Raw genomic sequence first — 114029 nt, 5'->3', positions numbered from 1 at the left:
TCCGTTATCTAGGCATCGAAGTCGATGATGCGTTAGAGATCTCTGAATCGATTGAAGTCTAAGGTTGTCAGGGCTGCAACAGCAGCCCTGTGTCAATAACAGGCATTGCCGGATATGTATGAGACTGGCCGCCATTCCCGATAGCACAGCTCTGATGCTACACTGTTTTCAGTCCTCATTACCTCATCAAATAAATTTATGACTACCGCTGATTTCAAACGCCCTAAACTAGAACTCCCAAACGGGGCTGATAAACTGCTGCTGCACTCCTGTTGCGCTCCGTGTTCTGGTGAGGTAATGGAGGCGATCCAGGCCTCAGGGATCGACTACACCATCTTCTTCTACAATCCGAACATTCATCCGCAGAAAGAGTATCTGATTCGTAAGGATGAGAATATTCGCTTTGCCGAACAGCACGGCGTACCGTTTATCGATGCGGATTACGATACAGATAACTGGTTTGAGCGCGCCAAAGGCATGGAATGGGAACCCGAGCGCGGCATTCGCTGCACCATGTGTTTTGACATGCGCTTTGAGCGGACTGCGCTTTACGCCGCTGAAAATGGCTTCAACGTGATTAGCAGCTCACTGGGCATCTCTCGCTGGAAAAATATGCAGCAAATCAACGACTGCGGTCAGCGAGCCGCCGCCCACTATCCGGGTATGGTCTATTGGGACTATAACTGGCGGAAACAGGGCGGTTCGTCGCGCATGATTGAAATCAGCAAGCGCGAGCAGTTCTACCAGCAGGAATACTGCGGCTGCGTTTATTCACTGCGTGACAGCAACCTGCACCGCAAATCCCAGGGCCGTCCTCTCATTCAGATCGGTAAGCTTTACTACGGTAAAGAAGACGACCAGGCCTGATTTTATGTCACGCCCTCTGTGGCGTGACCGCCTTCCTGTGCATTCCTCTAACAAACCGTCATTCATCAAACAACGTTGTCCTTTGTGTAAGGCCGACTCAGTGAGCCGTTATATAAGGCTCCTTCACAAACTCCGCTAACAACCCAGCAGTTGCTTACAGAGCGTAGAAAATGTCACCGCATCGTCCATTTCCACCAGTACGCTCACGTACGCCGCACAGGTGCCAGCCAGTTCAAAGAGATCCGCAGAATCGGGAAGTTGCAGGTGAAGAAGGTGATGAACAGCGCTTTCTTAAGCGTGTACGTATGAAAATCCAGGGGTAGTCGCCATTTAGCATCCTCGTTGTCCAAAAAAATGTCACGTCATGCTAACGGGTTCCTACGCCCGGTTACGGATGTGCCGCAACGCAGGCACTTTACGACCGCGGAGAAGGGATGAAAAGGGATGCCCCTGAATTACATAAGATTGCTTAAAAGTTTGCGAGGCGGCTTCCAAAGGGCATTGCCGGGTGGCGGCTGCGCCTTACCCGGCCTACAAAACCGCTAACCAGCCAACCTATCCGCGACACGAACCGTAGGCCCGCGCAAGCGCAGCGCCGCCGGGCACAGCCACACCGTAGCTACCCCTCGCTCATCATCGCCAGAAACCGCTTCACCGTCCGCGAACGCTCAAAACGCCGCCAGCAGAGCGCGATATCGGTATAAAGCTCCGGCGAGCGCAGCGCATGGTAGGTGACATTCGGCGGAGAAATAGCGGCCATGGATTTCGGCACCAGCGCGAACCCGCCGCCAGCGGAGACCATGCTCAGGGAAGAGGAAAGTTGTGAGGATTGCAGCGTGTGTTGCATATCGATCCCGGCCCGCTCGCAGCTGCCGTAAACGCGGTCATACAGCCCCGGTGCTACCTCCTGGGGGAACAGCACCACCGGCGTATCCCGCAGCTCATCCAGCGCCAGATCGCCACATGCCGCCAGAGGATGATCGCGATGCAGCGCCACCACCATCGGCTCCCGATCGAGGATTTTTAATTCGAACACCTTACTGCTTTCGCACGGCAGGCGCACAAAGGCGATATCCAGCTCACCCTCCGCCAGCATCGTCGTCAGCGACGACATATTGGCTTCCACCTGGTGAACCTGCACAGCCATGTTCTGCACCTGAAACTGGCGAATCAGGGCGAAGATTTTGGGATGAAAAGCATCTGAACTGGTGATGCCAATCGACAGGCTGCCGTTCAGCCCGCGCGCGATGCCCCGGGCTTTCTCCAGCGCGGCGTCGCTCAGCGCCAGTATCTTACAGGCGTCCTCATAGAAGGCCTCTCCCGCTTCGGTCAGCTCCACGCCCCGTGTCAGGCGCCTGAACAGCGGCGTGCCCACTTCCTCTTCGAGCCGTTTGATCTGCTGACTCAGAGGAGGCTGTGAAATACCCAGCGCTTTGGCCGCCCTGGTGAAGTGTCGCTCGCGTGCTACCGCGACAAAATAGCGCAGATAACGAAGTTCCATATCAAAAACGTCTCAAACCAGCATGGATTCTATATTGGAACTCTCTGCTGAATCGGGTCAACATTTATTTAACCTTTATAAATAAAGTTGAAGAGGACGGGCATGATGATGCATTCATCTGCATGCGACTGTGAGGCGAGTTTATGCGAGACCCTGCGTGGGTTCTCGGCTCAGCATCCTGACAGCGTGATCTATCAGACATCGCTAATGAGCGCCCTGCTAAGCGGCGTCTACGAAGGGGAGACGACCATCGCCGACCTGTTGGCACACGGTGATTTTGGTCTCGGTACCTTTAACGAGCTGGACGGTGAAATGATTGCCTTTAGCAGCCAGGTGTACCAGCTGCGCGCCGACGGCAGCGCCCGCGCCGCGAAGCCGGAGCAAAAAACGCCGTTCGCGGTGATGACCTGGTTCCAGCCGCAGTACCGCAAAGCCTTCGACGGGCCGGTCAGCCGTCAGCAGATCCACGACGTGATCGACAAGCAAATCCCCTCCGATAACCTGTTCTGCGCGCTGCGCATCGACGGCAATTTCCGCCACGCGCACACCCGCACCGTACCGCGCCAGACGCCGCCGTACCGGGCGATGACCGACGTGCTGGATGACCAGCCGGTGTTCCGCTTTAACCAGCGCGAGGGCGTACTGGTCGGGTTCCGCACCCCGCAGCATATGCAGGGCATTAACGTGGCGGGCTATCACGAACACTTTATCACCGACGACCGTCAGGGCGGGGGCCACCTGCTCGACTATCAGCTGGAGAACGGCGTGCTCACCTTCGGCGAAATCCACAAGCTGATGATTGACCTGCCCGCCGACAGCGCGTTTTTACAGGCCAACCTGCACCCCAGCAACCTTGATGCGGCTATCCGCGCCGTCGAAAACTAACAGGAGAACTACCGTGAACAGTGAGAAACAGTCACGTCAGTGGGCGCACGGCGCCGATATGGTTGTCGGCCAGCTGGAAGCGCAGGGTGTGAAGCAGGTGTTCGGCATACCGGGCGCAAAAATCGACAAGGTCTTTGACTCCCTGCTGGACTCCTCCATCGAGATTATCCCGGTGCGTCACGAGGCGAACGCGGCGTTTATGGCGGCAGCGGTAGGGCGGCTAACCGGTAAGGCCGGGGTCGCGCTGGTCACCTCCGGGCCGGGCTGCTCCAACCTGATCACCGGCATCGCCACCGCCAACAGCGAAGGTGACCCGGTGGTGGCGCTGGGCGGTGCGGTGAAGCGGTCAGATAAAGCGAAACTGGTGCACCAGAGCATGGATACCGTCGCCATGTTCAGCCCGGTCACCAAATACGCCGTCGAAGTCAATTCACCGGACGCGATTGCCGAGGTGGTGTCGAACGCGTTTCGCGCTGCCGAGCAGGGCAGGCCGGGCGGGGCGTTTGTCAGCCTGCCGCAGGATATTGTCGACCAGCCCACCACGGGGGCTATTTTACCCGCCAGCACCGCGGCGCTGATGGGCCCGGCGCCGGAGTCAGCCATCAACGACGTGGCGAAGCTTATCGCGAAGGCCAAAAACCCGGTCATCTTACTCGGCCTGATGGCCAGCCAGCCCGCCAACAGCGCCGCGCTGCATAAGCTGCTGGAGAGAAGCCGTATTCCGGTCACCAGCACCTATCAGGCCGCCGGGGCGGTGAATCAGGAACACTTCACCCGCTTCGCCGGACGCGTCGGCCTCTTTAACAACCAGGCTGGCGACCGGCTGCTGCATCTGGCGGACCTGATTATCTGCATCGGCTACAGCCCGGTGGAGTACGAGCCGTCCATGTGGAACAGCGGCGACGCCACGCTGGTGCACATTGACGTGCTGCCCGCCTATGAGGAGCGCAAGTATGTTCCCGATCTGGAACTGGTCGGGGATATTGCTGCCACGCTGAATCTGCTTGCCAGTCGAATCGAGCACAAACTTGAACTCAGCCAGCGCGCCTCGGAAATTCTTGTCGATCGCCAGCATCAGCGGGACCTCCTCGACCGTCGCGGCGCATCGCTTAACCAGTTTGCGCTGCATCCGCTGCGCATCGTGCGCGCCATGCAGGACATCGTGAACAACGACGTGACGCTCACCGTCGACATGGGCAGCTTCCACATCTGGATCGCCCGCTACCTTTACAGCTTCCGGGCGCGTCAGGTGATGATCTCCAACGGTCAGCAGACCATGGGCGTGGCGCTGCCGTGGGCGATTGGCGCGTGGCTGGTCAACCCGGGGCGCAAGGTGGTCTCGGTCTCCGGGGACGGCGGCTTTTTGCAGTCGAGCATGGAGCTGGAAACCGCCGTACGCCTCAACGCCAATGTGCTGCACATCATCTGGGTGGATAACGCCTACAACATGGTGGCCATCCAGGAAGAGAAAAAATACCAGAGGCTTTCCGGCGTCGAGTTCGGCCCGGTCGATTTCAAAGTCTATGCCGACGCGTTCGGTGCGAAAGGCTTTGCCGTCGAGAGCGCGGATGCGCTCGAACCGACGCTGCGTGCGGCAATGGATGTCGATGGCCCGGCCGTGGTGGCCATTCCCGTCGACTACAGCGATAACCCGCTGCTGATGGGCCAGCTCCATCTCAGCCAGATTTTGTGAATCAATATAAGGACAGAGAAATGCAAAAAGTGGCTCTCGTAACCGGCTCCGGCCAGGGGATTGGCAAAGCGATCGCGCTTCGCCTGGTGAAGGATGGTTTTGCCGTTGCTATTGCGGATTACAACGAAGAGACGGCGAAAGCGGTCGCGGATGAGATCACCCGTAACGGCGGGAAGGCCGTCGCCGTGAAGGTGGACGTCTCTGACCGCGAGCAGGTGTTCGCGGCGGTGGAAAAAGCCCGCACCGCGCTGGGCGGTTTTAACGTCATCGTCAATAACGCCGGGGTGGCGCCGTCCACGCCCATCGAATCCATCACGCCGGAAATTGTCGACAAGGTCTACAACATCAACGTGAAAGGGGTGATCTGGGGCATTCAGGCCGCAATTGACGCGTTTCGTAAAGAGGGGCACGGCGGCAAGATCATCAACGCCTGCTCCCAGGCGGGCCACACCGGTAACCCGGAGCTGGCGGTCTACAGCTCCAGCAAGTTCGCGGTGCGCGGCTTAACCCAGACCGCCGCGCGGGATCTCGCGCCGCTGGGGATCACCGTTAACGCCTACTGCCCGGGGATCGTCAAAACGCCGATGTGGGCGGAAATCGACCGTCAGGTCTCCGAGGCGGCGGGTAAACCGCTTGGCTACGGGACGGAAACCTTTGCCAAACGCATCACGCTTGGCCGTTTGTCCGAGCCGGAAGACGTGGCCGCCTGCGTCTCTTACCTCGCCGGGCCGGATTCCGACTACATGACCGGTCAGTCGCTGCTGATTGATGGTGGGATGGTGTTCAACTAAATACACAATACTAAAAAGCTCTGACATGAACTTTCCCCTGCTCCCGTGCAGGGGCTTTTTTTTGTCTCGTCAGCCATTGTGCATTACACTGCGCGCTGCAAAACTTTAGTCTTAGGATCTGACAGGCGGTAACAGCGATGAACGGTACAATCACAACGTGGTTTAAAGATAAAGGCTTTGGATTTATCAAAGATGAAAACGGCGACAACCGCTATTTTCATGTGATTAAGGTCGCCAACCCTGATCTGATTAAAAAAGATGCGGCGGTGACCTTCGAGCCAACCACCAACAGCAAAGGCCTTTCCGCGTATGCGGTGAAGGTGATCCCGGAGAGTAAGCATCTCTATATTGCGGGCGAGCGAGTGAAGCTCACCTCAATTAAATCCTTCGTGGTGTTCAGCGAGGAAGAGCCCGTTGAGACCAAAATCGACAAAGAGAATGCGGTGCTGTCGGTGGGGCTGCTGATGAACAGCATCAAACCAAAAACCGAGAAAAAGCCGGGCGAAATGCGCACGGTGAAGAAGCTGGCGATCACCACCTTCCAGAACACGACGATGATCTTCACTGAAGATGAGATCGACATTGATGCCACGGTGAAGCTGCTGAAGTAACGTTTTGCCGGGTGGCGGCTACGCCTTACCCGGCCTACGAAATACGTGCGGCACTCGCCGCCGCACGGTTTACCCCATCCTGTGCTCCCCCCGCAACATGGCTTCACGGTCAAATACCCGCTGGATCTCCCCGTGCGCCATAAATGCCGCCCGGTCGGACATATGCGCAATCACGTCCGCATCGTGGCTCACCAGCAGGTAGGTCATGCCGTGCTGCGCCTTCAGGCGGTTGAGCAGGTTAAGTATCTCCGCCTGTACCGACATATCCAGCGCCGAGGTCGGTTCATCCAGCAGCAGAAGCTGCGGGCGCAGCAGCAGCGCGCGGGCAATGGCCACGCGCTGACGCTGTCCGCCGGAAAGCTGATGCGGGTAACGCCTGCCGGCGTCGGCAGCCAGACCCACCTGTTGCAGCGCATCCGCCACCTTTTCGGCAACCTGGGTTTCGCCGTGGATGTTTAACGGCTCCGACAGGGTGCGGGCAATGGTGTGGTTCGGGTGCAAAGACGCCCACGGATCCTGGAACACCATCTGCACGTTACGGCGAAGCGCGCCTTCAAAACGTCGTCCTGGCCGTAAATTTTCCCCGAGGACGGAAATGTGGCCATGCCACTCGCGCAGCAGCCCCGCCAGCACGCGCAGAAGAGTCGATTTGCCGCAGCCGGATTCACCGATCAGGCTGAAGGTTTCGCCTTTTTCGATCGCAAAACTGGCGGCGGAAACCGCCGTTTTTTCACCAAAACTCACCCGGAGCTGGTTAACCTCAACGAGTGCCATTGTCGGCCTCCTTCCACGGTTGCGAACGGTCGAGCGTCGGCAGCATCTGGCCAAAGGTCCCGGCGTTCGGGCGGCAGGTCCAGAGCGTGCGCGTGTAGGGATGGGTTGCCTGCGGCAACTGGCTCGCCGCCATTTCATCAACTTTCTCACCCTGATACATCACCAGCACGCGGTCACAGTGTTCCGCGACGAGCGGCAAGTCGTGGCTGATTAACAGCATCGCCATCTGCCGCGCCTCGCACTGCTGTACCAGCAGCTCCAGGATCTGGTTGCGCAGGCGTGCGTCCAGCGCGGAAGTCGGTTCGTCGGCGATCAGCACCTGCGGGTTGTTGACGAGCGCAATGGCGATCATCACGCGCTGGCCCATGCCGCCGGAGAGTTCGCCGGGATAGCGCTGGAGCACGTGCTCGTTCAGCCCCACGGCGCGGATGATATCGTGAATGCGCGCCAGGCGTTCGGCGCGGGGCAGGCGCTGATGGAGGGTCAGCGCTTCATCAAGCTGGGCGGCGACGGTTTTCACCGGGTTTAGCGCGTAGCGCGGGTCCTGTAGAACCATCGCAATGCCGTTGCCGCGCAGCGCCTGCCAGCGGCGGCTGTTCAGGGTCAGCAGGTCGTTGCCAAGCACGTTAAGCCGCTTAGCGCTCACGATGCCGGGCTTGCGCACCAGCCCCATCAGGGCGCGGGCAGACATGGACTTGCCGGAGCCGGATTCTCCCACCAGCGCCAGCCGCTCGTTGCCTAACGTAAAGCTCAGGTTGTTGACCACGCGCGCGGCGGGGTAGTCGATATTTAGCGCATCGACGATGACGCGGTGTTCAGTCATGCTGTGGCTCCAGTACGTCGCGCAGGCCATCGCCCAGCAGGTTAAAGGCCAGGCTGGCAAACAGAATCGCCCCGCCTGGAATGGCGGCAATCCACCACTGGTCAAAAATGACCTGCATGCCGTCGGCTATCATCGCGCCCCATTCCGCCATCGGTGGACGTGCGCCCAGGCCAAGGAAGCCCAGCCCGGCGGCGGCCAGAATGATCCCGGCCAGATCCAGCGCCAGCCGTACAATCGCGGAGGGCAGGCACAGGGGCAGAATATGGCCGACCAGCAGGCGCGGGCCGCGAATGCCCATCATCTCCGCGGCGGCCAGATAATCGCTGTGGCGCAGACGCTGGATTTCACTGCGCGCCTGGCGCGCATAGGCAGGCCAGGTCGTTAAGGCCAGCGCCAGCGCGCCGTTCACCAGACCGGGGCCGAGCATCGCGACAAACGCGAAGGCGAGGATCAGGCGCGGCATCGACATCACCACGTCGGTAAAGCGCATCAGGATGCGCTCCATCCAGCCGCCGTAGTAGCCTGACAAAATCCCCACCAGCAGACCGGCGGGGAGGGTAATAACGGTGACTAAGGCCACCAGCCCCAGTGCCGGACGGGTGCCGTAGATTAATCGGGAGAGCAGATCCCGCCCATAGCTGTCGGTACCCAGCCAGTGCTGCGCGTTGGGCGGTTGCAGACGCGCGGCGGCGTCCTGCCAGTTGGGGTCATGCGGCGCAAGCCACGGTGCTAACAGGGCAATAAGCACCAGCAGCGCGATGGCGATCAGCCCGCAAAACGCGGCAGGGGAGCGGCGCAGGCGGCGTAAGAAGAGATAAAACGGCATTAGCGCACCCTGGGATCGGTCGCCCGCACAAGCAGGTCGGTAAGGTTATTGATCAGAACAAAGCAGACGCCAATCAGCAGCGTGCCGCCCATCACGGCGGTGGTGTCACCGGCGAACAGGGCCGTGGTGAGGTAGCGCCCGATGCCCGGCCATGAGAAGACGGTTTCGGTTAATACCGCGCCCTCCAGCATGCTGGTGTAGGCCAGGGCAATCACCGTCAGCAGGGTGCTGCGAATGTTCGGCAGCACGTGACGCAGCAGGATGGTCATCTCTCCAGCGCCCTTGGCGCGGGCGAGCAATATGTACTCATTGTTCATCTCGCTCAGACAGGCGGAGCGCGTCAGGCGGGTGATACTTGCCAGCGAGTAGTAGGCCAGCAGCAGCACCGGCAGCACCAGGTGGCTGATGGCGTTGCGGAACGCCTCGCGGTCGCCGGAAAGCCAGGTATCAACCAGCGCAAATCCGGTTCGTGGCTCAACGGTGAATTGCCAGATGTCGTCCAGCCTGCCGGGGCCAGCGCTCCACTGTAGTTTCGCGTAGAACAGAGCCAGCATCAGCAGTCCGAGCCAGAATATTGGCACCGAATTGCCGAGCAGGGTGAGCGTTCTGATCGCTAAGTCCAGTGGCGAACCGACGTAGCGGGCGCACAGTACACCCGCAATCACGCCGAGTACCGTGCCGATAATTAGCGCCAGCGTTGCCAGTTCCAGCGTGGCGGGAAAGGCGTGCAGCAGGTCCTGCAATACCGGCTGACCGGTAGCGCTGGCGGTGCCTAAATCCCCGTGAGCGAGGTTTTGCAGGTAGTGCCAGAACTGCACCGGCAGGGGCCGATCCAGCCCAAGCTGGTGGCGAACCTGATCGTAAGTGGACTGGCTGGCGTGATCGCCGACGATCTGCAATACGCGATCGACCGGGGAAAAGGCAGAGAGCGCAAACGTGACCAGCAGTAGCCCGAACAGCGTGAGCAGGAGAGTCAGCAGACCCTGAAGCACGCGGGTGGAAAGATGTGGCATGGGAAAATCGTTATCCTGAAAATATGCACGAACGACCCCCTCTCCCTGTGGGAGAGGGCAGGGGTGAGGGGAAACAGGCGGCTCTGTTGCGCGATGTTGCCCTCACCCCAACCCTCTCCCACGGGAGAGGGAGAGGGGGGAAAAGCTACTTCGTAACGCGATCGTACCAGACCATATCCGCGTTCAGCCCCTGCTGATACCCCTTCACGTTATCGCGCACCACGATCTGGGTTTTGCCCTGGTCAACGAACACATACGGCGAGTTATGCTGTAACTGTTCCTGCATCTTCTTATACAGATCCAGACGTTTTGCCGGATCCGGCTCGGCAACCGCCGCCAGCGTAGCGTTGTTCAGCTCCGGAATTTTCCAGCCGTTAAGCCCGGCCACGGTGCTGGATTTCCCGTCATTCCATGCGAAGGCGCTGGCGTTGGAGTGTGCATCGAAGTAGTCCGGGATCCACAGACGTATGGCCGCCTGATGCTGTTTCGCACGCACGCGGGCGTACACCTGGCTACCCGCCGCGGGCAGCAGATCCACCTTCACGCCGCCCTGAGCGAAGCTCGCCTGCATGGATTGCGCGATGGTGATGAACGGCGGTTTATTCTCTACGTCCAGCGTGAAATGCGCGTCTTTGATGCCCGCCCTGGCGAGGATCGCTTTTGCTTTTGCCGGGTCAAACGTGAACGGATTGTCCTCCAGCGCGCCCGGCAGGCCGACCGGCAGGAAGCTCTGATGAACAAAATACTGGCCTTTCAGCAGGTCCTTGGTGATGCCTTCATAATCCACCAGCCAGCGCGAGGCTTCCCAGAACGCTGGATTATTCAGCAGCGGGTTAGCGCTGTTGCCGGTGTTAAACACCAGATAGTTTTGCTCGGCAGAAGGGATGCTAAGCACCCTCACGCCCGGCTTGCCGCTGAGGGCGCTTATCTGGTCTGCACCCAGATCGCGCGCCACGTCCGCATCACCCTGCTGGATCAGCAGGCGGCGGGAAGCGGGATCGGGGACGTTTTTAATGATGATGCTTTTAAGCTTCGGCGCGCCGCCGGGCGCGGATTCGTTGGCTTCCAGCACGATGGCCTGATGCGGCTGGTAAACGCGCATTTTGAACGCGCCGCTGCCCGCAGAGTGCATTTTTAACCACGCGTTGCCGAAGTCGTTATCCTTCACGTTCGCCGCAACCTGCTTTTCATCGACGATGGAGGCAATCGGCGTGGAGAGTATATTCAGCGCTACCGACGGGCTGACGTCCGCCGTCCAGCGAAGCGTGAGGGTATGGTCGTCCACTTTCTTCAGCTGGCTGGCGATGTTGCTGGCGTCCCAGCCCAGTACGTTGAGGATAAACGCCGGGGATTTGTTCAGCGTCACGGCGCGGGTATATGAGAAGATCACATCTTCCGGGCGCAGCGGGTTGCCGGAGGCAAATTTTGCATCGGGCTTAAGTTTGATGGTCAGGGTTTTTGCTGCCGCGTCCGCTTCCCAGCTTTCGGCCAGAACCGGGGTGATTTTTTCCGGGTTATCGCGGTCCGGCTGTACCAGACGCTGATACAAACTCGGTACGGTCTGGATGCTGGAAAGTTCGTTGGCTTCGGCCGGGTCAAGGCTCACGATATCATCCAGACCCTGAGCGACAACCAGCGTGTTGGGCGGGGTAGCGGCGTGAGCAGCGCTTGAGAGCGCAGCCAGCACCAGTAACGGCAGCAGTTTTTTATTCATAGCGATCCCTGAAGAAAATATATTGTGATTGTTTTATGCACCGTTACGGTAGGCTGGCTGAGGATTTCCTCGAAGTCGAAATTCTGCTTTGCTTATGCCCTCCGGGAATAACGCATTCGGTCTGGTTATGAATCACCTCTCTTTTCGTTCGCTTTTTAACCTGCTATAACAAACTCCTTACCTTTCAGGGAGTCACCGCCGTGCCCGAAATCAATCAACATGGTCAAACCGTTAATGATATTGTCCCGGATTGGAAATGCGCCCGCGCGTTAACCCGTACCCTGCTCACCGGGCGGTATTGCCGCCTGGAGCCGCTGGATGCTGACCGCCATTCGGCTGATTTGTTTGAAGCCTATGCGCTGGGTGACGACAGCGACTGGACGTGGCTTGCCAGCACCCAGCCTGTGAGCGTTGAGGCCACTGCGCACTGGGTGCTAGGAAAGGTGCTGGATGACGACCTGGTGCCCTTTGCCGTTATCGATCTGCGCACCGAAAAGGCGGTAGGGCTGGTCAGCTATATGGCGATAGAACGCTTTCAGGGCTCGGTTGAGATCGGCCACGTCACCTGGTCGCGCAGAATGAAGGGCACCCGCGTGGGTACCGAAGCGGTGTGGCTGCTGCTGAAAAATGCCTTTGAGCATCAATATCGCCGGCTGGAGTGGAAGTGCGATTCGATGAACATCGCCTCACGCAACGCGGCGGAGCGGCTGGGGTTTGTCTGGGAAGGGCGCCTGCGCCAGAAGCTGGTGCGTAAAGGACGCAACCGCGACAGCGATATGCTTTCGATTATTGACGGCGAATGGCCGCAGCGCGATGCAGAGCTGCGCGCCTGGCTGGCGGCGGAGAATTTTGACGGGGAAGGACGGCAGGTTAAGCGGCTTGAAGCATTTCGGCAATAATTTCCCCTCACCCTAACCCTCTCCCAGAGGGAGAGGNNCCCTCTGGGAGAGGGCCGGGGTGAGGGGAGAAGTTCGCACTCAGCGGCGAACCGGCGCCCCATCCGCCACATAATACGCCGCCGTGCTCTTCGCCAGCGGCTCGCGCCCGCGAATGGCGTCGGCAATCTTTTCGCCAATCATGATGGTGGTGGCGTTCAGGTTGCCGGTGATAATCTGCGGCATAATCGACGCATCCACTACGCGTAACCCTTCCAGCCCGTGAACCCGGCCTTCGCCGTCAACCACCGCCATTTCGTCGTAGCCCATTTTGCAGGTGCCGCACGGGTGGAAGGCGGTTTCAGCGTGGTTGCGCACGAACTCGTCCAGCTGTTCGTCGGTCTGGCATTCGACGCCCGGGCTGATTTCACGACCGCGATACTTGTCCAGCGCAGGCTGGTGCATGATCTCGCGGGTGATGCGGATCGCGTCGCGGAACTCCTGCCAGTCCTGCTCGTGGGACATGTAGTTGAACAGGATCGCCGGATGCTGGTGCGGATCGCGCGACTTGATGCGCACGTGGCCGCGGCTCGGCGAGCGCATGGAGCCAACGTGGCACTGGAAGCCATGTTCTTTCACCGCGTTCGAGCCGTTGTAGTTAATCGCCACCGGCAGGAAGTGATACTGAATGTTTGGCCACTCGAACTCCTCGCGGCTGCGGATAAATCCGCCCGCTTCGAAGTGGTTGCTCGCGCCCACGCCTGTGCCGCCAAACAGCCACTCCGCGCCAATCTTCGGCTGGTTCCACCATTGCAGGGCAGGGTAGAGTGAGACCGGCTCCTTACATTCATACTGAAGGTACATCTCCAGGTGATCCTGCAAGTTTTCACCCACCCCGGGTAAATCATGTACCAGCGGGATATCAAACTGCTTCAGCAGTTCAGCGTTGCCCACGCCGGAGCGCTGGAGGATCTGCGGAGACGCGATGGCGCCCGCGCACAGCAGCACCTCTTTCTTCGCCGTCGCTTTTGACGGAATGGTGCTTTCGCCTTCCAGCCACTCGACGCCCACCGCGCGCTTGCCGTCAAAGATAATGTGATCGGTCATGGCGTGGGTGCGGATGGTCAGATTCGGGCGCGGTTTGGCCTGGTCCAGATAGCCGCGCGCGGTGCTGGCGCGTCGGCCCTGCGGCGTGACCGTACGGTCCATCGGGCCAAAGCCTTCCTGCTGATAGCCGTTAAGGTCGTCGGTGCGCGGGTAGCCCGCCTGCACGCCCGCCTCTACCATCGCTTCAAATAGCGGGTTCACGCCCGGCTTAGAGGTGGTGACGCTCACCGGACCGTCGCCGCCGTGGTAGTCGTTTGGCCCCACGTCGCGGGTCTCTGCCTTGCGGTAATAGGGCAGGCAGTTGAGGTAGCTCCAGTGCTCCAGACCCGATTGTTTCGCCCAGTTGTCCAGATCCATCGCGTTACCGCGCACGTAGCACATGCCGTTGATCAGCGACGAGCCGCCCAGCCCTTTACCCCGTCCGCATTCCATGCGGCGATTGTTCATGAAAGGCTCAGGCTCGGTTTCATACGCCCAGTTGTAGCGCTTGCCCTGCAACGGGAAGGCCAGCGCGGCAGGCATCTGGGTGCGGAAGTCAAAGCGGTAGTCCGGCCCGCCCGCCTCAAGCAGCAGGACGGTGGTGTTCGGATCTTCAGTCAGTCGTGTTGCCAGTACGTTGCCGGCAGAGCCGGCTCCGATAATGATGTAGTCAAATTGCAAATAAACCTCCCGGTTAAAATATGGACTGGAATTTACCCATCTCAACCTGGATGGACTTCACCTGGGTGTAACTCTGAAGCGTCATGACGCCGTTCTCACGGCCAATGCCGGAGTGTTTGTAGCCACCGACCGGCATCTCTGCGGCGGATTCGCCCCAGGTGTTGATCCAGCAGATGCCCGCTTCGAGCTGATGAATAGCGCCGTGGGCGCGGTTCAGATCGGCGGTGACGATGCCCGCCGCCAGACCGTAGTCGGTATCATTGGCGCGGCGAATGGCCTCTTCGTCAGTGTCATAGGTAAGAATGGACATCACCGGGCCGAAGATCTCTTCGCGCACGATGGTCATTTCGTCGGTGCAGTCGGTGAACACGGTCGGGGCCACCCACGCGCCGTTGTCAAAGCCGTCACCCTTCAGCACGTCGCCGCCGCACAGCACGCGCGCGCCTTCCTCTTTGCCTTTGGCGATGTAGCGCAGCACGCTGTCGCGGTGCGGGAAGCTGACCATCGGGCCAAAGTTGGTGTTTTCATCGAACAGGTCGCCCGCGCGGATGCGGCCCACGCGCTCAACGATTTTCTGCTCAAACGCCGCCTTAAATTTCGCGGGCACGAACACGCGGGTGCCGTTGGTGCACACCTGACCGGAGCTGAAGAAGTTCGCCATCATGGCGATATCTGCCGCGAGATCCAGATCCGCGTCGTCAAACACTATCAGCGGAGATTTACCGCCCAGCTCCATCGTCACTTCTTTCAGGGACGAGGCCGCCGAGTTCGCCATCACCTTTTTGCCGCTGGCCACGCCACCGGTGAAGGAGACTTTGGCGATGCCCGGATGCTCGGTCAGGAACTGGCCGGTCTCTGCGCCCACGCCCGGCAGGACGTTAAACACGCCGTCCGGCACGCCTGCTTCGGTGTAGATCTCCGCCAGTTTCAGGGCGGTAAGCGGCGTCACTTCGCTCGGCTTGAAGATCATCGCGTTGCCCGCCGCCAGCGCCGGGGCCGATTTCCACAGGGCGATCTGGATCGGGTAGTTCCACGCGCCGATGCCCGCCACCACGCCCAGCGGCTCGCGGCGGGTGTAGACGAACGAGGTGTCGCGCAGCGGGATCTGGCTGCCTTCCAGCGCCGGGATCAGCCCCGCGTAGTACTCCAGCACATCCGCGCCGGTGACGATGTCGACGGTTGAGGTTTCAGAAAACGCTTTACCGGTGTCGAGGGTTTCCAGCGTTGCCAGCTCGTCGTTGCGCTCGCGCAGGATATCGACGGCGCGGCGCAAGATGCGCGAGCGCTCCATGGCGGTCATCGCCGCCCATATTTTTTGCCCGCGTTTTGCGCTTTCCACGGCGCGGTCGACGTCTTCGCGCCCGGCCGCCTGCACGGTCGCCAGAACTTCACCGTTCGCCGGGTTGATGGTCTCGAAGGTACGACCGCTGGTGGCCGATGTATAACCACCATTGATATAAAGCTGCTGTTCTGCCATTCGGGACATAAATTCTCCTCGGTTAATCGGTCGGTAAATGCTGGCTGATAAAGTGGCTGGTAAGCGACTGGGCCAGGGTTTTATCCAGCGGTTTGCCGCTGAGCGCAGCGCGCAGCCATAGCCCGTCAATCAGTGCGGCAAGCCCGTAGCCCGCCTCTTCAGCCTGTTCACGCGGCAGCTCGCGGCGGAACTCGTACACCAGGTTTGAGAGCAATCGGCGGCTGCTGACCTGCTGCAAACGGTAGAGCATCGGCTGATGCATGCTGCTGGCCCAGAAGGCCAGCCAGGCCTTCATCGCCGCGCCGCTAATCTGGGTTTCATCAAAATTGCCGCCGACAATCGCCTGCAATCGCTGCTCTGCGCTGCCGTCCGGCAGGGCGCGTAAACGGCTTAATACCGCGTCGCGCAGCTGACCGGTGATGTCACGCATGGTCGCTTCCAGCAGACCGTTTTTATCTTTGAAATAGTGGCTGATGATCCCCGTGGATACGCCCGCCCGACGGGCGATTTGCGCGATGGTTGCGTCATGCATTCCCACTTCATTAATTGCTTCCAGCGTGGCATCGATTAGCTGCCTGCGCCGGATCGGCTGCATCCCCACTTTGGGCATTTTTGCCACTCCATTCATCAGCGTTGGTTAACTATTAAAGCGGTTTTTGATTGGACGTTCAATATAAAATGTGTCTTAATTGTTGCGATTTTGGATTTCAATAGTTACAAAAACAGTGGGGATACTGGATGACAGACCTTTCACAGGACAGAGAAAAAGACAAAATCAACCCGGTCGTTTTTTATACGTCCGCCGGGCTGATTTTGTTGTTTTCCCTGACGACCATTTTCTTTCGTGATTTTTCTGCCGAGTGGATTGGGCGCACCCTGAACTGGGTGTCGAAGACCTTCGGCTGGTACTATCTGCTGGCCGCGACGCTCTATATCGTCTTCGTGGTCTGCATTGCCTGCTCGCGCTTCGGTTCGGTGAAGCTCGGGCCAGAGCAGTCTAAGCCCGAGTTCAGCCTGCTGAGCTGGGCCGCGATGCTGTTTGCCGCGGGCATCGGCATCGACCTGATGTTCTTCTCCGTGGCGGAACCGGTCACGCAGTATATGCAGCCGCCGGAAGGGGCAGGGCAGACGATGGAGGCCGCGCGCCAGGCGATGGTCTGGACGCTGTTCCACTACGGCCTGACGGGCTGGTCGATGTACGCCCTGATGGGCATGGCGCTCGGATACTTTAGCTATCGTTATAATTTGCCCCTTACCATCCGCTCCGCGCTGTACCCGATTTTCGGCAAAAAGATCAACGGCCCTATTGGGCACACGGTAGACATCGCGGCGGTGATCGGCACCATCTTTGGTATCGCGACAACGCTCGGAATTGGCGTAGTGCAGCTTAACTACGGGCTGAGCGTGCTGTTTGACATCCCGGATTCGATGGCGGCGAAGGCGGCGCTGATTGCGCTGTCGGTGATTATCGCCACCATCTCGGTGACCTCCGGCGTGGATAAAGGGATTCGCGTGCTCTCCGAGCTGAACGTCGCGCTGGCGCTGGGGCTGATCCTGTTCGTGCTGTTTATGGGCGACACCTCGTTCCTGCTCAATGCCTTAGTGCTCAACGTGGGTGATTACGTGAACCGCTTTATGGGCATGACGCTGAACAGCTTCGCCTTTGACCGTCCGACAGAGTGGATGAACAACTGGACGCTCTTCTTCTGGGCGTGGTGGGTGGCGTGGTCGCCGTTTGTCGGCCTGTTCCTGGCGCGTATTTCGCGTGGGCGCACCATCCGTCAGTTCGTGATGGGCACGCTGATCATCCCATTCACCTTTACCCTGCTGTGGCTGTCGATTTTCGGCAACAGCGCGCTGCACGAGATCATCCACGGCAATGCGACTTTTGCCCAGGAAGCGATGGCGCACCCGGAGCGCGGCTTCTACAGCCTGCTGGCGCAGTATCCGGCGTTTACCTTTAGCGCGTCCGTAGCGACCATTACCGGCCTGCTGTTCTACGTCACCTCGGCGGACTCCGGCGCGCTGGTGCTGGGGAACTTCACCTCGAAGCTCAAGGACATTAACAGCGACGCGCCGAACTGGCTGCGCATCTTCTGGTCCGTCGCCATCGGCCTGCTGACGCTCGGCATGCTGATGACCAATGGTATCTCGGCGTTGCAGAACACCACTGTGATCATGGGCCTGCCGTTCAGCTTCGTGATCTTCTTCGTGATGGCCGGGCTGTATAAATCGCTTAAGGTGGAAGACTACCGCCGCGTCAGCGCCAGCCGCGACACCGCCCCGCGTCCGCTGGGCGCGCAGGACAGGCTGAGCTGGAAGAAACGCCTCTCGCGCCTGATGAACTACCCCGGCACGCGCTACACCAGCCAGATGATGGAGACGGTCTGTTTCCCGGCGATGGAAGAGGTGGCCCAGGAGCTGAAGCTGCGTGGCGCCTACGTGGAGCTGAAAAACCTGCCCCCGGAAGAGGGCGAAAATCTGGGGCACCTGGATCTGCTGGTGCACATGGGCGACGAGCAGAACTTTGTCTATCAGATCTGGCCGCAGCAGTATTCGGTGCCCGGGTTCACCTACCGGGCGCGCAGCGGGAAGTCGACCTACTACCGGCTGGAGACCTTCCTGCTGGAAGGCAGCCAGGGGAACGATTTGATGGATTACAGCAAGGAGCAGGTGATCACGGACATTCTGGACCAGTATGAACGGCACCTGAACTTTATCCATCTGCACAGGGAAGCGCCGGGGAATAGCGTGATGTTCCCGGATGTATAAATGGATTCTTAAAATTTTGCCGACCTGTATATAAATACAGTATTTTGGCGCAATATTACTCAAGGAAGAGTAACAATGTAGCAAGAGCCTGATCCTGATGTATTCAGGCTTTTTGCTGCGATTAGGGAAGGAATTATGGATGAGTCACGCGATAGAGTTTATCGAAACATCACTCTTTACCCGGCAGATTAAAAGCATTGCTACGGATGATGAATTAAAGGATCTGCAAAAGGAACTCATTGCCTGGCCTGATAAAGGCGACCTGATACAACAGACGGGTGGGTTACGTAAAATAAGGATGGCGGCAGGTTCAAAGGGAAAGAGAGGCGGTGCCAGAGTGATTTACTTTTTGGCCACGGAGGAGGTGATCTATTTCATCATGGCCTATCTAAAAAGCACCAGGGACAGCCTGACTGAGACAGAGAAAGCTGAACTTAAAAAACTAACTTCTGTTCTGAAAAATAGTGCTTCCTGTGCCGTAAATGGTAGGTGTACTATGTACCCTATTCAGGCAGGAGGAGGCAGACAATGAGTATATTTGATGAATTAAAATCTTCGCTTGAAGAAGCCGTTGAGATCCACAGCGGAAAGAAAACAGCTTCCAGAGTAACCCGCTATGAAGTTGCAGATGTTCGCGCAATCAGAGAACAGCTCAATATTACCCAATGCGAAATGGCGAAGGCGCTTGGCACGAGCGTTGACACGATAAAAAGCTGGGAGTCCAAACGTCGCAACCCAACCGGGCTGGCGGCGAAGGTACTTAACGTGATTCGGGAGAATCCTGCATTTTATAAGGCCCTTGCCGGGCAGTAGGCAGCCCTCTTGCCGGGTGGCGCTGCGCTTACCCGGCCTACAAATCTGCTTTACCGTAGGCCTGATAAGCGAAGCGTCATCAGGCACGCCCTTCATTGACACAACTTTAATGATAATTATTTTCATTTAAACATAGCCTGTGCTATACCTTATAGCACAGGCTAATTTTGCTTTGAATTTAATCACCTCAGGAGACTTCTGCGATGCATCCACGGCAAGGATTGAAGCGTTTGTTGCTCGGCGCGCTGCTCATGACCGCGACCACTACCGGCGCGCTGGCGGCTGAAAAGTTCCAGGTCATCACCACTTTTACCGTTATCGCTGATATGGCGAAAAACGTGGCGGGGGATGCCGCAGAGGTCACCTCCATCACCAAACCGGGCGCGGAAATTCACGAATACCAGCCCACCCCGGGCGATATCAAACGCGCGCAGAAGGCACAGCTGATCCTGGTGAACGGCATGAATCTGGAGCTGTGGTTCCAGCGCTTTTATCAGCATCTGAACGGCGTGCCGGAGGTGATTGTCACCAAAGGCATCACCCCGATGGGCATCAGCGAAGGGCCCTATAACGGCAAGCCCAATCCGCACGCGTGGATGTCGCCGGATAACGCGCTGATTTACGTCGATAACATCCGCGACGCGCTGGTGAAGTACGATCCGGCCAACGCACAGACCTATCAGCGCAATGCGGAAGCCTACAAGCAGAAGATCACCACCACTCTCGAACCGCTGCGCAAGCAGGTCGCGGAGATACCTGAAGACAAACGCTGGATGGTAACCAGCGAAGGGGCGTTCTCCTATCTGGCGCGGGATTTGGGCCTGAAGGAGCTTTACCTGTGGCCGATCAACGCCGATCAGCAGGGCACGCCGCAGCAGGTGCGCAAGGTTATCGATCTGGTGAAAAAACATCACATTCCGGCGGTGTTTAGCGAAAGCACGGTCTCCGATAAGCCCGCGCGTCAGGTGGCGCGGGAAACCGACACCCACTACGGCGGCGTGCTGTACGTCGACTCCCTGAGCGCGGAAAACGGCCCGGTGCCGACCTATATCGATCTGCTGAACGTCACCACCCGCACGTTGGTGCAGGGCATCCGTGACGGCATGAAGGAGTAACCATGCACGATGGGATTGTTGTCTCAGACGTCACCGTGACCTACCGCAACGGCCACACGGCGCTGCGCGACGCGTCGTTCAGCGTGCCGGGCGGATCGATTGCCGCCCTGGTTGGCGTAAACGGTTCCGGCAAATCCACGCTGTTCAAGGCGGTGATGGGCTTTGTGCGGGCGGCGAGCGGCACTATCTCCATTCTGGGGTTGCCGCCTCACCGGGCGCTGCGTCAGAACCTGGTCGCCTACGTGCCGCAGTCGGAAGAGGTCGACTGGTCGTTTCCGGTGCTCGTCGAGGACGTGGTGATGATGGGCCGCTACGGGCATATGGGGTTTCTGCGTCGTCCCAAAGAATGCGATAAGCAGATCGTCACCGACGCCCTGAAGCGTGTAGATATGCTCGAGCTGCGCCATCGGCAGATTGGCGAGCTGTCCGGCGGGCAGAAGAAGCGCGTGTTTCTGGCGCGGGCGATTGCCCAGCAGGGCGAGGTGATCCTGCTCGACGAGCCGTTTACCGGCGTGGACGTCAAAACCGAAGCCAGGATCATCAGCCTGCTGCGGGAGCTGCGCGACGAGGGCAAAACGATGCTGGTCTCGACCCATAACCTGGGCTCGGTCACGGAATTCTGCGATTACACGGTGATGGTCAAAGGCACCGTGCTGGCGAGCGGCCCGACGGAAACCACCTTTACCGCCGAGAATCTCGAGCGCGCCTTTAGCGGCGTGCTGCGCCACGTGGTGCTCAGCGGCTCGGAAGATCGCATTATTACCGACGACGAACGCCCCTTCGTCACGCACCGTCAGGAGGCCAAATGAACGTGCTTCTCGAACCCTTCGGCTACGAGTACATGCTCAACGCGATGTGGGTCTCGGCGATGGTGGGCGGGCTGTGCGCGTTTCTCTCCTGCTATCTGATGCTCAAAGGCTGGTCGCTGATCGGCGATGCGCTGTCGCACTCCATCGTGCCGGGCGTAGCGGGGGCCTACATGCTCGGGCTGCCGTTCTCGCTGGGGGCGTTTTTATCGGGCGGGCTGGCGGCGGGCAGCATGCTGTTTCTCAACCAGCGCAGCCGCCTGAAGGAGGACGCCATTATCGGGCTGATCTTCTCCTCGTTTTTCGGGCTGGGGCTGTTTATGGTCTCGCTCAACCCGACCTCGGTGAACATTCAGACCATCGTCCTCGGCAATATTCTGGCTATCGCCCCGGAAGATATCGTCCAGCTGGCGATTATCGGCGTGGTGTCGATAGTTATCCTGCTGTTCAAATGGAAAGATCTGATGGTGACCTTTTTTGATGAGAACCACGCTCGCGCCATCGGCCTGCGTCCTGAACGCCTGAAAATTCTCTTCTTCACGCTGCTGGCGGTCTCTACCGTGGCGGCGCTGCAAACCGTCGGCGCATTTCTGGTGATCTGTCTGGTGGTCACGCCCGGCGCGACCGCGTGGCTGCTGACCGACCGCTTCCCGCGCCTGCTGATGATTGCGGTCGCCATTGGCAGCATCACCAGCTTCCTCGGCGCGTGGGCCAGCTATTACCTGGACGGCGCCACCGGCGGCATTATCGTGGTCGCCCAGACGCTGCTGTTCCTGCTGGCGTTCGTCTTTGCGCCGAAGCACGGGCTGCTTGCCAGCCGCCGTCGGGCGCGGGAGGCACACCCATGTTGACGCTGCTTCTCGAACCCTTCCAGTTTGCGTTTATGAACAACGCGCTGCTGATTTCACTCCTGGTGGCCGTGCCCTGCGCGCTGCTGTCGGTTTTTCTGGTGCTGAAAGGCTGGGCGCTGATGGGCGACGCCATGAGCCACGCGGTGTTTCCCGGCGTCGTGCTGGCCTGGATGATGGGCCTGCCGCTGGCGCTGGGCGCGTTCGTAGCCGGTCTTTTCTGCGCGGTCGCCACCGGATATCTGAAGGATAACAGCCGCATCAAACAGGATACGGTCATGGGGATCGTCTTTTCCGGCATGTTCGGCGCCGGGCTGATCCTCTATATCGCCGTCAAACCTGAGGTGCATCTCGACCACATTCTGTTCGGCGATATGCTGGGTATTAACGGGATGGACATTCTGCAAAGCGGTCTCGTCGCGGGGCTGATTGCGCTGGTGATTGGCCTGAAGTGGCGCGATTTTCTGCTGTTTTGCTTTGACTATCAGCAGGCGCAGGCGAGTGGCCTGCGCACCCGCTGGCTGCACTACGGCTTACTGTGCATGGTTTCGCTGACCATCGTTGCGACGCTGAAAGCGGTGGGGATCATTCTGTCGATTTCCCTGCTGATTGCGCCCGGCGCCGTGGCGGTGCTGATTACCCGACGCTTTCACATGGCGCTGCTGGTGGCGGTCGCCGTTTCAGCGCTGGTGTCGGTAAGCGGCGTTTATGCCTCGTTTTATCTCGACAGCGCGCCTGCGCCGACCATTGTGGTCCTGTTCGCGATGGTGTTTATCGTGACGTTTGTGGTGACCAGCGTGAAGGCTCGTCGCCAGGAGCGTGTGACAGCAGGGTGATGACTTGTTCGCCGTGCTGCTGCCAGTGCAGGCGGAAGGCGGTGCCTTCTTCAAAGCCTGCCAGTTGACGGGTCAACGCCAGCGTGAGCGTCTTGTCGTCGAGCTTGGTAACGCGGGCGCAGTCAAAACCCATCCAGGCCTGTACCTGCGGAAAGAGGGCCTTAAACAGGCTCTCTTTGGCGCTGAAGACCAGCGTCAGGGCGAGGGCGAACGGGTATCCCTGGCGGGAAAGCACAGGTTCTTCCTGCGTATCAATAATGCCGTCTTTGATTTCCCTGGCTTCGTTTTCGAAGAGGATCGTTTCACAATCGATGCCGATAAGCGCCGGGTATTGCGTGACGACGGCTATCGCCTGCGTGCCGCTGTGGGTGATGCTGCCGGAAATACCTTGCGGCCAGAGCGGTTCCCCGCTGGGGCCGATGGCGGGCATGGTGTGGTCAGGTAAGGCGTGCGCGGCGGCGATGCGGCCTGCCAGGTGGTCGGCCTTGCGTTTGCGTCCGGCGTCAGCAAGCTGCGCGTGATGGGGGAGCCAGAGGAGATCGGCGTCGGTAAAGGTGGCGGGGTCGAAAGTGATGCGGTGGAGGGGGTGGCCGGCGAGAGAAAATGTGCTGTGGGTGGTGTGCATGGTTTTCCCTTCAGTATTGTGCGGCCTGATGCCCTCACCCCAGCCCTCTCCCATGGGGAGAGGGGGAAGTCACTGCCTTTATCAGAACCTCGTATTCACGCTCATATACCAGGTACGGCCCGGTTCATTATACGTATACGCGCCCGCACCGTACATATACGCGCCGGTGGTGGTATTACCCGTAGTCTGGGCGTTACCCGCACGCCACTGGCGCTTGTCGAAGACGTTGTCCACGCCGCCGGTCAGGCTGACGTTTTTGGTCACGTCCCAGGTCGCGCTCAGGCCAACGATGCTGTACGGGCTGACTTCGTCTTTCTCAGACCCGGTCACCGGCTGACCTTTGTAGTTGTACTTCTTCGGCTGCTGCTTGCCATACCAGGTGAAGGTCGACTGCAATGAGACATCCTGACGTACCTGCCAGCTCAGGGTAGAGTTCAGCGTATACTCCGGGATGATCGACAGACGATCGCCGGTCTCCTTGTTCTTGCTTTGCAGCATGTAGGTGATGTTGTTGGTCCAGTTGATGGTATCGCTGACCGGCACGTTCAGGGAGCCTTCCAGACCTTCTACTACCGCCTTCGGCACGTTTTCCCACTGGTAGATATCGGTGGTGACTTTGCCGGTGGACGTCTGGCCAATCGGCGCGTAGCCCGCTTCAATCTTGTTGCGGTAGTCGTTGCGGAACCAGGTCACGCCCGCCAGCCAGCCGTCGCGTTTCCACTCCAGGCCAATCTCTTTGTTGATGCTGGTTTCCGCTTTCAGATCGTCGTTACCCATCATGTAGCAGCCCACGCCGTCGGAACTGGCGTAGCAGCCCTGGCCTTTACTGTACAGCAGGTAGTTCGGGTTGGTCTGGTACAGGCTTGGCGCTTTATAGGCGCGCGCGATGCCCATCTTCAGGGTGAAGTCATCCCCCAGACCCTGCGACAGGTTCAGGGACGGGCTCCAGTTATTACCCACAATGGTGTGGTGGTCGAAGCGCAGGGCAGGGGTCAGCATGGTGCTGTCGGTCAGCTCCATGTTGTTTTCGGCAAACAGGGAGAAGATCTCCGCTGAAGTGTACGGGCTACGGTCTTCGCTCATGCCCGGAATGGTGCCGCCCTGCTGGGTTTGCGTGAAGGAGGTCGAGTCCTTCATGCGCTGCTGGTTCCACTCGGTGCCGAGCGTCAGGTTTTGATTCACAATGAAATCAATCGGCAGGTTGATTTCGCTGTGCAGCATCACGTCGGCCAGGTCGGTATCGGTGAATTTATTGCTGTTGAACAGGCCTTCCAGACCGCCCGCCAGGCCTTCGCCCAGACGTGAGTTGCGGGTGTGCTCGTACTGCGCCCAGTTGCTGGTGGTAATGCCGTTATCCCAGCCGCCGTTCCAGGTCACGGCGAAGTTCTGACGATAGATACGGTTAGTCTCTTTACCGTAGTTCTTCTTCACCAGCCCGCTGGAGCTGTTGTCGTTGTTGGTATTCTGGGTATCGCCCGCGTAAAGGTTGTTCTGGCGGCTGTATCCCGCCTCAAACTCCAGGGACTGCATAGGCGCAAAGTCCCAGCGCACCACGCCGTTGATGTCTTTATTCTCGACCCCTTCACGGCCTGCCGGCAGCGTGTCGGCATATGTGCCGGTACGGTCAGACTGATGGCCCTGGTTAATGTCCCAGGCGTCGGCCTGAGTTTTATCCAGGTTACCGTACATGCGGAAGCTGAAATCCCCGCCCAGCGGGCCGCTCAGGCTGAAGTTAGTGCGTTTGGTGGAACCTTCGTCTTTATGCTCTGGCGCATTCAGGTAGGTGTTCCAGGAGCCGTGCCACTGGTCGTCAAATTTTTTGGTGATGATGTTCACCACGCCGCCCGCCGCGCCGTTACCGTAGCGGGCAGCAGCCGGGCCACGGATCACTTCGATGCGCTCGATCATCTCCGGCGGGACCCAGCCGGTATCGCCGCGGGTATCACGCTCGCCGCGCCAGCCCAGACGGATGGAGTTGCGGCTGGTGACCGGCTTGCCGTCGATCAGGATCAGGGTGTTTTCCGGGCCCATGCCGCGAATGTCAATCTGACGGTTATTCCCGCGCTGGCCGCTGGTGGAGTTGCCGGTCAGGTTAACGCCCGGCATGGTGCGGATGATTTCCGCCACGTCCCGCGCGGGCGGGTTTTTGCGGATCTCGTCGGCGGTGATGGTCGACACGCCCGGCGCCTGCAAATTCTGCTCGGCGGCGGTGATCACCATGGTGTCTTCATGCTGCGCGGAGGCGGTGTTGTCGTCTGCCATGACGGGCAGCGCGACACCATAAATCCCTAAATTGACCAGCAAGGCCAGAGAGTGAATCTTCTTATTCATTGTACGTCCCGCTTTTATGGTTATTTAATGAGCGCGCTTCCCACAGCGCGGGCATTACGCTATTGCAAATGCAAATAGTTATCAATAATATTATCAATAAAATTTGCTCTGAAACAAAAAAGACTGTTAAACATGGGGTTATAAGGGTGACGGCGTTAACAACCGGAAGTGAAGCGTGGTGGCAGGCGAAAGACGGGCCGGAACGGGAACGTCATCAGGAAAACTATCGCGTGACATTCTGGTGGCGGGACCCGGCGGGAACGCAGAAAACGTCGACGGTTAAACGCGTCTGGCTCTACGTCACCGGTGTGACCGATCACCATCAAAATGCCCGTCCGCAGTCCCTTGAACGTATCCCGGATACCGACGTCTGGCAGTGGCAGGGCGAGTTCAGCCCCGAATGGCGCGGCAGCTACTGTTTTATCCCCTCCGACAATGAAAACGATTTTGCCAGCGCAGTGTTTGAAGGCGATCAGCCGGACCGCATGGCGCTGCGCGAAGGCTGGCGCAAACTGTTGCCGCACGCGGTGTCCGACCCGCTGAACGCCCAGAGCTGGCGCGGCGGGCGCGGGCACGCAGTCTCGGCGCTGGAGATGCCGGAGGCGCCCGTACAGCCCGGCTGGAACCATCCCGATACCCCTTACAAAAAGCCTGTCTGCATTGAGTGGCACAGCGCGCGTCTGAAGAACCGTCGCCGCGTGTGGATTTTTACCACCGGGGATGAAAGCCCCGAGCGCCCGCTGGCGGTGCTGCTCGACGGGCAGTTCTGGGCCGAAAGCATGCCCGTCTGGCCTGCGCTGGCGTCGCTCACCCTTGAAGGCAAACTGCCGCCTGCGGTCTATGTCTTAATCGACGTGATTGACACCGCACACCGCAGCCGCGAGCTGCCGTGTAACCCTGATTTCTGGCTGGCGGTGCAGGACGAACTTCTCCCGCAGGTGAAAAGCATGGCCCCGTTCAGCGACCGCGCCGACCATACCGTGGTGGCGGGTCAGAGCTTCGGCGGGCTCTCTTCCCTCTATGCGGGCCTCAACTGGCCGCAGCGTTTTGGCTGCATCCTCAGCCAGTCCGGATCCTACTGGTGGCCGCACCGCGGCGCGCAGCAGGACGGGCTGCTCATCGAACAACTCAAAGCGGGTGACAAAACCGCTCGCGGGCTGCGCATCGTCCTTGAGGCCGGGCGCAACGAGCCGCTTATTTTGCGCGCAAACCAGGCGATCCTCGCCGAACTACACACTCAGCAACCGGTTTTCTGGCGTCAGGTTGACGGCGGACACGATGCGCTTTGCTGGCGCGGTGGGCTGACGCAGGGGCTGATGACCCTCTGGCAGCCGCTTATTCAATAACGGAGTCTGTATGGAATTCAGCAATCCTTTCGATAATCCGCAGGGACAGTTCGCCATTTTGCAAAATGACCAGGGGCAGTACAGCCTGTGGCCGCAGCAGTGCGAGTTGCCCGCGGGCTGGCGCGTGGTCTGCGAACCGCAATCTCAGGAGGCGTGCCAGCAGTGGCTGGCGGAACAGTGGCAGACGCTTGAGCCGTCATGTTTTGCGGGGGAGCGCGCATGAACCGTCTCCCTCTTGTCGCCGCCCAGCCGGGGATCTGGATGGCAGAGCAGCTTTCCTCCCTGCCAAACGCCTGGAGCGTCGCGCACTACACCGAGCTGAAAGACGCTATCGATGCGCCATTGCTGGCAAAAGCCATCGCTGAAGGCATGATGCAGGCCGACACCCTGCGGATGCGTTTTGCCGAAGATAACGGTGAGGTGTGGCAGTGGATCGATGAGGCCATGCTCCTGCCGGAGCCGTCCATCGTGCGCGTTGACTCCCACGACGCCGCCGTGGCGCTGATGGAGGCCGATCTCAACCAGAACCTGCGCGTCGACAGCGGTCAGCCGCTGGCGTTTCACCAGCTGATCCAGGTGGGAGAAAGCCACTGGTACTGGTATCAGCGGTATCATCATCTGGTGGTAGATGGCTTCAGCTTCCCTGCTATTACCCGTCAGATCACCGCCATTTACGCTGCGTGGCAGAAAGGTGAATCCACGCCGGCCTCGCCGTTCACCCCGTTCGCCGAGGTGGTGGAGGAGTATCAGCGCTATCGCGACAGCGAGGCGTATCAGCGCGACGGTGCTTTCTGGGCCGAACAACGCAAACAGCTTCCTTCTCCGGTCTCGCTCTCTTCCGCGCCGCTGCCGGGACGCGCCGCCACCACCGATATCCTGCGCCTGAAAATTGCGATGGACGGCCGTGCGTTCAGCCAGCTTGCACAGAAGGCAGGCCAGGCGCAGCGTACCGATCTGGCCCTTGCGCTGGTGGCGCTGTGGCTGGGCCGCCTGACCGGACGGCTGGACTACGCCGCCGGGTTTATCTTTATGCGCCGTATGGGCTCCGCCGCGCTGACCGCGACCGGACCGGTGCTCAACGTCCTGCCGCTGGCGGTGAATATTCGCCCGCAGGAGAGCCTGCCGGAACTGGCGCTGCGCCTGGCGAACCAGCTGAAAAAGATGCGCCGCCATCAGCGTTACGACGCCGAGCAGATCGTGCGCGACAGCGGACGTGCCGCAGGCGATGAAGCCCTGTTTGGTCCGGTGCTGAACGTCAAGGTGTTCGATTATCAGCTGAATATCGACGGCGTGGAGGCCATTACCCACACGCTGGCAACCGGCCCGGTGAACGATCTGGAGCTGGCGCTGTTCCCGGACGAGCAGGGCGGACTGAGCATTGAGATCCTCGCCAACGGGCAGCGTTACGACGAGGCGACGCTGAAGGGGCACGCGGCGCGCCTGAACGCAATGCTGACGCAGTTTGCCGCCAATCCGGACCTGCGCTGTGGCGACGTGGAAACCGTTTCAGAGCAGGAGTACGCCCGGCTGGCGCGCATCAACGATACCGGGCTGGCGCTGCCGTCCACCACGCTGGCGGATCTTGTGGCGGAGCAGGCGAGCAAAACGCCGGACGCCCCCGCGCTGGCGGATGCCCATACTGAACTGAACTACCGCCAGATGCGCGAGCAGGTGGTCGCGCTGGCAAACCTGCTGCGCGCGCGCGGCGTGAAGCCGGGCGACAGCGTGGCGGTGGCGCTCCCGCGCTCGGTGTTCCTGACCCTGGCGCTGCACGGGATTGTTGAAGCAGGCGCCGCCTGGCTGCCGCTGGATACCGGTTACCCGGATGACCGTCTGCGGATGATGCTGGAGGACGCGAAGCCGTCGCTGCTCATTACCACCGACGAGCAGCTTCCGCGCTTTAACGATCTGCCGATCGCCACCTTTAGTTACAACACACTATTACCGGCCACCGATGCTGAACCTCTGCGACTGGCGAAGCCGGAGCAGACCGCGTACATCATATTTACCTCCGGTTCGACGGGGCGTCCAAAAGGGGTGATGGTCGGCCATACCGCCATCGTTAACCGCCTGAAGTGGATGCAGGATCATTATCCACTGGCGGCGCATGACGTGGTGGCGCAGAAAACGCCGTGCAGCTTTGACGTGTCGGTGTGGGAGTTCTGGTGGCCGTTTATCGCCGGGGCGAAGCTGGTGATGGCCGAGCCGGACGCGCACCGCGATCCGCAGGCGATGCAGGGCTTCTTCGCAGAATATGGCGTAACCACCACCCACTTCGTGCCGTCGATGCTGGCGGCGTTCGTCGCCTCGCTGACGCCGGAAAACGTCGACTGTTGCAGGACGCTGAAGCAGGTGTTCTGTAGCGGCGAGGCGTTGCCGACTGCGCTGTGTCGCGAGTGGGAACAGCTCACCCATGCGCCGCTGCACAACCTCTATGGCCCGACCGAAGCGGCGGTGGACGTCAGCTGGTATCCGGCGTACGGCCCCGAGCTGGCGGCGGTGGAAGGCAACAGCGTGCCTATCGGCTTCCCGGTGTGGAATACGGGGCTGCGCATTCTGGACGCGATGATGCGCCCGGTGCCGTTCGGCGTGGCGGGGGATCTGTATCTCACCGGCATTCAGCTGGCGCAGGGGTATCTGGGACGCCCCGACCTTACCGCCAGCCGCTTTATCGCCGATCCGTTTGCCCCCGGCGAGCGAATGTACCGCACCGGGGACGTTGCCCGCTGGCTGGACAACGGCGCGGTGGAATATCTGGGCCGCAGCGACGATCAGCTGAAAATCCGCGGTCAGCGCATCGAGCTGGGCGAAATCGACCGGGCGATGCTCGCGCTGCCGGATGTGGCCCAGGCGGTGGCGCACGCCTGCGTGTTCAACCAGGCGGCTGCCACGGGCGGCGATGCCCGCCAGCTGGTGGGATACGTTGTCTCTGAATCCGGCTTACCGCTGGATCGCGACGCGCTGCTTGCATCACTCAAAGCCCAGCTGCCGCCGCATATGGTGCCGGTGGTGCTGCTGCAAATCAGCGCGCTGCCGTTAAGCGCCAACGGCAAGCTGGATCGCAAGGCGCTGCCGCTGCCGGAGCTGACCAGCAAAACTTCCGGTCGCGCGCCCGAGACGCAAACTGAAGTCACCGTGGCGCAGGCGTTTTCTGCCCTTCTGGGCTGCGCGGTGAACGATATCGAGGCCGATTTCTTTGCCCTCGGCGGCCACTCGCTGCTGGCGATGCGCCTTGCGGCTCAGCTCAGCCGTGCGTTCAGCCGCAAGGTCACGCCGGGGCAGATTATGGTCGCCTCGACGGTGAGCAAGCTTAGCGCCCTGCTGGACTCGCAGATGAGCGACGAGCAGGCGCAGCGTCTGGGGTATGAAACCGTTCTCCCGCTGCGTGAAAGCAACGGCCCCACGCTGTTCTGCTTCCATCCGGCGTCCGGCTTTGCCTGGCAGTTTAGCGTCCTGGCGCGCTACCTCAGCCCGCGCTGGTCAATCGTCGGCATTCAGTCTCCCCGGCCTGAGGGGCCGATGCAGCAGTGTGCGGATCTTGATGCGGTGATCGAACATCATCTGAACACGTTGCGTAAGCAACAGCCGCAGGGGCCGTATTATCTGTTCGGCTATTCCCTCGGCGGCACGCTGGCGCAGGGCATTGCGGCGCGTCTGCGCGAGCAGGGTGAAGACGTAGCGTTCCTCGGCCTGCTGGATACCTGGCCGCCGGAAACCCAGAACTGGGCGGAGAAAGAGGCCAACGGCCTCGATCCGGAGGTGCTGGCGGAAATTGAGCGCGAACGCCAGGCGTTTATCGCTGCCCAGCAGGGGCAGGGCTCCAGCGAGTTGTTTAACGCCATTGAAGGCAACTATGCGGACGCGGTGCGGCTGCTCACCACGGCGCACAGCGCGCGGTTTGACGGTAAAGCGACGCTGTTTGTCGCCGAGCGAACGCGAACCCTGGATCCGCAGGCCGCGTGGGCGCCGTGGGTGGATGAGCTGGAGGTGTACAGCCAGGACTGCGCCCACGTGGATATCATTTCACCGCAGGCGTTTGAAAAGATTGGGCCGGTACTGAAGGAAATTTTTGGATAGTGCAAATGCCCGGTGGCGCTGCGCTTACCGGGCCTACGGGAGCGAAATGTAGGCCGGGTAAGGCGTAGCCGCCATCCGGCAATTACCGCCGACCCAACGGCACCACCAACGGCGTACCCGCCACCGGATCGTCAATAATCATGCAGCGCATGCCGTAGATCCGCGCGATCAGATCCGGCGTCACAATCTCTTTCGGCGCGCCCAGCGCCACAATCTCGCCGTCGCGCAGCGCAATCAAATGCGTAGCGTAGCGGCACGCCTGGTTTAAATCGTGCAGCACCGCTGCCAGGGTGTAGCCCTGCGTGCGGTTCAGTTCGCTCAGCAGCTCCAGCAGGTCAATCTGATGGCTGATATCCAGCCAGGTCGTCGGCTCGTCCAGCAGCATGATGGAGGTCTCCTGCGCCAGCACCATCGCGATCCACGCGCGCTGGCGCTGTCCGCCGGAGAGGGTATCGACGCTTTGCTGGGCCAGATCGGTGATGCCCGTCGCCTGCATCGCGCGCTTCACGGCCTCGTCGTCCTCCTTGCGCCAGCGGGTAAACAGCGGCTGGTGCGGATAGCGCCCGCGGGAGACCAGCTCCTGCACGGTAATATCCCCCGGCGTGGTGGCGTTTTGCGCCAGCAGCCCAATTCGGCGCGCCACCTCTTTGCTGGCGAAGCGCTGGATCTGCTCCCCGTCGAGGAACACGCTGCCCTCAACCGGCGACATCAGGCGGCTCAGCGTGCGCAGCAATGTCGATTTGCCGCAGCCGTTTGGCCCGATAATGGCGGTGAAGTGGCCGTCCGGAATGGCAACGGATAAGTCCCGGGCAATGATTTTTTTACCGTAGCCGAGGGTCAAGTTTTCGCCGCGCAAGCGGGGTGTTGAATCTGTCATTTCTTGCGTGACTCCTGAACGAGCAAGACGATGAGGTAAATCCCGCCGAGGCTGACGGTCACCACGCCCACCGGCAGTTGATAAGGCGTAAACAGCTGCTGAGCGCAGAGATCGGCGGCCAGCAGTAATACTGCGCCGCACAGCGCTGCCTGGGTTAATCCCCAGCGCGCGGTGCCGCTAAGTCGCCGCGCGATATGCGGCGCGACAAGGGCAATAAACGAGATCGGCCCGGCGATGGCGGTAGACGCTGCGGTCAGCAAGACCGCCACCAGCATCAGCATCAGGCGCGAGCGCTCTACGCTCACGCCCAGCGCGCAGGCGCTGTCGTCGCCCATCTCCAGCAGGCGCATGCGCCTGACCAGCAGCAACGCGCCAATAAACATCAGGATAATCAGCGGCGCGGCGGGCCAGGTTTTTCCCCACGTCAGACCGTTGAGGGAACCGGCGTACCACAGCCCGGCGGAGAGTGCGGTTTCCAGCGACGCCTGTAGCAGAAGCCAGGTGTTAAACGCCATCAGCATCGCGCGGATGCCGATCCCGATGATGATCAGGCGGAAGGTGTCGATGCCGTTGCGCCAGGCCAGGGCCCAGATAAGCAGGGAGGTGAGAATGCCGCCCGCCATCGCCGTAAAGGTAATGGCCGTGAGATGCTGCCCGAACAGCACCATCGCCACCAGCACGCCGCTCCACGCGCCGGTATTCAGGCCCATCACGTCCGGGCTGCCGAGGGGGTTACGCATCAGCGACTGGAATATCGCGCCGCTGACGCCAAGCGCCGCGCCAACCAGGATCGCCATCGCCACGCGCGGCAGTCGCCATTCGGTGACCACCATGGTGATGTTACGCGGCGCGCTGCCGGTGAGAGCATGAAAGACCTGCGCGAAATCAAGCGTTACGGCACCGCTTTGCAGGCTCCAGACCGCCAGCAGCAGACTGGCGACGACCAGCAGGGCGACGCTGGTGAGTAATCGACGGGACGGGGCCATCATGCGCCACCCCCGCGTCTGCGTCGTACCAGGAAGATCAGCACCGGCGCGCCGATAAAGGCGCTGACCACCGAGACGCGCAATTCACCCGGCACCAGCAGGCGGCCCAGTACGTCGGCAAACAGCAGCAGGGCAGGGGTCGCCAGCAGCGTGACCGGCAGCGACCAGCGGTGATCCGCCCCCACCAGCCAGCGCGCCATGTGCGGCATCATCAGGCCGATGAAGGCAATCGGCCCGACGACGGCGGTCGCGCTGCCGCACAGCACGGTGATGACAAGCAGGCCCGTCAGCTGCGTGCGCGCCACGCGGTTGCCGAGGGCGGTCGCGGTGTCGCTGCCGAGGCTCAGGCTGTTGAGCGCCCGGCTTAAACACAGCGCTACGGCGGCAGCGATAAACACCGGGAATGCCACCACTTTCAGGGTATCAAGGGTACGGATATCCAGCGAACCGGCCTGCCAGAAGCGCAGCTGGTCATACACGTCCGGGTTGAGCAGGGCGATGCCGTTCGATAAGCCTTCCAGCACCGCCGCGAGCGCCACGCCCGCCAGTGTCAGACGTACCGGGCTGAGCTGTCCGCCGCCCTGGCTGCCGGTAAAGGCCACCACCAGCGAGGCGGCCAGCGCGCCGCAGAAGGCCATCACCAGCTGTTCAGACGGAGAGGTGAAACCAAACAGCGCCGCGCCGAGCACAATGGCGAAACTGGCACCAGAGTTCACGCCGAGAATGCCAGGGTCCGCCAGCGGGTTGCGGGTGAGGGTTTGCATCAGGGCACCGGCAAGCCCGAGTGCGCCACCGGCCAGCAGGCCGGCAAGGGTGCGGGGCAGGCGGGCGTCGAGCACGATAATGCAGTCGGCGCTCTGGCAGGTACCGGAGAGCGCATCGACAATAACGGACGCGGGCAGCGGCTTCGCGCCAACCAGCAAACTGAGTGCAATCGCAAGGATCAACAGCAGCAATAAAACGGGCACGGCTACGGCGCGCACCGCGGAAGAGGAAAACGACATAGCAACGTCCATGATGTGATAATGATAGTAATTATCGTTATCTATCTTATTTGGCTATGTTAGCATGTGCGCCCATGGAAATGGTAGACCGATACCTCAAGGCCTTGTCATGAATCAAAAATCCTGGCTGCTCAACCTCAGCCTGCTGAAAACGCACCCGGCGTTTCGAGCGGTTTTTATCGCCCGCTTTATCTCCATTTTATCCCTCGGCCTGCTCGGGGTCGCCGTGCCGGTACAGATCCAGACCATGACCCACTCCAGCTGGCTGGTGGGGTTATCCGTCACCTTAACCGGCGGGGCGATGTTTATCGGCCTGATGGTGGGCGGCGTGCTGGCGGACCGCTACGAGCGTAAAAAACTGATCCTGCTGGCGCGCGGCACCTGCGGGGTGGGCTTTGTCGGGCTGTGTCTGAACGCAATGCTGCCGGAGCCGTCGCTGATGGCGATTTATGCCCTGGGCCTGTGGGACGGCTTTTTTGCCTCGTTAGGCGTGACGGCGCTGCTGGCGGCCACGCCCGCGCTGGTCGGGCGCGAGAACCTGATGCAGGCGGGGGCGATCACCATGCTCACCGTGCGTCTGGGATCGGTGATTTCGCCGATGGTCGGCGGCCTGCTGCTGGCGACCGGCAACGTGGCGTGGAACTACGGCCTTGCCGCGGCGGGAACCTTTATCACCACCCTGACGCTGCTGCGTCTGCCGCTCCTGCCACCGCCGCCGCAGCCGCGCGAGCATCCGCTGAAGTCCCTGATGGCCGCGATTCGTTTTCTGTTCAGCAACCCGCTGATTGGCGGCATTGCGCTGCTCGGCGGCCTGCTGACGATGGCGAGCGCCGTGCGCGTGTTGTACCCGGCGCTGGCGGGCGAGTGGCAGATGAGCGCCTCAGAGATTGGCGTGCTGTACGCCGCCATTCCGCTCGGCGCCGCGTGCGGGGCGCTGACCAGCGGAAACCTGGCGCAGAGCGCGAGACCGGGGTTAATCATGCTGGTGGCGACGCTGGCCTCGTTTATCGCGATTGGTTTCTTCAGCCTGATGCCGGTGTGGGCGCTGGGGGTGATGTGTCTGGTGATTTTTGGCTGGCTGAGCGCGGTCAGCTCGCTTTTACAGTACACCCTGATCCAGACCCAGACGCCGGAAGGGATGCTCGGGCGCATTAATGGCCTGTGGACGGCGCAGAACGTCACGGGCGATGCGATTGGCGCAGCGATCCTCGGCGGGCTGGGGGCGATAATGACCCCGGTGGCGTCGGCGAGCAGCAGCGGGTTTGTGTTAGCCGTGGTTGGCGTAATTTTATTGGCGGTTTTGGTGGAGTTGCGTCGGTTCAGGCAGAACCTGTAGGTCGGGTAAGGCGTAGCCGCCACCCGACAAAACGCCCGGTGGCGCTGCGCTTACCGGGCCTACGGGAAACGTGCCACTTATTTAAAAATTGAATTCAAACGCTGCAACACCAACAACGCGCTGTAATAATCCAGGCGGAACGTCTCCGTTCCCAGCGCCCAGACGCGCTTGTTCTTGACCGACGGCAGATGCGCCAGCAGCGGATTGGCGTAAATCGCGTCCACGTCTTTCTGGTCGCCGGCAAACACGAACAGCCCTTCGCCGTTCAGCCCCGTCGCCAGGTTTTCCCCGCCCAGCTGAATAATGTCGTGACGCTTGCCCTGGCTTTGCGAGGTGTGCAATCCATCAGGTAACGCTGCCAGCGTGAAGCCCAGCTGGTGCAGCAGCTTGCCCTGAGCCGAGTCTGTCGTCCACAGGTTCGCCGTGTGCGCCGCGGCGGTGTAGACGATGGCGTTCACCGGCTGCGGCGGCAGCTTCATCTGCTGCTTCACCTGGGCGAGCTGTTTATCGAAGGCAGCGATGCGCTCTGCGGCCTGTGTTTCCTGCCCGGTGATCGTCCCCAGCTGGGTCAGCAGTTCCTGCCAGCTTTTGTCGTCGTAGTTAATGATAAGCGTCGGGGCGATGGCGGAAAGCTGATCGTAGAGTGCCAGCGCGGAATCCCCGCCGGTGGCGCTGATCAAAATCAGGTCCGGCATCTGGGCCGCGACGGCTTCGGCGCTCGGCTCGCCGATGTACAGCCGGGCAACCTTACGCTGTTTCGCGATATCGCCCCACTGACGTAAAAAGCCCTGTGCATCCGCCACGCGGTTGTTTGGCGTGGTGGCTCCGCTGGCAATAACCGGGGCGTCAATGGCCAGCAGGGAGCCGGTTAGGGTCACGCTGGTGGAGACAATGCGCGTCGGTTTGCTCTCAAGCGTATGAACGCCGCGGCTGTCTGTGACCTGACGCGGCCAGTCGGCGGCCGTCGCTGAGGTTAGTCCTAAAACAAAAAGTCCTGTTAAAAGAAAGGCATTACGGCAAACGGCAGGGAGTTTCACAGAGCGGCATCCTGTTTTTGTTGAAGTTAATGCTTCTCATTTTCATGATTGCGGGGAAGGGATGCAAGCGTTAGTCGCACAAGTTGTTTGCTCTGCGGTTGACACCAGGGCGATGTGGGATTAGGTTAGCCGACGAAAATATAAATGATAATCATTATTACTGCTTTTATCATTTTAGGAGGATGATATGGATACGTCATTGGCTGAGGACCTTCAGCACACCGCGACCACGCTGCAATCAGACAGCTTTTTCTTTATGTCGCCCTATCGCAGTTTTACCACGTCAGGCTGTTTTGCCCGTTTTTCTGAACCCGCCGTCGGCGGTGACGATCCGGCGGGCCCCTTTCAGCAGAAATTAGCTCAGGCTTTCCAGAATGCGAAAAACAGCGGCATTGCCCATCCGGTGATGGTAGGGGCGATCCCCTTCGATACCCGCAAACCGTCATCGCTGTTTATTCCGCAACGCTGGCAAACCTTCTCTCGCCCGGCGCGTCAGCAGTCCGCACGCTACGCCTCCGGCGCGCAGACGCTGAATGTGCAACAACGCACCGAGATCCCGCCGCAGCCGGTTTTCGAGGAGATGGTCGCCCGCGCCGCGTCGCTCACCGCCACGCCGCAGGTGAATAAGGTGGTACTGTCGCGCCTGATTGATATCGCCACCGACAAACAGATTGATAGCAGCGCGCTGATGGAGCGTCTTATCGCCCAGAACCCGGCTAGCTTTAACTTCCACGTACCGCTGGAAGACGGCGGCGTGCTGCTGGGCGCCAGCCCGGAACTGCTGCTGCGTAAAGAGGGCGCGCACTTTAGCTCGCTGCCGCTGGCGGGCTCTGCGCGCCGTCAGCCGGACGATGTGCTGGATCGCGAAGCGGGCACTAAGCTGCTGGCCTCCGAAAAAGACCGTCACGAGCACGACCTGGTAACGCAGGCGATGAAAACCATTCTGGAACCGCGCAGCCATCATCTGACCATGCCGGCTTCCCCGCAGCTGATCACCACGCCGACCCTGTGGCATCTGGCGACGCCGGTAGAAGGTGACGCGCGTGAAAACGAGAACGCCCTGACGCTGGCCTGCCTGCTGCACCCGACGCCAGCGCTGAGCGGCTTCCCGCATCAGGCGGCAAAAGAGCTGATTGCCGAGCTGGAGCCGTTCGATCGTGAGCTGTTCGGCGGCATCGTCGGCTGGTGCGACAGCGAAGGTAACGGCGAGTGGGTGGTAACTATCCGCTGCGCGCGGCTGCATCAAAATACCGTTCGCCTGTTTGCCGGCGCGGGCATTGTGCCTGCTTCCTCCCCGGTGGGCGAGTGGCGCGAGACGGGCGTGAAGCTCTCCACCATGCTCAACGTGTTTGGTTTGCACTAAGGAATACTCATGACCATCTCTTTTACCCGCTGGCCTGAGGATTTTGCCCGCCGCTACCGTGAAAAAGGCTACTGGCAGGATCTGCCGCTGACCCACATCCTGACGGACCATGCGGACAACGATGCGGTCGCGATAATTGACGGCGATCGCCGCATCACCTACCGCGCGTTTAATCAGGCGGTGACGAATCTGGCGTCTGTCCTTCAGGCGCAGGGGCTGCATCGCGGCGAGACCGCGCTGGTGCAGCTCGGCAACGTGGCCGAGTTCTACATCACCTTCTTCGCGCTGCTGCAAATCGGCGTCGCACCGGTTAACGCGCTCTTTAGCCATCAGCGCAGCGAACTCAACGCCTACGCGGAGCAGATCAAACCCGCCGTGCTGATTGCCGATCGCGACCACACGCTGTTCGCGGGTGATGATTTTCTCAATACCTTTGTGGATGCGCATCGCTCGGTACGCGTTGTGCTGCTACGCGGCGATAAGGGCGAACACGCGCTGGAGGCGGCGATTGCACGCCCGGCGGACAATTTCATCCCGAACCCGACGCCCGCCGACGAAGTGGCGTTCTTCCAGCTCTCCGGCGGCAGCACCGGCACGCCGAAGCTGATCCCGCGTACGCACAACGACTACGACTACAGCATCCGTCGCAGCAACGAAATCTGTGGTATCACTGCGCACACCCGCTATCTGAACGCGCTTCCTGCGGCGCATAACTACGCCATGAGCTCGCCGGGATCGTTAGGCGTTTTCACGGCGGGCGGCTGCGTGGTGCTGGCTAACGATCCGAGCGCCACGCTCTGCTTCCCGCTGATTGAGCAGCATCAGATAAACGTCACCTCACTGGTGCCGCCCGCGGTCAGCCTGTGGTTGCAGGCGATTGCCGACGGCGCGGGGAACGCCCAGCTGAAATCCCTCGAACTGCTCCAGGTAGGCGGCGCACGTCTCTCCGCCACGCTTGCGGCACGTATTCCGGCGGAAATTGGCTGCCAGCTTCAGCAGGTGTTTGGCATGGCGGAAGGGCTGGTGAACTACACCGCCCTCGACGATGCGCCGGAGCGCATCATCAATACCCAGGGCCGCCCGATGTGCCCGGACGATGAAGTGTGGGTGGCGGACGAGGACGGCAACCCGCTGCCGCGCGGGGAAGTCGGGCGTCTGATGACGCGCGGCCCTTACACCTTCCGCGGCTATTTCAATAGCCCGGAACACAACGCCAGCGCCTTTGATGCCAACGGTTTCTACTGCTCGGGCGATCTGATCGCCATCGATGAGCAGGGTTACATCACCGTGCAGGGGCGCGAGAAAGATCAGATCAACCGCGGTGGCGAGAAGATCGCCGCCGAAGAGATCGAAAACCTGCTGCTGCGCCACGACGCGGTGATCCACGCCGCGCTGGTGAGCATGGAGGACAGCCTGCTGGGCGAAAAAAGCTGCGCGTACCTGGTGGTGAAACAGCCCCTGCGCGCGGTGGAGGTGCGCCGCTTCCTGCGCGAGCAGGGCGTCGCCGAATTTAAGCTGCCGGACCGCGTGGAGAGCGTGGATGCGCTTCCGCTCACGCCGGTCGGCAAAGTTGATAAGAAACAGTTGCGCCTGTGGCTTGCTGAACGCGCCCGGGGCTGAGGAACAGAGAATGGCCATTCCAAAATTAACCGCATACGCGCTGCCAACCGCCGCCGAACTGCCGACCAGTAAAGTGAACTGGGCGTTTGAACCGGAGCGCGCCGCGCTGCTGATCCACGATATGCAGGAGTACTTCCTGAACTTCTGGGGCGAAAATAGCGACATGATGCAGCAGGTAGTGGCGAACATCGCTAAACTGCGCGCGTACTGCAAAGAGCACAATATTCCGGTGTACTACACCGCGCAGCCGAAAGATCAGAGCGATGAAGACCGCGCCCTGCTGAACGATATGTGGGGGCCGGGCCTGACTCGCTCGCCGGAGCAGCAGCGCATCGTCGCTGAGCTGACCCCGGACGAAGCGGACACCGTGCTGGTGAAGTGGCGCTACAGCGCGTTTCACCGCTCGCCGCTGGAGCAGATGCTTAAAGAGACCGGGCGCAACCAGCTTTTGATCACCGGCGTGTACGCCCACATCGGCTGCATGACCACCGCCACCGACGCCTTTATGCGCGACATCAAACCGTTCTTTATCGCCGACGCGCTGGCGGATTTCACCCGCGACGAGCACCTGATGTCGCTGAAATACGTGGCAGGACGTTCGGGCCGCGTGGTGATGACCGACGAGCTGCTGCCGTCCGTTCCGACAACGAAAGCCGCGCTGCGTGAGCTGATCCTGCCGCTGCTGGACGAGTCCGACGAGCCGATGGATGACGAAAACCTGATCGACTACGGTCTGGATTCAGTGAGGATGATGGCGCTGGCCGCCCGCTGGCGCAAAGTGCACGGCGACATTGATTTCGTGATGCTGGCAAAAAATCCGACCCTCGATGCCTGGTGGGCGCTGCTCTCCCGCGAGGTGAAGTGATGGCTTTTGATTTCACCGGTAAAACGGTCTGGGTGACGGGCGCGGGTAAGGGCATTGGTTATGCGACCGCGCTGGCATTTGTGGAGGCCGGGGCGCAGGTGACCGGGTTCGATCTGGCTTTCCCTCACGGCGAATATCCGTTTGCCACCGAAACGCTGGACGTGGCGGATGCGGCGCAGGCGAGTGACGTCTGCGGGCATTTGCTCAGCAGCCTTGAGCGGCTCGATGTGCTGGTTAACGCGGCGGGCATTCTGCGTATGGGCGCGACGGATCAGCTCTCGCAGGAGGACTGGCAGCAGACCTTTGCGGTCAACGTCGGCGGCGCGTTCAACCTGTTCCAGCAGACGATGGGCCAGTTCCGTCATCAGCAGGGGGGGGCGATTGTGACGGTGGCCTCTGACGCGGCGCACACGCCGCGCATCGGCATGAGCGCCTACGGCGCGTCGAAAGCGGCGCTGAAAAGCCTGGCGCTGACCGTCGGGCTGGAGCTGGCGGGCAGCGGCGTACGCTGTAACCTGGTGTCGCCGGGTTCAACGGATACCGACATGCAGCGCACCCTGTGGACCAGCGATGATGCGGAACAGCGGCGCATTCGCGGCTTTGGTGAGCAGTTCAAGCTCGGCATTCCGCTCGGTAAAATTGCCCGTCCACAGGAGATTGCTGCGACCGTGCTGTTCCTGGCATCCGATGCCGCCAGCCATATCACCTTGCAGGATATCGTGGTGGACGGCGGCTCCACGCTGGGGGCGTAATGATCTGGAAACGTCATTTAACGCTCGAGGAGCTGAACGCCACCAGCCTGAATACGATGGTGGGGCACCTTGGCATCGTCTATACCCGCCTCGGGGACGATACGCTGGAAGCGGAGATGCCGGTGGATGCCCGCACCCACCAGCCGTTTGGCCTGCTGCATGGCGGCGCCTCGGCGGCGCTGGCGGAAACGCTGGGCTCAATGGCCGGTTTTCTGATGACCCGTGACGGGCAGAACGTGGTGGGCACGGAACTGAATGCCACGCACCACCGCGCGGTCTCTCACGGTAAGGTACGCGGCGTGTGTCAGCCGCTGCATCTGGGCCGTTCCAGCCAGAGCTGGGAGATCGTGGTGTTCGACGAGCAGGGGCGGCGGTGCTGTACCTGTCGGTTGAGTACGATGGTGTTGGGGTAAGTCATTCAGCTGAAAGTGATCGGCTTAACACTGTGGTGTAAATCTCTGGTTTGACCACGCATTATTGCGTTTCAAAGTTGTTAAATTTTATCCGTTGTTCTAGAAACAAAATGTAACATCTCACTGTTTCACAACAACGGACAACAACTATGAACAACTCAGGGAAATACCTTACGTGGGCGGTGCTCTCCGTGGTGGGAGCCTTTGCCCTGGGCTATATCGCCCTCAACCGGGGGGAGCAGATCAACGCGCTGTGGATCGTCGTCGCCTCCGTCTGCATTTATCTGATCGCATACCGTTTTTATGGCCGCTATATCGCGAAGACGGTACTGGGCGTAGACGGCACGCGCATGACGCCGGCCGTGCGTCATAACGACGGGCTGGACTACGTGCCGACCGATAAAAAAGTGCTGTTCGGTCACCATTTCGCGGCGATTGCCGGGGCAGGCCCGCTGGTGGGGCCGGTACTGGCCGCGCAGATGGGCTACCTGCCAGGGATGATCTGGATCCTTGCGGGGGTGGTGCTGGCGGGCGCGGTGCAGGACTTCATGGTGCTGTTCGTCTCCACCCGCCGCGACGGTCGTTCGCTGGGTGAGCTGGTGAAAGAGGAGATGGGCGCAACCGCCGGGGTGATTGCGCTGGTGGCGACCTTTATGATCATGGTGATCATCCTCGCGGTGCTGGCGATGATCGTGGTGAAAGCCTTGACCCACAGCCCGTGGGGAACCTATACCGTCGCCTTCACCATTCCGCTGGCGCTGTTTATGGGGATCTATATCCGCTATCTGCGTCCGGGGCGCATTGGTGAAGTTTCAGTTATTGGCCTGGTGTTCCTGGTGTTTGCCATTATCTCCGGCGGCTGGGTAGCGGAAAGCCCGACCTGGGCGCCGTTCTTCGACTTCACCGGCGTGCAGCTGACCTGGATGCTGGTGGGCTATGGCTTTGTGGCGGCGGTGCTGCCGGTGTGGCTGCTGCTGGCCCCGCGTGACTACCTCTCCACCTTCCTGAAAATCGGCACCATCGTCGGGCTGGCGATCGGCATTCTGATTATGCGCCCGACCCTGACCATGCCTGCGCTGACCAAATTTATTGACGGCACCGGCCCGGTCTGGACCGGTAACCTGTTCCCGTTCCTGTTTATCACCATCGCCTGTGGGGCGGTGTCGGGCTTCCACGCGCTGATCGCCTCCGGAACCACGCCGAAGATGCTGGCGAATGAAAATCAGGCCTGCCTGATTGGCTACGGCGGCATGCTGATGGAATCCTTCGTGGCGATTATGGCGCTGGTTTCGGCCTGTATTATTGACCCGGGCGTTTACTTTGCGATGAACAGCCCAATGGCGGTACTGGCCCCGGCCGGCACCGTTGACGTGGTTGCCTCTGCCGCGCAGGTGGTCAGCGGCTGGGGCTTTGCGATTACCCCTGAAACGTTGACGCATATCGCTAATGAGGTCGGCGAGCAGTCAATTATCTCCCGCGCAGGCGGGGCACCAACGCTGGCGGTGGGCATGGCCTACATTCTGCACGGCGCACTGGGCGGGCTGATGGATGTCTCGTTCTGGTATCACTTCGCCATTCTGTTCGAGGCGCTGTTTATTCTGACGGCGGTGGATGCCGGTACGCGTGCGGCGCGCTTTATGTTGCAGGATCTGCTGGGGGTGATCTCCCCGAACCTGAAGCGTACCGATTCACTCCCGGCTAACCTGCTGGCGACGGCGCTGTGCGTGCTGGCGTGGGGCTACTTCCTGCATCAGGGCGTGGTCGACCCGCTGGGCGGGATTAACACCCTGTGGCCGCTGTTCGGTATCGCCAACCAGATGCTGGCGGGCATGGCCCTGATGCTCTGTGCCGTAGTCCTGTTCAAGATGAAGCGCCAGCGTTACGCATGGGTGGCGCTGGTGCCAACGGCGTGGCTGCTGATCTGTACCCTGACCGCGGGCTGGCAGAAAGCCTTCAGCCCGGACAATAAGGTGGGCTTCCTGGCGATCGCCAACAAGTTCCAGGCGATGATCGACAGCGGTAAGATCCCGGCACAGTACACCGAATCTCAACTGTCGCAGCTGGTGTTTAACAACCGTCTGGACGCCGGGCTGACCATCTTCTTTATGGTGGTGGTTGTGGTGCTGGCGTTGTATTCTCTGAAAACCGCGCTGGCGGCGTTGAAAGTCGACAAACCGACGGCGAAAGAGACGCCGTATGAGCCAATGCCTGAGAACCTGGACGAGATTGTCACCCAGGCGAAAGGGGCGCATTAACCCGTGTGCCGGGTGGCGGCTTCGCCTTACCCGGCCTACATTTCCTGTGAGATCAGAACTATGTTCGACACCCTTTCCAAAGCAGGTAAATACATGGGCCAGGCCGCTAAAATGATGATTGGCGTGCCGGATTACGACAACTACGTCGAGCATATGCGCGTCAACCACCCGGACCAGACGCCCATGACCTACGAAGAATTTTTCCGCGACCGTCAGGACGCCCGCTACGGCGGCAAGGGCGGGGCGAAGTGCTGTTAACCCTCTTTTGGTAAATAGAGGCTGATCTGCTCCTGTTTACAGCCGTAAATTGCCGCCAGCTTTTCGCGGGTGCGCTTTTGCGGTCGGGAGTCCAGCGCTTCCAGCTGTGACACGGCGGACTGGCTGATGCCAAGCTTCTCCGCCACCTCCTGCTGGGACATGCCGAGTAAAATGCGCCAGGCGGCCTGTAGGCTGACGTTTTGCCAGGTCATGATGCTGCATACTTCTCCGGGCAATTCCACGTCATCCAGACTATCGTGTTCGACTTCAATATCCTCCAGATCGTCGTCGGTTTCGTCGTCAATTTCTGACATTTGTAAGAGCATACGAAAATATTCGTGATAGGGAATAACGGCGTACTGCGTTTTCCCGTTATCGTCCTTGATTAGCTGAACAGCCATAGGTGGCACTCTCCTCATGCAGGTAAGTCGTTGAAGTTCTGCGCTTGACGGCCAAAACATAACAATGGTTATCAGGATTGTCCCGAAGCGTATAGACGATGCGGTAATCGCCTACGCGAAGCCGGAAATGATCTTCGGTCGCCGATATTTTTTTGATATCTGGCCGGGGAGCCGAGCGGTCATCCAGCTCAGAAAGCTTTACCTCAATGCGACGCTGATACCGCTCGTCAATTCTGGAAAATGCTTTTTTTGCACCATTGGACCAGACAATCTTCATCCGTACCTCCACTGTACGCCCACACAAAATATAAGGAAATAATAAGACTATTAGATAAATTCCGAATTTCTAATGGGGTACTGTAGAGCGGAGAAAAAACGGGTGAAAGCGGCAAAACGCGAATCGTCGAGGCGCCTCGAACAGGCCTCTGCCGGGCGACAGAGGCTTGCAGAAAAAGATGCGATCAGGCGTTCAAACCGCCGTCCACGTCCAGACCGGTGCCGGAAATTTGCCCCGCGGCCCCAGCCCACGACTGGCGCCGGTAACCAGCGCCTTTTTACCTGTTAAATCGATCTGCATGATGACCTCGTTGCAAGAGTGGAGAGAATCATCATTAGGTATAGCCCGTTGGCGCGATTAACGGCTGAAGGATTCCACCTTCGCAAACGCGGCGCGCAGCACCTCAGGCGTTAACGTCACCGGCAGATAGTGAATCGACTCCACCGGGCGCAGGGTGTGGGCAATGACCTTATCCAGCTCGTCGCGGTTGTGAATATCGACGTCCAGCTCGCGAAGCGTGGTCGGCAGATTGAAGCGCTGGTACGCCGCCACCAGCTGCGCCAGCACGTCGCCCTGACCGAGCAGGGCGCTCTGCACCAGAATGCCGTAGGCCACCTTGGTGCCGTGCAGGTATTTTTCCGTCTGCGGCAGCACGGTTAAGCCGTTGTGCACCGCGTGCGCCGCCGCCACGCGGGTATAGCGCTCACCCAGACCGCCGACCATTCCGCCTCCGGCAATAATCGCATCCACCACGTCCCGGAACGCCTGCGTCTGTTCGCCGCGCTGCTGATCCGCAAGCGCTTCTTCGCTGCGTGCCAGCAGCACGTCACGGATCGCCAGCGCACCGTTCAGGCCAAGACGCACGGTCAGCGGCAGACTCTCAGGTTGAGGGGCGAGCACCGCCGCTTCGTACCACTTCGCCAGCGTATCGCCGATGCCCGCCAGCAGATATTCCGCCGGGGCGTTAAGGATGATCTGCGGCTCCACCAGCACCAGAAAGTTGGCGTCGTCAAAAATCTCAAACTGTAGCGCCTGACCGGCATCGTTGTACCAGACGGAGAGCGGGGTCCACGCCGCGCAGGTGGCGGCGATAGTGGGAATGCCTACGAACGGCACGCCCAGACGACGCGCCACGGCCTTGACGGTATCCATTACCGCACCGCCGCCCACGCCAATCACCACGCTGGCTTCACTTCCCGACTCGTTCACCAGATGGGTGACGTCACGCTCGCTGCAATGGCCCTTAAACAGCAGATGTTTTGCCCCCGTCGCGTTAAAACTCTGCGGCAGATAAGGGCGTGCGCCCTCGATTGCCCGCTCGCCGTAGATCCACACCGCGCGGGAAAGCTGTTCCGGAGTAAAGAAATCATCCAGGTGGGCAAGGCTTCCCGGATGAGAGAAGTAGTTCGCCGGGCCGGGCACGACGCGGATATCGGTGTTGCTCATGAAGTTGTCCTTTTTTAGCAAGCGCTAACCCGATGTTATGTCTGGACATCCGGATGGCTAATAATATTTTGCTTTAACTTATGCCTTTTACGTCGTTGTCAGTCAACAAGAGCTGTGAAAAATTCGCTAAATCAGAAGAGTAATGAAGGATTTACGCGGATGGTTTCCAGTCGCCTTGAGATGCGCGGTATCAGCCTGGCCTTTTCCGGCTTTCAGGCCCTGTCGCGCGTGGATTTCACCCTGAACGGCGGGTCGGTGCATGCGCTGACCGGCGCCAATGGCGCGGGGAAATCGACGCTGATGGCGGTGCTGTGCGGGACGCACGATCGTTATGAAGGCGAAATCTGCATTAACAACCAGCCGGTAAGTATCCGCGAGCCGCTGGACGCCAAACGGCTGGGTATCCATCTTGTGCAGCAGGAGGTGGATGTGGCGCTCATCCCCGGGTTAAGCATTGCCGAAAACATCATGCTCGACCAGTTGGCGCATCCGGGGCACCGCTACAGCTGGCGCGCGGTTCGTCAGCAGGCGCGGCAGGCGCTGGCGCAGCTGGATGTTTCGCTCGACGTACGCCGCTCCATCGACAGTTGCACGCTGGCTGAAAAACAGCAGATTTTGCTGGCGCGGGCGCTGTCGCACCACTGCCGTTTTCTCATCCTTGATGAGCCCACCGCGCCGCTGGACGCGCACGAGAGTGAGCGTCTGTTTGCGGTAGTAAGACGTCTGCAACAGCAGGGTATCGGCGTGGTGTTTATCTCTCACCGCATTCACGAGCTGAAGGCCATCTGCGACACCCTGACGGTGCTGCGCGACGGCAGGCTGATTGAGTCCGGCCCGATGGCGGATCTGAGCGGCGAAGCGATTGTTGAGAAGATGCTCGGCCACGAGCTGAGCGATATCTATCCGCCCCCGCGCCCGCCGCACGGTGAGGAGACGCTGCTGCGGGTGGAAGGGCTGCACGACGATGCGCTGCTGAAAGATATCTCCCTGCACCTGCGCAAAGGTGAAATCCTTGGCATTGCCGGGCTGGCGGGGGCGGGGAAAACGGAACTCTGCAAGGCGCTGTTTGGCGCCAGCAAAAGCCGCGTCGCGCGCGGCGAGCTGAACCATCAGGCCTGGAAACCGCGCGATCCGGCAGACTCGGTACTGCGCGGTCTGGCGCTGGTGCCGGAGGAGCGGCGCAAAGAGGGCATTTTTATCGACGAGCCGGTGAGCATGAACCTTGCCGTGTGCGCCGATAACAGCTTCTCGCGCTGGAGCCTGTTTGGTCATCGTCAGGCGTGGCGCTGGGCAGAAGAGGTGATTGCCCGCGTCGGTGTGCGCACGCGCGGGCCGGGGCAGGTGCTGCGTCGGCTTTCCGGCGGTAACCAGCAGAAGGTCGCCATCGGCAAATGGCTGCGCAATGACGCCAGCGTGCTGATATTCGACGAGCCGACCAAAGGCGTGGATGTGAAGGCCAAAACCGATCTGTTTCAGCTGATCGACGGCCTGGCGCGCGAGGGCAAAGGGGTGATTTACGCCTCGGGCGAGTTCGCCGAGCTGGTCGGGCTGTGCGACCGCATCTGCGTGCTGTGGGACGGACGCATCGTGGCGGAAATCGCCGGAGCCGAGGCCCGGGAAGAGACACTACTTTATTATTCAACCGGAGGAACGGCGTCGTGAGCAAGGCCCTTTCAGTGAACGCGGCGGCGTCTGGCCGTCAGCAGATTTTCGATTTTCTCTACAGGTGGGGCATGCTGCTGACCGTCGTCGCGCTGGTGGCGGTGTTTGGCCTGGCGTCGGACAGCTTCCTCGATCCGAACAACATCATCAACATTCTGCGCTCGATTGCCATCGTGACGGTGATTGCCATCGGCGTCTCGATTTCGCTGACCGTCGGCGGGTTCGATCTCTCGGTGGGGTCAACCGCGTCGCTGGCGAACGCGCTGGTGATTTCGCTTTTCGTCTGGCACGGCTTCGGCACCACCGAGTCGATTCTGCTGACCCTTGCGCTCTGCACGCTGGTCGGCCTGTTTAACGCCTTTCTGATCGTCATCCTGCGCATTCCGGACATGCTCGCGACCCTTGCCAGCCTGTTTGTCATCCAGGGCGTGGCGATGACCTACAGCTACGGCGGGTCGATTACAGAGAACATGGTGCTGCCGAGCGGCGACATGGCGGAAGGGACCATTCCGGCGGCGTTCAGCCTGCTGGGGCAGGTGCCGACCATTGTGATCGTCATGCTGGTGGTGACGATTCTGGCGCAGTTGGGCCTGTCGCTGACCACCCACGGACGCCGGATGTACGCCATTGGCGGCAACCCGGAAGCCGCGCGTCTCTCCGGTATTCGCACCACGCGCTACAAGGTGGCGGCCTACGTGATCGCCTCGCTGCTGGCGGGACTGGGCGGAATTTTGCTGGCTTCGCGTATCGGTTCATCGCAGGTGAATGCGGGTGGCGGCTACCTGATGGATGCGGTGGCGGCGGCGTGGATCGGGTTCTCGCTGGCCGGGTCCGGCAAGCCGAACGCGCTGGGCACGCTGGTGGGGGCGGTGATCCTCGGCGTGCTGTCGAACGGGCTGGTGATGCTCTCCGTGCCGTATTATGCCATGGACATTATAAAAGGGCTGGTGCTCGCGATGGCACTGGCGATTACTTACATACAAAAACGCTGACAACACAACGGGATAATAAATGAAAAAGATTGCGCTCTCTTTGGTAGCTCTTGGATTACTCACTTCTTTGCCGGGCCTGGCGGCTACCCCCGCGCCGGTTCCGGCCGCCATTGCCAGCCATGACGGCCCCATTCGCATTGCGGTGATCCGCAACCTGGGCTCGGACGACAACACCACGCAGTTTGTTGCCGGGGCGATTCAGGAAGGGAAAAAGCTCGGCTTTAAGGTCAGCACGTTTTTAAGTAACGGGGACGACGCCAGATTCCAGGATTTCGTGAACCAGGCCATCAGCCAGAAATACGACGGGATTATTCTCTCTCAGGGGCGCGATCCGTACTCCACCGCGCTGGTAAAGAAGGCGGTGGATGCCGGGATTAAAGTTTCGGTGTTTGATACCGCCGTGAACGGCGAGATCCCGGGCGTAACCGTTACCCAGCAGGACGATGCCTCCCTGACCAACCTCTCTTTTGGTCAACTGGCGAAAGATTTCAACGGCAAGGCCAATATCGTCAAGCTGTGGGTCGCGGGCTTCCCGCCGATGGAGCGCCGTCAGGCGGCGTATAAAGAACTGCAAAAGCAGTATCCGGAGATTAAAGAGCTGGAGTCCATCGGCGCGGTCTCCTCTGACGTGCAGGGCGACACCGCCAACAAGGTGGGGGCGATCCTCGCGAAATACCCGAAAGGTAAAATCGACGCCATCTGGGGGACCTGGGATGCCTTCAGTCAGGGCGCGTATAAGGCGCTGAAAGAGAACGGCCGCACCGAGATCAAGCTCTACAGCATCGACATCTCCAACCAGGATCTCCAGCTGATGCGCGAGCCGGGTAGCCCGTGGAAGGTGAGCGTGGCGGTAGATCCGAAGCTGATTGGCGCGACCAACGTACGCCTGATCGCCAATAAGATTGCCGGAGAAGCGACGCCTGCCACCTACGATTTCAAGGCGGCGGCTATTCCGCAGGCGCTGCTGACCGCCCAGCCGGGCGCGGTGAACGTGGCGTCGCTGGGGAAAATCATTCCAGGCTGGGGCCAGACGGAAGATTTTATCGCGCCGTGGTTTGCGACGCTGGAAGCCAGGTCAAAATAATGCCCGGTGGCGCTTCGCTTACCGGGCCTACGGTGTTGTAGGCCGGATAAGGCGCAGCCGCCATCCGGCGAAAGGACTTATACATGTCTGCATTACCTCAACCCGAATACAGCCGCAATATGCGGCTGATTGGCCATAGCGACCAGGGCGGTCGTCCGGACGGTGTACAGCTGATGGTGCACCGTGGTTTCGCCTATATCGGTCATATGGTGTCGCAGGGCTTTTCCATTGTTGACGTGCGCGATCCGAAAAAACCAAAAGCCGCAGGTTACGTGCCCGCGCCGCCGGGTACCTGGAACGTACACCTCCAGGCGCACGACGATTTGCTGCTGGTGATCAACGCCCGGGATCTGTTTGCCGATGCGCGTTTTGCCGATGAGAAGGTCTACTACACCCGCCAGGTGGGGGAGACCGTCAGCGACGTGCAGGATAAAGTCTGGAGCGCCGGGCTTCGCGTCTTTGATATCTCCACGCCGGACAGGCCACGCGAAATCGGCTTTCTGTCGCTGAGTGGCATCGGCATTCACCGCATCTGGTACGTCGGCGGCCGCTGGGCCTACGTGTCAGCGCTGATCGACGGCTTTACCGATTACATCTTTCTGATCATCGATCTTGCGGACCCGCGTAAGCCTGAAGTCGCGGGGCGCTGGTGGCTGCCCGGGATGAACCAGGCCGAAGGTGAGAAGCCGGGCTGGCCGGAAGGCAAACGCTACGCGCTGCACCATGCGATTATTGCCGGCGACACCGCGTATGGCAGCTGGCGTGACGGCGGCCTGACGCTGCTGGACGTGAAGGACCGCACCCGGCCTAAGCTCATTAGCCACCGTAACTGGAGCCCGCCGTTTGGCGGTGGGACGCACACCGCGCTGCCGCTGCCGGATCGCGACCTGCTGGTGGTACTGGACGAGGCGGTGCTGGATAACCAGCAGGACGGCGAAAAGCTGATCTGGCTGTTTGATATCCGCGAGCCGTCGAATCCGGTAAGTATTGCCACCTTCCCGCAGCCGGATGAAATTGACTACGTGGCGAAAGGGGCGCATTTCGGCCCGCACAACCTGCACGAGAACCGGCCGGGAAGCTTCGTCAGCTCAACGCTGATCTTCGCGACGTACCAGAACGCGGGCGTGCGCGCGTATGACATTTCCAATCCGTATCGCCCGGTAGAAACGGGAGCGCTGGTGCCCGCGGCGCCGGAGAGGATGATGGATACGCGGCCCAACCGCCCGCAGGTGATCCAGTCGTGCGACGTGTTTGTGGATGCGCAGGGGATTATTTACAGCACGGACTATAACGGCGGGATGTCGGTGATTGAGTATCTGGGGTGAGTTTTTGCCGGGTGGCAGCTTCGCCTTACCCGGCCTACATTTTGCACCCGTAGGCCCGGTAAGCGCAGTGCCACCGGGCAAACGTTCTCAACTGTACTGCCGCACTCGCGCCACCAGCTCTTCCGCGCTGTCGATGCGGTCGGCAATGACAATCAGCGCTTTACCGAGGGATATTGCATGGCGGAGGCATTCGTGGCGCATGGCTTCATCCTGGATGGTATCGATATCCGCCACGTGTGAAAGCCCGACGCTGCGGCGAATCAGCTCGGTGCCGCAGAACCCGATGGCGTCATGCCAGACCTTTTTCAGGAACGCGGAGGCATAGCCCGGCGCGCTGAGTGCGGCGTCGCGGGCTTTCTCGTTTGCCAGCGCCTGGAAGCGCTCCGCGAAGGTGTTCCACAGTTCCTGAATATCGTTCAGGCGCTGCTCGCGCGCGGCGGCGGCATCGCGAATGCCGAGGTGCCCAGGCAGGCCGCAGAAGTTCAGCAGCAGGTTGCCGATGGCGGTGCCAACGTCAAAGCCAATCGGCCCAAAATAGCCGAACTCAGCGTCGATGGCCTTCAGGCTGCCGTCGGCCACAAAAATCGAACCGCTGTGAATGTCTCCGTGCAGCAGGGCTTCGGCGTGCGAGAAAAAGCGGTGCTTGAGGGAGGCCACGGCGATTTTAAGCTGGGCGTCGTCGCGCAGGGCGGCAACGTCGTTTTCCAGCTCGGCCGGGTAGCTGTTGCGCGCGTGGATCTGGTACGGATCGTTAAAGAACAGATCTTCGGTGATCTCGCACATCTCCGGGTTGATGAATTTCGCTACCCGCGCTTTTTTATCGTGCGGATGCAGATAAAAATCGCTGGTGTGGAACAGGGTGTGAGCCAGATATTCCCCCAGCTGACGCGCCGCCTGGGGGTAGTAAATGTTGTTAATCAGCTCGCCGCGCCAGATGCGATGGCTGGAGAGATCTTCCATCACCATCACCGCCAGTTCCGGGTCAAAGTGGTGGATTTTCACCGTGTGCTGCGGGCTGTGCTGGTAATGCTCGACCAGGGTTTGCGCTTCAAGACGGGCACGATCAAGCGTCAGCGGCCAGGATTCGCCGACGCAGCGTACATAGGGCAGCGCCTGCTTAACGACGATGCGGCTCACGCCCGCGCGGTCGAAAATTTTAAAGACCAGGTTGAGGTTGCCGTCGCCGATTTCCTGCGCCTCTACCAGCGATGAAGGATCGTCAAGTCCGCCAAACTGCCTGGCATACTCCACGGCGTCCTGAGCGGTAAAGGTACGGTATTGCGACATGGCCTGCTCCTCAGTTTTGCTAATTAAGACATGTAGACGTCTATACATCTGGATTTCATCCTGACACAATGTGCTACAACAACGCAACAGGGAATTAACGACATGCAGACATTACAGACGACCAGCCTGCGGGTGGCGGATAATCAGCTCTTTATTCTCGACCAGCAGGCGCTTCCACAGGAGAAACGCTGGCTGGATGCCTCGACGGTCGAGGCGCTGGTCGGGCACATCCACGCCCTGCGGGTGCGCGGCGCGCCGCTGATTGGACTCTCTGCAAGCCTGCTGCTGGCGCTGTTAGCGGAAAGCGGCAAAAGCCGCGACGAGCTGGCGGTGGCGCTGGAAACCCTGCGCGCCTCCCGCCCGACGGCGGTGAACCTGATGAATAACCTCGATCGCATGAAGATTGCGCTGTGGCAGGAAGATTATATTCCGGCGCTGGTGGCTGAAGCGCTGCGGCTGATTGACGAAGACAAACGGCTCTGTGACGCTATTGCCAGTGCGGGCAGCGCGCTGGTGAAGCCCGGCAGCCGTCTGCTGACCCACTGCAACACCGGCGGGCTGGCGACGGCGGGCGTCGGTACCGCGCTGGGGGTGATTGCTCGCGCGCATCAGGAAGGCAAGGTAAGCAACGTCTGGGTGGATGAAACCCGTCCGCTATTGCAGGGCGGCAGGCTGACCGCGTGGGAACTCGGCGAGCTGGGCGTACCGTATCAGCTGATTACCGACTCCATGGCCGCCAGCCTGATGGCAAAAGGGCAGGTGGACGCCGTGTGGGTGGGTGCAGACCGCATTGCCGCCAACGGCGACGTGGCGAACAAAATCGGCACCTATTCCCTGGCGGTGCTGGCGAAGTTTCACGGCATTCCGTTCTACGTCGCTGCCCCGCAAACGACCCTCGACCCGGACTGCCCGAACGGTGACGCAATCCCGATTGAGCAGCGCGCGGCCAGTGAAGTGACGGGCGTGGCGGGGAGCTTTGGCGCGGTGCAGTGGGCGCCGCAAGAGGCGCAGGTCTATAACCCGGCGTTTGACGTCACCCCCGCCTCGCTGATTAGCGGCTGGGTGCTGGATACAGGCGTGGTCACACCGGACGAGGTAGCGAAAGGGAAATTTGCCTGAGTCCGGCTATCCTTTAAGGGCGTTCCCTGAGAGGACAACATCGTGACGCTCGATCCTGACACAGACTTAAAACTGGAGCGCGTGGTGGATGCACCGCGCGACCTGCTGTGGCTCTGCTGGACCACGCCGGACCACATCAAAAACTTCTTCATCCCTGCACCGCATAAGGTGATCGACTGCGACCTCGATCTGCGCGTGGGTGGGCGGTTCAATACCATATTTGAGGTGGATGGGCAGCGGATGGATAACCGGGGCGTGTTTCTTGAAATCGACCCGGGGAACAAGCTGGTCTTTACCGACGGTTATACCGAGGGCTGGAAGCCTGCCGAAAAGCCGTTTATGACGGCGATCCTGCTGCTGGAGGACGTTGGGGAGGGCAAAACCCGCTACACGGCGATTGCGCGTCATCCGACGAAGGAAATCCGTGAGCAGCATGAGCAAATGGGCTTCCACGAGGGGTGGGGCGTGGTGCTGGATCAGCTGGTGGGGTATGTGAAGTCTCTTCAACCCCCTCTCCCTTGAGGGAGAGGGTTGGGGTGAGGGGGAGAAGGCGTTGATCATGTTGAAGACAGATTTCTCTTTTTTGTATTCCTCATCTGACGAAATACTGGCGCTCCCTTTTCATCAAAATATCTTTCCGGCCATATCACATCAGGCGGGATATCTAGCGCCTGTGCGATAAGCAATTCACCTTTGGGCCATGGTCGGGTAAGCGCGTTTGCGAGTGTGGATGAGGAAAGGCCAGCCTTTCGGGACAACGCAGCCAGGCTTGTTCCATGTTTCTTTAGTGCCGCAACAATATCGGCAGGATGCCAGTTTTGACGTTGCATTCTTTACTCCTTACAGGTTTGCGTTACGCACTCAATTAACCTGTTTTGGGATAAAAAGGCAATAGGTGGATATTCGATTTCAGGATATTTGTATGGAATCGGAACAATGACCTCAGTTTATTCAGAAGAATACCAGCTTGTTATAAATGGATTAAAGAAAGCCCGTAAAGAGAGAGGCATTACTCAGGCACAACTGGCTGAGGCATTGGGTAAACCTCAATCGTTTATCGCTAAAGTTGAAAGTGGTGAACGCAGGTTAGACGTGGTGGAGTTTGTGCATCTGGCGAGGCTGGTTGGCGCTGATTTGCAGAGGATTATCGCCAGTATTTGATTAATGTCTGAATATGGAACTGACCACCAGAGCCGTATGTTTCCTCTCACCCCAGCCCTCTCCCACAAGGGAGAGGGAGAAAAGATCATGCCAGGCGTGGATACGCATCCGCAATCGCATCCCCGGTAAACTGTGCGACCCAACCCTCCGGGTTATCGAAAATACGAATCGCCGTAAAGTTCGGCTCTGAGCCCATATCAAACCAGTGCGGCGTGCCCGCGGGAACGGAAATCAGGTCGTTTTTCTCGCACAGCACCTGATACACCTCATCGCCGATGTGCAGGCAGAACAATCCCGCCCCTTCCACGAAAAAGCGCACTTCGTCTTCGCCGTGAGTGTGTTCATTCAGAAACTTCGCGCGCAGCGCCTCTTTCTGCGGATTGTCGGCGCGCAGGCTGATCACGTCCCAGCTCTGGTAGCCTTTCTCTGCCACCAGCTTGTCGATCGCATGCTGATAGGCCGCGATCACGGCTTCAGGCGCGGGATCGTGCCCTAAATCGCGATCCGCAGCCCAGCGTTCAAACCGCACGCCTTTGGCGTTGAGCTGTTGGGCAATCTCGGCGGCGTCGGTGCTGTGCCACTGGTGCTGACTGGCGTCTTTATCGGAATAAATGGTCAATGCGCTCATGAAGGGATCTGCTCCGGATTAATCTCGTCAAACTGGTGGATCTGATGATGATAGCTTGCGCCGTCATCTTCACCGCGAATCAGTTGCAGGGTGCGAAAACCCGCCTGTTCAGCCGCGTCCAGCTCCTGATGAATATCCGACAGAAACAGGATCTGCGACGGGGCAATGCCCGTTTGCGCCGCAATATTTTGATAAGACTGCACCTCGCGCTTGGCGCCAATGTGGGTATCAAAATAGCCGCTGAACAGATGAGTAATATCACCTTCGTCGCTGTAGCCAAATAACAGTTTCTGCGCGGCGACAGAGCCAGAGGAATAAACATAGAGATCAATCCCTTGCGCCTTCCATTTTTCCAGCGCGGGCAGCACGTCAGGATAGAGGTGTCCGGTAAAGTCACCGTTGACGTAACCGTCCTGCCAGATGATGCCTTGCAGGGCTTTGAGCGCCGTCGATTTGCGGTCTTCATCCATAAAGGTAAACAGTACGTTGATGAGATCGCTGACGCTGGCATGCGGAGCGCTGATTTCATCGCGCAGGTTGTCCAGAATCGATTTGACCGGCTCGGCGTACTGCTGCGCGGTCACAAAGGCCGCCAGCCGCTCACGCGCGTAGGGGAACAAAACATCATGGACAAAACGGATATCGCTGGTGGTCCCTTCAATATCCGTCACAATCGCGCGAATCATACTCTCTCCCATTGTCGTAAACGCATTTCGCATTCAAATAAGAATTCTAACCCTTCCAGATGACGGCGGGCTTCGGCCACGTCGCGTCCCCAGCAGGTTAAGCCATGACCGCGCAGAAGAAAACCATAATTAAGCGGGCGTTCCTGCGCGTAATGGGCGATGCGCGAGGCGAGGGCGTCGATGTCCTGGTCGTTATCAAACACCGGGATGGCCACCGTATCCTGGTGCGTGGTCTGCCCGGTAAGGGATTTTTGCATCTCGAAACCGGTGATCTTCAGCTCGGCCTCGTTGACCAGACGCGACAGCACCGTGGCATTGACGGTGTGAACGTGCAGGACGGCGTTAGCCTCGGGAAACAGGCGATAGATGAGGGTATGCAGCCCGGTCTCTGCCGACGGTTTACGGCCAGACGGCGCACGGTTGGTGGCGATTTCAACCTGTAGAAAATCGGCGGTGGTCAGGCTGCCTTTATCTTTTCCGGATTCGCTCAGCCAGCATAGGTGTTCATCCTGACGCACGGACATATTGCCGCCGGTAGCGGGCGCCCAGCCTTTAGCGCCAATCCAGCGGCAGGCCTCGACCAGGTGTGTGAGTTGCAGGTTGTCTGTCATTTCCTTTTACCCTCTCGGTCAGGAATATTTATATCGTTTAGACGTCTAAGCGTCTTGATTGCCAAAGACTAACATCGTGTTATAGTGTCAGCAACATAAGTATTACAGGCAGGCACACTACAATGAGCAATAACCCGTTGATCCCGCAGAGTAAACTTCCAAATCTCGGCACGACGATTTTTACCCGGATGAGCGCTCTGGCGCAGCAGCATAACGCCATTAACCTCTCGCAGGGGTTCCCGGATTTTGACGGCCCGCGCTATTTGCAGGAGCGTCTGGCGTACCACGTGGCGCAGGGGGCAAACCAGTACGCGCCGATGACCGGCGTGCAGGCGTTGCGTGAAGCCATTGCGGATAAAACGGCTGAGCTGTATGGCTATAAACCTGATGCGAACAGCGATATCACGGTAACCGCAGGGGCGACCGAAGCGCTGTATGCGGCGATAACCGCCCTGGTGCGTACCGGCGATGAGGTGATTTGTTTTGACCCAAGCTACGATAGCTACGCCCCGGCGATTGAACTGGCCGGCGGCGTAGTGAAACGCGTGGCGCTCCAGCCGCCGCATTTTCGTCCGGACTGGCAGGCGTTTGCCGCGCTGCTGAGCGATAAAACCCGGCTGGTGATCCTGAATACGCCGCACAACCCATCGGCGACGGTGTGGCAGAAGAGCGATTTTGCCGCCCTGTGGCAGGCCATCGCCGAACGTGAAATCTATGTTCTGAGCGACGAGGTGTATGAGCATATCTGCTTTGCCGAAGAGGGGCATGCCAGCGTGCTGGCGCATCCGCAGCTTCGTGAGCGTGCAATCGCGGTATCGTCATTTGGCAAAACCTACCATATGACCGGCTGGAAGGTCGGGTACTGCGTGGCGCCCGCCGCCATCAGCGCTGAGCTGCGTAAAGTGCATCAGTATCTGACGTTTGCGGTGAACACACCCGCTCAGCTGGCGCTGGCGGATATGCTGCGCAGCGAACCCGGACACTACCGTGAGCTACCGGATTTCTACCGTGCGCGTCGGGATCGGTTTGTGGCTGCGTTGAGCAAAAGCCGTCTGGAGATTTTACCCTGTGAAGGGACCTATTTCCTGCTGGCCGACTACAGCGCGATTTCCGATCTGGACGACGTGAGTTTCTGCCAGTGGCTGACGAAAGAGGTGGGCGTGGCGGCCATTCCGCTGTCGGTGTTCTGCGCCGATCCCTTCCCGCATAAGCTGATCCGACTTTGCTTTGCGAAGCAGGAATCGACGCTGCTGGCAGCGGCAGCGCGGTTAAACGCGCTCTGACTATTTCACCGTCCAGGCTTCAGAAAAACGACGGTCTGCGAAGAGTTCGAGCAGACCGTTGATTTGTTTGAGGCGCAGCACTTCGTCGCTATCCATACCCAACTCCTGGCCAATTTTCTGCTCACTCCAGCCCATAAGCACCAGCTCGCGCACGATTTCTGACATGGCGTTGATCTGGTGGCGTCCGCGCGCGCGGTTGTGGCGAATGGTCGCAGCCATGCGGTCGAACTTTTCCTGCCGCGCTTTACGCAGGCAGGTGACAGGAAGGTAACCCTTAAGCTGGCGCTTCAGGGTCGCCCGGTTACTGCCGATATCATGGCGGTGAAAACCATCGACAATTTCGTAGTGCTGTGGCGCATTTTCCGTCACCACGATAGGCTGTGTGAATCCATCCAGCTCCAGTGACTTGCTGAGCAGCCGCTTTTCCGGTGGCGCGACGTTATTTGGGTTGTAATCGTTAGCGCTGATGTTTGTCTTTTTTATCCACAATACGCAATCGACGGGCTGATCGCGAAAAGGGCTGATTTCATGTAATGCCTGACGAAACGCATTAATAGCGGTTATTCGCTCTTCCTCAGAAAGTGCCTGAAGGTACGTTTCCATTTCGGTGATTATTCGTTGTTGCATAAAATTCCCCATTCCTTGCGTTTTGCTTTCACTCTGTCGCTGTAGCGCTGATAGTGTTTGGGCTTATTTGGGCTAAACGAAAGTGCCCGGCACCAATAGTCATTGTTGAGTAAAACCTTACAAATGCGTCGCCAGGAGGGGATATCTTTTGCACCAATGTCACCCTCCTGCGTATCGGGAATATCGTTCATGCCTCGCTTTTGATACCAGTGGAGATAAACCGCGATTTTATTGCGGTAATGTTCCGCCGTATTTTGCGGCATGCTGTCGAGTAGCAGCATGGCGTATTCGCGCCAGCCAAGATGGTCTGGTTTCAGGATCTTCCGGTGGCCATAAAAATGGTTATCGTGCCCGGCATAAATACCGCCGCTGCGCACCCCGCAGGCACGCTCACACATCGCCGCCCAGCGTTCGGGTTCAATGACATGATAGAGCCACAAGCCCTGACGCTGTTCCGGGCCAAACGGTTCGCAGATGCGCATATAACGCGGCGGCACCCCCGCCTTGTACATCAGGTCGTATAACGGGTTATAGCAACATTTTGATTTCGCGAACCACGTCCAGATGTCGGCGGTTTTCCAGTCGTACAGAGGGTAGATGTACCAGGTGTGCCCGCCCGGTGCGACGGTCGTCCAGGGTTTATCGTCAGAAAAGCGCTGCTTACGTGCCGACGCGATAGCCAGAAAGCGGTTGTAGGATTCATCGGCGCGGATCCCCACCATGACGGCGGCAGGACGTTTTTGCGCATACCATTCGGCAAACTCTCGCACGAAGACTTCAAACGTCATTCCCTGCTGATAAAAATCGAAATAGTGATAATCGGTAATGGCATCTTCCGGTGGCTGGCGAACCCAGTTTGTCCCGGGTTCCCAGCACTGCCATTCAGGTTGAAACTGTGACAGGGCGTTCTGGGTCGTGAGCGGAAGCGCTACCCACCAGAACTGATGGATAACATCCCGATACAGCATTCTCATCGTGTCAACATGCTGAATGGTTGAGGAGAATTGCGCTTCCCAGTCCAGAAAGATGACATCTATTTTTCGCTTTAATTGCCGTGCTTGCTGGGCAACGAGATGCAGCATCACGGTAGAATCTTTTCCACCGGAAAAGGAAACGCATACCCTGGAGAAATTGTTTAGCGTCCAGTCTATGCGTTCCGCTGAAGCGTCTAAAACATTTTCCTGTAAAGGGATTTTATAGATCGACATGGTTAATCGCATCCTGCGTGTTAAATGTCTGGAAAAAATTAAGACGATATTATGAAATCATTTTTCATTATTTTCACGGGATCATTTTTTCAGTTTGCGATTTTTGTATTCATCATATAAATGATTTTACGCAGACGGAGCGGAAAGACAGAGTTTATGCATTTTCTCAATGAACGTTGAAAAAACGCTGCTGTTCAGCGATGAACGGCTGTAAAGCATATAGACATGTATTTCGGGCAATTCAAATGGGGCGGCGATCCGTTTTATTTTTAACGTCTCTTTATAGGCTTCATAGATTGATACGGGTATAAAGCCTAACAGATCAGATGAACTGACCATGGAGATAAGCGAAATGATGGAGTCCGTGCGAAAAGCAATATCTCTTTCCGGGAAAAGGTCATTGGCGCGATTCTGGAACTCTTTAACGCCCGGGTGCGCACTCTGGTAAAAGGTGAATTTTTCCCGGTATAACGCTTCAAGACTGACCGTATCGGCGAGTCTTGGATGGTTTTCTCGGCAGATTAACGCTATTGGCACCGTGGCAAAGTGAGAACACACCACAGAGCGATTCTTAATTGGGGCAATAGTAAAGATCAGGTCGGCTTTGCGGTAGGCGAGCAGGTCCTCTGCGGATTCCGGAGAGATAAGCATATCTCGTTGTTCTATCTCGTAATTTTCCTCTGACATTAGCAGCTTCATTGGTTCGAGCATATAGCCGGGCGACATCATTTGAGAGCAATAGATAACGAACTTTTTCTTGATGTCCGAGTGATGCATCATGTTGATCGTCTGCTCAATTTGGTTGAGATTCTGTTCAAGATGATGATGCAGGTTGGTGCCCACCGTGGTCGGCGTAATTCCCTTACCTGAGCGGATGAACAGGGGGTCATTGAGCTGGCCACGCAGACGTTGCAGCGACTGGCTCACGGCGGATGGCGTGATATAAAGTGTCTCGGCAGCCTTACTGATACTGAGATGTTGGTAAATGCATTCGAAGATGACTAACAGATTGAGATCGAATTTTTTTAGGTCGTAGAGGTTGGCCATGTTTCGTCCTGAGTGTGCTGTGTTTGCTGTCGTTATCACATCATGGAGTACGACAGAGAGAAGTTACCTTTAACAATCCGTGGGGGTAACTCGCTTAATTTAAAAATTAAGTGATCTTAATATATCACGGCTTTGGATTATTGAAACACAACTTCAAGATTTATTAAGATAATTTTATCTTTAAAGTGTGATTGAATTATTTGAATGACAACTGGCATTTATATATAGCGCGAAATTTATAATGAAATTAAATTTATAACGTTTCTGAGACCTGTTCGATTCTGCCTATCACAACCATAGGCAGGACTATCCCTCTTATGCATTGCTCAATGCGCGCACGGATGCTGTAATCAAACCGCTGTTACGGCCTTGATACAAGGTATGTAGAGCGCAACGCAACGCCAGCTTCGGCTGGCACTGAATGTACCTGCGGGGAATTCAGGTATCAGGGCCGCCCGTTGAGGCGGCCTTTTTACTTTCAGGCTTTCCTGTAAAAGGTTCACCTTGCTGTCTTGTTGTTGTTGTAAGGTTTGGCTGATTGATTTGATAAAGCATACGCATTAGCCCCGATGAACAAAGTTGGTTACCTTACATCTCAACGAAAACATGGAGGAAGTACAGATGTCCTTGATTAACACCAAAATTAAACCTTTCAAAAACCAGGCGTTCAAAAACGGTGAGTTCATCGAAGTAACTGAGAAAGATACCGAAGGCCGCTGGAGCGTGTTCTTCTTCTATCCGGCTGACTTCACCTTCGTTTGCCCGACCGAACTGGGCGACGTGGCAGACCACTACGAAGAACTGCAAAAGCTGGGCGTAGACGTTTACTCTGTTTCTACCGATACCCACTTCACCCACAAAGCGTGGCACAGCAGCTCTGAAACTATCGCGAAAATCAAATACGCGATGATCGGCGACCCGACTGGCGCCCTGACCCGTAACTTCGACAGCATGCGTGAAGATGAAGGCCTGGCAGACCGCGCGACCTTCGTTGTTGACCCGCAGGGCATTATCCAGGCTATCGAAGTTACCGCTGAAGGTATCGGCCGTGATGCATCTGACCTGCTGCGCAAAGTGAAAGCGGCTCAGTACGTTGCTTCTCACCCAGGCGAAGTGTGCCCGGCGAAATGGAAAGAAGGCGAAGCGACGCTGGCTCCATCTCTGGACCTGGTCGGCAAGATCTAAGTCTGTAAAGCCTGGCGGCGCTACGCTTGCACAGGCCTACAGTATCGTAGGCCGGGTAAACGAAGTGCCACCCGGCAATCAATGGGCGCTCCCCGCGCCCATTTCATTCCAGCACCATGATGCAAGTTGCATTCAGGCAGCCCGTATAAGGCGGCTTGCATGATGACGTTTTAAGAGAGGGAAGAATAATGCTCGACGCTAACATGAAAACCCAGCTCAAGGCCTACCTTGAGAAACTGACCAAACCTGTTGAGCTGATTGCCACGCTGGACGACAGCGCGAAATCGGCAGAAATCAAAGCGCTGCTGACAGAGATTGCTGAGCTGTCGCCGAAGGTGACCTTCAAAGAAGACAACACGCTGGCAGTCCGTAAGCCTTCTTTCCTGATCGCCAACCCAGGGTCTGACCAGGGGCCGCGTTTCGCGGGCTCTCCGCTGGGGCACGAATTTACGTCCCTGGTGCTGGCGCTGCTGTGGACCGGTGGTCATCCGTCAAAAGAAGCGCAGGCGCTGCTGGAGCAGATCCGCGATATCGACGGTGATTTTGAGTTTGAAACCTATTACTCACTCTCCTGCCATAACTGTCCGGACGTGGTGCAGGCGCTGAACCTGATGTCAGTCCTCAACCCACGCATTAAGCACACGGCGATTGACGGCGGTACGTTCCAGAACGAAATCACCGAGCGCAACGTGATGGGCGTTCCGGCGGTTTACCTGAATGGTCAGGAGTTCGGCCAGGGGCGTATGACCTTGACCGAAATCGTCGCCAAAGTGGATACCGGCGCAGAAAAACGTGCGGCGGAAGAGTTGAACCAACGCGATGCGTACGACGTACTGATTGTTGGCTCCGGCCCGGCGGGCGCGGCGGCAGCGGTCTACTCCGCACGTAAAGGGATCCGTACCGGTCTGATGGGGGAGCGTTTCGGTGGTCAGGTTCTGGATACCGTTGACATTGAAAACTACATTTCCGTGCCGAAAACCGAAGGCCAGAAGCTGGCCGGGGCGTTGAAAGCGCACGTCAGCGACTACGACGTGGATGTCATTGATAGCCAGAGCGCCAGCAAACTGGTTCCGGCCGCGGTCGAGGGTGGTTTGCACCAGATTGAAACGGCCTCCGGCGCGGTGCTGAAGGCGCGCAGCGTGATCATTGCCACCGGCGCGAAATGGCGCAACATGAACGTCCCGGGCGAAGATCAGTATCGCACCAAAGGCGTGACCTATTGCCCGCACTGTGACGGCCCGCTGTTCAAAGGTAAACGCGTAGCGGTGATCGGCGGCGGTAACTCCGGCGTGGAAGCGGCTATCGATCTGGCGGGAATTGTTGAACACGTTACCCTGCTGGAATTCGCCCCGGAGATGAAAGCGGACCAGGTGTTGCAGGATAAGGTGCGTAGCCTGAATAACGTCGATATTGTGCTCAATGCCCAGACGACAGAAGTGAAAGGCGACGGCAGCAAAGTGACCGGTCTGGAATACCGTGACCGCGTGAGTGGCGATATCCACAGCGTGGCGCTGGCAGGGATCTTTGTTCAGATTGGCCTGCTGCCAAACACCACCTGGCTGGAAGGCGCGATTGAGCGCAACCGCATGGGCGAGATCATCATTGATGCGAAATGCGAAACCAGCGTGAAGGGCGTATTTGCGGCGGGCGACTGCACCACCGTGCCGTACAAACAGATCATCATCGCCACTGGCGAAGGTGCGAAAGCGTCGCTGAGCTCGTTTGATTATCTGATCCGCACCAAAACCGCATAATAAAAGAAAGCAAGACGACACCTGCAATGCCAGAGGCCACCAAAAGGTGGCCTCTTTTTTTATCTCACGACCATCACCGGAATGTGGGTGTGGCGGATCACGCTGGAGGCGTTCGACCCCAGCAGGTGAGTGGTGATGGAAGGGTTACGTGAACCAATCACTACCACGTCGGCATTTAATTCCCCGGCAAGCTCATTAACGGCGTCGCGCACGCTACCGAACCGGACGTGGGTTTTGATGCGGGAAGGATCGATGCTGAAATGCCCGACCATGGTTTGCAGGCGTGTCTCGGCTTCGTGCTGTAAATGCTCTTCAAAACGACGCACATCAGCAGCGAAACGATGCAGGCTCAGGCTGGCAGAGCCCGGTAAAACATGCAGAAGGTGAATAATTCCGTCCTGCTGCGCGAGAAATTCCGCGTGACGTACAGCCTTATCACTCAGTTCCATTTCGAAAACATCAACCGGCATAATGATTGTTTGATACATAACCGTTTCTCCTTGTGAATAAACGCTGAAATCATTCAACCACAAAATATAAATGGTTTCTGTAATCCCGACAGCACTTTTTTATCTCGCCAGGATAAATCTCAAAACAGCCGGATTCCGGGGCAGATCCCGAGAGGTAGCTACCCTTTTATAAGCTTACCCACACCCTTTCGGAGGTTGCATGAAAGCTCTCACCTATCACGGTCCACATCATGTTCGGGTCGATAATGTCCCCGATCCGGGCATCGAACAGCCTGACGATATCATCCTGCGCGTAACGGCCACGGCGATCTGTGGTTCTGATTTGCATCTTTATCGCGGAAAAATTCCCAAGGTCCAGCACGGCGATATCTTTGGTCATGAATTTATGGGCGAGGTGGTGGAGTGCGGGAGCGAAGTGAAAAACGTGCAGAAAGGTGACCGGGTGGTGATCCCGTTTGTGATTGCCTGCGGTGACTGCTTCTTTTGCCAGATGCAACAGTACGCGGCCTGCGAAAACACGAACCGCGGGCAGGGCGCGGCGCTGAACAAAAAGCAAATTCCCGCCCCTGCCGCGCTGTTTGGCTACAGCCATCTTTACGGCGGCGTGCCGGGCGGACAGGCGGAGTATGTGCGCGTCCCGAAAGGCAACGTGGGGCCGTTTAAAGTGCCCCAGCTGCTGTCTGACGACAAAGCGCTTTTCCTGTCAGATATTCTGCCTACCGCCTGGCAGGCGGCAAAAAATGCGCAGATCCAGAAAGGCTCCAGCGTCGCCGTATTCGGGGCCGGGCCGGTGGGGTTACTGACCATTGCCTGCGCGCGGCTTCTCGGCGCAGAGCAGATTTTCGTGGTTGACCATCATCCCTATCGACTGCGGTTTGCCCAGGAGCGCTACGGCGCGATCCCGATTAACTTTGATGACGATAACGACGCGGCGGAGAAAATCATTGAGCAAACGGCCGGACAGCGCGGAGTGGATGCGGTGATTGATGCCGTCGGGTTTGAGGCCAAAGGCAGCACCACGGAAACGATCCTCAGTAACCTGAAAATTGAAGGCAGCAGCGGCAAAGCCCTGCGCCAGTGCATTGCTGCGGTGCGGCGCGGCGGCGTGGTCAGCGTGCCGGGCGTGTACGCCGGTTTTATTCACGGCTTCCTGTTTGGCGATGCCTTCGATAAAGGGCTGAGCTTTAAGATGGGGCAGACCCACGTCCATGCCTGGCTGGGAGAGCTGCTGCCGCTCATCGAAAAAGGGCTGCTTACCCCAGAAGATATTGTGACCCACTATCTTCCGCTGGCTGATGCGGAACGCGCCTATAAGATCTTCGAAAAACGGGAGGAGGAGTGCCGCAAGGTGATCCTGGTGCCTGGCGCAGACACCCCGGAGGCAGCGCAGCAGAAAGTGAAGGGACTGGTGAATGCCTTCCCCGGCGGCGTTGTGTGAGGTTCCTCACTCACCAGTGGCGCTCAAGATACAGCACCGCCACGACGAGGATCGCCAGGATGATGAGAAAAACCAGTGTGATAACAAGTATCTCACCCATGACCGTCCCCACGGCACTACAACAGACTAAGCGTGGATTAAGCGGTTTTTGTCCGGTATAGCACAATAGGGTGAATTTGCGGAAAGAGGATGCGGGTGCATCCTCTGTGCAAAGCGGGGTCGCTTGTTCAGAAGGGATTAACGCAGGTAATCGCCAGCGGCTTCGGGCTGGTAGAGCAGCTCAAGCACTTCCAGGTGAGCTGAGGCGCCGCCCGGGAGTTCCCAGTGGATGGTATCGCCCGTGCGCAGTCCAAGCAGCGCTGCGCCCACGGGTGCCAGCACCGACAGTTGCGTGCTGCTGTCGGTCATCTGCGCCGGATAGACCAGCGTACGAGTGAGCTCCTCTCCGGTGGTCAGGTTGCGGAACTTCACCTGGCTGTTCATGGTGACCACATCATGCGGCATGGTCTCAGGCGTACACATCTGCGCCCGGTCGAGCTCTTCGTTCAGCGCATCGGCTACCGGCAGCGAGGCGAATTCTGGTTTCTCCAACAGTCGGTCAATACGTTCTGCGTCGAGTTCATTGATGATAATCGTAGGTCTGGACATTTTTACTCCATGTCGTTAATGCTGCGTGTAACGCAGAAACCAATCCAAAAGAAAACCCTCGCCGTCTGGCAGCGAGGGTTTAACTTATCTGATGATACTGTCTGAAACCGTAAGTTTGAAGTGATGAAGGTCACAATCATGCGCCATATGAATTTTTGGCAATAAACCCGGCGTCCCGATTCACGCTGAACGGAAATTTCGTTACGCTGGAAAGACTGAACCCGGGCAATGCGCGTTGCAGCCCCAGCGTAGAGAGAGCGATATGTACTTTTACCAACCGTCTCAGGGGCACGGCCTGCCGCACGACCCGCTGAACGCCATTATCGGTCCACGTCCGATTGGCTGGATCTCATCCTGTGATAAGGCCGGTCAACTGAACCTTGCCCCGTACAGCTTCTTTAACTGCTTTAACTATCGCCCACCGATCATTGGTTTTTCCAGCAACGGCTGGAAGGATAGCGTGCGGAATATTACCGAAACGGGGGAGTTTGTCTGGAACCTCGCAACGCGCGATCTGGCCGAGGCGATGAATGAAACCTCCGCCACGCTCCCTCATGGCGAGGATGAATTTACCTTTGCAGGCCTGACGCCCGTAGCCAGCCAGCTTGTGAGCTCGCCGCGCGTGGCGGAAAGCCCGGTGAATTTCGAGTGTCGATTGTCACAGTGCATTCAGCTTACCGGCGCGGATGGGACACCGATTGATACCTGGCTGGTGCTCGGCGAAGTCGTGGGCGTCCATATCGCCGAGAGTTTGCTGGAAGAGGGGATTTACCAGACCGCGAAAGCGCAGCCCATTCTGCGTGCGGGTGGACCGACGGCCTACTACGCCATCAGTGACAGCCATCGCTTCGATCTGGTACGCCCGGATGCGCGCAGGGGGTGATATGCACGTAACCCTGTTGCCCGCCGATCAGCAGTTTTTTGCCGATCTGTTGAGCGGCCTGGTGCTCAACCCACAGCAGCTGGGGCGAGTCTGGTTTGCTCAACGTGGCGCGTCTGACGCTGTCGGAAGCGTGAGCCGCGACTGGCCACGGCTTGATGTCGTTCTTCGCGGGGAATATGGCAACAAACTGGTTACCGGGCACCAGACCCTCTGCCAGGGGGAAATGCTGTTTCTTCCCGCCCAGGCCGCCAGCGTCCCGGTGTTTGAACGACCGGTCATGCTGCTGAGCATTCTTTTTGCGCCGTCGTGGCTGGGGCTGGTGTTTCATGATACCCGTCATGGGCGCTCCGTGCCTGCGCAGCGACACGTTGAGCTTCCTCATCCTGAACGAGGCGAATGTGCTGCGATGCTGATGGCCCTGACGCACCTGAGCGCTTCCCCGCAGGATCAGGCCATTATTCAACCGCTGGTGCTGAGCCTGCTGCATTGGTGCCGGAAAGTGGTGTCGTCGCTGCCTGAACCGGGACTGTCGCGCGGGGATTTCCTCTATCAGAGCATTTGTAACTGGGTGCAGGAAAACTATGCTGAATCCCTGTCGCGGGACAGCGTCGCCGCGCTGTTTAATATTTCGGCTAACCATCTGTCACGCCTGTTCTCCCAACAGGGGACGATGAGTTTTGTGGATTACGTTCGTTGGGTGCGTATGGCGAAGGCGAGAACCATCCTGCAAAAATACCACCTGCCGGTGGGGGAAGTGGCGAAGCGCTGCGGCTATGCCGATAGCGACTATTTTAGCCGTCTGTTCCGGCGCCAGTTTGGCCTGACGCCGGGGGAGTATCGCGCACGCTTTCAGTGACAGTCAGAACGTGATTTCAGCGTTCAGCAGATCCAGGATACTTTGCGGCGTCGTTGCTGCAAACAGCGACTCGCGAAACGTTTTATTGACCAGCTTCCGCGCCAGCTGGGAAAAGACCTTCACGTGATTAATCCCTTCCTGAGCGCCGAGCGTCAGCATGATCACCAGCTCGACGTCGCCCAAATCCGACTCCCAGTCAATCGCCTTGTCCAGCCGGGCAATGCTGATGCTGGAGTGGCGTATCCATTGCGATTTGGTGTGAGGGATCGCCACGCCAAACCCGACGGCGGTGGTGACAATCTCTTCGCGTTGCCAGAGATCTTCTTCAAGCTCCAGCGGGTTTTCGGTCCTGCCATGAATCGCAAGATTTCCGCATAAGAACTGAAGCACCTGCTCTTTTGAGGTCAGCGGCTCATTGACCACGATAGTCTCCAGCGCCAGCAAGGGACGCGGCGGCGCTTCCGGTGTGAAATCCGCCAGCAGAGCTTCAATTTCCTCTGCGCTGCGGCTGTCGCAGGCCTTATCTGCCAGCGCCCGGCAGGCCGCCATGTCCAGCTGACGCAGCTGGGTTTTTACCGCAGGGATGCGCGGCCCGCTCATGCTGAACTCATCTAAGCCCAGACCAAGCAGAAGAGGGAGGTAGCGCTGCTCTCCGCCAAGTTCCCCGCAAATGCCGACCCATTTCCCGTAACGATGCGCTGCGGTGACTATCTGGCGAACCATGCGTAAAAAAGATGGTGTGATGGGGTTATACAGCGCCGAAACGCGCGGGTTGTTGCGATCGACAGCGTAGAGATACTGAGTCATATCGTTCGAGCCGATACTGAAGAAATCCACCTCTTCGCAGAAGTGATCGATGATAAAGCAGACTGAAGGCACTTCAACCATGATCCCCAGCGGCAGGTGCGCGGTGTGACGTAACCCCTGTGAGGCCAGGGCGTCACGAACGTTTTGCAGCTCCTGTTTGATCCATAAAATCTGATCGAGACTGTGCACCATCGGGATCATCAACAGCGCATTGCCGCTGGCACCTGCGCGTAAGATCGCGCGCAGTTGGGTGCGGAAGAGATCGGCAAATTCGGGATAAATACGAACGGCACGATAGCCGAGGAACGGGTTTTCTTCCTGGGGTATGTTCAGGTAAGGGATCTGCTTATCGCCGCCGATGTCCATTGTGCGAAAGATGACCGGCTTGCCCTGCGCGGAGAGCAGCACCTGCTGATAGGCTTCGAATTGCTCCTGCTCGTCCGGCGCGGAGTCTCTGTCCATATACAGCATTTCAGTGCGAAACAGCCCGATACCCTGCGCGCCGCAGGTAAACGCCCCGGGCGCTTCCAGCGCGCTGCCGATGTTGGCGGCAATCTCTACCGGTACGTTGTCGCGGGTGAGCGCTGGAAGACCCGCATCTTTGATCTGCTGCTGGTGGCGTCGGTCGGCAAGGCGCTGCGCCACGCTGTAGTAATCATTCACCGCGTCGTTGGGTTCAACGACCAGCACGCTACAGATGCCGTCCAGAATGACCTCTTTTCCCATCAACGGCGCCAGCGAGGCGACCGTTAAACCACTCAGCACAGGCACGGAGGCCGCGCGTGCCAGTATCAGCGTATGCGACGTCCGGCCTGTTTTTTCAAGCACCATGCCTTTCAGATACTGCGTGTCGAGGCTGAGAAACTGGCTGGGCGTCAGATCTTCCGCCACCAGAATAGTGGGAGCGCTGAGGGTGAATGCGGAGGTTTGCTGCAACGCCGGCCAGGTAATGTTAAGAAGCTGCTCGCTGATGTCTCGAATATCGCTGACGCGTTCACGCAGGTAGTCGCTGGCGGAGAGCGACAGCTTGTCGCAGATCAGCTCCATATTACGAATGATCGCCTCCGCAAGGCTTAGCCGCTCCTCGGCGATCAGTCGGCGTATGGTGCCGCCAAACTCCTCATCCTGGATCAGCGAAAGATGCGCACTGAGAATGGTTTTACTCTCGCCGTCCAGCCCGCGCAGGCGGTGGTTGAGCTGTTCAGCCAGCGTCGCCAGGCTGTGTTCCAGGCGGGTAATATCTTCCGGCGAGGCGGGGATCTGACAATAACGTTTGAGGTTATCGCTCTGCCAGCCTCGCAGAGTGCCAGCCCCGATGCCACTGGCGAGCGTAATGCCGTGCTGAAGGTGGGGAGCAAGCCTTACAAGCGAACGGGGCAGGGGATGCGCAACGTGCGGCGCGTCGCCGGAGGGAATACTGTCGCTGTCGATAAACGCGCCGGTGAGATACGCCTCCAGCACGCGTCGGGCCTGCTCCTCGTCGCTGCCGTTAATTTCCAGCACGCAGCTGTCATTAAACAGCGTACCGGTACTGATCAGCGCCAGCGAGCTTTTGGCATCCGCGTGAGTGTTAAGCCGTTTGTGGATAAAACGGATGTCGCTGCGCCATGCGCTGCACTGCTCTTTTAACGCCCAGGCCGGACGCGCATGCAGGCCGTTGGGCAGTGGGCAGAAAAATTCAATTGAAAGCATACTTCCTCCTGGCCGCGTGAGATCAGCATTTGAAGTCCGTCAGATGATCCACGGTCTCACGGTTCATGCATGCCACAAGCGCGACAAGCAGTTGTTGGGTGTGATGAATGTCTTTTTCGTCGGCAATGGATGCCGCGCAGTGCCCGTGTCGGGTTGGGGGACCAAGCACAAGAGTCGGCACGCCAGTGCCGGAGAGATGGATCGCCCCGCCGTCCGTTCCGCCGTTGCTGAACATGTCTTTTTGCAGCGGGATCCCTTGCGAGCGCGCGATCGTCTCAGCCAGCGCAATCAGTTTGGCTGGGGCGATGAGCGTTTTGTCGTACAGCACCAGCATCGGGCCCGCACCGATCTGGCGATGGTTGGCGCTGCCATAATCGAAATTTTTTGACCAGCAGGCGGTATCCAGCACCAGCGCGATATCAGGATGAATGGCGCGCGTGGCGGTCTGGCCGCCGCGCAGGCCGACCTCTTCACTTGAGCTGGCCACCAGCCAAAGCTCGCAGTCGAGCGGCGTCTGGTGCAGCTCACGCAGCAGCGCGATCAGCAGGTAACAGCCGAGACGATCGTCGAAGGCTTTACCCATCACCCGATTGTGGGGAAGGGTCTGAAAGGGTGTATCGAACGCCACGCGGTCGCCTGCGTCGATACCGGCGGCGAACACCTCCTCCGCCGACGTCGCGCCAATGTCGACACGCAAATTGTCAACGTTTTCTCCTTTCAGATCTCCATCCAGCAGGCCCGGTATTTTTTCCCCGTTACGCGTGGTGATGCGCACCGGCTGAAGGGTACGGGCCATCATGCGCACGTTGCCGATGGGCAGGACATCAATGGCCCCTTCGCGCGAGACGCTACGCACCATAAAACCGACTTCATCCATATGGGCGCAGACCATCACCTTCGGGCCCCGGCTCTGGTTGACGCGGATAAGCACGGAACCCAGCCCATCAAACTGAACCTCTTTATGGTATTTTTGCGCCTCACTGAGCAGGATGTCGCGCACCTCTTGCTCTGAGGCCGCAATGGCGTCTGCTTCGCTCAGGGCGCGCAGTAAATCTCTGTCCACTCTTGTTCTCCCGTCAGCAATAGCCGTTTGTCGAGGGTATAAAGCACCTCGGCGCCCGTTTCCGTCACCAGCACCACATCTTCAATTCGTACCCCGCCCAGGTGTTCAAGGTAGATCCCCGGTTCAACGGTCAGCACCATGCCGGGCTGCAACGGGGTGCGGTCGGTAGGGGAAAAACGTGGATTTTCATGGACATCAATACCAATGGCATGGCCGGTGTTATGCCCGAACTGCGGACCGTAACTTGCACGTTCAATCACGGAACGTGCGGCGCTATCGATCTGATGACAGGAAACGCCGGGGCGGATGGCATCAATGGCCGCCTGTTGTGCCGCCAGAACGATCTGGTACACCGCATAGAGAGGGTGCTCCTCCGGCGGCGTGTTTTGCCCGGCGACAAGAAAGGTCCTTGTCATATCCGAGCAATACCCCTGGTGTTGGGCGCCGAAATCAAGGGTGATCATCTCGCCAGGCATAATCACTTTGTCAGAGGCTTTGCCGTGGGGCAGCGCACCGCGCGGCCCGCTGGCGACAATGGTGTCGAAAGAGGGCTTGTCCGCACCCTCCTGCTTCATAAACCACTCCAGCTCGGCAGCGACTTCACGCTCGCGCATACCGGGCTGAATGAAACGCCGGATGTGCTGTGCGGCGCGGTCGGCAATGCCGCATGCTGCACGGATACGGTCGATTTCGTCAGCGGTTTTTATCTGCCGCAGCGCGTCGAGCGAGGTGCTGCAAAGGGTGGTATCCAGCGTATCGCGCCACAGCACGCCTGTTTGCCAGCTCACGTATTCACCCTCAAAGCCAAGACGGGTAAGATCTTCCTTCGCAATAATCTGTTTCACCGCCTGCGCAAACGGGTTCTCCGTGTTAAGCAGGTGCATTTCATAGCCCGCCGCTCGTGAAGCGATATCGCTGTAGTAACGGAAATCCACTAGGATATGTGCCGCGGTTTGTGTCACCAGCACATATCCCGAACCGGTTGAAATGCCCAGGTGCGGCTGTTTATTCTGGCGCGAAGAGATGAGCACGCCGTCCAGTTTTTCCGCAGCCAGCCAGGCACGAAGCCTTCTCAGTAATTCCATGGTTCACCCCGTTACAGCGTGTCGATAGCGAGTTTTCCGCGCTTGTGCAAACTGTTACGAATAATCACGACCAACAGCGCGGTGATCGCCGCCCCGACCACAATACTGAGCATGTACGCCCCCAGATTGGTGACCAGCGGCCACGCCCAGATCGCCGATTCAGGGAACCACTGCACGGCACCGAGCGCGGTGGCGGTCATCGCACCCGCGATCGCACCCGCCATATACGCCGGCAGCGTCGCAAGCGGATTTTCCAGCAGGAACGGGATGGCCCCTTCACTGATGCCCATAAAGGCGAGGAACATGGCCGTTTTGCCTTGCGGATAAAGCTGCGGACTAAACAGGCGTTTGCCGGTCAGACGATGGTCAATCAGCGTGGCCAGCCCCAGACCAATGGGCGGAATAACAATCGCCACGGCGCGGGAGGTGATGGGCAGGACATGATCGGTTGTCAGCCCCAGGCCAACAAATCCCGCCGCTTTGTTAATGGGGCCGCCAAGATCAATCGCCGTGGCCGCCGCCATCCCGATGGCGTACATCATGGAGCCCGCCTGACCCGCCGCCAGCAGTACGGTCCGCATACCTGCATTCAGCCAGCCGCCAATCGGCGTGATGATGTAATACATCGCCAGCATCACAAACAGCGCCGAGAGGATTGGGATCAGAAAGGTGCTTTTAAAGGCCAGCAGGTACTGCGGTACGTTAATACGGCTATTCAGCCATTTGACCAGATAGCCTGCGGCTATGGCGATAATCAGCGCGCCAATAAACGTGGAGGGCACGGGTTTGGTGGCAAGCCAGGTCAGTTTTTCCGCATCAAAGTTCAGCACCAGCGTCGGCTGCGTGGCGACAAGGCCACCGATAAACCCGGCCGGGAAGGCCAGCTTTCCGCCGATAGAGTTGGCGACAAAGGCGGCAAACATCGGGATGGCGAAGCTGAACAGCAGCCCGCCGAACGATTCGGTCAGATAGCCAAATTTCAATACCGAGAGATTGAAACCGGTGAATTTGCCAGAGTTAAGCGCGTCGAGAATACCGGTGTCAGGCGGGATCTCCAGCCAGACGTAGGCGATGAGCTGTGAAATGGCGAGGATAACCCCGCCCATGATAAGCGTTGGCACCATGCGGGATATCCCCGACATAATGTGCTGTGGAAGCTCTTTCCAGAAAGACGCACCGGCGGCAACCGGTGCGGATTTGATGGCAAGTGTGTCACCCTCGTGACTGTCCGGGCGAACCGCGCTGCGTTTTTTAATAGCCATGACGAAAACCCCTGGGTGTGAGGATTATTATTGTTCTGCTGCAATCATCTCTTCGATCTCTTTCAGGGTGCCTGCCGCGTTTTTAATGGCGTCCTGAAGCGTAATCTCATACACGTCGCGCGTTTCGAAGCGCTCATTGTCTTCCGGGGTGATCGCGATGGCGTGGATAATAATGTCAGCGTCGGCAATATCCTGCGGGGTCAGGCGATTCTGGATCCCGTCCGCGCCCTGGGTTTCAATTTTTACCTCATAACCGGCTTCCGTCGCCGCGTCTTCCAGCGCCTGGGCTGCCATGAAGGTATGTGCCAGGCCCATCGGGCAGGCGCACAGTGCAATCAGTTTTTTAGCCATGTGAAATTCCTCCTGTAGTTAACGCCATGATTATGGCGGGGAGGTTTCAGTGATGTTTACCGGATTAATAATGCTTTAGCTGGAAAAATGATGCGTGTGAGCGGAAGTGTGAGGTTAATCGTCATATAACGGAAATCAATGAAAAACCGGGCAAAAAGGTGCCCGGCGCAGCATCAGTAACCGGCTTTATCAATGACAAACTGTTTGCCGCAGTTGCCCGGATGCGGCTGTGGCGCAAAGGAGCCGGCAGAGAGCGGGTTGTTGATGGTGCTGGCGTTCAGCGAGATCTGCATCTCGGTCAGATAAGCCGGATTGCCGTGGCAGGTAAGCTTGAACGCTTTTACGCTCTGTTTCCCCCAGCTTTTGGCCACGGCGGCATCGAAGTCGCTGCGGCGGACGGTTTTGCCATAGTTTTCTGCCAGAAATTTTCCTGCCGCGCTGTGCTTCACTTCCTGGTTCATGCGCACCATGGTGCCGAAGTAAGCGTCGGGATCAAAACCAAAGCAGACGCCGTGTTTCGCGTATTCATAACGTTCAAGGCAGGAGTTGCCGCCCGCGCCGGGCATCACGCTGTTCAGCTTCGCCGCGCCGGTTAGCGATAGTCCGGTCTCTGCGGCGTCACATTTGCGGCTGGCTTTTGCTTCCGGCATATTTGGAACCGGACGAGTGGCACAGCCGAAGCGCATCCAGCGGCGTTCATCCACTCCGCGAGCGGCAATAGATTTCGGCAGCGCGGGCCATAAGCCGTGGACGGTCAGAAAATCGGTTTTGTTGCTGCTCTCTTTTTGCAGGCGACACTCTTCCGGTTCGTCACGGTTACGTTCGACCATGCTCTGGCAAAATCCGGTTTGCCAGGAAAGGGCCAGAACGTAGCGATCGAAATCGCCGTACTGGGTTGGCTTAAGCGGATCTGCCTGAATTGAGAAGACACAGAGTGCAAGCGCTACTGCGCCAGACGGGATAACGATATCCTTCCTGAACATTTGCTTTCCTGATTGGTTGGGCGCGATTAATTTCTGGGGGTTATTAAAGCACAAAAAGCGCCCACAGGCGCTTTTTGGAAATCAGGAATTTCGCTTAGGCAGCGCCGGGAACCAGCACTTCGGTGGCGATAATAACGATAATCAGGCCAACCAGCACCGGCACTGACGTGCGTTTTACCACTTCAAACGGAGAGATTTTCGCCATCCCCGCAACCGCAACCACCACGCCCGATACCGGAGAAATGGTACGGCCCAGGTTGGAGGCCTGAAGCATCGGAATGGACAGGTAAGCCGGGTTGATGCCGGAGGAGTGCGCCAGCTTAGGGATCATCTCAACAAAGGCGTAGAACGGCGCGTTACCGGAGCCGGTGGTCATCGCCGCCAGCATGGTCAGCACCACCAGCACCAGCATCAGGATAATGCTGGCCGAGCCGAACGAGGTGGCGATAGAGATCAGGCTCTGAATAAAGCCGATGGTGCTCAGCCCCTGGGCAAACACCCCCGCGGCAACCAGCAGCATCACCACGCCCGCGAAGGCATCCGCCATACCGCGGAAAGCAACTTCCAGACCCGTGAATACTTTCTGGGTGTTAAAACCACGAACGAATTCCAGGATGGCCGCCAGCAGCATACAGATCACCAGGATAGTGATGATGTGCAGCTGCGGGCCCCATTTGCCGTCGAAAATAAGCACGCCAATAATCGGCGTGAAGGGCAGGATGGAATAAAACGCCGGGGCGGTAGTGGTGATTTCGCTGACGTCCATCATTTCGTGGCTGACGTTCTCTTTCTTATCGAGATAGCGCTGCCAGAAGAAATGCGCCACGCCCATGCCGAGAATAGCGGTGATGGAGATCGGCAGTGTGGTTTTGAAGGCGAAGTCAATCAACGACATTTCCGCGGCTTTTGCGGCCAGCACTACGTCACCGGAAGTAGGGGAGAGAATAATCGCCGCCGGAGAGGCGCAAATAGCCGCCGCTGCGCCACGGCTGATCCCGACATTAACCATTACCGGGAACAACGTTGCCATTAACAGCACGCCAAGGCCCGTTGCTGAGGAAACGGCTAATGACATCAGACAGGCCAGGAAATAGGCCGCGACCATCAGCAGATAGGGGGAATTAATATATTGCAGCGGCTTAGAAGCCAGCTTTACCACCATATCATTCGCGCCGATATGGGTCATATAGGCAGCAAATCCGCAGAGCATCATGATCATCATGCCCAGATCGCCGCCGCGGCTCATCAGCAGAATTTTTATATATTCCACAATATCGGTAGCGGTATATCCGGTACTGGCTTCGCTGGCGGGTAAAACCTGATGACCCATTAGCGCGCTAATGATCAGCAGCGTCAGGCCGCCGACAAATAGCACGCCGGTGGCTGAGTAACCTTTAATGATGTAGCGTGCTACACCAACAATGACCACGACTCCAATGAGGAGTTCGAGAAAAGTAAGCATGATTTCCCCTGTATCCTTGCTGCCCGAGAGACAAATAATCAATAAAAAAGAAGCTGAAATGTGCCGAATAAATGTCCAGTCCTTGCTGATTAAAATCAAGAAAGAGACTACTAAAGGCACTGATGACGATATTTTTGCTAACCCTGCGTCATTTATATTAAGACGTTATTGACCTGATGAATAGATATTATATGTCATTAAATTGATGGTGAAGTGTTAAGGTTTTGAGTATTACTTGCCGAGAATCGATTTAAAACGTAAATCTCTTTAAAACCACTTCTCTTTCATTCTTTTGCCTGCTTATACTCGGTTCACTTTTACCCTATCCGACGATCTGAATATGCACGCCAGCTGGACATATCGCCTGCGCTTTATAAAAAAACATCTGCTGATGTTTTTGCTGGCGTTTGGCTGGCTGTTGATCCAGAGTCAGGTGGCCGTCGCCTCCCATCAATGTTCAATGGATTTGCGCGGTGAGGTGGCCACTATCCAGCATATGGAGATGATGGCGCAACCGGGGCCGCATTATGCTGCCGGTGCTTCACCGCTGTGTGAAAAGCATTGTGTGCCGGATCAGGTACAAAAAGATCCTGCCCAGCCGCATCTGGTGGCGCTGCCTGCCGCCATGACCCTGACCTTAACGACCCCAGAGTGCTCGTCTGCAAGCCATTCTGCGTGGTCCGTTACCCCCCCTGCTGTGGGGCCGCCGGCAACGATCCGCTACTGCCGGTTTCGGGAGTAAAAACCTGTTAATTCGTTGATTTTATTTACTTAACGTTTAACAGGAGTTTTTTTCATGCGTACTATATTCCTTTCCGTGCTGGTTGGCGCGTCCGTCTCTTTCGCTTCTTATACCGTTCAGGCAAACCAGACCTGGCAGGGCCACGGCGTGGTTCAGTCGATCTCTGACAGCGCCGTCATGCTCCGGCACGAGGCCATACCGGAACTAAAATGGCCAGCAATGACCATGCCGTTTACTTTATCTGCCGGCGCCACGCTGAGTGACGCCAAACCAGGGGATGAAGTGACCTTCACGCTTGAGCGTGCGGGTGACGGTTTCCAGATTATCTCGCTGACGCCAGCACGCTAAGCGAGGTCACCATGAAACAACACACACTGAGCCTGTGGCTCGGTGGGGTGTTGTTCGGCCTGTTAACCTCCGCCGCGCAGGCGGAGCCGTGGACGCTCGAACACACCCTCACCGAAGCCCAGCGCTACTCAGCAGAACTCTCCGCCAGCCGTAACGAAGCGCAGGCGCTGGATGCGATGGCGGATTCCGCCAGGCAATTACCTGACCCAAAACTGAAATTCGGCATCGAAAACGTGCCGGTACAGGGCAGCAACGATCGGCGGCTGACGCGCGAAGGGATGACCATGCAGAAGGTTGGCATCATGCAAAGCTACGTCAGCTCAGAGAAGCGGGAACGTAAAGCGCAGACCTTTCAGGCGCAGGCGCGAAGCGTGCTGGCAAAATCCGAAGCCGTCCGCGCCGCGCTTCAGCGTGATACCGCCCAGGCCTGGCTGGATCTGGCGCTGGCCCAGCAGGCGCTGAACACGGCCAGAACGCTGGTCCGTGAAACCGAACGCCAGCGGGGCGTGCAGAAGGCGAGCGTCGGGGCGGGAAGCGCCACGCCGGACAGCGTACTGGCCCTGCAAATGATCCTCAGCGCCATGCGCGACAAAGAGACGCTGGCGCAGCGGGATGTGCAGCTGGCGCAAAGCCGTCTGCTGGAGCTTACGGGGCACGCGATTACGGCGGTTCGCGGTCCGCTGCCGCGCTATCAGCGTCTTCCTGCCGAAGAAAAAACGTTGCAGGAGGGGATCGTCAGGCACCCGGAAGTGGAGGCCGCACGACGTGAAGCCGAGACCGCGAAAGCGCGTTCAGCGCAATCTGCCGTGGCGGCGATACCCGATGTGGATGTGGAGGTCTATTACGCCCACCGCGCCGAAGGCTACGACGATATGGCTGGCGTGATGTTCAGCGTGGATCTGCCTCTGTTCCAGTCAAAACGTCAGGACAAGGATTACGCCGCCGATGTTTCCCGCTCAATGCAGGCGGTGGATCAACTCACGCTGCTCAAACGCGAACACATTGCCCAGGTGCAAACGCTGGTGGCGCAGTATCAGGCTGCGCAAACGGTGTGGCAGCGTCAGCGGGACGAGGTACTGCCGTTGCAACGTCAACGGCTGGCGGTGCTGACGGCGCAATATCGCTCTGGACAGTCGGCGCTTCCGGCCCTGCTGGAGGCGCGTCGTGGCGTACTGGATACGGAACTGGCGGTGAACCAGGCGGAGCGCGAAATGGCGCGAACCTGGGCTGCCGTGAACTGGCTGATCCCGCAGGAGCTGGCGCAATGAAAAAAACAACGTTAATGGCGATTGCCATCGCGATAGCTGCCGCTGGCGGCTATTTTGTCGGAAAGAAGCAGACGCATCAACCGGCTGCGGCTGCACAACCCTCTGAACGTAAGGTGCTTTACTGGTACGACCCTATGGTGCCCGGTCAGCGCTTCGATAAGCCGGGTAAATCCCCCTTTATGGATATGGATCTGGTCCCGCGCTACGCCGATGAAGCGCAGGCGGCGTCAGGCGTGGCCATCAGCACTCAACAGCAGCAAAACCTGGGGATGAAAACCGCCAACGTTGAGATGCGCCAGCTGGTTTCGCCGTTCTCGGCCTTTGCCACGGTTGCAACGGATGAACGTAACGTCTCGGTGGTGTCAGCCCCGGCCAATGGCGTGGTGTCAAAATTGTTTGTTAATGCGCCGCAGCAGCAGGTGAAAGCCGGAGAGGCGCTGGCGCAACTGTGGATCCCGCAGTGGACCACCGCCCAGCAGGAGTATCTTGCGGTTCGTCAGCTTGGCGATGCCGCATTGACCCGCGCCGCACGCGAGCGGCTGGCGTTGCAGTTTATGCCGGAAGAGGTCATTCGTTTGCTGGAGCGTAGCGGTAAGCCGCAGACCACGCTCACCCTGCGCGCTGACCGGGCGGGCTATGTGGTGAAGCTGGACGCGCGGGAAGGGGCGCAAATCACCGCAACGGCGCCGCTGTTTGAGATCGCCAGCCTCGATCCGGTCTGGCTGGTGGTCGATTACCCGCAAACGCAGGCGCAGTCTCTGGCAGTGGGCAGCAACGTGGTAGCAACGTCAGAAAGCTGGCCGGGGGAGCAATTCCACGGCACGGTCAGCGAATTGCTGCCGCAGATGGAGGCGACCACGCGAACCCTGAAAGCCCGTATCGTGCTGGAAAATACCGCACATAAGCTGAAGCCAGGCATGTACCTCTCCGTCAGGCGTGCGGAAGAGATGAAAGGCCCGCCGGTGCTGGCGGTGCCGGAAGAGGCGGTGATTAACAGCGGAGAGTCTGCGCGTCTGCTGCTGGCCACCGGGGACGGTTATTTCCAGCCTGTGACGGTGACAACCGGCCTGACGGCGCAGGGCTGGACGGCGATCCTGTCCGGGGTCAAAGAGGGCGATAAGGTGGTGACGTCCGGGCAATTCCTCATTGATTCCGAAGCCAGCCTGCGTAGCGTGATGCCGGAGGTGACGCCATGATTGCCGCTGTGATTCGCGCCTCGTTGCGTAACCGCCTGCTGGTGATCCTGGCCGCGCTGATGATGGCCGGCTGGGGCTGGTGGGCGGTGCAGCGCGCGCCGCTGGACGCGTTGCCCGATCTGTCTGATGTGCAGGTCATTATCAAAGCGAGTTACCCCGGAAAAGCGCCGCAGGTGATTGAAGATCAGGTGACCTGGCCCCTGACAACCTCCATGTTGTCTGTGCCGGGAGCTAAAACCGTGCGTGGTTTTTCAATGTTTGGTGACGCTTATGTGTATGTGCTGTTTGAGGATGGCACCGATCTCTACTGGGCGCGATCCCGGGTGCTGGAATATTTAAGCCAGGTACAGGCGCAGTTTCCGCCAGGCGTGAAGGTGTCGCTGGGGCCAGATGCGACGGGCGTGGGCTGGATCTACGAATATGCGCTGATCGACCGTAGTGGAAAACACAGCCTGGCAGATCTGCGGGCCCTTCAGGACTGGACGCTTAAGTTCGAGCTTAAGACGGTACCGAATGTATCTGAAGTGGCAAGCATTGGCGGAATGGTGCGTCAGTATCAGATCGTGGCGGACCCGGCGAAGATGCGCGCGCTGAATATTACCCACAGCCAGCTATCGGGCGCGGTGCAGGCCGCCAATAAAGAGAGCGGCGGCGCCCTGCTGGAGATGAGCGAAGCGGAGTATATGGTGCGGACAACGGGCTATTTGCGCTCGCTGGAGGATTTTCGCAATGTGGTGATCGCCACCCGCGATGGCGTACCTGTCCTGCTGAAAGATGTCGCCACCATTGGCATTGGCCCGGAGATCCGCCGGGGCGTGGCGGAGCTTAACGGTGAAGGGGAGGTCACTGGCGGCGTGATCGTGATGCGCTACGGGCAGAATGCGCTGGAAACGCTTCGTGCGGTAAAAGCGAAACTGAGCAAGCTGCAAAAAACGCTGCCGCAGGGCGTCGAGATTGTTCCGGTCTACGATCGTTCCACGCTGATTGAGGAATCGGTCAAAACGCTGACGCACAAGCTGCTCGAAGAGTTTGCCGTGGTGGTACTGGTGTGCGCGCTGTTCCTGTTCCACCTGCGCTCCGCGCTGGTGGCGATGGTCTCTCTGCCGCTGGGGATCCTCGGTGCTTTTGTGGTGATGCACTATCAGGGCATTAACGCGAATATGATGTCGCTCGGCGGGATCGCCATTGCCATCGGGGCGATGGTGGATGCGGCAATTGTGATGATTGAAAACATGCACAAGGTGCTGGAGCAGTGGCGGCATGATAATCCGGGCAAGGAGCCCGCGTCGGGGGAATACTGGCGTCTGGCGGAAAAGGCGGCGGTTGAAGTGGGACCGGCGCTGTTTTGCAGCCTGTTAATCATCACGCTGTCATTTATACCGGTTTTTTCGCTGGAAGCGCAGGAGGGGCGAATGTTCTCGCCGCTGGCGTTCACCAAAACCTGGTCGATGGCCGTGGCCGCCGGGCTTGGGATCACCCTGGTGCCGGTGCTAATGGGCTTTTTCATTCGCGGGAAAATCCCGGATGAGAAGGCAAACCCGATCAACCGCCTCCTGATCCGCCTGTATGAGCCGCTGCTGGACAAGGTACTGACCTTCCCGAAAATGACGCTGGCACTGGCATGTCTGCTGCTGATCGCCACGCTCTGGCCGCTGAGCCGCCTGGGAAGCGAATTTATGCCGCCGCTGGATGAAGGGGATTTACTCTATATGCCCTCCACGCTGCCGGGGATCTCTGCTCGCGAGGCATCGCGGCTGCTTCAGCAGACGGACCGCTTGATCAAAAGCGTACCGGAGGTCGCGAGCGTGTTTGGCAAAGCCGGTCGCGCGGAGTCGGCAACCGATCCCGCGCCATTAACCATGCTGGAAACAACCATTCACTTTAAGCCCCGCGAGCAGTGGCGGCCAGGAATGACGCCGCAAAAGCTGGTGGAGGAGCTTGATAAAACCGTGTCGCTGCCGGGTATTGCCAATGTGTGGGTGCCGCCTGTCCGTAACCGCCTGGACATGCTAGCAACCGGGATCAAAAGCCCGGTCGGCATTAAGGTGAACGGCAATAATATTGCCGACATTGAGCGCGTGGCCCGGCAGATTGAGCAGGTGGTGAAGGACGTTCCTGGCGTTTCCTCTGCGCTGGCGGAGCGTCTGGAAGGCGGGCGCTACGTGGATATACGTATCGACCGGCAAAAAGCCGCGCGCTTCGGCGTTTCCGTCGATGAACTGCAAAGCCTGGTCTCCACGCTGGTCGGGGGTGATAACATTGGCGAGGTGATCCAGGGACGCGAGCGGTATCCCATCAACCTGCGTTATCCCCGCGATTTGCGTGATAACGTCGACACGTTGCGGGTGTTGCCGGTAGTGACCGCCAGCGGTAGCCAGGTGGCGCTGGGGGAATTGGCCGATATCGTCGTGACGGAAGGCCCACCGATGCTAAAAAGTGAAAACGCGCGCCTTTCCAGCTGGATCTACGTGGACTTGCGCGGGCGCGATCTGAAGTCCGCCGTGGATGAAATGCAAAAACGGGTGGAGGAGAAGGTGGTATTGCCGCAGGGCGTGTCTCTCTCCTGGTCCGGGCAGTTTGAATATCTGGAACGAGCGACCGCGACGCTCAAAATAGTCTTACCTGTCACGCTGATGATTATATTCGTCCTTTTATGGTTAACCTTCAGGCGGATATCAAATGTCCTGATAATAATGGGGACATTGCCGTTTGCGCTTATTGGGGGCGTGTGGTTATTGTGGCTGCTTGAATATAATTTGTCAGTGGCGGGGGCCGTTGGCTTTATCGCCCTTTCCGGGGTGGCGGCAGAATTCGGCGTAATTATGGTTCTTTATTTGAATCATGCGCTCGATAAATATCACAGGCTGGAGCCAGAAGGGGGAAATACGGTGCTGATGCGGGCGATCCACGAAGGTGCCGTGCTGCGCGTGCGTCCGAAGGTGATGACGGTCGCCACTATTATGGCAGGACTGCTGCCCATTATGTGGGGGAGTGGGAGTGGTTCGGAGGTGATGCAACGTATTGCCGCGCCGATGATTGGTGGCATGGTAACGGCACCGTTATTATCGATGTTAGTTATTCCCGCACTCTACAAATTGTTACATCAACGTTAAATATGTCAACTGCATGTGCTTATTCAGGCATGCAGTTTATGTATCCTCAGATTATTCCCAGGAACGGGATGGTAATTAGGAATAACACCCATGCTGTTAAGCGTTCATTCAAGTATTCTGTGTTAAGGTCTGCACCGAATACTAAATATGGTAATGGCATTGTGATTGTACGAATTAAATTCCCCCTGATTTTGTTGTTTATTATTGGGCAGTTATCGTTTGCGTCTGCGGTTAATGCAGACAGCAATACAGCGGATAAAGGCTGGTTCACCACCTTCACGGATAACGTCGCGCAAACATGGAACGAACCTGAGCATTACGATCTCTATATTCCGGCCATTACGTGGCATGCACGTTTTGCCTACGATAAAGAAAAAACTGACCGTTATAACGAGCGTCCGTGGGGGGCCGGCTTCGGTCAGTCTCGCTGGGATGAAAAAGGTAACTGGCATGGCCTGTACCTGATGGCGTTTAAGGACTCCTACAATAAATGGGAGCCTATTGGTGGCTACGGCTGGGAAAAAACCTGGCGTCCGTTATCAGACGACAACTTCCGTCTGGGGCTGGGCTATACGGCAGGGTTCACGGCGCGTGATAACTGGAAATACATTCCTGTTCCGGTACTGCTGCCGCTTGCCTCCATCGGCTATGGTCCGGCAACGTTTCAGATGACCTACATACCGGGTACCTATAACAACGGTAACGTTTACTTTGCCTGGATGCGGTTTCAGTTTTAACTGAATTTTTCTGCTAAATCGGCCAAAAAACGCACAGACATTGAAATGTAAAGGATAAAAATCGAACAGCGAAAATTAACGCGACTTTTGTCACTTTTTATCAAAGATCCGCTGGACAAAACGCCTCACAATTGTTGTACTGATACCCGACACAGCATTTGTGTCGTTTTTTAATGTAAAGGTAATTTTGATGTCTAAGATTAAAGGTAACGTTAAGTGGTTTAATGAGTCCAAAGGATTCGGTTTCATTACTCCTGAAGATGGCAGCAAAGACGTGTTCGTACACTTCTCTGCAATCCAGTCTAATGGTTTCAAAACTCTGGCTGAAGGTCAGCGCGTAGAGTTCGAAATCACTAACGGTGCCAAAGGCCCTTCTGCTGCTAACGTAATCGCTCTGTAATTCAGACGCGTCAGCAAGAATTTCAAAACCCGCTCAATGAGCGGGTTTTTTTCGTTCTGAATCAACCAATAAGATAGATCTTCAGGAAGCTGGCGACGATCGCGACGCTTAGCAATACCATACCCACGCCTGACAGAGTTTCTTTCATGCTATCACCCTCGTTCAATATTGAGCCAAGAGTGACAGAGAAAAATTAAGCCAACATTAAGGTTGCCGCGCTTAATGTCCGCTGGCGGAGGAAAATAACCAGAATGCGATCGCAGTCATCGCAAACGAGCCAAGCATGTTAACGGCAATGTTGGTCAGCGCCCAGCCCATCCGGCCTTCCTGAAACAGAAAGACCACCTCCGCAGAGAAGGTAGAAAACGTTGTTAAGCCGCCGCAGAAACCAGTTGTAATCAGAACCTTCCACATAGGGTCGATGTTGGTCATGCGATTAAACCAGGCCAGCCCCATCCCAATAATAAACGCCCCGATCAGATTTGCCGCCAGTGTCCCCATCGGAATGGCCTGATGCAGGGGGTTAAACCGCATGCTTAAGAGCCACCGCGCAACGCTACCCGTGCCTCCACCAATAAAAACGGCTATAAGTAGTTGTAACACTGTCAATACCTGCTATTTGCTGTGTAAGTGCGTCGAGTGTAACGCTGTTTTTAACCGGGAGACAATTATGTATGTTGCAGTAGGGCAGTTCGCGGTGACGCCGGACTGGAATGAAAACGCGGAAAAATGCGTCTCCCTGATGCATCAGGCGAAGCAAAAGGGGGCGTCGTTGCTGGTACTTCCCGAGGCGTTACTGGCCCGTGATGATGGCGATCCAGACCTGTCGGTAAAGTCTGCGCAAACGCTGGAAGGGGCGTTTCTGAAACGACTGCTGGCCGAAAGCGTTGGCAACACGCTCACCACCATATTGACGGTCCATGTTCCGTCCTCGCCGGGGCGCGCGGTAAACACGCTGGTGGCGATACGTGAGGGTGCCATCGTCGCGAGCTACGCCAAACTTCATCTGTATGATGCGTTCAGCGTTCAGGAGTCGCGCCTGGTCGATCCGGGGAGTGTAATTCCGCCGCTGATTGAGGTCGAGGGTGTTAAGATTGGCCTGATGACCTGCTACGATATCCGTTTTCCCGAGCTGGCGCTGAACCTGGCATTGCAGGGGGCCGAGGTGCTGGTTCTGCCTGCCGCGTGGGTCAAAGGACCGCTTAAGGAGCATCACTGGGCGACGCTGCTGGCAGCACGTGCGCTGGATACCACCTGTTACGTGGTAGCCGCGGGTGAATGTGGTAACAAAAATATCGGGCAGAGCAGGGTTGTCGATCCGCTGGGGGTGACGGTTGCGGCAGCAGCGGAGACGCCTGCGTTATTGCTGACGGAGATAATTTCCGCCCGAATAGCGCTTGCGCGTCAGCAATTACCTGTTCTGCGCAACCGCAGGTTTGCGCCACCGCAATTAATGTGATGTTTTTTTCAACAATGCTTGATTCACCTTGTTACAGATTGCTATTGTGTGCACGCGCCAAATGACCGTTAATACGTTCAGGTTTTTTGGCGGAATGCAGCCTGTTTCATGTAAAGAAGGTATTTATGGGTGAGATTAGTATTACCAAACTGCTGGTGGTTGCCGCACTGGTCGTCCTGCTGTTCGGTACCAAGAAGTTACGCACGCTGGGTGGAGACCTGGGTGCTGCCATTAAGGGCTTTAAGAAAGCAATGAACGATGACGACGCGGCAGCAAAGAAAAGCGCCGAAGATGACATCACTGCACAGAAGCTTTCACACAAAGAGTAATGGCAATGCTGCAAGGCTTGCATAAAAAAACCGGCTCACGAGGCCGGTTTTTTGTTTTACTGTAAATAAATTTTACAGCTTTATTTCACTTCTTCGCCCTTCGCCTGCATATCGGCGTGATAAGAGGAGCGAACAAACGGACCGCACGCGGCATGGGTAAAGCCCATCGCCATCGCTTCGGCTTTCATTTCATCGAACTCATCCGGGCTCACGTAACGCTGTACAGGCAGGTGGTGACGGCTTGGCTGGAGGTACTGGCCCAGCGTCAGCATGGTGACGCCGTGGCGGCGCAGATCGCGCATCACTTCAATGATCTCAGCGTTGGTTTCACCCAGGCCGACCATCAGGCCGGACTTGGTTGGAATATGCGGATGGGCTTCTTTAAAGCGCTCCAGCAGCTTCAGCGACCAGTTGTAGTCTGCACCGGGACGTACCTGACGGTAGATACGCGGTACGTTCTCCAGGTTGTGGTTGAATACGTCTGGTGGCGTCGCGGTCAGGATATCGAGCGCGCGATCCATACGGCCACGGAAGTCCGGCACCAGCGTCTCAATCTTAATGTTCGGGCTTTTTTCGCGGATGGCGGTAATACAGTCAGCAAAATGCTGAGCACCGCCATCGCGCAGATCGTCACGGTCAACGGAGGTGATAACAACATAACGCAGCGCCATATCGGCAATCGTCTGCGCCAGTTTTTGCGGTTCGTTTGCGTCAGGCGCAACAGGACGGCCATGGGCAACGTCACAGAACGGACAGCGGCGGGTGCAGATGGCACCCAGAATCATAAATGTCGCGGTACCGTGATTGAAACATTCAGCAAGGTTAGGGCAGGAGGCCTCTTCACAGACGGAGTGAAGGCCATTTTTGCGCATCGCCGCTTTGATCCCCTGGATACGCGAAGAGTCGGCCGGAAGTTTGATTTTCATCCATTCCGGTTTTCTTAACAGCGCCTCGCGCTCTGTAGCCACGTTTTTAACCGGGATAAGGGCCATTTTATCGGCATCGCGGTATTTAACACCGCGTTCCATCACAATGGGTTTACTCATAGCGTGCGTGTTCCAGTTGCGAATATCGAAGGAAAGCGTTTCAATTCAAGGGAATGTTGTAATTATCAACTATTTTTGAACGAACGACAGGCAGTATATCATTTAAAGGGGCGATAAAGCAGCCTGCCAGGTCGCCAATTTGTAAAATAGTTGTTGTTTTGTGCCTTTTGCCCCGCTTGCGGCAGGGGCTTGTGCTGAAAGGCGGGATCAGAACGCCTGGCGGATCACGTTAATGACGTTTTCCAGCACCGGATCGCGCAGGCTTAGCTTGTTATAATGCAGTGAGATTTCAACAGATTCCGTCGTAAGTTGACTCAATGGAATGCTCTCCAGCGGCCAGCACTTTTGAAGCAGAGTGAAGAGACGCACAGGCATAATACAGAGCAAATCGCTGCTGCCAATCAGGGCCGCAAGGGTAAACATATTGTAACTGCTGAAGCTGATCAGACGGTCCGGGAACAGTTCGTCAATACGCTGGCGCAGCGGATCCGGACCCTGCCCCTCGGACATAAAGGTTGCATGTTCGTAATGACGCAAATTTTCAGGCGTCAAAGCTGCGCCCAAAGCAGGATGACTCTGACGACATACGAGCGCCAGAGAGTCGGTATAGAGAACGTTATGCCCTAATGCCCTGGCCGCGAAGCTGTTGCTGTCGATGATCAGGTCCGTCTGGAATTGTGCCAGCTGAGTTTCCGGATCGTTAACGGGCACGTTGCGGATCAGCAGCTGTGGCGCATGCTGTTTAACAGCCTGGTAAATAGCGGGCATGACCAGAACACCCACAGAGGGAGAGGTGCCTATGGTGATGGTTCGTTGCTTATCGTAACTGCCGGTGAGATCCAGCGCGCCCAGAATCGATTCCAGATCCTGGCTGATGTACTCATGCAGATGGGTGGCGTACGCGGTGGGGGTTACGCCCTGGCCTTTACGAATAAATAAGGGATCGGGAAATATCGCGCGCAATTTTTGAATTGACTGGCTAATAGCAGAGGGCGTGAGATTAAGAATTTTCGCAGCATTAACGATACCTTTGTGGACATATACCGCCTCAAAAATAGTCAATAAATTGAGATCAATATTACGTAAAGTCCGGAAAATTTGCGGCTTATCTTCGCCGCTGGTTTCATTCAGGCGTTTGGCTGGTAAATTAGTAGGCTCCACGCTCTTACTCCGTATCCATTCACAATATGAATGATAGTTGAATTTATTTATTATGCTTGCAGAGATTCGTAAAGTGTTTCGTAAGTTTCCCTTGTTTATCGAAAACAAGCAGTTGGGTGATTATCACGCACGTTACACGATACCCGGTGATGGTACTATTAAGGTTCTAATTAATATGGGACGCTAATATATGGGCGACTCGAAAATATAGAATATGCGGTTTATTGTAAAGCGTAAATGCGGCAATTAAGCAGTGGCTGGTCAAATAACCGAACCACTGCCGGAAGTGTGTTAAGCAGCAATATATTCGTAGTCAGGATTGTTAAGCAGCGCTAAAAACTTCTTCAGAAGCACGGGGCGGATATTCTCAGGGGTGGCGGTATCGACCCACTGGCGCATTTGCGTCATTTCCATACCGGCATACCCGCATGGGTTGATGCGCTGGAAAGGGGTCAGATCCATATTGATATTCAGCGCCAGCCCGTGGAACGAGCAGCCTTTACGGATACGCAGCCCCAGCGAACAGATCTTCATCTCTCCCACGTAGACGCCCGGGGCATCGGCGCGAGGGTGAGCATCGATACCGTACTCAGCGAGCGTGTTCACCACGGTTTGTTCCAGTAAGGTCACGAGCTCACGCACGCCCAGCTTTCTGCGTTTCAGGTTAAGCAGGACATACATTACCTGCTGGCCCGGGCCGTGGTAGGTTACCTGTCCACCGCGATCGCTCTGGATCACCGGGATATCACCCGTCATCAATAAATGTTCGGCTTTTCCTGCCTGGCCTTGAGTAAACACCGGCAAGTGTTCAACCAGCCAGATTTCATCAGGGGTGGTGTCATCGCGCATATCGGTAAATTCATGCATAGCCTGAGAGACTGGCTCGTAAGGCTGTAGCCCAAGATGGCGGACAAGAATTTTATCCTGGTACAAAAGGACGTCTCCGAAGACAAGGGAGAATAGGTAACGGGGAGTATATCACAGCGGGGAAGTGGGTTACCCGGCAAACCGGGTAACCGCTGAGGGACTACAGCACCATACGAACAATTTCGATATTGCCGAGCTCTTCGTACAGCGTCTCAACCTGCTCAATGTGTGTCGCAGTGATGGTGATTGAGACCGAGTGGTAGTTACCTTTGCTGCTCGGTTTGACTGATGGAGAGTAGTCACCCGGCGCATGGCGCTGTACCACTTCAACCACCTGATCAACCAGCTCAGGTTTCGCCAGACCCATTACTTTGTAAGTAAAAGAGGTAGGGAATTCAAGCAGTTCGTTAAGTTTGGTTTTCATGTCAGCTCCGGCGTGTGTATAAAAAATAATAACTCCCGCCACGGGGCGGGAGTTTTACTGATACGTAGTATATGGGGATCAAAATCACACTTTCAAGTGTTCAATTTTTAACCAAACCAGTGATGGAACATCAGCTTAATGTAATCAATGATTTTGCCGAAGAAATTGCCTTCAGGAATTTCCTCCAGCACCACCAGCGGGCGCTGATCGATGGTTTTGCCATCCAGCTGGAAGTTAATCGTACCCACGACCTGATTCTTTTGCAGCGGGGCGTGCAGCTCGGTGGTATTCAGCACGTAGCTGGCTTTCAGATCTTTCATACGACCGCGTGGGATCGTCAGATAGAGATCTTTGTCCACGCCCAGGGAAGCGCGATCGTTATCGCCAAACCAGACAGGTTCAGAGGCAAATTCTTTACCAGCTTTCAGCGGGTTCACGGTTTCGAAGAAGCGGAAGCCCCAGGTCAGCAGCTTTTTGCTTTCCGTTTCGCGGCCTTTAAACGTACGCCCCCCCATCACGGCAGAGATCAGACGCATCTGGCCTTCAGTGGCGGAGGCCACCAGGTTATAGCCGGCTTTATCGGTGTGGCCAGTTTTGATGCCGTCGACGTTCAGGCTGTTGTCCCACAGCAGGCCGTTACGGTTGGTCTGACGAATGCCGTTGAAGGTGAACTCTTTCTCTTTGTAGATAGAGTACTCGTTTGGCACATCGCGGATCAGCGCCTGACCGATCAGCGCCATGTCACGCGCGGAGCTGTACTGACCCTCGGCGTCCAGGCCGTGAACGGTCTGGAAGTGGCTGTTTTTCAGGCCCAGGGCGGAGACGTAGCTGTTCATCAGGCCCACAAACGCGTCCTGGCTGCCCGCTGCAAAATCGGCCATGGCCACGCAGGCGTCGTTACCGGACTGCAAGTTGATGCCACGGATAAGCTGAGAGACCGGAACCTGCATGCCTGGCTTCAGGAACATCAGCGATGAACCTTTGAACACCGGGTTGCCGGTTGCCCACGCATCGTTACCGATGGTCACCAGGTCGGTTTCTTTGAATTTGCCTGCTTTCATGGCCTGGCCGATAACATAGCTGGTCATCATTTTGGTCAGGCTGGCCGGATCGCGGCGGGCATCGGCGTTCTGTTCTGCCAGAACTTTGCCGGAGTTGTAATCAATCAGGATGTAGGATTCCGCGTCGATCTGCGGAACGCCAGGGATCATGGTCTTGATGTTCAGGTCGTCCGCGTGAGCTGCGGAGAACGCAGCAGCGCAAAGGGCCGTGGTCAGCGCCATGCGCTGCACAAAACGAGCAGAAAAAGTGGTCTTCATGGTCAGAACTACGACATCCGTGATGGAATTAAAAAAAGTGCCTTACTATAGCAAATGCTATACGGGCAGGCATCCGACTTTCATCATGAGAGTGTTAACGTGCTTTACACAAACTGACATTTCGGATACCACCGAATAATTATTTTGCAACAGCGATAAACGACTGGAGCTGCGCCTCGCTCTGCAAACGCTGTTGCAGGGACGCTGCCTGCGATTTGCTGGCAAACGGACCCATCTGGATACGCCATACCGCACCGTTTTGCTCAACGCGGCCTGGCACGCCAAACTGCTTGCTTAAACGCTGCTGATATTGCTCTGCACGGGTCCGATCGCTGACGGCGCCAACCTGAACCACGTAGCTGCCGCTCGCCGTCGCAGGCGCCGCAGTCTGCGTAGCAGCAGGCGCGGTCACCGGGGCGGGTTGTGTAGCGGGTGCAGCAGCGACGGGCGCAGGCGCTGGGGCAGGTTCATTTGATTCAATCACGCCCGGCGCTAACGTGGTGGGTGCGCCAAGGAAACCACTGCTTTTCACCGGGGCGCCGGTCGCGTCTTCACTTTGCAGCGTATCGTTGCTGATAGCACGCACTTCACCCTGCGGCTGTGCGGGCTCTGCCGGCGTTGAAGCGCCCCCCATACCACCGCTCAGATCCGGGCGAGCGGGCAGGGCATAGGTCTGTTTCGCGACCGTGGTACAGGCCGTGCCCGGGCCAGACAGTGAACCATCCTGCGCCACGATAATCGGGTCGATACGCACTTTAGTATTGTTTGAGGTGTTCAGACGGTCGGCCGCCGCGCGGGACAGGGAGATCACGCGATCGGTGCCGTAAGGACCGCGATCGTTGATACGCACCACGATCATTCGGCCATTCGCCAGGTTAGTGATGCGTGCATAGCTCGGGACAGGCAACGTCGGGTGTGCCGCCGTGATCTGCATCGGATCGAAGGTTTCACCCGACGCGGTCAGATTGCTGCCGGGCTCAGCATCATAGATGGCAGCAAAGCCAGCCTGGCTGAAACGGGAAGGATCCTGAACGATTTTATAGCTTTTACCGTCGCGCTGATAATCCTGATTCACGCTGGCGTTCAGCGGTTCATAAACGGGATCGGCACCGCTAATCTCAACAATCGGGCCATTACAGACCGCAGGCTGCGGCGGCGCGACGGTTGCCTGTTGCTGACCATCATCACTTGTACAGGCGGCAAGTAAACTTGCTGCGATGCAGATCCCCAGCCACTGCTTACGCATTGCGATCCCCTTATTTTTATACGCTTTTGGACAACATTTTCCTGTGGGTATGGATCGACATGACGATACCAAACCCGGCCATCAACACGATCAGTGCCGAGCCCCCGTAACTCACCAGCGGCAGCGGTACGCCAACAACCGGCAGAATACCACTCACCATACCAATATTTACGAAGACATAAACGAACAAAATCAACATTAATCCGCCTGCCATCACGCGACCAAAGGTGGTTTGCGCGCGCGCGGCAATCCACAAACCTCGCATGATCAGCAGCACGTAGAGTGCAAGCAGCACCAGGATGCCAACCAGCCCTAACTCCTCAGCCAGAACGGCAAAGATAAAGTCGGTGTGGCGTTCCGGTAAAAATTCGAGCTGCGACTGCGTACCGTGCAGCCAGCCTTTACCACGCAGGCCTCCGGAGCCAATCGCAATCTTCGACTGAATAATATGATAGCCTGCGCCCAGCGGATCGGTCTCGGGATCGAGCAGCATCATAACGCGCTGACGCTGGTAATCATGCATCAGGAAGAACCAGAGGATGGGGATAAACGCGGCAACCAGCACCACGGCGATACCAATCAGACGCCAGCTCAGGCCGGACAGGAACAGGACGAACAGGCCGGAGAGGGCGATAAGAATTGAAGTACCGAGGTCCGGCTGTGCGGCCACGAGCAGCGTCGGCAGGAAAATCAGCACCAGCGCAATGGCGGTATTTTTCAACGACGGCGGGCAGACGTCGCGGTTAATAAAGCGCGCCACCATCAGCGGGACGGCGATTTTGGCGATTTCCGACGGCTGGAAGCGGACAATCCCCAGATCCAGCCAGCGTTGCGCCCCTTTTGAGATGGCGCCGAAAGCATCTACTGCCACCAACAAAATGATACAGAAAATATAGAGATAGGGCGCCCAGCCCTCGTACACGCGCGGCGGTATTTGCGCCATCACCACCATAATGACCAGACCCATGGCGATCTGGCCGATTTTACGCTCCATCATGCCGATATCCTGGCCGCTGGCGCTCCAGATAACGAGGGCGCTATAGACCAGCAGAGCCAGCAGGATCAGCAGCATGGCAGGGTCGATGTGGATCTTGTCCCACAGCGATTTTTTATTCGGATTATCCGTCATGATTATTGGTCCTCCGCCGCAGCGGCTGCCGGGTTTTCAGCTGGCAGTTCGGTGTTGTTGTCACCCAGCATGATGTGGTCGAGGATTTGACGCATGATGGTACCCACCGCCGGGCCTGCGCCGCCGTTCTCAAGAATCATCGCCACCGCAACCTGCGGGTTATCATAAGGGGCAAACGCCGTCATGAGCTTGTGGTCACGCAGACGTTCGGCAATTTTATGTGCGTTATAAGTTTCATTCGCTTTCAGACCGAAGACCTGAGCCGTACCTGATTTCGCGGCAACCTCATACGGTGCGCCGGCGAAATATTTGTGCGCCGTCCCGTTAGGACGGTTGGCTACACCGTACATGCCGTCTTTCGCGATTTCCCAGTAGCCGGAATGAATGTCACCCACCGGCGGCTCGTGCGGCTGTATCCACGGCACTTTTTTGCCGTCTTCAACGGTGCTTTGCAGCAGGTGCGGCACTTTCACAACGCCATCGTTAATGAGGATCATCATCGCCTTGTTCATTTGCAGCGGCGTTGCCGTCCAGTAGCCCTGGCCGATCCCTACCGGAATGGTGTCACCCTGATACCAGGGTTTTTTAAAGCGCTTCAGCTTCCATTCGCGGGTTGGCATGTTGCCGGAACGCTCTTCCGCCAAATCTATACCGGTGTAATGCCCGTAGCCGAATTTGCTCATCCATTCAGACAGACGATCAATACCCATGTCGTAGGCGACCTGATAGAAGAAGGTATCCGCCGACTCCTCCAGTGATTTGGTCACGTTCAGATGGCCGTGGCCCCATTTTTTCCAGTCGCGGTAGCGTTTCTCAGAGCCAGGTAACTGCCACCAGCCGGGGTCAAACAGACTGGTATTGCGGGTGATGACGCCCGCGCTTAGCGCAGACACGGCGACATACGGTTTAACCGTTGAAGCTGGAGGATAAACCCCCTGCGTCGCGCGATTCACCAGCGGCGTGTTTGGATCGTTGAGCAGGCCGGAGTAATCCTTGCTGGAGATGCCATCCACGAACAGGTTCGGATCGTAGCTTGGCATCGAAACCATCGCCAGAATGCCGCCGGTACGCGGGTCGGTCACAATAACCGCAGCACGGCTACCCGCCAGCAGCGTCTCGATATACTGCTGTAGCTTCAGGTCGAGCGTCAGATAGACGTCATGCCCCGCCTGCGGGGGAACCTCTTTCAGCTGACGGATCACGCGGCCACGGTTGTTAACTTCAACCTCTTCATACCCGGTCTGACCGTGCAGCACGTCTTCGTAATAACGTTCGATCCCCAGCTTGCCAATATCATGGGTTGCGGCGTAGTTAGCCAGCTTGCCGTCTTTATCAAGGCGTTCGACGTCTTTATCGTTGATTTTGGAGACGTAACCAATGACGTGCGTCAGCGCGGAGCCGTAAGGATAGTAGCGGCGTTTATAGCCTTTGACTTCCACACCGGGGAAACGGTACTGGTTAACGGCAAAACGGGCGACCTGCACTTCCGTCAGGTTGGTTTTTACCGGAATGGAGGTGAAGCGGTGAGAACGTGCGCGCTCTTTTTTGAACGCAGCGATATCGTCATCAGTCAGGTCGACAACGCTTCTCAGCGCGTTCAGCGTATCCTGCACGTTATCCACTTTCTCGGGCATCATCTCTATCTGGTAGATGGTGCGATTAAGCGCCAGCGGCGTGCCGTTACGATCGTAGATAATACCGCGGCTGGGCGCGATGGGCACCAGCTTGATACGGTTTTCGTTTGAGCGGGTCTGGTAATCGGTATAGCGGACAATTTGCAGATTATAGAGGTTGGCGATCAGCACGCCGGTAAGCAGCAAAATCCCCGTAAAGGCGACCAGCGCCCGGCGCACAAACAGCGCGGACTCAGCCGTATAGTCGCGAAAAGAATTCTGTAGTTTCATCCGCTGCTTAAATTACCCTGGTCAGTCATTACTCGCGGTGATAAGGGTGGTTGGTAGTGATGCTCCATGCGCGATACAAACTTTCTGCCACGAGAACCCGTACAAGCGGGTGGGGCAGCGTCAGCGCCGAGAGTGACCAACTTTGTTCTGCTGCCGCTTTGCAGGCGGGAGATAACCCCTCTGGTCCGCCAATCAACAGACTGACGTCCCGACCATCCTGCTTCCAGCGCTCCAGTTCGTGCGCCAGCTGCGGCGTATCCCAGGGTTTGCCCGGGATATCGAGGGTCACGATGCGGTTTTTGCCTGCGGCAGCCAGCATCAGCTCTCCCTCTTTATCGAGAATACGTTTGATATCTGCGTTCTTGCCGCGCTTTCCTGCTGGGATCTCCACCAGTTCGAACGGCATATCTTTTGGGAAACGACGCAGATACTCAGTAAAACCGGTTTGTACCCAGTCCGGCATTTTGGTGCCGACGGCGACCAGTTGCAACTTCACGCATTAACCCCAGAGTTTTTCCAGCTCATACAGGCGACGGCTCTCTTCCTGCATGACGTGGACAATCACATCGCCGAGATCGACAACCACCCAGTCAGCGGTCGCTTCACCTTCAACGCCCAGCGGAAGCAGCCCTGCCGCGCGCGATTCCTGAACAACATGGTCAGCAATCGAAACAACGTGACGAGTTGAGGTCCCGGTGCAGATGATCATGCAGTCGGTGATGCTGGATTTACCCTTAACGTCGATAGCGATGATGTCCTGACCTTTCAGGTCATCAATTTTGTCGATAACAAAATCCTGGAGTGCTTTACCCTGCAAGTTTTCCCCCTGGGTGAATGAGATTGTACAACTATGAATTCGTGGTCAGTCAGTATACCTGAACTGACGCCAGTCGCGGGACAAATGTCACCGCCCGGCTTTTGAAGGCGGGTATCATCCCACCCTCCGCCTGATATTGCATCGCCATTTTTGTAAAACAATTTCTGTAAAGCAGCGATCGGCGGGAAAGTCTGGCAGCGGAGGATATCAGTATGGCTTAGCCTGTCAAGGCAGGATAATCATTAACGAACAATTTCGCCGGCGATGCTCAGGCATCTGTACTTTTCTGATACAGACCGTGCGCATGGATATAGGCCAGCACGGACGAGGGGAGGAGATCGTCACAGTCTAAACCCTGCTGGAGACGTTCGCGGATGAGGGTCGCGGAAATATCAAACCACGGCGTTTCAGCGAGGTAAATTTTCCCGGCGGGGAGACTGTGCAGGTCTTCTATATTGTCCGTCAGATGCGCGTCAAGCCACTGCTGATGCTGTGCGTCGCGCATGGTCAGCGGGTAGCCCGGACGGCGGCAGACCAGCAGATGACTGTTTTCCAAAATGGTTTCGTACTGGTACCAGCTGGGAAAGTTGAGCAAGGAATCCTGGCCGATGATAAACGCCAGCGGTTTCATGGGCCCTTGCTCAGCGCGCCACTCCCGCAGCGTTTGCGATGTCCAGGAAGGGGTATCCCTGCGCAGTTCACGCTCATCCAGCGTAAAGAGAGGCTTATCGGCGATAGCCAGTGCGAGCATCGCTTTACGCTGCTCGCTGGTTGCTTCTGGCTGAGGACGGTGCGGCGGAACATTGTTGGGCATGATGATTACCCGCTGCAACCCAATCAAATTCGCGAGGATTTCTACCGGCTTAAGATGCCCATAGTGTACCGGGTCGAAGGTCCCGCCATACATTGCCTGTAAAGAATGCATATCACCCATCGATAAATACGTCTGCCAGCGCCTTATGGCAGAGCAGCAAAGAGAGGCTCTCCAGCTCCGCCCAGACAGACTGGCCGTAATCCTGTTTTAACGTCAATTCGGCGCGCATCAGAAGTTGTACTGCCTGACGCAACTGCTCCTGGCTCAGGCGGTTTATCGCCTCCGTGGTCATCGCCCGACGGTTTTGCCAGACGCGATGTTTGTCGAATAAGGCGCGCAGGGGCGTGTGTGCTGACTGGCGTTTAAGGTTGTTCAGCAGCAGTAATTCGCGCTGGAGCGTACGGAGCAGAATGACCGGCTCACTCCCTTCCAGGCGCAGCTGTTGCAGGATGTGCAGAGCACGCTTACTTTTCGCCGACAGCAGCGCATCAACCCAGTGGAAGGGGGTAAAGTGCGCGGCATCATTCACCGCCTGTTCCACGCGCGGCAGCGTCAGCTTACCATCGGGCCACAGCAGGGCGAGCCTGTCCAGCGCCTGCGCCAGTGCCAGAAGGTTGCCTTCGTAGCAGTAGCACAGGAGCTGACTGGCGGCCTCATCCAGCTGCAAATTGTGCTGCTTTGCTCGCGCGGCAACCCATTTTGGCAGATGCGCCTGCTCTGGCGTCTGGCAGGTGACCAGCACCGCACTGGGGGCTAGCCGGGTAAACCAGGCCGCGTTTTCCTGCGCTTTTGTGAGTTTGTTGCCGCGTACGATAAGCAGAAGATCGCCGTGTAACAAACTCACCAGCATAGCCAGCTGTTCATTGATGGCAGCGTTAGGACCATTCTCCGGCAGCAGGATCTGGATTGTCTGACGAGAGGCAAACAGGCTCATGGCCTGACAAAGCGAGAAGATAGCGTTCCAGTCGGTACTGTTATCGATCTGGAACGTATGATGTTCATCGAAACCCTGCGCGGCTGCCGCATGGCGAACCGCATCAAGGCTTTCCTGAAGTAACAGGGGGTCATTGCCGAGTAGCAGATAGGCCGCGCGCAGCCCTTCGTTGAGCTGCGCGCGGAGTTGTTCAGGATACAACCTGATCATCAGTTACCCAGAGACGTTGGCATATCCGGCGTGCTGGCATCCGGTGTTTCGATGACGTCAGCGCCTTTTTTCGTCGACGCGGCAATGGCAGGCAGTCTGCGGATCAGCTGTTCCGCGGCCTTATCGTACATCTCTTTGATGATAATCTGCTGTTCGGCGTCTTTTGCCAGCGCCGTCTGCGGGTTATCGAAGAACGAGCGGTAGACTTTGGTATTGATAGGGTAAATATCTTTACCTGGCATCAAGACGGCCGCATCAACGGTAAGCACCATCTGATATTCCGCCGTCCGCCCATCCTGGAAGATCGAGGCCGTATCTTGTGACAGCGTTGATTTCAGGACGCGAAGCGAAGGAACATCCTGACGCAGGGTTCCCTTCTCGATCAGCTCAACATCGTTCAAACGCAGCTGGTTACGAATGGCCCGGCTCAGCGGTCCGTTCGGATCGGATGAGTCGAAGATCATTGTTTTCATCTGAGCAGGCACTGCCGTGGTGTTGCGCAGGTGCCAGCCGCAGCCAGCGGTGACCAGCACCGCCAGAGATAAGAGTATTGTTGCCAGTTGTCGCACGTTTCCTCCCGCGCTTAGCCAACGACCAGATTCAGCAGTTTACCAGGTACGTAGATCACTTTACGTACGGTAACGCCCTCAAGGTATTTCGCGACCAGATGCTCCTGGCCTGCGCGCTCGCGAACCTGTTCTTCGGTTGCGTCGACCGCGACGGTAATTTTACCGCGCACTTTACCGTTAACCTGCACCACCACCAGCGTGGTGTTTTCCACCATAGCGGATTCATCCGCCACTGGCCACGGCGCGTTGTCGATATCGCCTTCGCCTTTCAGCTCCTGCCACAGGGTGAAGCTAACGTGCGGCGTGAACGGGTTAAGCATGCGAACGACCGCCAGCAGCGCTTCACGCATTAAGGCGCGATCCTGCTCGCCGTCCTGCGGGGCTTTCGCCAGCTTGTTCATCAGTTCCATAATAGCCGCAATTGCGGTATTGAAGGTCTGACGACGACCAATATCATCGGTGACTTTCGCAATGGTTTTATGAACATCACGACGCAGCGCCTGCTGATCTTCGCTCAGTGCAGCCACGTTCAGCGCTGGCGCATCACCCTGAGAGGTGTGCTCGTACACCAGTTTCCAGACGCGTTTCAGGAAGCGGTTTGCCCCTTCAACGCCGGATTCCTGCCATTCCAGCGTCATATCTGCCGGGGAGGCGAACATCATGAACAGACGCACGGTGTCAGCGCCGTAACGCTCAACCATTACCTGCGGGTCGATACCGTTATTTTTCGACTTGGACATCTTGCTCATGCCGGTATACACCAGTTCATGACCTTCGGCGTCTTTCGCCTTCACGATACGGCCTTTCTCGTCGCGCTCCACAATCGCATCAACCGGAGAAACCCAGTTACGCTCGCCGTTCGCGCCAACGTAGTAGAACGCATCTGCCAGCACCATACCCTGACACAGCAGCTGTTTTGCCGGCTCGTCGGAGTTGACGAGGCCTGCGTCACGCATCAGTTTGTGGAAGAAGCGGAAGTAGAGCAGGTGCATGATGGCGTGTTCAATGCCACCGATGTAGATGTCTACCGGCAGCCAGTAGTTTGCTGCATCGGAATCCAGCATGCCTTCTTTGTACTGCGGGCAGGTGTAGCGCGCATAGTACCAGGAGGATTCCATAAAGGTGTCGAAGGTGTCGGTTTCACGCAGCGCTGGCTGACCGTTGACGGTGGTTTTCGCCCACTCAGGATCGGCTTTGATCGGGCTGGTGATGCCGTCCATGACCACGTCTTCCGGCAGGATCACCGGCAGCTGATCTTCCGGCGTTGGCATCACGGTGCCATCTTCCAGAGTCACCATTGGGATTGGCGCACCCCAGTAACGCTGACGGGAAACGCCCCAGTCGCGCAGACGGTAGTTCACTTTACGCTCGCCCACGCCCAGGGAGGCCAGCTTGTCGGCGATGGCGTTGAAGCCTTCTTCGAAGCTCAGGCCGCTGAACTCACCGGAGTTAAAAAGGGTGCCTTTTTCAGTCAGCGCTTGCTCAGAGAGATCGGGCTCAGAGCCGTCAGCAGCAAGAATAACAGGCTTGATGGTCAGGCCGTATTTGGTGGCAAATTCGTAGTCGCGCTGGTCGTGACCCGGCACGGCCATCACGGCGCCTGTGCCGTATTCCATCAGTACGAAGTTGGCTGCCCAGACAGGGATCGCTTCGCCCGTCAGCGGGTGAATGGCTTTAAAGCCGGTATCAACGCCTTTTTTCTCCATCGTCGCCATGTCGGCTTCGGCCACTTTAGTATTGCGGCATTCGTCGATGAAGGTCGCCAGTTCCGGATTGTTTTCTGCCGCTTTCTGCGCCAGCGGGTGACCTGCGGCCACGGCCAGGTAGGTCGCGCCCATGAAGGTGTCCGGACGGGTGGTATAGACGGTCAGGGTCTGGTCGTAGTTCTCAACGTTGAAGGTAATTTCCACACCTTCGGAACGGCCGATCCAGTTGCGCTGCATGGTCTTAACGGTATCTGGCCAGTGGTCCAGATTATCCAGATCGTTCAGCAGTTCGTCAGCGTAGGCGGTGATTTTGATAAACCACTGCGGGATCTCTTTACGCTCTACTTTGGTGTCGCAGCGCCAGCAGCAGCCATCGATAACCTGTTCGTTCGCGAGAACGGTCTGGTCATTCGGGCACCAGTTAACGGCAGAGGTCTTCTTGTACACCAGGCCTTTTTTATACAGCTCGGTAAAGAATTTCTGCTCCCAGCGGTAGTATTCCGGGGTACAGGTTGCCAGCTCGCGACTCCAGTCATAGCCAAAGCCCAGCATTTTCAGCTGGTTTTTCATGTACGCAATGTTGTCGTACGTCCACGGAGCCGGTGCCGTGTTGTTTTTCACCGCCGCGCCTTCAGCAGGCAGGCCGAACGCATCCCAGCCGATAGGCTGAAGAACGTTTTTGCCCAGCATACGCTGGTAGCGCGCAATCACGTCTCCGATGGTGTAGTTACGCACGTGGCCCATGTGTAGTCGACCAGAAGGATAGGGAAGCATCGACAGGCAGTAATACTTCTCTTTGCTCTCGTCTTCGGTTACTTCAAAGGTGCGCTTCTCGTCCCAGTGTTGCTGGACTTTTGATTCTATCTCTTCCGGGCGGTATTGCTCTTGCATGGCAGCCAGTGGTCCTGTGTTCAATACAGCTACAAATGTAGCCAATGGATGTGGTAATTCAGATCCGCATAGCATAGCCCAAACGCCCGCGTCAAAACAGCCTTTCACGCAAATGCACTTTGCAGGAATTTACCGGGTCTGTGCTTCACCTGACAAAGCGGCGGCGAAATAAGGTCTATTATTAGAGACAGTTACTTACCCGGGAGGCAAAATGATGAACAAGGTTGCTCAATTTTACCGTGAACTGGTAGCGACTCTGACGGAACGGCTGCGTAACGGCGAGCGTGATATCGACGCGCTGGTCGAACAGGCACGCGCACGCGTGACGCAAACGGGTGAGTTAACGCGAACCGAAGTGGAAGAGGTGACGCGCGCCGTGCGCCGTGACCTGGAGGAGTTCGCGCGAAGCTATGAAGAGAGCCAGGACGAGATCGCCGACAGCGTTTTTATGCGGGTCATCAAAGAGAGCCTGTGGCAGGAGCTGGCGGATATTACCGATAAAACTCAGCTGGAATGGCGTGAGGTGTTTCAGGATTTAAACCACCACGGTGTCTATCACAGCGGCGAAGTAGTGGGGTTGGGGAACCTGGTGTGTGAGAAGTGCCACCATTATATAGCCGTTTATACGCCGGAGGTGCTGCCGCTGTGTCCGAAGTGTGGGCACGACCAGTTCCAGCGTCGGCCATTTGAGCCGTAGGTAAAAGCAAAACTGTTTGCACCCTCTCCCTGTGGGAGAGGGGCGGGGTGAGGGCATCAGGCCGCAGAATAATAAGCCAGCCGCTCCGCCAGCAAATCCACAAACGCTTCCCGATCGATATCCACCATTACCGTGGTATTCGGCTTGTTTCCCGTCAGCGAGTAATAGTCCACCACCGTCATTCCCTGGGTATATTTCCCCTGTGTTTCCACACCAACCCAACGCTCGACCGTGGTAAACATTTCCGGCTTCAGCAGCCAGGCGATGGTGCATGGGTCATGCAGCGGGGCGCCGTGGAAGCCCCACTTCTCGGCTTTGTGATACTCCATAAAGAAGTCGAGCAGCTCGGCCACGGTCGTTGCAACCGGGTTGCCCACGGCGCGGAAGCGTTCAATATCGTCTGTCATAATCTGTGCCCGATGCGTCACGTCCAGCCCCGCCATCACAATCGGCAGGCCCGACTGGAAGACGATTTCCGCGGCTTCCGGGTCAACGAAGATGTTGAACTCTGCTGCTGGCGTCCAGTTCCCCAGCCCCATTGCCCCGCCCATGATGACGATACGGGCGATGTTGCTGTGCAGTTCAGGATGGCTGTTCAGCAGCAGCGCAACGTTGGTCTGCGGGCCGGTCGCCACCAGCGTCACGGGCTCTGCGCTCTCACGCAGCACCTTCGCCATGAGCTCGACGGCAGTGCAGTTTTGCGGTGCGAAATTCGGCTCCGGTAGCGCCGGGCCATCCAGCCCACTCTCACCGTGAACATTATCCGCAATGATCAGCTCGCGCATCAGTGGCTTAACGGCGCCACCTGCGACCGGAATATCGGTGCGTTTCAGCAGCGTCAACATGCGCAACACGTTTCGTAAGGTTTTATCCGGCGTCTGGTTCCCGGCGGAGGAGGTGACAGCTTTTACGTCCAGTTCAGGGGAAGCAAGAGCAAGGACGAGTGCGATCGCGTCATCATGACCCGGATCGCAGTCGAGAATAATTGGCTGTGCCATAGCGTTCTCCATTCTCAGCATTATTTGTGACAAGGTTAACGCTGCGATGTGACGCCGAATAGAAAAAGAGATCTAAAGCGTGAAGCAGTGCGCAATCCGCAGATTGCACACTGAAAAGATTAATGCAGGATTTTGGCGAGGAAGTCTTTTGCACGTTCAGATTTAGGATTTGCGAAGAACTCTTCTTTCGGCGAGTCCTCAACAATTTTCCCTTCATCCATGAAGATCACGCGGTTGGCCACTTTACGGGCAAAGCCCATTTCGTGCGTCACCACCATCATGGTCATCCCTTCGTGCGCCAGCTCCACCATCACGTCCAGCACTTCGTTGATCATCTCAGGGTCGAGCGCGGACGTCGGCTCATCAAACAGCATTGCCACCGGATCCATGCACAGCGCACGCGCGATTGCCACACGCTGCTGTTGGCCGCCCGAAAGCTGGGCCGGGAACTTATTCGCATGCGCAGACAGCCCGACGCGTTCCAGCAGCTTCAGCCCCTTTTCGCGCGCCGCTTTTTTGTCGCGCTTCAGCACTTTGACCTGCGCCAGCGTCAGGTTCTCAATGATGGACAGGTGAGGGAACAGCTCAAAATGCTGGAACACCATCCCTACGTGGGAGCGAAGCTGGGCAAGGTTGGTTTTCCTGTCATTTACTTTGGTACCGTTAACGACAATCTCGCCCTGCTGGACAGGTTCCAGCCCATTAACGGTTTTGATAAGCGTGGACTTACCGGAACCGGACGGGCCGCATACCACTACCACATCGCCTTTTTTTACTTCTGTTGAGCAGTCGGTCAGCACCTGAAAGTGCCCATACCATTTAGAAACATTTTTCAGGGAAATCATTATACCGTCCTTTTCTTCAGCCAGCTGACCAACAGCGATGCGCTTAAACTAATCACAAAATAGACCCCGCCCGCGAAGAGGATCATCTCAACCTGCGTTCCGTCACGTTCGCCAATGGTGGAGGCGGTACGGAAGAAGTCTGCCAGACTCAGCACGTAGACCAGGGAGGTATCCTGGAACAGGACGATGCCCTGCGTCAGTAGCAGCGGAACCATGGCGCGAAACGCCTGCGGCAGAATAATGAGCTTCATGGACTGCCAGTGCGTCATACCGAGCGCCAGCGCAGCGCTGGACTGCCCGCGAGAGATACTCTGAATACCTGCGCGGATGATCTCTGAGTAGTAGGCGGCTTCAAACATGGAAAACGCCACCATGGCAGAGATCAGGCGGATATCGGTCTTTGGCGATAGTCCCAGTACGTTCTGTAAAAAGCCGGGAACAATCAGATAAAACCACAGCAGCACCATGACCAGTGGAATGGAGCGGAATACGTTAACGTAAGCCGTGGCAAACCAGGCGAGCGGCTTAAAGCTCGACAGGCGCATCACTGCCAGCAGGGTGCCCCAGACGATACCGACGATAATGGCGATAACGGTGATCTTTAAGGTGATTGCCAGTCCATCCAGCAGATAGGGCATGGAGGGAACAATGGAACTCCAGTCAAAATCGTACATTTATTTGCCCCCCAGATTGCCCGGCAGGCGTACTTTGCGTTCAACCAGGTTCATCACCAGCATGATGAAAGCGTTAATCAGAACATAGGCGAGCGTAATCGCCGTGAAGGATTCCCAGGCGTGAGCGGAGTAATCCAGCAGTTTGCCCGCCTGTGCCGCCATATCCACCAGACCGATGGTTGAGGCGATAGCCGAGTTTTTTACCAGGTTCATCATCTCGGACGTCATCGGCGGAACGATGACGCGGTAAGCGTTAGGCAGCAGTACGTAACGATAGGCCTGGGGCAGAGTCAGGCCCATTGCCAGTGCCGCATTCTTTTGCCCGCGCGGCAGTGACTGTATGGCGGCACGTACCTGCTCGCAGACGCGCGCAGCGGTGAACAGCCCCAGACACAGCATAGAGGAGACAAAAAATTGTACGTTAGGATCCAGCTCGGCCTTAAACCACATGCCGAGATCTTCCGGCAGCAGTTCCGGGATCACCAGATACCAGGTAAAGAACTGCACGATCAGCGGAACGTTACGGAACAGTTCCACATAGAGCGTGCCAATCGAAGAGAGAAAACGGTTAGGGACGGTACGCAGAATACCGAACAGCGAACCGACAAGAAACGCGATAATCCACGCCGTTATCGATAACGCAACGGTAACCTGAAAGCCGCTCCACAGCCAGCCGAGATAGGTGGTGTTGCCGAACGGGGCTTGTTGCAGAAAGATGCCCCAGTTCCAGTCAATTGACATAGTAAACTCCAGAAAAAAAAGGGTAGCAGCGCTACCCTCGAAGATTGGTGAGAAGCTCAATTTTTGCGCTGAGTGGGGAACGACCACTCAACGTATAGTCTGTCCATGCTTCCCGACAATCGAGAGGGCAGGAGATCCCGCCCCTGTCGTTCTAATTAGTTAAGAGCTTTGTCGTTTGGTGATTTGAACAGCGCTTTCATGTCGTCAGACAGTTCAAAGTTCATGTTCAGGTTTTTTGGTGGAATTGGGTTCTTGAACCATTTGTCGAACCATTTTGCCGCTTCGCCGGAGGTTTGCGCCTGAGCGATGGTGTCATCGATCAGTTTCTTGAAGTCCTCGTCACCTTTACGCAGCATACAGCCGTAGGCTTCTTTCGACTGGGCGGTACCGACGATTTCCCAGTTGTCTGGTTTCTTCGCTTTCGCGCGTTCGCCCGCCAGCAGGGCGTCATCCATCATAAACGCGACAGCACGGCCGCTTTCCAGGGTACGGAAGGAGTCGCCATGGTCTTTCGCGCTGATGATGCGCATGTCCATTTTCTTCTCGTCGTTCAGCTTGTGCAGCAGCACTTCGGACGTGGTACCGGAGGTCACGACAACCGCTTTGCCTTTCAGGTCAGCAAAATCTTTGATGTCGCCGCCTTTCTTCGTCAGCAGGCGGGTGCCCACAACGAAGATGGTGTCCGAGAAAGCGGCCTGTTTCTGACGTTCAAGGTTGTTGGTGGTTGAGCCACATTCAAAATCAAATGTGCCGTTTTGCAGCAGAGGAATACGGTTCTGTGAAGTGATGGGGATCAGCTTCACTTGCAGGTCAGGTTTGTTCAGCTTTTTCTTCACGGCTTCAACGATGGCGTTGGAGTAATCCTGTGAATAGCCCACGACTTTTTGCGTGTTGTCGTAGTAAGAGAACGGGACAGAAGATTCACGGTGGCCGACCACGATCACGCCGTTTTTGGCAATCTTGTCGAGAGTGCTTCCTGCTGCCGGAGCGTCTTCAGCGTGGACAACCCCCGCAGACATTCCCATAACCAGCATTGCTGTGGCCAGTTTACGTAATTGCATACCCAACTCCTTTCTTATCAGCGCCAGTGACGCATAGATACCCATTGTGATGTTGTTATATCTCGCGCAATGCGAGTGCAGTGTTATGCAAGCTTGTTAACATTTAGTCTGGCTTAATGTAAAGATTATGCTGCGTTATTGTTTATTTTTGCGAAGCGCGCCGCACCATTCAGAGGCAATAATCCCTCGTTGCACCGTTTCGGTGCTACCGATGATCTACGCTGGTGCGACAAAGTTGCACGTTAAGCCAGACAGCGTTGATATGAATAAACAAAGCAACAGGCGTGCCAGAATTGAAGTTTGGGAGGAAATTGTCGGGTGGGGGCGGCGGAGAGTAGGCCGGGTAAGGCGTAGCCGCCACCCGGCAACAGAAGGTAAGGTTATTTACGACGCTGACGCAGGCTCATCAGTACTGCGCCAAAGCCGAAGAGCAAGGTCAAAATCCACAGCGGCCAGTTCCCGGTGCGCGCGTAAGGCGTAAGCCCGGTAGTTGGCGTGACGTTAGTAGTCAGCACCTCACGGGTAAATTGCGGGATCATGGCCTGGATTTCACCCTGCGGACCAATCACGGCGGTAATGCCGTTATTGGTGCTGCGCAGCAACGGACGCGCCAGCTCCAGAGAACGCATTCGCGCCATCTGGAAGTGCTGCCACGGGCCAATCGATTTACCGAACCACGCATCGTTTGAGATGGTCAGCAGATAGTCGGTGTCCGGGCGGAAATTATCGCGCACCTGCTCGCCGAGGATAATCTCGTAGCAAATGGCGGCCGTCAGGGCAAAACCGTGCGCATGCAGCTGCGGCTGAACGTAAGGGCCCCGGCTGAATGAGGACATCGGCAAATCAAAGAACGGTGCCAGTGGGCGCAGAATAGACTCCAGCGGAACAAATTCGCCAAACGGTACAAGGTGGTTTTTGTTGTAGCGATTGGTGGAGGTATAGCTGTATTCGCTGTCCTTACCGAGCGTAATGATCGTGTTGTACGTGTCATAGCGGTTCTGCTGATTGAGACGCGCATCCACAATTCCGGTGATCAGCGTACTGCCGCGCGCGCGCAGCAGATCATCCATCATCTTCAGGAAGGGCTGCTGATTGATCTCCAGGTCCGGGATCGCAGACTCAGGCCAGATGATGAGCTGCGATTTGCCCATCACCTTTTCAGTGGCGTTGGCGTAGATTTTCAGCGTGTTCAGCAGCTGATTCTCATCCCATTTCAGGGACTGCGGGATATCGCCCTGTACCAGTGAAACCTGCGTGGCGCGCGCGGGCTCCAGCGTAAACCACTGGATATAACGCAGCGGGAAGGGCAGGGCAAACAGGATCAACGCGGCAACCAGCGGCTTCCAGTTACGTGTCACCAGAGCCAGCACCAGAAGGCCGCTGACGATCATCAACAGGAAATTGATGGCTTCCACGCCCATGACCGGGGCCAGGCCTTTCAGCGGGCCGTCTACCTGGCTATAACCGAACTGCAACCACGGGAAGCCGGTCAGTACCCAGCCGCGCAGAAATTCGGTGATTTGCCAGACAACGGGTGCCGCTATCGCCACGCGCAGCCAGGTCGTTTTTGGCCACAGGCGAGACAGGATGCCCGCGAACAGGCCGGTGTAGAGCGAGAGATAGGCAGCGAGCAGCACAACCAGGAAGACGTTAACCGGCCCCGGCATTCCGCCAAATTGCGCGATACTGACGTAGACCCAGTTGATACCAGAGCCGAACAGCCCCAGCCCCCAGAAGTAGCCAATGGCCGCGGCCTGTACCGGACGACGGTTCAGGGTAAGACCCTGTAGCCCCATCAGGGAGAGAATAGCGGCCGGCCAGATATCGTAAGGAGAAAAAGCCAGCGTACCGCTGGCTCCGAGTAACAGCGCCAGCAGCAAACGGACGCGCTGGCGTTCAAAGAGTGGGGCAAATGCCATTTACATTAATCTTCCAGTTTTGGCACCGGTGAGTCGTCCGGCATTCTGACGTGAACCTGAATAATACGTCGGCTGTCAGCCATTGCGACCTTGAACTGGTAACCATCGATGTCAACGGTTTCACCGCGGGCCGGAAGATGGCCGAAGGCCTGCATCACCAGACCACCAATGGTGTCCACTTCTTCATCGCTGAAGCTGGTGCCAAAGGTATCGTTGAAGTCTTCAATGGAGGCCAGCGCGCGCACGGTCCAGGTGTGGCGGCTCAGCTGACGGAAGTCGATATCCTCTTCTTCGTCATACTCATCTTCGATTTCGCCCACGATCAGCTCAAGGATGTCTTCGATGGTGACCAGACCGGAAACGCCACCAAATTCATCAATAACAATCGCCATGTGATAGCGCTGGGAGCGAAACTCCTTCAGCATCCGATCCACACGTTTACTTTCCGGCACAACCACGGCCGGGCGTAACACCTTTTCCATACTGAAGGCTTCGGCATCGCTGCGCATAAACGGCAGCAGATCTTTCGCCATCAAAATCCCTTCAATGTGATCTTTGTCTTCGCTGATGACCGGGAAACGTGAGTGAGCCGATTCGATAATCACATCGAGGCACTCGTCCAGCGTCTGGTTGCGTTTCAGGGTAATCATCTGCGAGCGGGGGATCATGATGTCGCGGACGCGCTGGTCGGCGATGTCCATCACCCCTTCGAGCATTTCGCGCGTATCTTCGTCGATAAGGTCGTTCTGCCCGGAATCACGAATCAGCTCCAGCAGTTCATCACGGTTTTTCGGTTCGCCGTGGAAAAGCTGGTTCAGAATGAGGGAGAAAAATCCCTTTTTAGTGGTTGTCGTGTCGCTACTGTGTGAATTGTCGTCGCTCATGGCGTTTGTTAAGGGTTCTCTTGTTAGTTCAATGTTAACCGCCGCGCTATGTCCCTGCGCGGCGGCATGGTAGTCAGTGACTGACTATTCTTTCTCGGCAATGTACGGATCCTCATAGCCCAGAGCAAGCATTATCTCTGTCTCGAGGGATTCCATCTCTTCCGCTTCGTCATCTTCAATATGGTCGTAACCCAGAAGATGCAGGCTACCGTGCACCACCATGTGTGCCCAGTGCGCTTCCAGCGGCTTTTGCTGCTCTTTGGCTTCCTGCTCAACCACCTGACGGCAGATGATCAGATCGCCCAGCAGCGGCATCTCAATGCCCGGAGGGGCTTCGAACGGGAAAGAGAGCACGTTGGTCGGCTTATCTTTCCCGCGGTAGGTCAGGTTGAGCTCATGGCTTTCTGCTTCATCCACCAGGCGAATCGTGACCTCTGATTCTTCCTGAAACTGGGGGATAACGGCATCCAGCCATTTCTGAAACTGTGCCTCTTCTGGCATGCCGGAATTATCTTCACAGGCCAGCTGTAAATCGAGGATCACCTGACTCATTTCTGTTCTTGCTCCTGCGCTTCGCGCTTACGTTCTGCGGCCAGTTCGGCCCTGCGCTTCTGATCTGCCTCTTCCCAGGCCTCATAAGCGTTAACGATACGCGCGACCACTGGATGGCGTACCACGTCTTCACTGTGGAAGAAGTTAAAGCTGATTTCCTCTACCTCGGCCAGGACTTCGATGGCGTGACGCAGACCCGATTTGGTGTTACGCGGCAGGTCAATCTGGGTGACGTCACCGGTGATAACCGCTTTCGAGTTAAAGCCAATACGCGTCAGGAACATCTTCATCTGTTCGATGGTGGTGTTCTGGCTCTCATCCAGAATGATGAACGCGTCGTTAAGCGTACGGCCACGCATGTAGGCCAGCGGAGCAACTTCAATCACGTTACGCTCGATGAGCTTTTCAACTTTCTCAAAGCCGAGCATTTCGAACAGCGCGTCATACAGCGGGCGCAGGTAGGGATCTACTTTCTGACTCAAATCGCCCGGCAGGAAGCCCAGTTTTTCACCGGCTTCAACAGCAGGCCGGGTCAGCAGGATACGGCGGATCTCCTGACGCTCGAGCGCATCAACCGCAGCGGCAACCGCCAGATAGGTTTTACCCGTACCCGCCGGGCCTACACCGAAGGTGATGTCGTGGTCGAGAATGTTGGCGATGTACTGCGCCTGGTTCGGGGTACGAGGCTTAATCACGCCGCGTTTAGTTTTGATGTTGATGGCTTTGCCATAGTCCGGCACGCTCTCCGCGCTCTGCTCAAGCACGCGCGCCTCTTTAATGGCCAGGTGGATCTGTTCAGGTTCAATATCCTGGATCTCACCGCGCATCGGGGCGGTATCAACATACAGGCTGCGGAGAATATCCGCCGCGGCGTTGACGCAGATTGGGCGTCCGGTGAGTTTGAAATGGTTATCGCGACGATTGATTTCGATACCCAGACGTCGCTCCAGTTGTTTGATGTTGTCATCAAACGGCCCGCACAGGCTCAGCAGGCGAGCGTTGTCTGCGGGCTCAAGGCTAATTTCACGCGTATCTATGTTCAAACTGTTCCTCTTTAATTGGTTAACTGACCTGTGGCCACACGGCGTAATAAAACGGTCATTACCGAAATTATTCACGCCACAGAATAAAGGCGCAAGCGTTGCGGTAGATATTGGGGGCGATGAGAGGAAATACAAGGCCTGCCGGACAGGCAGGCCAGAAGGATCAAGGCTGGTAAATACCCACGCCAGAATCGTTGACTTTGCGGGTGCGAGAGATAACGGATTCCGGCGTCTCGGCAATACGCAGACCCATTTCGTCCTCAGTGCGTACCACCTTCCCGCGCAGCGAGTTCGTGAGTACTTCGACAATCTCGACGTCCACAAACTTACCGATCATGTCCGGGGTGCCTTCAAAATTCACCACGCGGTTATTTTCCGTTCGACCAGACAGTTCCATGACGCTTTTACGGGAGGTGCCTTCCACCAGAATACGCTGGACAGTGCCGAGCATACGACGACTCCAGGCGTTGGCCTGCTGGTTGATACGCTCCTGTAGAATATACAGACGCTGCTTTTTCTCTTCTTCCGGCACATCGTCAACCATATCGGCCGCAGGGGTGCCCGGGCGCGCAGAGAAGATAAAGCTGTAGCTGACGTCGAAATTCACCTCGCCGATGAGCTTCATGGTGCGCTCAAAGTCATCAGCGGTTTCGCCAGGGAAGCCGACGATAAAGTCGGAGCTAATCTGGATATCCGGGCGCGCTTCACGCAGCTTGCGGATGGTGGACTTATACTCGAGCACCGTATGTGGACGACCCATCAGGTTCAGCACGCGATCAGAACCGCACTGGATCGGCAGGTGCAGGAAGCTCACCAGCTCTGGCGTATCGCGATAGACGTCAATAATGTCGTCGGTAAATTCCATCGGATGGCTGGTGGTAAAGCGAATGCGGTCGATGCCGTCAATCGCCGCCACCAGACGCAGCAGTTCAGCAAAGCTGCCGGTGGTACCGTCGTAGTTTTCCCCGCGCCAGGCGTTCACGTTCTGACCCAGCAGGTTCACTTCACGAACGCCCTGCGCGGCAAGCTGCGCGATTTCAAACAGGATATCGTCTGCCGGGCGGCTCACTTCTTCACCGCGGGTGTAAGGCACCACGCAGTAAGTACAGTATTTGTTGCAGCCTTCCATGATGGAGACGAAGGCGGTCGGGCCATCAGCGCGCGGCTCAGGCAGACGGTCAAATTTCTCGATCTCCGGGAAGCTCACGTCAACCACCGGGCTACGGCTGCCGCGAACCTGATTAATCATCTCTGGCAGGCGGTGCAGGGTCTGAGGGCCAAAAACGATATCCACATAGGGGGCTCTCTGGCGGATCAGCTTACCTTCCTGCGATGCGACGCAGCCACCCACGCCAATAATCAGGTCCGGATTTTTCCGTTTGAGAAGCTTCCAGCGGCCTAACACATGAAAGACTTTTTCCTGTGCTTTTTCACGAATTGAACAGGTGTTCAGCAGCAGCACATCGGCTTCTTTCGCATTTTCAGTCAGCTGGTATCCGTGGGTGGTATCCAGCAGATCGGCCATCTTCGATGAATCGTATTCGTTCATCTGACAGCCCCAGGTTTTTATATGGAGTTTTTTAGTCATCGACTTGCTCAGCTCAGGATTGCAAGCCGCGTATTGTAATGCTTTGGTGCGGTTGTGACCAGTATGAAGGTTGTCAACCTCAGGGCCGCAAAAATCCGGTAAACTTAAGGTATTCTCCAATAAGGAATAGTGACCATGACACTCCTGAACACCGAAGTTGCCGTTGTTGGCGGCGGTATGGTCGGCGGCGCACTGGCGCTGGGGCTGGCGCAGCAGGGATTTGACGTAACCGTTATTGAACAGGCGGCTCCGCCGGCATTCGATCCTGCCAGCCAACCGGACGTGCGTATTTCCGCCATTAGCGAGGCCTCTGTTGATCTGCTTCGCGGGCTGGGCGTCTGGGAGGCGGTGCTGGCGATGCGCGCGCACCCATACAGCCGTCTTGAAACCTGGGAGTGGGAAAATGCTCACGTGTCGTTTGATGCCGCCGAGCTGAAACTGCCGCGCCTGGGCTATATGGTGGAAAACAACGTGCTCCAGCAGGCACTCTGGCAGGCGCTGGAGGCGCACCCGAAGGTGACGCTGCGCGTTCCGGACTCGCTGAAAGGCCTGCATCGTCATGAGGGCGGGTATCTCCTGACGCTGGACAACGACGATGAGCTGGCCGTGAAGCTGGTGGTGGGGGCGGATGGCGCGAACTCGCAGGTCAGGCAGATGGCAGGCATTGGGATCCATGCCTGGCAGTACCAGCAGTCCTGCATGCTGATCACCGTGCAGTCAGAAAACGCGCCGGGCGAAAGCACCTGGCAGCATTTTACGCCGAACGGCCCGCATGCATTCTTACCGCTGTTTGATAACTGGGCTTCGCTGGTGTGGTACGACAAACCGGCGCGCATTCGACAGTTGCAGGGGCTGTCCATGGATCAGTTGCGGCGCGAAATTCGCCAGCACTTCCCGAGTCGTCTGGGTAACGTGACCCCGGTTGCCGCCGGCGCATTCCCGCTGATGCGACGCCATGCGTTACAGTATGCCCGTGAAGGACTGGTGCTGGTGGGAGATGCGGCGCACACCATTCATCCGCTGGCGGGGCAGGGGGTGAATCTGGGATACCGTGACGTCGATGCGTTACTGGATGTGCTGGGTAACGCTCGCGCCCACGCGGAAGCCTGGGCCAGCCATCAGGTACTGAAGCGCTACCAGACGCGCCGTATGGCGGATAACTTCATTATGCAGTCGGGGATGGATCTGTTCTATGCCGGGTTCAGCAACGATGTTGGTCCGGTGCGTATAGTGCGCAATATTGGATTGATGGCGGCGGAGCGTGCCGGTGGGCTGAAGCGTCAGGCCCTGAAATACGCCCTCGGACTCTGATCTTTATTCCCTCTCCCCGTGGGAGAGGGGTAGGGTGAGGGCATCAGGCCGCACTATTCTGAACAACAAAAACAAAAAAGCCCGCAGAGCGGGCTTGTTTGTTTTAAGTGGCTGGGGTGCAGGGATTCGAACCCCGGAATGCTGGTATCAGAAACCAGAGCCTTACCGCTTGGCGACACCCCAATTGCGTTAAACAAACTGCTTAACGACTTTAAAGTGGCTGGGGTACGAGGATTCGAACCTCGGAATGCCGGAATCAGAATCCGGTGCCTTACCGCTTGGCGATACCCCAACAATGTTCAGTTTACCGAATCGTATTCGATAACATAAATATGGTGGCTACGACGGGATT

The 114029-nt window shown here is 57.6% G+C and carries 109 protein-coding genes, 2 tRNA genes and 1 pseudogene (1 of these 112 running past the window's edge); 49 read left to right on the top strand and 63 right to left on the bottom strand.

The window, feature by feature from the left end; all coding sequences use genetic code 11:
• Window positions 1-62, top strand: the 3' portion of a protein-coding gene (locus INF61_RS08670; protein WP_193547698.1) for a site-specific integrase. Its footprint begins 541 nt before the window's first position; the window shows 62 of its 603 coding nt (coding positions 542-603); its start codon lies beyond the left edge, outside the window; its stop codon occupies window positions 60-62.
• Between the two features lie 136 nt (window positions 63-198).
• Entirely contained in the window at window positions 199-867 is a 669-nt protein-coding gene (locus tag INF61_RS08665) for an epoxyqueuosine reductase QueH (protein WP_023296073.1), read from the top strand.
• 619 nt (window positions 868-1486) lie between these two features.
• Here the strand turns inward: INF61_RS08665 and INF61_RS08660 are convergent.
• Window positions 1487-2368: a LysR family transcriptional regulator gene (locus INF61_RS08660; protein ID WP_003858850.1), complete on the bottom strand. Its 882-nt coding sequence runs from the start codon at window positions 2366-2368 to the stop codon at window positions 1487-1489.
• Between the two features lie 105 nt (window positions 2369-2473).
• Between INF61_RS08660 and budA the strand changes: the two genes are divergently transcribed.
• The 4 genes from budA to INF61_RS08640 all read left to right on the top strand — a co-directional run bounded on the left by budA (window position 2474) and on the right by INF61_RS08640 (window position 6348).
• Complete coding sequence (gene budA, locus INF61_RS08655) at window positions 2474-3253, top strand: acetolactate decarboxylase (protein ID WP_026094386.1); 780 nt, start codon at window positions 2474-2476, stop codon at window positions 3251-3253.
• A 13-nt stretch (window positions 3254-3266) separates the two neighbouring features.
• Complete coding sequence (alsS, locus tag INF61_RS08650) at window positions 3267-4946, top strand: acetolactate synthase AlsS (protein WP_062938171.1); 1680 nt, start codon at window positions 3267-3269, stop codon at window positions 4944-4946.
• Window positions 4947-4966: 20 nt separating this feature from the next.
• Entirely contained in the window at window positions 4967-5737 is a 771-nt protein-coding gene (locus INF61_RS08645; RefSeq protein WP_003858846.1) for a (S)-acetoin forming diacetyl reductase, read from the top strand.
• Window positions 5738-5874: 137 nt separating this feature from the next.
• Entirely contained in the window at window positions 5875-6348 is a 474-nt protein-coding gene (locus INF61_RS08640; RefSeq protein WP_017382537.1) for a cold-shock protein, read from the top strand.
• A gap of 69 nt (window positions 6349-6417) precedes the next feature.
• On the opposite strand, the gene INF61_RS08635 is transcribed toward INF61_RS08640, so the two are convergent.
• From INF61_RS08635 to INF61_RS08615, 5 genes are all read right to left on the bottom strand, one after another.
• On the bottom strand, window positions 6418-7122 hold the full coding sequence (locus INF61_RS08635; RefSeq protein WP_032670418.1) for an ABC transporter ATP-binding protein: 705 nt from the start codon (window positions 7120-7122) through the stop codon (window positions 6418-6420).
• Window positions 7109-7945, bottom strand: a complete 837-nt coding sequence (locus tag INF61_RS08630; RefSeq protein ID WP_023296076.1) for an ABC transporter ATP-binding protein — start codon at window positions 7943-7945, stop codon at window positions 7109-7111. Before INF61_RS08630 ends, INF61_RS08635 begins: the two co-directional genes overlap by 14 nt.
• The gene (locus INF61_RS08625; RefSeq protein ID WP_023296077.1) at window positions 7938-8771 is read right to left on the bottom strand and encodes an ABC transporter permease; all 834 of its coding nucleotides are present in this window, start codon (window positions 8769-8771) and stop codon (window positions 7938-7940) included. Before INF61_RS08625 ends, INF61_RS08630 begins: the two co-directional genes overlap by 8 nt.
• Window positions 8771-9784 (bottom strand): ABC transporter permease, encoded by a 1014-nt coding sequence (locus tag INF61_RS08620; protein WP_131492607.1) that lies wholly within the window; start codon window positions 9782-9784, stop codon window positions 8771-8773. The genes INF61_RS08625 and INF61_RS08620 overlap by 1 nt, the downstream gene beginning before the upstream one ends.
• 145 nt (window positions 9785-9929) lie before the next feature.
• Window positions 9930-11498, bottom strand: a complete 1569-nt coding sequence (locus tag INF61_RS08615) for an ABC transporter substrate-binding protein (protein ID WP_017694355.1) — start codon at window positions 11496-11498, stop codon at window positions 9930-9932.
• Window positions 11499-11698: 200 nt separating this feature from the next.
• Here INF61_RS08615 and INF61_RS08610 point away from each other — a divergent pair, with 200 nt between their 5' ends.
• Window positions 11699-12397, top strand: coding sequence for a GNAT family N-acetyltransferase (locus INF61_RS08610; protein ID WP_045142671.1), 699 nt, complete (start codon window positions 11699-11701; stop codon window positions 12395-12397).
• A 78-nt stretch (window positions 12398-12475) separates the two neighbouring features.
• Here INF61_RS08610 and betA read toward each other — a convergent pair whose 3' ends face one another.
• Genes betA through betI form a run of 3 tightly spaced genes read right to left on the bottom strand, consistent with a single transcriptional unit; the run spans window position 12476 to window position 16227 of the window.
• Window positions 12476-14140: a choline dehydrogenase gene (gene betA / locus INF61_RS08605; RefSeq protein ID WP_023296081.1), complete on the bottom strand. Its 1665-nt coding sequence runs from the start codon at window positions 14138-14140 to the stop codon at window positions 12476-12478.
• 13 nt (window positions 14141-14153) lie between these two features.
• Window positions 14154-15626 (bottom strand): betaine-aldehyde dehydrogenase, encoded by a 1473-nt coding sequence (betB, locus tag INF61_RS08600; RefSeq protein WP_193547697.1) that lies wholly within the window; start codon window positions 15624-15626, stop codon window positions 14154-14156.
• A gap of 13 nt (window positions 15627-15639) precedes the next feature.
• A complete protein-coding gene (gene betI / locus INF61_RS08595; protein WP_017382531.1) occupies window positions 15640-16227 on the bottom strand; it encodes a transcriptional regulator BetI in 588 nt (195 codons plus the stop codon).
• 128 nt (window positions 16228-16355) lie between these two features.
• On the opposite strand from betI, the gene betT reads away from it, so the two are divergent.
• The 7 genes and pseudogenes from betT (at window position 16356) to INF61_RS08560 (ending at window position 22807) form a co-directional block, all read left to right on the top strand.
• Window positions 16356-18389 carry a choline BCCT transporter BetT gene (gene betT / locus INF61_RS08590; RefSeq protein ID WP_023303253.1) on the top strand — a complete coding sequence of 678 codons (2034 nt, stop codon included), beginning with the start codon at window positions 16356-16358 and terminating at the stop codon, window positions 18387-18389.
• A gap of 139 nt (window positions 18390-18528) precedes the next feature.
• Window positions 18529-18852, top strand: a pseudogene (locus INF61_RS08585) (type II toxin-antitoxin system RelE/ParE family toxin); the annotation flags it as partial.
• A gap of 65 nt (window positions 18853-18917) precedes the next feature.
• On the top strand, window positions 18918-19202 hold the full coding sequence (gene nadS / locus INF61_RS08580; RefSeq protein ID WP_032670406.1) for a NadS family protein: 285 nt from the start codon (window positions 18918-18920) through the stop codon (window positions 19200-19202).
• Window positions 19203-19405: 203 nt separating this feature from the next.
• Window positions 19406-20317 (top strand): metal ABC transporter substrate-binding protein, encoded by a 912-nt coding sequence (locus tag INF61_RS08575; RefSeq protein ID WP_193547696.1) that lies wholly within the window; start codon window positions 19406-19408, stop codon window positions 20315-20317.
• Between the two features lie 2 nt (window positions 20318-20319).
• The gene (sitB, locus tag INF61_RS08570; protein WP_017694346.1) at window positions 20320-21126 is read left to right on the top strand and encodes an iron/manganese ABC transporter ATP-binding protein SitB; all 807 of its coding nucleotides are present in this window, start codon (window positions 20320-20322) and stop codon (window positions 21124-21126) included.
• A complete protein-coding gene (sitC, locus tag INF61_RS08565; protein ID WP_015571185.1) occupies window positions 21123-21974 on the top strand; it encodes an iron/manganese ABC transporter permease subunit SitC in 852 nt (283 codons plus the stop codon). Before sitB ends, sitC begins: the two co-directional genes overlap by 4 nt.
• Window positions 21968-22807 (top strand): metal ABC transporter permease, encoded by an 840-nt coding sequence (locus tag INF61_RS08560; protein WP_017382522.1) that lies wholly within the window; start codon window positions 21968-21970, stop codon window positions 22805-22807. The genes sitC and INF61_RS08560 overlap by 7 nt, the downstream gene beginning before the upstream one ends.
• On the opposite strand, the gene entD is transcribed toward INF61_RS08560, so the two are convergent.
• A complete protein-coding gene (entD, locus tag INF61_RS08555; RefSeq protein ID WP_126850400.1) occupies window positions 22743-23432 on the bottom strand; it encodes an enterobactin synthase subunit EntD in 690 nt (229 codons plus the stop codon). The genes INF61_RS08560 and entD overlap by 65 nt on opposite strands.
• A gap of 81 nt (window positions 23433-23513) precedes the next feature.
• The gene (locus tag INF61_RS08550; protein ID WP_032620108.1) at window positions 23514-25763 is read right to left on the bottom strand and encodes a TonB-dependent siderophore receptor; all 2250 of its coding nucleotides are present in this window, start codon (window positions 25761-25763) and stop codon (window positions 23514-23516) included.
• 146 nt (window positions 25764-25909) lie between these two features.
• On the opposite strand from INF61_RS08550, the gene fes reads away from it, so the two are divergent.
• From fes to entF, 3 genes are read left to right on the top strand one after another with little or no spacing between them, the layout of a single operon-like run.
• Window positions 25910-27109, top strand: coding sequence for an enterochelin esterase (gene fes / locus INF61_RS08545; RefSeq protein ID WP_017694342.1), 1200 nt, complete (start codon window positions 25910-25912; stop codon window positions 27107-27109).
• A 10-nt stretch (window positions 27110-27119) separates the two neighbouring features.
• The gene (locus INF61_RS08540) at window positions 27120-27332 is read left to right on the top strand and encodes an MbtH family NRPS accessory protein (RefSeq protein WP_015571182.1); all 213 of its coding nucleotides are present in this window, start codon (window positions 27120-27122) and stop codon (window positions 27330-27332) included.
• Window positions 27329-31186: an enterobactin non-ribosomal peptide synthetase EntF gene (entF, locus tag INF61_RS08535; RefSeq protein WP_193547695.1), complete on the top strand. Its 3858-nt coding sequence runs from the start codon at window positions 27329-27331 to the stop codon at window positions 31184-31186. The genes INF61_RS08540 and entF overlap by 4 nt, the downstream gene beginning before the upstream one ends.
• Before the next feature lie 82 nt (window positions 31187-31268).
• On the opposite strand, the gene fepC is transcribed toward entF, so the two are convergent.
• The 3 genes from fepC to fepD are packed head-to-tail and all read right to left on the bottom strand — an operon-like array spanning window position 31269 to window position 34053.
• Window positions 31269-32063 carry an iron-enterobactin ABC transporter ATP-binding protein gene (fepC, locus tag INF61_RS08530; RefSeq protein WP_193547694.1) on the bottom strand — a complete coding sequence of 265 codons (795 nt, stop codon included), beginning with the start codon at window positions 32061-32063 and terminating at the stop codon, window positions 31269-31271.
• Window positions 32060-33049: an iron-enterobactin ABC transporter permease gene (gene fepG / locus INF61_RS08525; protein ID WP_074133898.1), complete on the bottom strand. Its 990-nt coding sequence runs from the start codon at window positions 33047-33049 to the stop codon at window positions 32060-32062. Before fepG ends, fepC begins: the two co-directional genes overlap by 4 nt.
• A complete protein-coding gene (gene fepD, locus INF61_RS08520) occupies window positions 33049-34053 on the bottom strand; it encodes a Fe(3+)-siderophore ABC transporter permease (RefSeq protein WP_058700508.1) in 1005 nt (334 codons plus the stop codon). The genes fepG and fepD overlap by 1 nt, the downstream gene beginning before the upstream one ends.
• Before the next feature lie 109 nt (window positions 34054-34162).
• On the opposite strand from fepD, the gene entS reads away from it, so the two are divergent.
• Entirely contained in the window at window positions 34163-35389 is a 1227-nt protein-coding gene (entS, locus tag INF61_RS08515) for an enterobactin transporter EntS (RefSeq protein ID WP_017382514.1), read from the top strand.
• A gap of 77 nt (window positions 35390-35466) precedes the next feature.
• Here the strand turns inward: entS and fepB are convergent, their stop codons facing one another.
• Window positions 35467-36426 (bottom strand): Fe2+-enterobactin ABC transporter substrate-binding protein, encoded by a 960-nt coding sequence (fepB, locus tag INF61_RS08510; RefSeq protein WP_032103091.1) that lies wholly within the window; start codon window positions 36424-36426, stop codon window positions 35467-35469.
• A 187-nt stretch (window positions 36427-36613) separates the two neighbouring features.
• Here fepB and entC point away from each other — a divergent pair, with 187 nt between their 5' ends.
• The 7 genes from entC to INF61_RS08475 all read left to right on the top strand — a co-directional run bounded on the left by entC (window position 36614) and on the right by INF61_RS08475 (window position 43952).
• Window positions 36614-37789: an isochorismate synthase EntC gene (gene entC / locus INF61_RS08505; protein ID WP_017382512.1), complete on the top strand. Its 1176-nt coding sequence runs from the start codon at window positions 36614-36616 to the stop codon at window positions 37787-37789.
• A 9-nt stretch (window positions 37790-37798) separates the two neighbouring features.
• Window positions 37799-39409: a (2,3-dihydroxybenzoyl)adenylate synthase EntE gene (gene entE, locus INF61_RS08500; protein WP_193547693.1), complete on the top strand. Its 1611-nt coding sequence runs from the start codon at window positions 37799-37801 to the stop codon at window positions 39407-39409.
• A 10-nt stretch (window positions 39410-39419) separates the two neighbouring features.
• Window positions 39420-40274 (top strand): isochorismatase, encoded by an 855-nt coding sequence (locus INF61_RS08495; RefSeq protein WP_015571175.1) that lies wholly within the window; start codon window positions 39420-39422, stop codon window positions 40272-40274.
• Window positions 40274-41026 carry a 2,3-dihydro-2,3-dihydroxybenzoate dehydrogenase EntA gene (gene entA, locus INF61_RS08490; RefSeq protein ID WP_045344545.1) on the top strand — a complete coding sequence of 251 codons (753 nt, stop codon included), beginning with the start codon at window positions 40274-40276 and terminating at the stop codon, window positions 41024-41026. Before INF61_RS08495 ends, entA begins: the two co-directional genes overlap by 1 nt.
• Entirely contained in the window at window positions 41026-41439 is a 414-nt protein-coding gene (gene entH / locus INF61_RS08485; protein ID WP_015571173.1) for a proofreading thioesterase EntH, read from the top strand. The genes entA and entH overlap by 1 nt, the downstream gene beginning before the upstream one ends.
• Window positions 41440-41588: 149 nt before the next feature.
• Window positions 41589-43694 carry a pyruvate/proton symporter CstA gene (gene cstA / locus INF61_RS08480; RefSeq protein ID WP_015571172.1) on the top strand — a complete coding sequence of 702 codons (2106 nt, stop codon included), beginning with the start codon at window positions 41589-41591 and terminating at the stop codon, window positions 43692-43694.
• 60 nt (window positions 43695-43754) lie between these two features.
• A complete protein-coding gene (locus INF61_RS08475) occupies window positions 43755-43952 on the top strand; it encodes a YbdD/YjiX family protein (protein WP_063412114.1) in 198 nt (65 codons plus the stop codon).
• Here INF61_RS08475 and INF61_RS08470 read toward each other — a convergent pair.
• The 3 genes from INF61_RS08470 to INF61_RS08460 all read right to left on the bottom strand — a co-directional run bounded on the left by INF61_RS08470 (window position 43949) and on the right by INF61_RS08460 (window position 46076).
• Window positions 43949-44353 (bottom strand): helix-turn-helix transcriptional regulator, encoded by a 405-nt coding sequence (locus tag INF61_RS08470; protein ID WP_193547692.1) that lies wholly within the window; start codon window positions 44351-44353, stop codon window positions 43949-43951. The two genes, INF61_RS08475 and INF61_RS08470, sit on opposite strands and share 4 nt — an antisense overlap.
• Window positions 44325-44630 carry a type II toxin-antitoxin system RelE/ParE family toxin gene (locus INF61_RS08465; protein WP_058685699.1) on the bottom strand — a complete coding sequence of 102 codons (306 nt, stop codon included), beginning with the start codon at window positions 44628-44630 and terminating at the stop codon, window positions 44325-44327. Before INF61_RS08465 ends, INF61_RS08470 begins: the two co-directional genes overlap by 29 nt.
• Window positions 44631-44987: 357 nt before the next feature.
• Window positions 44988-46076, bottom strand: coding sequence for an oxidoreductase (locus INF61_RS08460; RefSeq protein ID WP_193547691.1), 1089 nt, complete (start codon window positions 46074-46076; stop codon window positions 44988-44990).
• 159 nt (window positions 46077-46235) lie between these two features.
• On the opposite strand from INF61_RS08460, the gene INF61_RS08455 reads away from it, so the two are divergent.
• The 4 genes from INF61_RS08455 (at window position 46236) to INF61_RS08440 (ending at window position 51139) form a co-directional block, all read left to right on the top strand.
• Entirely contained in the window at window positions 46236-47738 is a 1503-nt protein-coding gene (locus tag INF61_RS08455; protein ID WP_023296101.1) for a sugar ABC transporter ATP-binding protein, read from the top strand.
• The gene (locus tag INF61_RS08450) at window positions 47735-48730 is read left to right on the top strand and encodes an ABC transporter permease (RefSeq protein ID WP_032103096.1); all 996 of its coding nucleotides are present in this window, start codon (window positions 47735-47737) and stop codon (window positions 48728-48730) included. The genes INF61_RS08455 and INF61_RS08450 overlap by 4 nt, the downstream gene beginning before the upstream one ends.
• A gap of 19 nt (window positions 48731-48749) precedes the next feature.
• The gene (locus tag INF61_RS08445) at window positions 48750-49814 is read left to right on the top strand and encodes a sugar ABC transporter substrate-binding protein (protein WP_032103097.1); all 1065 of its coding nucleotides are present in this window, start codon (window positions 48750-48752) and stop codon (window positions 49812-49814) included.
• Between the two features lie 83 nt (window positions 49815-49897).
• Window positions 49898-51139: an LVIVD repeat-containing protein gene (locus tag INF61_RS08440; protein ID WP_193547690.1), complete on the top strand. Its 1242-nt coding sequence runs from the start codon at window positions 49898-49900 to the stop codon at window positions 51137-51139.
• A gap of 87 nt (window positions 51140-51226) precedes the next feature.
• Here INF61_RS08440 and mtnK read toward each other — a convergent pair whose 3' ends face one another.
• On the bottom strand, window positions 51227-52426 hold the full coding sequence (gene mtnK, locus INF61_RS08435; RefSeq protein ID WP_047717950.1) for an S-methyl-5-thioribose kinase: 1200 nt from the start codon (window positions 52424-52426) through the stop codon (window positions 51227-51229).
• Between the two features lie 102 nt (window positions 52427-52528).
• On the opposite strand from mtnK, the gene mtnA reads away from it, so the two are divergent.
• Entirely contained in the window at window positions 52529-53545 is a 1017-nt protein-coding gene (mtnA, locus tag INF61_RS08430) for an S-methyl-5-thioribose-1-phosphate isomerase (protein ID WP_017382501.1), read from the top strand.
• 42 nt (window positions 53546-53587) lie between these two features.
• Window positions 53588-54067 (top strand): SRPBCC family protein, encoded by a 480-nt coding sequence (locus tag INF61_RS08425; protein ID WP_017382500.1) that lies wholly within the window; start codon window positions 53588-53590, stop codon window positions 54065-54067.
• A gap of 35 nt (window positions 54068-54102) precedes the next feature.
• Here INF61_RS08425 and INF61_RS08420 read toward each other — a convergent pair whose 3' ends face one another.
• Window positions 54103-54375, bottom strand: a complete 273-nt coding sequence (locus INF61_RS08420) for a helix-turn-helix transcriptional regulator (protein WP_047717949.1) — start codon at window positions 54373-54375, stop codon at window positions 54103-54105.
• Window positions 54376-54481: 106 nt separating this feature from the next.
• Between INF61_RS08420 and INF61_RS08415 the strand changes: the two genes are divergently transcribed.
• Window positions 54482-54706 (top strand): helix-turn-helix domain-containing protein, encoded by a 225-nt coding sequence (locus INF61_RS08415; RefSeq protein ID WP_047717948.1) that lies wholly within the window; start codon window positions 54482-54484, stop codon window positions 54704-54706.
• A gap of 85 nt (window positions 54707-54791) precedes the next feature.
• Here INF61_RS08415 and INF61_RS08410 read toward each other — a convergent pair whose 3' ends face one another.
• Genes INF61_RS08410 through INF61_RS08400 form a run of 3 tightly spaced genes read right to left on the bottom strand, consistent with a single transcriptional unit; the run spans window position 54792 to window position 56631 of the window.
• Window positions 54792-55334 carry an acireductone dioxygenase gene (locus INF61_RS08410; protein WP_023315605.1) on the bottom strand — a complete coding sequence of 181 codons (543 nt, stop codon included), beginning with the start codon at window positions 55332-55334 and terminating at the stop codon, window positions 54792-54794.
• Complete coding sequence (gene mtnC, locus INF61_RS08405; protein WP_193547689.1) at window positions 55331-56020, bottom strand: acireductone synthase; 690 nt, start codon at window positions 56018-56020, stop codon at window positions 55331-55333. The genes INF61_RS08410 and mtnC overlap by 4 nt, the downstream gene beginning before the upstream one ends.
• Window positions 56017-56631 (bottom strand): methylthioribulose 1-phosphate dehydratase, encoded by a 615-nt coding sequence (locus tag INF61_RS08400; RefSeq protein ID WP_017382494.1) that lies wholly within the window; start codon window positions 56629-56631, stop codon window positions 56017-56019. Before INF61_RS08400 ends, mtnC begins: the two co-directional genes overlap by 4 nt.
• A 122-nt stretch (window positions 56632-56753) precedes the next feature.
• On the opposite strand from INF61_RS08400, the gene INF61_RS08395 reads away from it, so the two are divergent.
• Window positions 56754-57914: a pyridoxal phosphate-dependent aminotransferase gene (locus INF61_RS08395; RefSeq protein ID WP_047717947.1), complete on the top strand. Its 1161-nt coding sequence runs from the start codon at window positions 56754-56756 to the stop codon at window positions 57912-57914.
• Here INF61_RS08395 and INF61_RS08390 read toward each other — a convergent pair whose 3' ends face one another.
• The 3 genes from INF61_RS08390 to INF61_RS08380 form a co-directional block, all read right to left on the bottom strand.
• Entirely contained in the window at window positions 57915-58541 is a 627-nt protein-coding gene (locus tag INF61_RS08390; RefSeq protein WP_047717946.1) for a ParB/RepB/Spo0J family partition protein, read from the bottom strand.
• Complete coding sequence (locus INF61_RS08385; RefSeq protein WP_047365417.1) at window positions 58526-59749, bottom strand: phosphoadenosine phosphosulfate reductase; 1224 nt, start codon at window positions 59747-59749, stop codon at window positions 58526-58528. Before INF61_RS08385 ends, INF61_RS08390 begins: the two co-directional genes overlap by 16 nt.
• Window positions 59750-59875: 126 nt before the next feature.
• Window positions 59876-60796: a LysR family transcriptional regulator gene (locus INF61_RS08380; RefSeq protein WP_015571158.1), complete on the bottom strand. Its 921-nt coding sequence runs from the start codon at window positions 60794-60796 to the stop codon at window positions 59876-59878.
• Window positions 60797-61417: 621 nt separating this feature from the next.
• On the opposite strand from INF61_RS08380, the gene ahpC reads away from it, so the two are divergent.
• Together ahpC and ahpF are read left to right on the top strand one after the other, a co-directional pair.
• On the top strand, window positions 61418-61981 hold the full coding sequence (gene ahpC, locus INF61_RS08375) for an alkyl hydroperoxide reductase subunit C (protein WP_193547688.1): 564 nt from the start codon (window positions 61418-61420) through the stop codon (window positions 61979-61981).
• A gap of 188 nt (window positions 61982-62169) precedes the next feature.
• Entirely contained in the window at window positions 62170-63735 is a 1566-nt protein-coding gene (gene ahpF, locus INF61_RS08370; protein WP_017382489.1) for an alkyl hydroperoxide reductase subunit F, read from the top strand.
• Between the two features lie 59 nt (window positions 63736-63794).
• Here the strand turns inward: ahpF and uspG are convergent, their stop codons facing one another.
• Window positions 63795-64223: a universal stress protein UspG gene (gene uspG, locus INF61_RS08365; protein WP_047052967.1), complete on the bottom strand. Its 429-nt coding sequence runs from the start codon at window positions 64221-64223 to the stop codon at window positions 63795-63797.
• A gap of 181 nt (window positions 64224-64404) precedes the next feature.
• On the opposite strand from uspG, the gene INF61_RS08360 reads away from it, so the two are divergent.
• On the top strand, window positions 64405-65643 hold the full coding sequence (locus INF61_RS08360; protein ID WP_015571156.1) for a zinc-dependent alcohol dehydrogenase: 1239 nt from the start codon (window positions 64405-64407) through the stop codon (window positions 65641-65643).
• A gap of 10 nt (window positions 65644-65653) precedes the next feature.
• Here INF61_RS08360 and yldA read toward each other — a convergent pair whose 3' ends face one another.
• Together yldA and rnk are read right to left on the bottom strand one after the other, a co-directional pair.
• Window positions 65654-65743, bottom strand: coding sequence for a small membrane protein YldA (gene yldA / locus INF61_RS23065; RefSeq protein ID WP_015571155.1), 90 nt, complete (start codon window positions 65741-65743; stop codon window positions 65654-65656).
• A 137-nt stretch (window positions 65744-65880) separates the two neighbouring features.
• The gene (gene rnk, locus INF61_RS08355) at window positions 65881-66291 is read right to left on the bottom strand and encodes a nucleoside diphosphate kinase regulator (RefSeq protein WP_006809650.1); all 411 of its coding nucleotides are present in this window, start codon (window positions 66289-66291) and stop codon (window positions 65881-65883) included.
• Window positions 66292-66553: 262 nt separating this feature from the next.
• On the opposite strand from rnk, the gene INF61_RS08350 reads away from it, so the two are divergent.
• On the top strand, window positions 66554-67174 hold the full coding sequence (locus tag INF61_RS08350) for a flavin reductase family protein (protein WP_003858756.1): 621 nt from the start codon (window positions 66554-66556) through the stop codon (window positions 67172-67174).
• A complete protein-coding gene (locus INF61_RS08345) occupies window positions 67158-68030 on the top strand; it encodes an AraC family transcriptional regulator (protein ID WP_193547687.1) in 873 nt (290 codons plus the stop codon). The genes INF61_RS08350 and INF61_RS08345 overlap by 17 nt, the downstream gene beginning before the upstream one ends.
• Before the next feature lie 3 nt (window positions 68031-68033).
• Here the strand turns inward: INF61_RS08345 and ptsP are convergent, their stop codons facing one another.
• The 7 genes from ptsP to dcuC form a co-directional block, all read right to left on the bottom strand.
• Complete coding sequence (ptsP, locus tag INF61_RS08340; RefSeq protein WP_193547686.1) at window positions 68034-70529, bottom strand: phosphoenolpyruvate--protein phosphotransferase; 2496 nt, start codon at window positions 70527-70529, stop codon at window positions 68034-68036.
• Between the two features lie 22 nt (window positions 70530-70551).
• Window positions 70552-71592: an aminopeptidase gene (gene ypdE / locus INF61_RS08335; RefSeq protein ID WP_193547685.1), complete on the bottom strand. Its 1041-nt coding sequence runs from the start codon at window positions 71590-71592 to the stop codon at window positions 70552-70554.
• Window positions 71565-72677, bottom strand: coding sequence for an aminopeptidase (gene ypdF / locus INF61_RS08330; protein WP_047057841.1), 1113 nt, complete (start codon window positions 72675-72677; stop codon window positions 71565-71567). The genes ypdE and ypdF overlap by 28 nt, the downstream gene beginning before the upstream one ends.
• An 11-nt stretch (window positions 72678-72688) precedes the next feature.
• Complete coding sequence (locus tag INF61_RS08325; RefSeq protein ID WP_017382484.1) at window positions 72689-73939, bottom strand: PTS fructose transporter subunit IIC; 1251 nt, start codon at window positions 73937-73939, stop codon at window positions 72689-72691.
• A 27-nt stretch (window positions 73940-73966) separates the two neighbouring features.
• Window positions 73967-74290, bottom strand: coding sequence for a PTS fructose transporter subunit IIB (locus tag INF61_RS08320; protein WP_017382483.1), 324 nt, complete (start codon window positions 74288-74290; stop codon window positions 73967-73969).
• 173 nt (window positions 74291-74463) lie between these two features.
• A complete protein-coding gene (gene rna / locus INF61_RS08315; RefSeq protein ID WP_003858741.1) occupies window positions 74464-75273 on the bottom strand; it encodes a ribonuclease I in 810 nt (269 codons plus the stop codon).
• Window positions 75274-75367: 94 nt separating this feature from the next.
• Complete coding sequence (gene dcuC, locus INF61_RS08310; RefSeq protein ID WP_017382481.1) at window positions 75368-76735, bottom strand: anaerobic C4-dicarboxylate transporter DcuC; 1368 nt, start codon at window positions 76733-76735, stop codon at window positions 75368-75370.
• A gap of 340 nt (window positions 76736-77075) precedes the next feature.
• Here dcuC and INF61_RS08305 point away from each other — a divergent pair, with 340 nt between their 5' ends.
• The 7 genes from INF61_RS08305 to cspE all read left to right on the top strand — a co-directional run bounded on the left by INF61_RS08305 (window position 77076) and on the right by cspE (window position 84539).
• The gene (locus tag INF61_RS08305; protein WP_032620077.1) at window positions 77076-77477 is read left to right on the top strand and encodes a hypothetical protein; all 402 of its coding nucleotides are present in this window, start codon (window positions 77076-77078) and stop codon (window positions 77475-77477) included.
• 54 nt (window positions 77478-77531) lie between these two features.
• A complete protein-coding gene (locus INF61_RS08300) occupies window positions 77532-77825 on the top strand; it encodes a copper-binding protein (RefSeq protein WP_193547684.1) in 294 nt (97 codons plus the stop codon).
• Between the two features lie 11 nt (window positions 77826-77836).
• A complete protein-coding gene (locus INF61_RS08295; RefSeq protein ID WP_047734252.1) occupies window positions 77837-79093 on the top strand; it encodes a TolC family protein in 1257 nt (418 codons plus the stop codon).
• A complete protein-coding gene (locus tag INF61_RS08290) occupies window positions 79090-80289 on the top strand; it encodes an efflux RND transporter periplasmic adaptor subunit (protein ID WP_193547683.1) in 1200 nt (399 codons plus the stop codon). Before INF61_RS08295 ends, INF61_RS08290 begins: the two co-directional genes overlap by 4 nt.
• Window positions 80286-83402: an efflux RND transporter permease subunit gene (locus INF61_RS08285; protein ID WP_193547682.1), complete on the top strand. Its 3117-nt coding sequence runs from the start codon at window positions 80286-80288 to the stop codon at window positions 83400-83402. The genes INF61_RS08290 and INF61_RS08285 overlap by 4 nt, the downstream gene beginning before the upstream one ends.
• A gap of 161 nt (window positions 83403-83563) precedes the next feature.
• Window positions 83564-84139 carry a lipid IV(A) palmitoyltransferase PagP gene (gene pagP / locus INF61_RS08280; protein WP_017382475.1) on the top strand — a complete coding sequence of 192 codons (576 nt, stop codon included), beginning with the start codon at window positions 83564-83566 and terminating at the stop codon, window positions 84137-84139.
• Between the two features lie 190 nt (window positions 84140-84329).
• Window positions 84330-84539: a transcription antiterminator/RNA stability regulator CspE gene (gene cspE, locus INF61_RS08275; RefSeq protein WP_002439184.1), complete on the top strand. Its 210-nt coding sequence runs from the start codon at window positions 84330-84332 to the stop codon at window positions 84537-84539.
• Between the two features lie 219 nt (window positions 84540-84758).
• Here the strand turns inward: cspE and crcB are convergent, their stop codons facing one another.
• The gene (crcB, locus tag INF61_RS08270) at window positions 84759-85142 is read right to left on the bottom strand and encodes a fluoride efflux transporter CrcB (protein ID WP_017382474.1); all 384 of its coding nucleotides are present in this window, start codon (window positions 85140-85142) and stop codon (window positions 84759-84761) included.
• Window positions 85143-85209: 67 nt separating this feature from the next.
• Here crcB and INF61_RS08265 point away from each other — a divergent pair, with 67 nt between their 5' ends.
• Together INF61_RS08265 and tatE are read left to right on the top strand one after the other, a co-directional pair.
• Window positions 85210-85998 (top strand): deaminated glutathione amidase, encoded by a 789-nt coding sequence (locus INF61_RS08265; RefSeq protein ID WP_063136443.1) that lies wholly within the window; start codon window positions 85210-85212, stop codon window positions 85996-85998.
• Window positions 85999-86123: 125 nt separating this feature from the next.
• Entirely contained in the window at window positions 86124-86327 is a 204-nt protein-coding gene (tatE, locus tag INF61_RS08260; protein WP_003858723.1) for a twin-arginine translocase subunit TatE, read from the top strand.
• Between the two features lie 80 nt (window positions 86328-86407).
• On the opposite strand, the gene lipA is transcribed toward tatE, so the two are convergent.
• From lipA to leuS, 14 genes are all read right to left on the bottom strand, one after another.
• On the bottom strand, window positions 86408-87373 hold the full coding sequence (gene lipA / locus INF61_RS08255; RefSeq protein ID WP_006809637.1) for a lipoyl synthase: 966 nt from the start codon (window positions 87371-87373) through the stop codon (window positions 86408-86410).
• 207 nt (window positions 87374-87580) lie between these two features.
• On the bottom strand, window positions 87581-88534 hold the full coding sequence (locus INF61_RS08250; protein WP_193547681.1) for a YbeF family transcriptional regulator: 954 nt from the start codon (window positions 88532-88534) through the stop codon (window positions 87581-87583).
• 291 nt (window positions 88535-88825) lie between these two features.
• On the bottom strand, window positions 88826-89467 hold the full coding sequence (gene lipB / locus INF61_RS08245; protein ID WP_017694313.1) for a lipoyl(octanoyl) transferase LipB: 642 nt from the start codon (window positions 89465-89467) through the stop codon (window positions 88826-88828).
• Window positions 89468-89561: 94 nt separating this feature from the next.
• Window positions 89562-89825, bottom strand: a complete 264-nt coding sequence (ybeD, locus tag INF61_RS08240) for a DUF493 family protein YbeD (RefSeq protein WP_006177135.1) — start codon at window positions 89823-89825, stop codon at window positions 89562-89564.
• 107 nt (window positions 89826-89932) lie between these two features.
• Window positions 89933-91144, bottom strand: coding sequence for a D-alanyl-D-alanine carboxypeptidase DacA (dacA, locus tag INF61_RS08235; RefSeq protein WP_003858714.1), 1212 nt, complete (start codon window positions 91142-91144; stop codon window positions 89933-89935).
• A gap of 139 nt (window positions 91145-91283) precedes the next feature.
• Window positions 91284-92390 (bottom strand): endolytic peptidoglycan transglycosylase RlpA, encoded by a 1107-nt coding sequence (rlpA, locus tag INF61_RS08230; protein ID WP_023303295.1) that lies wholly within the window; start codon window positions 92388-92390, stop codon window positions 91284-91286.
• A gap of 16 nt (window positions 92391-92406) precedes the next feature.
• A complete protein-coding gene (mrdB, locus tag INF61_RS08225) occupies window positions 92407-93519 on the bottom strand; it encodes a peptidoglycan glycosyltransferase MrdB (protein ID WP_015571139.1) in 1113 nt (370 codons plus the stop codon).
• 2 nt (window positions 93520-93521) lie between these two features.
• Window positions 93522-95423, bottom strand: coding sequence for a peptidoglycan DD-transpeptidase MrdA (gene mrdA / locus INF61_RS08220; RefSeq protein ID WP_193547680.1), 1902 nt, complete (start codon window positions 95421-95423; stop codon window positions 93522-93524).
• A gap of 28 nt (window positions 95424-95451) precedes the next feature.
• A complete protein-coding gene (gene rlmH / locus INF61_RS08215; RefSeq protein ID WP_003858701.1) occupies window positions 95452-95919 on the bottom strand; it encodes a 23S rRNA (pseudouridine(1915)-N(3))-methyltransferase RlmH in 468 nt (155 codons plus the stop codon).
• Window positions 95920-95922: 3 nt separating this feature from the next.
• Window positions 95923-96240, bottom strand: a complete 318-nt coding sequence (rsfS, locus tag INF61_RS08210; protein ID WP_003858696.1) for a ribosome silencing factor — start codon at window positions 96238-96240, stop codon at window positions 95923-95925.
• A 268-nt stretch (window positions 96241-96508) separates the two neighbouring features.
• A complete protein-coding gene (nadD, locus tag INF61_RS08205; protein WP_032103125.1) occupies window positions 96509-97174 on the bottom strand; it encodes a nicotinate-nucleotide adenylyltransferase in 666 nt (221 codons plus the stop codon).
• Window positions 97167-98198, bottom strand: a complete 1032-nt coding sequence (holA, locus tag INF61_RS08200; RefSeq protein WP_032671314.1) for a DNA polymerase III subunit delta — start codon at window positions 98196-98198, stop codon at window positions 97167-97169. Before holA ends, nadD begins: the two co-directional genes overlap by 8 nt.
• Window positions 98198-98767, bottom strand: coding sequence for an LPS assembly lipoprotein LptE (lptE, locus tag INF61_RS08195; protein ID WP_006809628.1), 570 nt, complete (start codon window positions 98765-98767; stop codon window positions 98198-98200). Before lptE ends, holA begins: the two co-directional genes overlap by 1 nt.
• A gap of 14 nt (window positions 98768-98781) precedes the next feature.
• On the bottom strand, window positions 98782-101364 hold the full coding sequence (gene leuS / locus INF61_RS08190; RefSeq protein ID WP_015571136.1) for a leucine--tRNA ligase: 2583 nt from the start codon (window positions 101362-101364) through the stop codon (window positions 98782-98784).
• A 214-nt stretch (window positions 101365-101578) separates the two neighbouring features.
• On the opposite strand from leuS, the gene INF61_RS08185 reads away from it, so the two are divergent.
• Window positions 101579-102061, top strand: coding sequence for a zinc ribbon-containing protein (locus INF61_RS08185; protein WP_193547738.1), 483 nt, complete (start codon window positions 101579-101581; stop codon window positions 102059-102061).
• A 56-nt stretch (window positions 102062-102117) separates the two neighbouring features.
• Here INF61_RS08185 and rihA read toward each other — a convergent pair whose 3' ends face one another.
• The 10 genes from rihA to miaB all read right to left on the bottom strand — a co-directional run bounded on the left by rihA (window position 102118) and on the right by miaB (window position 112366).
• Window positions 102118-103059 (bottom strand): pyrimidine-specific ribonucleoside hydrolase RihA, encoded by a 942-nt coding sequence (rihA, locus tag INF61_RS08180; RefSeq protein ID WP_045142398.1) that lies wholly within the window; start codon window positions 103057-103059, stop codon window positions 102118-102120.
• Window positions 103060-103178: 119 nt separating this feature from the next.
• Window positions 103179-103904: an amino acid ABC transporter ATP-binding protein gene (locus INF61_RS08175; protein WP_017382465.1), complete on the bottom strand. Its 726-nt coding sequence runs from the start codon at window positions 103902-103904 to the stop codon at window positions 103179-103181.
• The gene (gltK, locus tag INF61_RS08170) at window positions 103904-104578 is read right to left on the bottom strand and encodes a glutamate/aspartate ABC transporter permease GltK (RefSeq protein WP_003858686.1); all 675 of its coding nucleotides are present in this window, start codon (window positions 104576-104578) and stop codon (window positions 103904-103906) included. The genes INF61_RS08175 and gltK overlap by 1 nt, the downstream gene beginning before the upstream one ends.
• A complete protein-coding gene (gltJ, locus tag INF61_RS08165; protein ID WP_015571133.1) occupies window positions 104579-105319 on the bottom strand; it encodes a glutamate/aspartate ABC transporter permease GltJ in 741 nt (246 codons plus the stop codon).
• A 155-nt stretch (window positions 105320-105474) separates the two neighbouring features.
• Window positions 105475-106380, bottom strand: a complete 906-nt coding sequence (locus INF61_RS08160) for an amino acid ABC transporter substrate-binding protein (protein WP_003858681.1) — start codon at window positions 106378-106380, stop codon at window positions 105475-105477.
• A gap of 380 nt (window positions 106381-106760) precedes the next feature.
• The gene (lnt, locus tag INF61_RS08155) at window positions 106761-108299 is read right to left on the bottom strand and encodes an apolipoprotein N-acyltransferase (protein ID WP_032670351.1); all 1539 of its coding nucleotides are present in this window, start codon (window positions 108297-108299) and stop codon (window positions 106761-106763) included.
• A 5-nt stretch (window positions 108300-108304) separates the two neighbouring features.
• Window positions 108305-109183: a CNNM family magnesium/cobalt transport protein CorC gene (gene corC / locus INF61_RS08150; RefSeq protein WP_003858679.1), complete on the bottom strand. Its 879-nt coding sequence runs from the start codon at window positions 109181-109183 to the stop codon at window positions 108305-108307.
• A gap of 84 nt (window positions 109184-109267) precedes the next feature.
• Entirely contained in the window at window positions 109268-109735 is a 468-nt protein-coding gene (gene ybeY / locus INF61_RS08145; protein WP_003858677.1) for an rRNA maturation RNase YbeY, read from the bottom strand.
• A complete protein-coding gene (locus tag INF61_RS08140; protein WP_045334353.1) occupies window positions 109732-110778 on the bottom strand; it encodes a PhoH family protein in 1047 nt (348 codons plus the stop codon). The genes ybeY and INF61_RS08140 overlap by 4 nt, the downstream gene beginning before the upstream one ends.
• Window positions 110779-110941: 163 nt before the next feature.
• The gene (miaB, locus tag INF61_RS08135; protein WP_017382461.1) at window positions 110942-112366 is read right to left on the bottom strand and encodes a tRNA (N6-isopentenyl adenosine(37)-C2)-methylthiotransferase MiaB; all 1425 of its coding nucleotides are present in this window, start codon (window positions 112364-112366) and stop codon (window positions 110942-110944) included.
• Between the two features lie 135 nt (window positions 112367-112501).
• Here miaB and ubiF point away from each other — a divergent pair, with 135 nt between their 5' ends.
• The gene (gene ubiF, locus INF61_RS08130) at window positions 112502-113677 is read left to right on the top strand and encodes a 3-demethoxyubiquinol 3-hydroxylase (RefSeq protein WP_193547679.1); all 1176 of its coding nucleotides are present in this window, start codon (window positions 112502-112504) and stop codon (window positions 113675-113677) included.
• 108 nt (window positions 113678-113785) lie between these two features.
• Here ubiF and INF61_RS08125 read toward each other — a convergent pair.
• Window positions 113786-113860: transfer RNA gene (locus INF61_RS08125), tRNA-Gln, on the bottom strand.
• Window positions 113861-113894: 34 nt separating this feature from the next.
• Window positions 113895-113969: transfer RNA gene (locus INF61_RS08120), tRNA-Gln, on the bottom strand.
• Window positions 113970-114029: the final 60 nt, after the last annotated feature.

This window comes from Enterobacter cloacae complex sp. P18RS (genome assembly GCF_014982105.1).
GTDB classification, from domain to species: Bacteria; Pseudomonadota; Gammaproteobacteria; order Enterobacterales; family Enterobacteriaceae; genus Enterobacter; species Enterobacter hormaechei_C.
The sequence above is the reverse complement of the archived record's forward strand: the minus strand, read 5'-3'. Positions and strand labels throughout refer to the sequence as shown.

What these genes read in the sequence shown, in the direction of transcription:
- betB (WP_193547697.1), bottom strand. Translation starts at nt 15,626, where the DNA reads ATGTCCCGAATGGCAGAACAGCAGCTTTATATCAATGGTGGTTATACA.
- leuS (WP_015571136.1), bottom strand. Translation starts at nt 101,364, where the DNA reads ATGCAAGAGCAATACCGCCCGGAAGAGATAGAATCAAAAGTCCAGCAA.
- rnk (WP_006809650.1), bottom strand. Translation starts at nt 66,291, where the DNA reads ATGTCCAGACCTACGATTATCATCAATGAACTCGACGCAGAACGTATT.
- dcuC (WP_017382481.1), bottom strand. Translation starts at nt 76,735, where the DNA reads ATGCTTACTTTTCTCGAACTCCTCATTGGAGTCGTGGTCATTGTTGGT.
- INF61_RS08185 (WP_193547738.1), top strand. Translation starts at nt 101,579, where the DNA reads ATGAACAAGGTTGCTCAATTTTACCGTGAACTGGTAGCGACTCTGACG.
- INF61_RS08460 (WP_193547691.1), bottom strand. Translation starts at nt 46,076, where the DNA reads ATGAGCAACACCGATATCCGCGTCGTGCCCGGCCCGGCGAACTACTTC.
- INF61_RS08345 (WP_193547687.1), top strand. Translation starts at nt 67,158, where the DNA reads ATGCGCGCAGGGGGTGATATGCACGTAACCCTGTTGCCCGCCGATCAG.
- INF61_RS08410 (WP_023315605.1), bottom strand. Translation starts at nt 55,334, where the DNA reads ATGAGCGCATTGACCATTTATTCCGATAAAGACGCCAGTCAGCACCAG.
- INF61_RS08665 (WP_023296073.1), top strand. Translation starts at nt 199, where the DNA reads ATGACTACCGCTGATTTCAAACGCCCTAAACTAGAACTCCCAAACGGG.
- INF61_RS08300 (WP_193547684.1), top strand. Translation starts at nt 77,532, where the DNA reads ATGCGTACTATATTCCTTTCCGTGCTGGTTGGCGCGTCCGTCTCTTTC.
- gltJ (WP_015571133.1), bottom strand. Translation starts at nt 105,319, where the DNA reads ATGTCAATTGACTGGAACTGGGGCATCTTTCTGCAACAAGCCCCGTTC.
- betI (WP_017382531.1), bottom strand. Translation starts at nt 16,227, where the DNA reads ATGCCCAAAGTGGGGATGCAGCCGATCCGGCGCAGGCAGCTAATCGAT.
- INF61_RS08625 (WP_023296077.1), bottom strand. Translation starts at nt 8,771, where the DNA reads ATGCCGTTTTATCTCTTCTTACGCCGCCTGCGCCGCTCCCCTGCCGCG.
- INF61_RS08175 (WP_017382465.1), bottom strand. Translation starts at nt 103,904, where the DNA reads ATGATTTCCCTGAAAAATGTTTCTAAATGGTATGGGCACTTTCAGGTG.
- INF61_RS08400 (WP_017382494.1), bottom strand. Translation starts at nt 56,631, where the DNA reads ATGACAGACAACCTGCAACTCACACACCTGGTCGAGGCCTGCCGCTGG.
- nadD (WP_032103125.1), bottom strand. Translation starts at nt 97,174, where the DNA reads ATGGGTGATATGCATTCTTTACAGGCAATGTATGGCGGGACCTTCGAC.
- INF61_RS08390 (WP_047717946.1), bottom strand. Translation starts at nt 58,541, where the DNA reads ATGCAACAACGAATAATCACCGAAATGGAAACGTACCTTCAGGCACTT.
- INF61_RS08265 (WP_063136443.1), top strand. Translation starts at nt 85,210, where the DNA reads ATGTATGTTGCAGTAGGGCAGTTCGCGGTGACGCCGGACTGGAATGAA.
- mrdA (WP_193547680.1), bottom strand. Translation starts at nt 95,423, where the DNA reads ATGAAACTACAGAATTCTTTTCGCGACTATACGGCTGAGTCCGCGCTG.
- cstA (WP_015571172.1), top strand. Translation starts at nt 41,589, where the DNA reads ATGAACAACTCAGGGAAATACCTTACGTGGGCGGTGCTCTCCGTGGTG.
- gltK (WP_003858686.1), bottom strand. Translation starts at nt 104,578, where the DNA reads ATGTACGATTTTGACTGGAGTTCCATTGTTCCCTCCATGCCCTATCTG.
- INF61_RS08305 (WP_032620077.1), top strand. Translation starts at nt 77,076, where the DNA reads ATGCACGCCAGCTGGACATATCGCCTGCGCTTTATAAAAAAACATCTG.
- entE (WP_193547693.1), top strand. Translation starts at nt 37,799, where the DNA reads ATGACCATCTCTTTTACCCGCTGGCCTGAGGATTTTGCCCGCCGCTAC.
- INF61_RS08445 (WP_032103097.1), top strand. Translation starts at nt 48,750, where the DNA reads ATGAAAAAGATTGCGCTCTCTTTGGTAGCTCTTGGATTACTCACTTCT.
- INF61_RS08420 (WP_047717949.1), bottom strand. Translation starts at nt 54,375, where the DNA reads ATGCAACGTCAAAACTGGCATCCTGCCGATATTGTTGCGGCACTAAAG.
- mrdB (WP_015571139.1), bottom strand. Translation starts at nt 93,519, where the DNA reads ATGACGGATAATCCGAATAAAAAATCGCTGTGGGACAAGATCCACATC.
- INF61_RS08615 (WP_017694355.1), bottom strand. Translation starts at nt 11,498, where the DNA reads ATGAATAAAAAACTGCTGCCGTTACTGGTGCTGGCTGCGCTCTCAAGC.
- nadS (WP_032670406.1), top strand. Translation starts at nt 18,918, where the DNA reads ATGAGTATATTTGATGAATTAAAATCTTCGCTTGAAGAAGCCGTTGAG.
- entA (WP_045344545.1), top strand. Translation starts at nt 40,274, where the DNA reads ATGGCTTTTGATTTCACCGGTAAAACGGTCTGGGTGACGGGCGCGGGT.
- entS (WP_017382514.1), top strand. Translation starts at nt 34,163, where the DNA reads ATGAATCAAAAATCCTGGCTGCTCAACCTCAGCCTGCTGAAAACGCAC.
- INF61_RS08640 (WP_017382537.1), top strand. Translation starts at nt 5,875, where the DNA reads ATGAACGGTACAATCACAACGTGGTTTAAAGATAAAGGCTTTGGATTT.
- ybeY (WP_003858677.1), bottom strand. Translation starts at nt 109,735, where the DNA reads ATGAGTCAGGTGATCCTCGATTTACAGCTGGCCTGTGAAGATAATTCC.
- ybeD (WP_006177135.1), bottom strand. Translation starts at nt 89,825, where the DNA reads ATGAAAACCAAACTTAACGAACTGCTTGAATTCCCTACCTCTTTTACT.
- INF61_RS08550 (WP_032620108.1), bottom strand. Translation starts at nt 25,763, where the DNA reads ATGAATAAGAAGATTCACTCTCTGGCCTTGCTGGTCAATTTAGGGATT.
- INF61_RS08160 (WP_003858681.1), bottom strand. Translation starts at nt 106,380, where the DNA reads ATGCAATTACGTAAACTGGCCACAGCAATGCTGGTTATGGGAATGTCT.
- entF (WP_193547695.1), top strand. Translation starts at nt 27,329, where the DNA reads ATGAACCGTCTCCCTCTTGTCGCCGCCCAGCCGGGGATCTGGATGGCA.
- INF61_RS08290 (WP_193547683.1), top strand. Translation starts at nt 79,090, where the DNA reads ATGAAAAAAACAACGTTAATGGCGATTGCCATCGCGATAGCTGCCGCT.
- entC (WP_017382512.1), top strand. Translation starts at nt 36,614, where the DNA reads ATGGATACGTCATTGGCTGAGGACCTTCAGCACACCGCGACCACGCTG.
- INF61_RS08320 (WP_017382483.1), bottom strand. Translation starts at nt 74,290, where the DNA reads ATGGCTAAAAAACTGATTGCACTGTGCGCCTGCCCGATGGGCCTGGCA.
- INF61_RS08540 (WP_015571182.1), top strand. Translation starts at nt 27,120, where the DNA reads ATGGAATTCAGCAATCCTTTCGATAATCCGCAGGGACAGTTCGCCATT.
- fepC (WP_193547694.1), bottom strand. Translation starts at nt 32,063, where the DNA reads ATGACAGATTCAACACCCCGCTTGCGCGGCGAAAACTTGACCCTCGGC.
- mtnA (WP_017382501.1), top strand. Translation starts at nt 52,529, where the DNA reads ATGCAGACATTACAGACGACCAGCCTGCGGGTGGCGGATAATCAGCTC.
- INF61_RS08465 (WP_058685699.1), bottom strand. Translation starts at nt 44,630, where the DNA reads ATGAAGATTGTCTGGTCCAATGGTGCAAAAAAAGCATTTTCCAGAATT.
- mtnC (WP_193547689.1), bottom strand. Translation starts at nt 56,020, where the DNA reads ATGATTCGCGCGATTGTGACGGATATTGAAGGGACCACCAGCGATATC.
- lipA (WP_006809637.1), bottom strand. Translation starts at nt 87,373, where the DNA reads ATGAGTAAACCCATTGTGATGGAACGCGGTGTTAAATACCGCGATGCC.
- INF61_RS08415 (WP_047717948.1), top strand. Translation starts at nt 54,482, where the DNA reads ATGACCTCAGTTTATTCAGAAGAATACCAGCTTGTTATAAATGGATTA.
- tatE (WP_003858723.1), top strand. Translation starts at nt 86,124, where the DNA reads ATGGGTGAGATTAGTATTACCAAACTGCTGGTGGTTGCCGCACTGGTC.
- ahpC (WP_193547688.1), top strand. Translation starts at nt 61,418, where the DNA reads ATGTCCTTGATTAACACCAAAATTAAACCTTTCAAAAACCAGGCGTTC.
- INF61_RS08385 (WP_047365417.1), bottom strand. Translation starts at nt 59,749, where the DNA reads ATGTCGATCTATAAAATCCCTTTACAGGAAAATGTTTTAGACGCTTCA.
- ypdF (WP_047057841.1), bottom strand. Translation starts at nt 72,677, where the DNA reads ATGGAATTACTGAGAAGGCTTCGTGCCTGGCTGGCTGCGGAAAAACTG.
- INF61_RS08630 (WP_023296076.1), bottom strand. Translation starts at nt 7,945, where the DNA reads ATGACTGAACACCGCGTCATCGTCGATGCGCTAAATATCGACTACCCC.
- INF61_RS08645 (WP_003858846.1), top strand. Translation starts at nt 4,967, where the DNA reads ATGCAAAAAGTGGCTCTCGTAACCGGCTCCGGCCAGGGGATTGGCAAA.
- cspE (WP_002439184.1), top strand. Translation starts at nt 84,330, where the DNA reads ATGTCTAAGATTAAAGGTAACGTTAAGTGGTTTAATGAGTCCAAAGGA.
- INF61_RS08560 (WP_017382522.1), top strand. Translation starts at nt 21,968, where the DNA reads ATGTTGACGCTGCTTCTCGAACCCTTCCAGTTTGCGTTTATGAACAAC.
- rihA (WP_045142398.1), bottom strand. Translation starts at nt 103,059, where the DNA reads ATGGCACAGCCAATTATTCTCGACTGCGATCCGGGTCATGATGACGCG.
- miaB (WP_017382461.1), bottom strand. Translation starts at nt 112,366, where the DNA reads ATGACTAAAAAACTCCATATAAAAACCTGGGGCTGTCAGATGAACGAA.
- INF61_RS08285 (WP_193547682.1), top strand. Translation starts at nt 80,286, where the DNA reads ATGATTGCCGCTGTGATTCGCGCCTCGTTGCGTAACCGCCTGCTGGTG.
- INF61_RS08455 (WP_023296101.1), top strand. Translation starts at nt 46,236, where the DNA reads ATGGTTTCCAGTCGCCTTGAGATGCGCGGTATCAGCCTGGCCTTTTCC.
- INF61_RS08440 (WP_193547690.1), top strand. Translation starts at nt 49,898, where the DNA reads ATGTCTGCATTACCTCAACCCGAATACAGCCGCAATATGCGGCTGATT.
- entD (WP_126850400.1), bottom strand. Translation starts at nt 23,432, where the DNA reads ATGCACACCACCCACAGCACATTTTCTCTCGCCGGCCACCCCCTCCAC.
- rlpA (WP_023303295.1), bottom strand. Translation starts at nt 92,390, where the DNA reads ATGCGTAAGCAGTGGCTGGGGATCTGCATCGCAGCAAGTTTACTTGCC.
- lnt (WP_032670351.1), bottom strand. Translation starts at nt 108,299, where the DNA reads ATGGCATTTGCCCCACTCTTTGAACGCCAGCGCGTCCGTTTGCTGCTG.
- betT (WP_023303253.1), top strand. Translation starts at nt 16,356, where the DNA reads ATGACAGACCTTTCACAGGACAGAGAAAAAGACAAAATCAACCCGGTC.
- INF61_RS08620 (WP_131492607.1), bottom strand. Translation starts at nt 9,784, where the DNA reads ATGCCACATCTTTCCACCCGCGTGCTTCAGGGTCTGCTGACTCTCCTG.
- fepG (WP_074133898.1), bottom strand. Translation starts at nt 33,049, where the DNA reads ATGGCCCCGTCCCGTCGATTACTCACCAGCGTCGCCCTGCTGGTCGTC.
- sitB (WP_017694346.1), top strand. Translation starts at nt 20,320, where the DNA reads ATGCACGATGGGATTGTTGTCTCAGACGTCACCGTGACCTACCGCAAC.
- INF61_RS08635 (WP_032670418.1), bottom strand. Translation starts at nt 7,122, where the DNA reads ATGGCACTCGTTGAGGTTAACCAGCTCCGGGTGAGTTTTGGTGAAAAA.
- ahpF (WP_017382489.1), top strand. Translation starts at nt 62,170, where the DNA reads ATGCTCGACGCTAACATGAAAACCCAGCTCAAGGCCTACCTTGAGAAA.
- INF61_RS08470 (WP_193547692.1), bottom strand. Translation starts at nt 44,353, where the DNA reads ATGGCTGTTCAGCTAATCAAGGACGATAACGGGAAAACGCAGTACGCC.
- INF61_RS08575 (WP_193547696.1), top strand. Translation starts at nt 19,406, where the DNA reads ATGCATCCACGGCAAGGATTGAAGCGTTTGTTGCTCGGCGCGCTGCTC.
- dacA (WP_003858714.1), bottom strand. Translation starts at nt 91,144, where the DNA reads ATGAAGACCACTTTTTCTGCTCGTTTTGTGCAGCGCATGGCGCTGACC.
- entH (WP_015571173.1), top strand. Translation starts at nt 41,026, where the DNA reads ATGATCTGGAAACGTCATTTAACGCTCGAGGAGCTGAACGCCACCAGC.
- INF61_RS08395 (WP_047717947.1), top strand. Translation starts at nt 56,754, where the DNA reads ATGAGCAATAACCCGTTGATCCCGCAGAGTAAACTTCCAAATCTCGGC.
- ubiF (WP_193547679.1), top strand. Translation starts at nt 112,502, where the DNA reads ATGACACTCCTGAACACCGAAGTTGCCGTTGTTGGCGGCGGTATGGTC.
- fepD (WP_058700508.1), bottom strand. Translation starts at nt 34,053, where the DNA reads ATGTCGTTTTCCTCTTCCGCGGTGCGCGCCGTAGCCGTGCCCGTTTTA.
- INF61_RS08350 (WP_003858756.1), top strand. Translation starts at nt 66,554, where the DNA reads ATGTACTTTTACCAACCGTCTCAGGGGCACGGCCTGCCGCACGACCCG.
- INF61_RS08325 (WP_017382484.1), bottom strand. Translation starts at nt 73,939, where the DNA reads ATGGCTATTAAAAAACGCAGCGCGGTTCGCCCGGACAGTCACGAGGGT.
- INF61_RS08495 (WP_015571175.1), top strand. Translation starts at nt 39,420, where the DNA reads ATGGCCATTCCAAAATTAACCGCATACGCGCTGCCAACCGCCGCCGAA.
- rna (WP_003858741.1), bottom strand. Translation starts at nt 75,273, where the DNA reads ATGTTCAGGAAGGATATCGTTATCCCGTCTGGCGCAGTAGCGCTTGCA.
- mtnK (WP_047717950.1), bottom strand. Translation starts at nt 52,426, where the DNA reads ATGTCGCAATACCGTACCTTTACCGCTCAGGACGCCGTGGAGTATGCC.
- yldA (WP_015571155.1), bottom strand. Translation starts at nt 65,743, where the DNA reads ATGGGTGAGATACTTGTTATCACACTGGTTTTTCTCATCATCCTGGCG.
- uspG (WP_047052967.1), bottom strand. Translation starts at nt 64,223, where the DNA reads ATGTATCAAACAATCATTATGCCGGTTGATGTTTTCGAAATGGAACTG.
- INF61_RS08660 (WP_003858850.1), bottom strand. Translation starts at nt 2,368, where the DNA reads ATGGAACTTCGTTATCTGCGCTATTTTGTCGCGGTAGCACGCGAGCGA.
- INF61_RS08295 (WP_047734252.1), top strand. Translation starts at nt 77,837, where the DNA reads ATGAAACAACACACACTGAGCCTGTGGCTCGGTGGGGTGTTGTTCGGC.
- INF61_RS08360 (WP_015571156.1), top strand. Translation starts at nt 64,405, where the DNA reads ATGAAAGCTCTCACCTATCACGGTCCACATCATGTTCGGGTCGATAAT.
- INF61_RS08475 (WP_063412114.1), top strand. Translation starts at nt 43,755, where the DNA reads ATGTTCGACACCCTTTCCAAAGCAGGTAAATACATGGGCCAGGCCGCT.
- INF61_RS08380 (WP_015571158.1), bottom strand. Translation starts at nt 60,796, where the DNA reads ATGGCCAACCTCTACGACCTAAAAAAATTCGATCTCAATCTGTTAGTC.
- ptsP (WP_193547686.1), bottom strand. Translation starts at nt 70,529, where the DNA reads ATGCTTTCAATTGAATTTTTCTGCCCACTGCCCAACGGCCTGCATGCG.
- holA (WP_032671314.1), bottom strand. Translation starts at nt 98,198, where the DNA reads ATGATCAGGTTGTATCCTGAACAACTCCGCGCGCAGCTCAACGAAGGG.
- budA (WP_026094386.1), top strand. Translation starts at nt 2,474, where the DNA reads ATGATGCATTCATCTGCATGCGACTGTGAGGCGAGTTTATGCGAGACC.
- sitC (WP_015571185.1), top strand. Translation starts at nt 21,123, where the DNA reads ATGAACGTGCTTCTCGAACCCTTCGGCTACGAGTACATGCTCAACGCG.
- corC (WP_003858679.1), bottom strand. Translation starts at nt 109,183, where the DNA reads ATGAGCGACGACAATTCACACAGTAGCGACACGACAACCACTAAAAAG.